Source organism: Corynebacterium sp. CCUG 65737 (assembly GCF_024454115.1).
Lineage (GTDB): Bacteria > Actinomycetota > Actinomycetes > Mycobacteriales > Mycobacteriaceae > Corynebacterium > Corynebacterium genitalium.
This window is the reverse complement of record NZ_JAGPZB010000003.1, coordinates 54,833-170,175: the sequence shown is the minus strand read 5'-3', so window position 1 is coordinate 170,175 and position 115,343 is coordinate 54,833. Positions and strand designations below refer to the sequence as shown.

Annotated in this window: 99 protein-coding genes, 3 tRNA genes, 7 pseudogenes and 2 riboswitches (2 of these 111 running past the window's edge); of the genes and pseudogenes, 60 read left to right on the top strand and 49 right to left on the bottom strand. The window is 63.2% G+C overall.

Annotated elements, in window-relative coordinates; translation table 11 throughout:
- Positions 1-982, top strand: the 3' portion of a protein-coding gene (locus tag KBX17_RS03985; protein WP_256018589.1) for an AbrB family transcriptional regulator. 53 nt of this gene lie to the left of the window's left edge; 982 of the gene's 1,035 nt are visible here — the last part of the coding sequence; its start codon lies beyond the left edge, outside the window; the stop codon is at positions 980-982.
- 16 nt (positions 983-998) lie between these two features.
- Here the strand turns inward: KBX17_RS03985 and KBX17_RS03980 are convergent, their stop codons facing one another.
- Entirely contained in the window at positions 999-2,678 is a 1,680-nt protein-coding gene (locus KBX17_RS03980) for a DUF885 domain-containing protein (protein ID WP_256018588.1), read from the bottom strand.
- 55 nt (positions 2,679-2,733) lie between these two features.
- Between KBX17_RS03980 and KBX17_RS03975 the strand changes: the two genes are divergently transcribed.
- A complete protein-coding gene (locus KBX17_RS03975) occupies positions 2,734-3,525 on the top strand; it encodes an NAD-dependent deacylase (RefSeq protein ID WP_256018586.1) in 792 nt (263 codons plus the stop codon).
- 30 nt (positions 3,526-3,555) lie between these two features.
- On the top strand, positions 3,556-4,635 hold the full coding sequence (locus tag KBX17_RS03970; protein WP_256018585.1) for an ROK family protein: 1,080 nt from the start codon (positions 3,556-3,558) through the stop codon (positions 4,633-4,635).
- Here the strand turns inward: KBX17_RS03970 and KBX17_RS03965 are convergent.
- The 4 genes from KBX17_RS03965 to amn all read right to left on the bottom strand — a co-directional run bounded on the left by KBX17_RS03965 (position 4,591) and on the right by amn (position 8,939).
- Positions 4,591-5,115: a gamma carbonic anhydrase family protein gene (locus KBX17_RS03965; protein ID WP_256018583.1), complete on the bottom strand. Its 525-nt coding sequence runs from the start codon at positions 5,113-5,115 to the stop codon at positions 4,591-4,593. The two genes, KBX17_RS03970 and KBX17_RS03965, sit on opposite strands and share 45 nt — an antisense overlap.
- Positions 5,075-6,448 carry a glycosyltransferase 87 family protein gene (locus KBX17_RS03960; protein ID WP_256018582.1) on the bottom strand — a complete coding sequence of 458 codons (1,374 nt, stop codon included), beginning with the start codon at positions 6,446-6,448 and terminating at the stop codon, positions 5,075-5,077. Before KBX17_RS03960 ends, KBX17_RS03965 begins: the two co-directional genes overlap by 41 nt.
- Before the next feature lie 125 nt (positions 6,449-6,573).
- Positions 6,574-7,521, bottom strand: coding sequence for a Sir2 family NAD-dependent protein deacetylase (locus KBX17_RS03955; RefSeq protein WP_256018580.1), 948 nt, complete (start codon positions 7,519-7,521; stop codon positions 6,574-6,576).
- On the bottom strand, positions 7,518-8,939 hold the full coding sequence (amn, locus tag KBX17_RS03950; RefSeq protein ID WP_256018574.1) for an AMP nucleosidase: 1,422 nt from the start codon (positions 8,937-8,939) through the stop codon (positions 7,518-7,520). The genes KBX17_RS03955 and amn overlap by 4 nt, the downstream gene beginning before the upstream one ends.
- Before the next feature lie 41 nt (positions 8,940-8,980).
- Here amn and KBX17_RS03945 point away from each other — a divergent pair, with 41 nt between their 5' ends.
- The 4 genes from KBX17_RS03945 to KBX17_RS03930 all read left to right on the top strand — a co-directional run bounded on the left by KBX17_RS03945 (position 8,981) and on the right by KBX17_RS03930 (position 13,981).
- Positions 8,981-9,820 (top strand): class A beta-lactamase-related serine hydrolase, encoded by an 840-nt coding sequence (locus KBX17_RS03945; RefSeq protein WP_256018573.1) that lies wholly within the window; start codon positions 8,981-8,983, stop codon positions 9,818-9,820.
- Positions 9,821-9,828: 8 nt separating this feature from the next.
- Positions 9,829-11,211: a M20/M25/M40 family metallo-hydrolase gene (locus KBX17_RS03940; protein WP_256018571.1), complete on the top strand. Its 1,383-nt coding sequence runs from the start codon at positions 9,829-9,831 to the stop codon at positions 11,209-11,211.
- A gap of 56 nt (positions 11,212-11,267) precedes the next feature.
- Positions 11,268-12,767 carry a succinic semialdehyde dehydrogenase gene (locus KBX17_RS03935; RefSeq protein WP_256018570.1) on the top strand — a complete coding sequence of 500 codons (1,500 nt, stop codon included), beginning with the start codon at positions 11,268-11,270 and terminating at the stop codon, positions 12,765-12,767.
- Positions 12,768-13,048: 281 nt separating this feature from the next.
- On the top strand, positions 13,049-13,981 hold the full coding sequence (locus tag KBX17_RS03930; protein WP_256018568.1) for a hypothetical protein: 933 nt from the start codon (positions 13,049-13,051) through the stop codon (positions 13,979-13,981).
- A 185-nt stretch (positions 13,982-14,166) separates the two neighbouring features.
- On the opposite strand, the gene KBX17_RS03925 is transcribed toward KBX17_RS03930, so the two are convergent.
- Positions 14,167-15,393: an alpha-amylase family protein gene (locus tag KBX17_RS03925; protein ID WP_256018567.1), complete on the bottom strand. Its 1,227-nt coding sequence runs from the start codon at positions 15,391-15,393 to the stop codon at positions 14,167-14,169.
- A gap of 43 nt (positions 15,394-15,436) precedes the next feature.
- On the opposite strand from KBX17_RS03925, the gene KBX17_RS03920 reads away from it, so the two are divergent.
- The 3 genes from KBX17_RS03920 to KBX17_RS03910 are packed head-to-tail and all read left to right on the top strand — an operon-like array spanning position 15,437 to position 16,771.
- Positions 15,437-16,018 carry a TetR/AcrR family transcriptional regulator gene (locus tag KBX17_RS03920; protein WP_256018565.1) on the top strand — a complete coding sequence of 194 codons (582 nt, stop codon included), beginning with the start codon at positions 15,437-15,439 and terminating at the stop codon, positions 16,016-16,018.
- A 52-nt stretch (positions 16,019-16,070) separates the two neighbouring features.
- Positions 16,071-16,292 carry a helix-turn-helix transcriptional regulator gene (locus tag KBX17_RS03915; protein ID WP_005287509.1) on the top strand — a complete coding sequence of 74 codons (222 nt, stop codon included), beginning with the start codon at positions 16,071-16,073 and terminating at the stop codon, positions 16,290-16,292.
- Positions 16,293-16,294: 2 nt separating this feature from the next.
- Positions 16,295-16,771: a hypothetical protein gene (locus KBX17_RS03910; RefSeq protein WP_005287512.1), complete on the top strand. Its 477-nt coding sequence runs from the start codon at positions 16,295-16,297 to the stop codon at positions 16,769-16,771.
- Positions 16,772-17,235: 464 nt separating this feature from the next.
- On the opposite strand, the pseudogene KBX17_RS03905 reads toward KBX17_RS03910, so the two are convergent.
- Positions 17,236-18,453: pseudogene (locus KBX17_RS03905) on the bottom strand (glutaminase); the annotation flags it as partial.
- Between the two features lie 62 nt (positions 18,454-18,515).
- On the opposite strand from KBX17_RS03905, the gene KBX17_RS03900 reads away from it, so the two are divergent.
- A complete protein-coding gene (locus KBX17_RS03900; protein ID WP_005287518.1) occupies positions 18,516-18,659 on the top strand; it encodes an SDR family NAD(P)-dependent oxidoreductase in 144 nt (47 codons plus the stop codon).
- A 14-nt stretch (positions 18,660-18,673) separates the two neighbouring features.
- Here KBX17_RS03900 and KBX17_RS03895 read toward each other — a convergent pair whose 3' ends face one another.
- The 5 genes from KBX17_RS03895 to KBX17_RS03875 all read right to left on the bottom strand — a co-directional run bounded on the left by KBX17_RS03895 (position 18,674) and on the right by KBX17_RS03875 (position 24,013).
- A complete protein-coding gene (locus tag KBX17_RS03895; protein ID WP_005287521.1) occupies positions 18,674-19,321 on the bottom strand; it encodes an MIP/aquaporin family protein in 648 nt (215 codons plus the stop codon).
- A 123-nt stretch (positions 19,322-19,444) separates the two neighbouring features.
- Positions 19,445-21,679, bottom strand: coding sequence for a copper-translocating P-type ATPase (locus KBX17_RS03890; protein WP_256018563.1), 2,235 nt, complete (start codon positions 21,677-21,679; stop codon positions 19,445-19,447).
- Positions 21,680-21,730: 51 nt separating this feature from the next.
- Entirely contained in the window at positions 21,731-22,057 is a 327-nt protein-coding gene (locus KBX17_RS03885; protein WP_255994682.1) for a heavy-metal-associated domain-containing protein, read from the bottom strand.
- Positions 22,058-22,166: 109 nt separating this feature from the next.
- Positions 22,167-23,294 carry a cell wall metabolism sensor histidine kinase WalK gene (locus KBX17_RS03880; protein WP_255994681.1) on the bottom strand — a complete coding sequence of 376 codons (1,128 nt, stop codon included), beginning with the start codon at positions 23,292-23,294 and terminating at the stop codon, positions 22,167-22,169.
- Positions 23,291-24,013 (bottom strand): response regulator transcription factor, encoded by a 723-nt coding sequence (locus tag KBX17_RS03875; protein WP_255994680.1) that lies wholly within the window; start codon positions 24,011-24,013, stop codon positions 23,291-23,293. The genes KBX17_RS03880 and KBX17_RS03875 overlap by 4 nt, the downstream gene beginning before the upstream one ends.
- 404 nt (positions 24,014-24,417) lie before the next feature.
- On the opposite strand from KBX17_RS03875, the gene KBX17_RS03870 reads away from it, so the two are divergent.
- The 5 genes and pseudogenes from KBX17_RS03870 (at position 24,418) to lnt (ending at position 29,170) form a co-directional block, all read left to right on the top strand.
- Entirely contained in the window at positions 24,418-24,993 is a 576-nt protein-coding gene (locus KBX17_RS03870; RefSeq protein WP_255994679.1) for a CueP family metal-binding protein, read from the top strand.
- A 71-nt stretch (positions 24,994-25,064) separates the two neighbouring features.
- The gene (locus KBX17_RS03865; protein WP_255994678.1) at positions 25,065-26,576 is read left to right on the top strand and encodes a multicopper oxidase family protein; all 1,512 of its coding nucleotides are present in this window, start codon (positions 25,065-25,067) and stop codon (positions 26,574-26,576) included.
- A 149-nt stretch (positions 26,577-26,725) separates the two neighbouring features.
- Positions 26,726-27,058, top strand: a pseudogene (locus KBX17_RS03860) (TlpA family protein disulfide reductase); the annotation flags it as partial.
- Positions 27,059-27,091: 33 nt separating this feature from the next.
- Positions 27,092-27,472: pseudogene (gene ccsA / locus KBX17_RS03855) on the top strand (cytochrome c biogenesis protein CcsA); the annotation flags it as partial.
- Between the two features lie 156 nt (positions 27,473-27,628).
- Positions 27,629-29,170 carry an apolipoprotein N-acyltransferase gene (lnt, locus tag KBX17_RS03850; RefSeq protein WP_255997221.1) on the top strand — a complete coding sequence of 514 codons (1,542 nt, stop codon included), beginning with the start codon at positions 27,629-27,631 and terminating at the stop codon, positions 29,168-29,170.
- A 230-nt stretch (positions 29,171-29,400) separates the two neighbouring features.
- Here lnt and KBX17_RS03845 read toward each other — a convergent pair whose 3' ends face one another.
- Complete coding sequence (locus KBX17_RS03845) at positions 29,401-30,153, bottom strand: M23 family metallopeptidase (RefSeq protein ID WP_255994742.1); 753 nt, start codon at positions 30,151-30,153, stop codon at positions 29,401-29,403.
- Between the two features lie 107 nt (positions 30,154-30,260).
- On the opposite strand from KBX17_RS03845, the gene KBX17_RS03840 reads away from it, so the two are divergent.
- The gene (locus KBX17_RS03840) at positions 30,261-30,587 is read left to right on the top strand and encodes a hypothetical protein (protein ID WP_256018562.1); all 327 of its coding nucleotides are present in this window, start codon (positions 30,261-30,263) and stop codon (positions 30,585-30,587) included.
- Positions 30,588-31,133: 546 nt separating this feature from the next.
- On the opposite strand, the gene KBX17_RS03835 is transcribed toward KBX17_RS03840, so the two are convergent.
- Positions 31,134-31,385, bottom strand: a complete 252-nt coding sequence (locus tag KBX17_RS03835; protein WP_006840758.1) for a type II toxin-antitoxin system prevent-host-death family antitoxin — start codon at positions 31,383-31,385, stop codon at positions 31,134-31,136.
- A gap of 186 nt (positions 31,386-31,571) precedes the next feature.
- Between KBX17_RS03835 and KBX17_RS03830 the strand changes: the two genes are divergently transcribed.
- From KBX17_RS03830 to KBX17_RS03820, 3 genes are all read left to right on the top strand, one after another.
- A complete protein-coding gene (locus tag KBX17_RS03830; RefSeq protein WP_255994675.1) occupies positions 31,572-31,781 on the top strand; it encodes a heavy-metal-associated domain-containing protein in 210 nt (69 codons plus the stop codon).
- Between the two features lie 170 nt (positions 31,782-31,951).
- A complete protein-coding gene (locus KBX17_RS03825) occupies positions 31,952-34,288 on the top strand; it encodes a cation-translocating P-type ATPase (protein WP_255994674.1) in 2,337 nt (778 codons plus the stop codon).
- A 366-nt stretch (positions 34,289-34,654) separates the two neighbouring features.
- Positions 34,655-34,921 carry a metal-sensitive transcriptional regulator gene (locus tag KBX17_RS03820; protein ID WP_076599716.1) on the top strand — a complete coding sequence of 89 codons (267 nt, stop codon included), beginning with the start codon at positions 34,655-34,657 and terminating at the stop codon, positions 34,919-34,921.
- 273 nt (positions 34,922-35,194) lie between these two features.
- On the opposite strand, the pseudogene KBX17_RS03815 reads toward KBX17_RS03820, so the two are convergent.
- Positions 35,195-35,659, bottom strand: a pseudogene (locus KBX17_RS03815) (IS6 family transposase); the annotation flags it as partial.
- A 397-nt stretch (positions 35,660-36,056) separates the two neighbouring features.
- Positions 36,057-36,665, bottom strand: coding sequence for a YdhK family protein (locus KBX17_RS03810; RefSeq protein WP_255994673.1), 609 nt, complete (start codon positions 36,663-36,665; stop codon positions 36,057-36,059).
- A gap of 370 nt (positions 36,666-37,035) precedes the next feature.
- Here KBX17_RS03810 and KBX17_RS03805 point away from each other — a divergent pair, with 370 nt between their 5' ends.
- Entirely contained in the window at positions 37,036-37,446 is a 411-nt protein-coding gene (locus KBX17_RS03805; protein ID WP_255994672.1) for a four-helix bundle copper-binding protein, read from the top strand.
- 551 nt (positions 37,447-37,997) lie between these two features.
- Here KBX17_RS03805 and KBX17_RS03800 read toward each other — a convergent pair.
- A tRNA-Leu gene (locus tag KBX17_RS03800) sits at positions 37,998-38,081 on the bottom strand.
- Positions 38,082-38,269: 188 nt separating this feature from the next.
- Here KBX17_RS03800 and KBX17_RS03795 point away from each other — a divergent pair.
- From KBX17_RS03795 to crgA, 8 genes and pseudogenes are all read left to right on the top strand, one after another.
- Positions 38,270-39,091 (top strand): DUF3662 and FHA domain-containing protein, encoded by an 822-nt coding sequence (locus tag KBX17_RS03795; RefSeq protein ID WP_005287545.1) that lies wholly within the window; start codon positions 38,270-38,272, stop codon positions 39,089-39,091.
- Between the two features lie 31 nt (positions 39,092-39,122).
- On the top strand, positions 39,123-39,569 hold the full coding sequence (locus KBX17_RS03790; RefSeq protein ID WP_005287548.1) for an FHA domain-containing protein: 447 nt from the start codon (positions 39,123-39,125) through the stop codon (positions 39,567-39,569).
- On the top strand, positions 39,566-40,969 hold the full coding sequence (locus KBX17_RS03785; RefSeq protein ID WP_255997223.1) for a PP2C family serine/threonine-protein phosphatase: 1,404 nt from the start codon (positions 39,566-39,568) through the stop codon (positions 40,967-40,969). Before KBX17_RS03790 ends, KBX17_RS03785 begins: the two co-directional genes overlap by 4 nt.
- Positions 40,970-42,307, top strand: a complete 1,338-nt coding sequence (locus KBX17_RS03780) for an FtsW/RodA/SpoVE family cell cycle protein (protein WP_255997224.1) — start codon at positions 40,970-40,972, stop codon at positions 42,305-42,307.
- Complete coding sequence (locus KBX17_RS03775; RefSeq protein WP_255997225.1) at positions 42,304-43,758, top strand: penicillin-binding transpeptidase domain-containing protein; 1,455 nt, start codon at positions 42,304-42,306, stop codon at positions 43,756-43,758. The genes KBX17_RS03780 and KBX17_RS03775 overlap by 4 nt, the downstream gene beginning before the upstream one ends.
- A pseudogene (locus KBX17_RS03770) lies at positions 43,758-45,208 on the top strand (protein kinase). The gene KBX17_RS03775 and the pseudogene KBX17_RS03770 overlap by 1 nt, the downstream one beginning before the upstream one ends.
- Positions 45,209-45,223: 15 nt before the next feature.
- Positions 45,224-47,131 carry a Stk1 family PASTA domain-containing Ser/Thr kinase gene (gene pknB / locus KBX17_RS03765; protein ID WP_256018560.1) on the top strand — a complete coding sequence of 636 codons (1,908 nt, stop codon included), beginning with the start codon at positions 45,224-45,226 and terminating at the stop codon, positions 47,129-47,131.
- Positions 47,132-47,171: 40 nt separating this feature from the next.
- Positions 47,172-47,450 carry a cell division protein CrgA gene (gene crgA / locus KBX17_RS03760; RefSeq protein WP_255994667.1) on the top strand — a complete coding sequence of 93 codons (279 nt, stop codon included), beginning with the start codon at positions 47,172-47,174 and terminating at the stop codon, positions 47,448-47,450.
- A 396-nt stretch (positions 47,451-47,846) separates the two neighbouring features.
- Here the strand turns inward: crgA and KBX17_RS03755 are convergent, their stop codons facing one another.
- From KBX17_RS03755 to KBX17_RS03745, 3 genes are all read right to left on the bottom strand, one after another.
- Positions 47,847-49,241: an NAD-dependent succinate-semialdehyde dehydrogenase gene (locus KBX17_RS03755; RefSeq protein ID WP_255997227.1), complete on the bottom strand. Its 1,395-nt coding sequence runs from the start codon at positions 49,239-49,241 to the stop codon at positions 47,847-47,849.
- Positions 49,242-49,310: 69 nt separating this feature from the next.
- Positions 49,311-49,958, bottom strand: coding sequence for a rhomboid family intramembrane serine protease (locus KBX17_RS03750; RefSeq protein ID WP_256018559.1), 648 nt, complete (start codon positions 49,956-49,958; stop codon positions 49,311-49,313).
- Positions 49,959-50,492 carry a peptidylprolyl isomerase gene (locus KBX17_RS03745; RefSeq protein WP_370687580.1) on the bottom strand — a complete coding sequence of 178 codons (534 nt, stop codon included), beginning with the start codon at positions 50,490-50,492 and terminating at the stop codon, positions 49,959-49,961. It abuts the gene before it with no gap.
- A gap of 123 nt (positions 50,493-50,615) precedes the next feature.
- On the opposite strand from KBX17_RS03745, the gene KBX17_RS03740 reads away from it, so the two are divergent.
- From KBX17_RS03740 to KBX17_RS03730, 3 genes and pseudogenes are all read left to right on the top strand, one after another.
- Complete coding sequence (locus KBX17_RS03740) at positions 50,616-51,443, top strand: MetQ/NlpA family ABC transporter substrate-binding protein (RefSeq protein WP_005287575.1); 828 nt, start codon at positions 50,616-50,618, stop codon at positions 51,441-51,443.
- A 14-nt stretch (positions 51,444-51,457) separates the two neighbouring features.
- Positions 51,458-52,204, top strand: a pseudogene (locus tag KBX17_RS03735) (methionine ABC transporter ATP-binding protein); the annotation flags it as partial.
- 70 nt (positions 52,205-52,274) lie between these two features.
- Positions 52,275-52,961, top strand: coding sequence for a methionine ABC transporter permease (locus KBX17_RS03730; RefSeq protein ID WP_005287582.1), 687 nt, complete (start codon positions 52,275-52,277; stop codon positions 52,959-52,961).
- A gap of 96 nt (positions 52,962-53,057) precedes the next feature.
- Here KBX17_RS03730 and KBX17_RS03725 read toward each other — a convergent pair whose 3' ends face one another.
- The gene (locus tag KBX17_RS03725; RefSeq protein ID WP_256018556.1) at positions 53,058-54,488 is read right to left on the bottom strand and encodes a PucR family transcriptional regulator; all 1,431 of its coding nucleotides are present in this window, start codon (positions 54,486-54,488) and stop codon (positions 53,058-53,060) included.
- A 165-nt stretch (positions 54,489-54,653) separates the two neighbouring features.
- On the opposite strand from KBX17_RS03725, the gene gabT reads away from it, so the two are divergent.
- From gabT to KBX17_RS03700, 5 genes are read left to right on the top strand one after another with little or no spacing between them, the layout of a single operon-like run.
- Positions 54,654-55,964: a 4-aminobutyrate--2-oxoglutarate transaminase gene (gene gabT, locus KBX17_RS03720; RefSeq protein WP_005287586.1), complete on the top strand. Its 1,311-nt coding sequence runs from the start codon at positions 54,654-54,656 to the stop codon at positions 55,962-55,964.
- 37 nt (positions 55,965-56,001) lie between these two features.
- A complete protein-coding gene (locus KBX17_RS03715; protein WP_256018554.1) occupies positions 56,002-57,459 on the top strand; it encodes an NAD-dependent succinate-semialdehyde dehydrogenase in 1,458 nt (485 codons plus the stop codon).
- A gap of 46 nt (positions 57,460-57,505) precedes the next feature.
- Complete coding sequence (locus KBX17_RS03710; protein WP_005287593.1) at positions 57,506-58,744, top strand: hypothetical protein; 1,239 nt, start codon at positions 57,506-57,508, stop codon at positions 58,742-58,744.
- Between the two features lie 18 nt (positions 58,745-58,762).
- Positions 58,763-59,938, top strand: a complete 1,176-nt coding sequence (locus KBX17_RS03705) for a CaiB/BaiF CoA-transferase family protein (RefSeq protein ID WP_005287596.1) — start codon at positions 58,763-58,765, stop codon at positions 59,936-59,938.
- Positions 59,939-59,982: 44 nt separating this feature from the next.
- On the top strand, positions 59,983-61,209 hold the full coding sequence (locus KBX17_RS03700) for an acyl-CoA dehydrogenase family protein (protein WP_005287600.1): 1,227 nt from the start codon (positions 59,983-59,985) through the stop codon (positions 61,207-61,209).
- Between the two features lie 170 nt (positions 61,210-61,379).
- Here KBX17_RS03700 and KBX17_RS03695 read toward each other — a convergent pair whose 3' ends face one another.
- The 3 genes from KBX17_RS03695 to KBX17_RS03685 form a co-directional block, all read right to left on the bottom strand.
- Entirely contained in the window at positions 61,380-62,285 is a 906-nt protein-coding gene (locus KBX17_RS03695; RefSeq protein ID WP_005287603.1) for an Abi family protein, read from the bottom strand.
- Positions 62,286-62,765: 480 nt separating this feature from the next.
- Entirely contained in the window at positions 62,766-65,018 is a 2,253-nt protein-coding gene (gene metE, locus KBX17_RS03690) for a 5-methyltetrahydropteroyltriglutamate--homocysteine S-methyltransferase (RefSeq protein ID WP_256018553.1), read from the bottom strand.
- 9 nt (positions 65,019-65,027) lie between these two features.
- A complete protein-coding gene (locus KBX17_RS03685) occupies positions 65,028-65,990 on the bottom strand; it encodes a methylenetetrahydrofolate reductase (RefSeq protein ID WP_256018551.1) in 963 nt (320 codons plus the stop codon).
- Positions 65,991-66,410: 420 nt separating this feature from the next.
- Here KBX17_RS03685 and KBX17_RS03680 point away from each other — a divergent pair, with 420 nt between their 5' ends.
- Positions 66,411-67,163 (top strand): hypothetical protein, encoded by a 753-nt coding sequence (locus KBX17_RS03680; RefSeq protein ID WP_255994659.1) that lies wholly within the window; start codon positions 66,411-66,413, stop codon positions 67,161-67,163.
- Positions 67,164-67,172: 9 nt separating this feature from the next.
- Here the strand turns inward: KBX17_RS03680 and KBX17_RS03675 are convergent, their stop codons facing one another.
- A complete protein-coding gene (locus tag KBX17_RS03675) occupies positions 67,173-67,733 on the bottom strand; it encodes a TetR/AcrR family transcriptional regulator (protein ID WP_256018550.1) in 561 nt (186 codons plus the stop codon).
- A 91-nt stretch (positions 67,734-67,824) separates the two neighbouring features.
- Here KBX17_RS03675 and KBX17_RS03670 point away from each other — a divergent pair, with 91 nt between their 5' ends.
- Together KBX17_RS03670 and KBX17_RS03665 are read left to right on the top strand one after the other, a co-directional pair.
- Positions 67,825-68,541, top strand: coding sequence for a hypothetical protein (locus tag KBX17_RS03670; RefSeq protein WP_256018548.1), 717 nt, complete (start codon positions 67,825-67,827; stop codon positions 68,539-68,541).
- Positions 68,538-70,682, top strand: a complete 2,145-nt coding sequence (locus tag KBX17_RS03665) for a YhgE/Pip domain-containing protein (RefSeq protein WP_256018547.1) — start codon at positions 68,538-68,540, stop codon at positions 70,680-70,682. The genes KBX17_RS03670 and KBX17_RS03665 overlap by 4 nt, the downstream gene beginning before the upstream one ends.
- 48 nt (positions 70,683-70,730) lie before the next feature.
- Here the strand turns inward: KBX17_RS03665 and KBX17_RS03660 are convergent, their stop codons facing one another.
- From KBX17_RS03660 to KBX17_RS03650, 3 genes are all read right to left on the bottom strand, one after another.
- On the bottom strand, positions 70,731-72,092 hold the full coding sequence (locus KBX17_RS03660) for a lipase family protein (RefSeq protein WP_256018545.1): 1,362 nt from the start codon (positions 72,090-72,092) through the stop codon (positions 70,731-70,733).
- A gap of 463 nt (positions 72,093-72,555) precedes the next feature.
- Positions 72,556-74,079 carry a beta-galactosidase gene (locus tag KBX17_RS03655; RefSeq protein WP_256018544.1) on the bottom strand — a complete coding sequence of 508 codons (1,524 nt, stop codon included), beginning with the start codon at positions 74,077-74,079 and terminating at the stop codon, positions 72,556-72,558.
- A gap of 377 nt (positions 74,080-74,456) precedes the next feature.
- Entirely contained in the window at positions 74,457-75,200 is a 744-nt protein-coding gene (locus tag KBX17_RS03650; protein WP_255997240.1) for a hypothetical protein, read from the bottom strand.
- 191 nt (positions 75,201-75,391) lie between these two features.
- On the opposite strand from KBX17_RS03650, the gene KBX17_RS03645 reads away from it, so the two are divergent.
- Positions 75,392-76,255 (top strand): polysaccharide deacetylase family protein, encoded by an 864-nt coding sequence (locus tag KBX17_RS03645; protein ID WP_256004188.1) that lies wholly within the window; start codon positions 75,392-75,394, stop codon positions 76,253-76,255.
- Between the two features lie 43 nt (positions 76,256-76,298).
- Positions 76,299-77,411, top strand: coding sequence for an FAD-dependent monooxygenase (locus tag KBX17_RS03640; protein WP_256018542.1), 1,113 nt, complete (start codon positions 76,299-76,301; stop codon positions 77,409-77,411).
- Positions 77,412-77,833: 422 nt separating this feature from the next.
- On the opposite strand, the gene KBX17_RS03635 is transcribed toward KBX17_RS03640, so the two are convergent.
- From KBX17_RS03635 to gyrA, 4 genes are all read right to left on the bottom strand, one after another.
- Positions 77,834-77,906 (bottom strand) — tRNA-Ala (locus KBX17_RS03635).
- Positions 77,907-77,921: 15 nt separating this feature from the next.
- Positions 77,922-77,995: transfer RNA gene (locus KBX17_RS03630), tRNA-Ile, on the bottom strand.
- Between the two features lie 64 nt (positions 77,996-78,059).
- On the bottom strand, positions 78,060-78,401 hold the full coding sequence (locus tag KBX17_RS03625) for a DUF3566 domain-containing protein (RefSeq protein WP_005287639.1): 342 nt from the start codon (positions 78,399-78,401) through the stop codon (positions 78,060-78,062).
- A gap of 3 nt (positions 78,402-78,404) precedes the next feature.
- Positions 78,405-81,056 (bottom strand): DNA gyrase subunit A, encoded by a 2,652-nt coding sequence (gene gyrA / locus KBX17_RS03620; RefSeq protein ID WP_256018541.1) that lies wholly within the window; start codon positions 81,054-81,056, stop codon positions 78,405-78,407.
- 100 nt (positions 81,057-81,156) lie between these two features.
- Here gyrA and KBX17_RS03615 point away from each other — a divergent pair, with 100 nt between their 5' ends.
- The 7 genes from KBX17_RS03615 to tenA all read left to right on the top strand — a co-directional run bounded on the left by KBX17_RS03615 (position 81,157) and on the right by tenA (position 85,701).
- Complete coding sequence (locus KBX17_RS03615) at positions 81,157-81,378, top strand: CopG family transcriptional regulator (RefSeq protein ID WP_256018539.1); 222 nt, start codon at positions 81,157-81,159, stop codon at positions 81,376-81,378.
- A 355-nt stretch (positions 81,379-81,733) separates the two neighbouring features.
- Positions 81,734-82,006 (top strand): TetR family transcriptional regulator, encoded by a 273-nt coding sequence (locus KBX17_RS03610; protein WP_255994648.1) that lies wholly within the window; start codon positions 81,734-81,736, stop codon positions 82,004-82,006.
- Positions 82,007-82,071: 65 nt separating this feature from the next.
- Positions 82,072-83,193: a YPDG domain-containing protein gene (locus KBX17_RS03605; RefSeq protein WP_005287651.1), complete on the top strand. Its 1,122-nt coding sequence runs from the start codon at positions 82,072-82,074 to the stop codon at positions 83,191-83,193.
- A gap of 76 nt (positions 83,194-83,269) precedes the next feature.
- The gene (locus KBX17_RS03600) at positions 83,270-83,713 is read left to right on the top strand and encodes a hypothetical protein (protein ID WP_005287654.1); all 444 of its coding nucleotides are present in this window, start codon (positions 83,270-83,272) and stop codon (positions 83,711-83,713) included.
- Between the two features lie 2 nt (positions 83,714-83,715).
- On the top strand, positions 83,716-84,042 hold the full coding sequence (locus KBX17_RS03595; protein WP_005287657.1) for a hypothetical protein: 327 nt from the start codon (positions 83,716-83,718) through the stop codon (positions 84,040-84,042).
- A gap of 197 nt (positions 84,043-84,239) precedes the next feature.
- Positions 84,240-84,338, top strand: a riboswitch (TPP riboswitch).
- Complete coding sequence (locus KBX17_RS03590; RefSeq protein ID WP_255994647.1) at positions 84,329-84,997, top strand: TenA family protein; 669 nt, start codon at positions 84,329-84,331, stop codon at positions 84,995-84,997. Its footprint overlaps the riboswitch before it by 10 nt.
- 8 nt (positions 84,998-85,005) lie before the next feature.
- Positions 85,006-85,701, top strand: a complete 696-nt coding sequence (gene tenA / locus KBX17_RS03585) for a thiaminase II (protein ID WP_256018537.1) — start codon at positions 85,006-85,008, stop codon at positions 85,699-85,701.
- Here the strand turns inward: tenA and KBX17_RS03580 are convergent.
- From KBX17_RS03580 to dnaA, 9 genes are all read right to left on the bottom strand, one after another.
- Complete coding sequence (locus KBX17_RS03580) at positions 85,698-86,441, bottom strand: ABC transporter ATP-binding protein (RefSeq protein ID WP_256018536.1); 744 nt, start codon at positions 86,439-86,441, stop codon at positions 85,698-85,700. The genes tenA and KBX17_RS03580 overlap by 4 nt on opposite strands.
- Complete coding sequence (locus KBX17_RS03575; RefSeq protein WP_005287669.1) at positions 86,434-87,207, bottom strand: ABC transporter permease; 774 nt, start codon at positions 87,205-87,207, stop codon at positions 86,434-86,436. Before KBX17_RS03575 ends, KBX17_RS03580 begins: the two co-directional genes overlap by 8 nt.
- Positions 87,188-88,228: an ABC transporter substrate-binding protein gene (locus KBX17_RS03570; RefSeq protein ID WP_005287672.1), complete on the bottom strand. Its 1,041-nt coding sequence runs from the start codon at positions 88,226-88,228 to the stop codon at positions 87,188-87,190. The genes KBX17_RS03575 and KBX17_RS03570 overlap by 20 nt, the downstream gene beginning before the upstream one ends.
- Before the next feature lie 62 nt (positions 88,229-88,290).
- Positions 88,291-88,384: riboswitch (TPP riboswitch) on the bottom strand.
- 392 nt (positions 88,385-88,776) lie between these two features.
- Entirely contained in the window at positions 88,777-89,655 is an 879-nt protein-coding gene (locus KBX17_RS03565; RefSeq protein ID WP_005287675.1) for an alpha/beta fold hydrolase, read from the bottom strand.
- 57 nt (positions 89,656-89,712) lie between these two features.
- Positions 89,713-91,773: a DNA topoisomerase (ATP-hydrolyzing) subunit B gene (gene gyrB, locus KBX17_RS03560; protein WP_256018534.1), complete on the bottom strand. Its 2,061-nt coding sequence runs from the start codon at positions 91,771-91,773 to the stop codon at positions 89,713-89,715.
- 185 nt (positions 91,774-91,958) lie between these two features.
- Entirely contained in the window at positions 91,959-92,564 is a 606-nt protein-coding gene (locus KBX17_RS03555) for a DciA family protein (RefSeq protein WP_256018533.1), read from the bottom strand.
- A complete protein-coding gene (recF, locus tag KBX17_RS03550; protein WP_256018531.1) occupies positions 92,561-93,739 on the bottom strand; it encodes a DNA replication/repair protein RecF in 1,179 nt (392 codons plus the stop codon). Before recF ends, KBX17_RS03555 begins: the two co-directional genes overlap by 4 nt.
- 16 nt (positions 93,740-93,755) lie before the next feature.
- Positions 93,756-94,955: a DNA polymerase III subunit beta gene (dnaN, locus tag KBX17_RS03545; RefSeq protein WP_255994641.1), complete on the bottom strand. Its 1,200-nt coding sequence runs from the start codon at positions 94,953-94,955 to the stop codon at positions 93,756-93,758.
- A gap of 576 nt (positions 94,956-95,531) precedes the next feature.
- Entirely contained in the window at positions 95,532-97,133 is a 1,602-nt protein-coding gene (gene dnaA, locus KBX17_RS03540) for a chromosomal replication initiator protein DnaA (RefSeq protein ID WP_255994640.1), read from the bottom strand.
- Between the two features lie 750 nt (positions 97,134-97,883).
- On the opposite strand from dnaA, the gene rpmH reads away from it, so the two are divergent.
- Genes rpmH through KBX17_RS03500 form a run of 8 tightly spaced genes read left to right on the top strand, consistent with a single transcriptional unit; the run spans position 97,884 to position 103,057 of the window.
- Positions 97,884-98,021, top strand: a complete 138-nt coding sequence (gene rpmH / locus KBX17_RS03535; RefSeq protein WP_005287695.1) for a 50S ribosomal protein L34 — start codon at positions 97,884-97,886, stop codon at positions 98,019-98,021.
- A gap of 3 nt (positions 98,022-98,024) precedes the next feature.
- Complete coding sequence (gene rnpA, locus KBX17_RS03530; protein ID WP_005287697.1) at positions 98,025-98,393, top strand: ribonuclease P protein component; 369 nt, start codon at positions 98,025-98,027, stop codon at positions 98,391-98,393.
- Positions 98,390-98,659 carry a membrane protein insertion efficiency factor YidD gene (gene yidD, locus KBX17_RS03525; RefSeq protein WP_156774791.1) on the top strand — a complete coding sequence of 90 codons (270 nt, stop codon included), beginning with the start codon at positions 98,390-98,392 and terminating at the stop codon, positions 98,657-98,659. Before rnpA ends, yidD begins: the two co-directional genes overlap by 4 nt.
- Positions 98,660-98,688: 29 nt before the next feature.
- Entirely contained in the window at positions 98,689-99,852 is a 1,164-nt protein-coding gene (gene yidC / locus KBX17_RS03520) for a membrane protein insertase YidC (RefSeq protein ID WP_255994638.1), read from the top strand.
- A 1-nt stretch (position 99,853) separates the two neighbouring features.
- Complete coding sequence (rsmG, locus tag KBX17_RS03515; RefSeq protein WP_256018529.1) at positions 99,854-100,465, top strand: 16S rRNA (guanine(527)-N(7))-methyltransferase RsmG; 612 nt, start codon at positions 99,854-99,856, stop codon at positions 100,463-100,465.
- Positions 100,466-100,478: 13 nt separating this feature from the next.
- The gene (locus KBX17_RS03510; RefSeq protein WP_305082889.1) at positions 100,479-101,411 is read left to right on the top strand and encodes a ParA family protein; all 933 of its coding nucleotides are present in this window, start codon (positions 100,479-100,481) and stop codon (positions 101,409-101,411) included.
- Positions 101,412-101,414: 3 nt separating this feature from the next.
- Entirely contained in the window at positions 101,415-102,425 is a 1,011-nt protein-coding gene (locus tag KBX17_RS03505) for a ParB/RepB/Spo0J family partition protein (protein ID WP_256004140.1), read from the top strand.
- Positions 102,422-103,057 carry a hypothetical protein gene (locus KBX17_RS03500; protein WP_256018527.1) on the top strand — a complete coding sequence of 212 codons (636 nt, stop codon included), beginning with the start codon at positions 102,422-102,424 and terminating at the stop codon, positions 103,055-103,057. Before KBX17_RS03505 ends, KBX17_RS03500 begins: the two co-directional genes overlap by 4 nt.
- On the opposite strand, the gene KBX17_RS03495 is transcribed toward KBX17_RS03500, so the two are convergent.
- From KBX17_RS03495 to KBX17_RS03460, 8 genes and pseudogenes are all read right to left on the bottom strand, one after another.
- Positions 103,011-103,631, bottom strand: coding sequence for an alpha/beta fold hydrolase (locus KBX17_RS03495; protein ID WP_256018526.1), 621 nt, complete (start codon positions 103,629-103,631; stop codon positions 103,011-103,013). The two genes, KBX17_RS03500 and KBX17_RS03495, sit on opposite strands and share 47 nt — an antisense overlap.
- A complete protein-coding gene (locus KBX17_RS03490) occupies positions 103,628-104,806 on the bottom strand; it encodes an N-acetylmuramoyl-L-alanine amidase (protein ID WP_256004135.1) in 1,179 nt (392 codons plus the stop codon). Before KBX17_RS03490 ends, KBX17_RS03495 begins: the two co-directional genes overlap by 4 nt.
- Positions 104,807-104,871: 65 nt before the next feature.
- Positions 104,872-105,192, bottom strand: coding sequence for a thioredoxin (gene trxA, locus KBX17_RS03485; protein ID WP_005287722.1), 321 nt, complete (start codon positions 105,190-105,192; stop codon positions 104,872-104,874).
- The gene (gene trxB, locus KBX17_RS03480) at positions 105,189-106,148 is read right to left on the bottom strand and encodes a thioredoxin-disulfide reductase (protein WP_256018649.1); all 960 of its coding nucleotides are present in this window, start codon (positions 106,146-106,148) and stop codon (positions 105,189-105,191) included. Before trxB ends, trxA begins: the two co-directional genes overlap by 4 nt.
- A gap of 113 nt (positions 106,149-106,261) precedes the next feature.
- Positions 106,262-106,834 (bottom strand): RNA polymerase sigma factor, encoded by a 573-nt coding sequence (locus KBX17_RS03475; protein WP_256004119.1) that lies wholly within the window; start codon positions 106,832-106,834, stop codon positions 106,262-106,264.
- A 67-nt stretch (positions 106,835-106,901) separates the two neighbouring features.
- The gene (murJ, locus tag KBX17_RS03470; protein WP_256018524.1) at positions 106,902-109,820 is read right to left on the bottom strand and encodes a murein biosynthesis integral membrane protein MurJ; all 2,919 of its coding nucleotides are present in this window, start codon (positions 109,818-109,820) and stop codon (positions 106,902-106,904) included.
- A 13-nt stretch (positions 109,821-109,833) separates the two neighbouring features.
- A complete protein-coding gene (locus KBX17_RS03465) occupies positions 109,834-112,245 on the bottom strand; it encodes a DUF6049 family protein (RefSeq protein WP_256018522.1) in 2,412 nt (803 codons plus the stop codon).
- Positions 112,245-112,937 (bottom strand): annotated as a pseudogene (locus tag KBX17_RS03460) (NUDIX hydrolase); the annotation flags it as partial. The pseudogene KBX17_RS03460 and the gene KBX17_RS03465, both read right to left, overlap by 1 nt.
- Before the next feature lie 89 nt (positions 112,938-113,026).
- Between KBX17_RS03460 and KBX17_RS03455 the strand changes: the two are divergent.
- The 3 genes in view from KBX17_RS03455 to KBX17_RS03445 are tightly spaced (each overlapping or abutting the next) and all read left to right on the top strand, a layout consistent with a single transcriptional unit that may run on beyond the window.
- Complete coding sequence (locus KBX17_RS03455) at positions 113,027-114,550, top strand: CCA tRNA nucleotidyltransferase (RefSeq protein WP_256004114.1); 1,524 nt, start codon at positions 113,027-113,029, stop codon at positions 114,548-114,550.
- Entirely contained in the window at positions 114,543-115,151 is a 609-nt protein-coding gene (locus tag KBX17_RS03450) for a YqgE/AlgH family protein (RefSeq protein WP_256004112.1), read from the top strand. The genes KBX17_RS03455 and KBX17_RS03450 overlap by 8 nt, the downstream gene beginning before the upstream one ends.
- Positions 115,152-115,343 carry the beginning of an AzlC family ABC transporter permease gene (locus KBX17_RS03445; RefSeq protein ID WP_005287747.1) on the top strand. The gene runs 483 nt beyond the window's last position, so 192 of the gene's 675 nt are visible here — the first part of the coding sequence; its start codon is at positions 115,152-115,154; its stop codon lies beyond the right edge, outside the window. It abuts the gene before it with no gap.

The window sequence follows — 115,343 nt, the reverse complement described above, 5'->3', positions numbered from 1 at the left end:
GCTTGCGCTGTCGCGTTTCAACGTGCCGGCGGCGTGGATCCTCGCCGCGATCATCATCTCCGGGATCTCCGCGCTGGGCACAGGCCGCGAACTGCACGTGAACAAGCAGTTCTACGCGTTCTGCCGCGGAATCATCGGCGTTCTCGCCGCAGTGCCGCTGGCCGGGGTGCCGCCGCGCGAACTGCTGCACTACCTGGTTCCGGGGTTGGTATCGGCGGCGGTGATCGTGGGCATCGGGTTCTTCGGCGGGCTCTCACTGGCCGGATACTCCCGCGGGCGGGTCAGCCGCGAAACAGGCGTGCTGTCCATGCTGTCCGGTGGGGCGTCGATCATGCCGGCGCTGGCGAGCGAGCTTGGTGCCGACATGCGCTACGTCGCCCTGACCCAGTACCTGCGGCTGCTCGCGGTGTCGATGACGCTGCCGCTCGTCGCCTCCCTGCTGGTCACGCCCGGGGCGGACCATTCCGCGGGCGCGAGCGGGCAGTGGTGGATGTGGCTGCTCATCCCGGCGGTCTCGGTGGTGGGCAACCGGCTCGGCTCCTGGGCGCGGTTGCCCGCGGCGAGCGTGTTCGGCCCGCTCATTCTCACCGCCGTGCTGGCGGCTGTGTTGCCGGTGCCGATCGTCCCGCCCGAGCCGCTGGCCGTGATGGCGTTCATGTCCGTCGGGTGGATCTGCGGCGGCGGCCTGGACGTGCCCGGCCTGAAACGCTTCGCGCAATTGCTGCCCGCCACCATCACGTTCATCGTGGTGGTCATGGCATCCTGCGCAGCCATGGGGTGGGTCGTCTCGCTCTGGCTCGGGATCACCTATTTCGAGGGCTACTTAGCGACGAGCCCCGGCGCCCTCGAAACCGTCCTCGCCCTGTCCAGCGAAGGCGGCGGCGGGCCGGCTGTGGTGTCATTGCAGCTGATCAGGTTGATCTGCATTCTCGTCTTCGCGGCAGCGCTGCCGAAGATCCTCCGGCGGCTGCCGCGGCGCTAACTGGCCGGCCGAGTGGTTAGTGCCCCAGCACCTGGTGGGCCAACATGTCCATCGGCATAGAACCCAGGCGCAGCGCCTTGTCGTGGAACTCGAGCAGTGTCATCCCCTTCTCACAGGCCTTTTCGCGCAGGTCCATCCAGTCGCGGTAACCGAGCGCGTAGGAGGTGGCTTGTGCCGGCCATCCCATGTAGCGGTCGAGCTCGAAAGTGAGGTTCAGCTCGTTCATGGCGGTGTTGTCGCGCAGGAACGCCTTGGCGTAGGACACGTCCCAGTTGCCGACACCGTCCGGGGTCTTCTTGTGCAGGTGCACACCAATGTCGACAGCGACGCGGGCCAGGCGCAGACGCAGAGAATCAAGCAGACCCATGCGGTAACCGGGGTCCTCGAAAAAGCCGAGCTCGTCCATCATGCGCTCCGCGTAGACAGCCCAGCCCTCACCGTGGGCGGCGTTCCAGTTCAAGGTGCGGCGCCACAGATTGAGGGTGTTGCGCTGCGTCATGGCAATCCCCTGCTGCACATGGTGGCCGGGCACGCCCTCGTGGCAGATGCGGGCCAGCTGCTGCCAGGCGTGGAAGCACTCTTGACCTTCCGGCACCGACCAGGACAGGATGCCGGGGCGCAACAGGTCCTCTGACGGAGGGGTGTAGCGCAGGCCGCCGCCGAGGTTCTCGTCGACGCGGCAGTCAAGCGTCTTGATCTCCTCTGGCAGGGTGAACATCGTGCCGTCGAGCTGGGAGATCAGCCGGTCGCTCATCGCCTGCATCCAATCGACCAGAGCAACGTCGTCGTTGACGGTGTAGTCGGGGTCTTCGTCGAGACGTCGATAAGCGCTGCGCGCCGTGCACTCGCCGTACAGTTCGTCCGCAACCTTCTGCTGGCGTTCGACCAGCTCAGCGAGGGTCTCCAGCGACCAGTCGTACGCCTCGTCCAAGTCAACGGTGCGGCCGAGGAAAAACTGGGAGAACAGCTCGTAGCGCTCGCGGCCCACCGCGTCGGTGTGCGCGGCCAGCGGGGCGAGCTCCAAAGAGAGCCAGTCCGCCATCTCCGCGAACGCCTCCTTCGCCTGGCGCACCGGCTCGGCATCAGCCTCGAGGCCGAGCTCCTCGAACATCGAGCCGTCTTCGGCCAGCGCCTCGCACTGGCTAATCACGGCGTCGATCTGGCGCTGGGAGGCGACATCACCCTGGCTCGCCGCCTCCGCCAAGGACTCGCGGTAGCCCGCCAGCGAGTAACGCACCTGGCCCAGGCGGGAGGCGATGTTGTCGAAGTCCTCATCTGTCACCTTCGGCATGATGGTGAAGGCGTTGCGGATGACCTGCACCGGCGAGGTAATATTGTTGAGCATCCGCAGGTCCTCCCCGCGGTGGTGCAACTCCAGCTCGACGGCCATCCGGTCGCGCAAGATAGCGCCGGTGACGTAATCGACTCCATCGAAATCATCGTCATCGTCGGAGTCGTCGGTGCCGTCGTTCAGCGCGTCGACGTCGGCGATCAAGTCGCGGATGCGGTCAGCAATGGCGTGCCAGTGCTCGGGGCTGAAGTCCTGCAACCCGTGGTCGTGACCGGGAATGCCGATCTCGGTGGCCACCGTAGGTGAAAGCTCCGCGAGGTCGTAGACGAAGTCTTCACACGTCGCGTCGAGGAGCGAGGGTTGGCGGTCGCTGCCCGCAGAACCAACCGAGATGGATGAACTCATAGACGCAGAGTCTAACCCTTCAAGGCACTTTGCACGTAACGGTACAGTGGGGCCCATGGACGGACTCGAATATGCACGTCAGCTTGTCGGGGACGCGAAACGGGTGGAAGTCTTCACCGGTGCTGGCATGTCCGCCGACAGTGGCATCGCCACCTACCGCGATGCCGTTACGGGGGTGTGGGAAAACGTCGACCCGCAGGCAATGGCCTCGATCGACGCCTGGGCGCGCGACCCTGAACCCATGTGGGCCTGGTACCTCTGGCGCGCCCGCCTGGCCAGCCGGGCCGAACCGAACGCCGGGCACCTCGCTATCGCTGAATGGGGCCGCCGCGAGGGAGTGCGGGTCACTGTGACCACGCAGAACATCGATAATCTGCATGAACGCGCCGTGCTTGTCAACAGCACCCCTGACGGCCCAAACAACCCGGACGATATCGTGCACCTGCACGGCTCCCTGTTCGAGTTCCGCTGCTCCATGTGTTCGCGGCCGTATAAGGGGGAAATTGAGCTGCCGGAAGAGCCCGTCGAAAAGCTCACGCCTCCTTCGTGCCCGCTGTGCGGGAACCTGGTGCGTCCGGGGGTGGTGTGGTTCGGTGAGCCGTTGCCCCCGAAGGAGTGGGACGAGGCGGAGCGGCGCATGGTTGAGGCGGACTTGGTCGTCATCGTGGGCACATCCGGGGTGGTGTTTCCGGCGGCCGGGTTACCGCTGCTCGCACATGAATTGGGGACTCCCATTATTGAGGTCACCCCAATGCATACCGAGCTGTCTAGAATTTCAAATGTAACTTTGGTTGACACGGCAGCAAAAGCCCTGCCAGAGCTGTTACGGGGGCCTCGATTAGACTAGCCGGTCTAGTTCCGTTCTATGATGGAAACTATGAAATCCTCGTGGTCCGCGTTCTCGCGCCCCCACAACCCGACGGCGAAATGCTTGCACATGGTGCGGTTGAGTCCTGTGACGTCCCGCAGTGAGCTCGTCACGGCGACGGGGCTGTCTCAGCCGACCGTCACGCGCGCCATCGCGGCGCTCATGAGCGCCGGGTATGTGACAGAGCGGGCGGACCTATCGAAGTCGAAAGGTCGCGGCCGCCCGATCATTCCGCTCGAGCTGAGCGACACGCACCCCGTCCACGCCGGAATTTCGGTAGGTACGGCGGCCACGTACATCGCGCTGTTCGACATCAAAGGCCGCACAATCCGCGACACAGACGTGGAGATCGATGTCGCCGGCGTCAGCCAGGACGATTTCATCCAGCACATCATGGCGGGGCTGAACCGGCTCATGGCGGATCTGGGCCGCCCGCTGGCCACCGTCGGGGTGACCACGTCCGGCTCAGTCAGCCCGCAAGGCGCGGTCACGGCGCCGAACCTCGGCTGGCACGATGCTCCGTTCGCGGCCCAGCTGCGCGAACAGTTCTCCGTCCCGGTCACCGTGACCTCGGCCGTCGCTGCCATTATCGGCTCCGAAATCCAGTCTGACCAGCACCCGGGCAGCGGCTCCATCATGGCGATTTTCGCGGACGACTCGATCGGCGCTGCCGTCACCGAAGACAAAGGTGTGCTGCCCATCGCGGTCGACCGCGAGGACCTGACCACGCACGGGCTGCTCGAGCGCATTGAGGAGCCCACCAGCTCGCTTATCGACGCTGTATCCCACGCCTCGTCCAACTCCTCCACCCGACAGACCCTCGACGAGAGGGCTGAGGAGCTGGGCGCCGTCGCGGCGGACTTGATGGCGCAGCATGACGCCTCCACGTTGGTCGTCGCTGGCAGCGCGTTTATCGACGACCCCCACGCCCCCGCCGTCTTCGCCCGCACCGTCCGGGCGAACCTGCCGGATGGGGCGGCCGCCAGCTTGCGGATGATCCCCACGCACCGCGAAATGGTGCGCGACATCGCCCGCGCGGTCGCGCTAGACCTCGTGCTCCGTGAGCCCCTCAGCGTGACGACGGCCTAGGTCCGCGTACATGGCGGCGTGATTGACCAGCCCGGCCTTTTCGTCGTCGGAAAGCTCGCGGCGCACTTTCGCTGGAACTCCCGCGGCGAGCGAGCCGTCGGGAATTTCTGCCCCTTCGAGCACGACAGCGCCGCCGCCGATGATGCAGCCTGAGCCGATCTTCGAGTAGGCCAGCACCGTCGCCCCCATGCCGACCATCGTGCCGTTTCCGACTTCTTCACCGTGAACCATGGCCATGTGGCCGACAGTGACATCGTCGCCGAGCACGGTCGTTGTGCCGGTCTGGACGTGAATGACGCTGTTGTCCTGGACGTTCGTGCGGGCACCGATGCGGATGCCGCCAACGTCACCGCGGATGACCACGCCCGGGAAGATCGCCGCGTCCTCCCCGATCACCACGTCGCCGATGATGGTCGCCTCCGGCGCCACGAACGCCGATTCAGCGATGACCGGTGTTTTGCCCTCGAAGCTGTAGATCATGCTCCTCCACTGTAGTAACAGTGGAGCCGTCAGCGCCTGCGCCTGCGTCTGCGTCTGCGTCCGCCTCTGCGCCTGCGGAGCGAGTCGCGGCACGGTCGGCGGGTGCGCGGCCGTAGCGCTTTTCCTGCAACAGGTAGTACCCCACCGTGCCGAGCATCATGATCAGTGCCCCAGCAACGTAGCGGAGCATGTGGAAGCGTTCAGACAGTTGCAGCGGCGTGGAGCTTTCGTCCGCGAGCCACCCCGTTGCCACGTTCGTTGCGCAGTACGGCAGGATGACCAGCAACAACGCCGCAACCGAGAGCACGCCCGCGGCCTGCCAGCGCACCGGATTGTTCTGCGCGTAACCGGCGCCGGCACGGTTGGCTGCGACGAACACAGCGATGCCGAACGGCACGAGCCACACCCAGTGGTGGTACCAGCTGAACGGGGACACCATGCACGCTCCGATGCCGGTCAGTCCGACTGCCGCCGGGATGTTGTCGTGCTTGACGCACAGCCACAACGCCCAGATGAGCAGGACCATCATGGCGACGACGATCGCCGCCCACACCGCGGTGGAATCTACCCCGTAAACGCGGATCAGGATGGAGCGCAGCGACTGCGCCCCCGGGTTGGTGTGCACGCCGACGCGCTCGGAATCGAACGCCGCCCGCGTCCAGAACACGTGCGCATCAGGGACGGTGAGGTACCCGACGACAACTGTGACCAGGAACGTGACAAAGCTGATCAGGGCATCGAGCCAACGCCGTTGCACAAGAAACAGCAGTCCGAAAAACGCCGGGGTGAGCTTGATGCCCGCGGCCAGGCCCACACCGATGCCCGGTAGGCGGTACTTGGTCGGCAGGAAGTCGAGGCAGACCAGCACCATGAGCATGACATTGATCTGCCCCCAGAACATCGTCGCATGCAGTGGTTCGGCCATCAGCACGAACGTGGCGGTCAACAGCGGGATGAGCACAGCGTGCAGCGGAGTGACCTGCACCTTCAACCGTTTCAGGCAGGCCCAGATGACCCACCCGATACCAATGAGGGTGCCAATGTGCCAGAGCATGGTCACTGTCTCATCGCGCAGCAGGCTCAACCCCGCGAACAGCATGGCGGAAAACGGCGGATAGGTGAACGGAAGGTCGTCATAGATCGGGGCGTCGTAGACATTGACCCCGTCGAGCACCCGCTCGCCACCGCGGAGGTAAATCCACAAATCCAGTGGAATATCTGTTTCGAAGACACTTGTGCCTTCGAGATGATTGGCCCAGTAACGGTACAGGGCGAAAACAATCACCACGATGAGTGTCACGGCGATGCTTACCCGCCCAGCCAGCTGTTTCACGGTTGAAACGCTACTTGCCCTCGTCGCATAAACCGTGGATTATCTACGCGAGTCCCGAAAAGTCACCACATTTTGAGGGCTGATTCACAGATTCGCCGCACAACCGGCCCGCACTCTGGCCGCACCTAGAGCCCGAGCTCATCCAAAATGCTGTCCAGCGCGTCGCCGACATTGCTGCGCCACAATGTGGTCACCTTCTGATCGGCCCGGCCGGGACCACCGTTGACCACCGCGACCGGCTTCTCCTGCGCGCGTGCGTCAAGCACGAGGCGGTACCCGCTCATCACGGCTAAGGACGTCCCCACCGCAATGAGCGATGTCGACTCCGCCAGCCACTGCCCCGCCTCGGCGCGGCGCTGCCGCGGAACATTCTCCCCGAAGTAGACCACGTCCGGTTTGAGCCGCTGGCCCCCGCAGGCCTCGCACGTCAACATGGTGAACCGCTCCACCGCAGAATCGGGCAACTCCACGTCACCGTCGGGGTTGATCATGCCCTCAGTCACGGTGACGGATTCGAAGTAGCCGGGATTGGCGGCGTCGAGGCGGGCGTCGAAAAGCGTGCGTGTTTCGCGGCGGCCGCAATCGAGGCACACGACGTGCTCCATGTCGCCATGCAGCGCAATGACATTCTGGGAGCCCGCCTCGAGGTGCAGCCCATCGACGTTTTGCGTGACAATGCCGCGGATCAACCCGGCGCGCTCCAGCTCCACTAGCGCGAAATGGGCGCGGTTGGGGTGAGCGGCGCGCATGTAGCGCATGCCCACGAAGGCGCGGGCCCAGTAGCGGCGCACCGCAGCCGGCGAATGGGCGAATTCCTGGTACGTCATCGGGCGGCCCTTGGACAACCGGCCGCCGGGCGAACGGTAGTCGGGAATGCCGGACTCCGTGGACATGCCGGCGCCGGTGAGGATGAGGGCGGGACCGCGGTTGAGCATGCGGGCAATCTCCGCGAGTGCCTGCTCGGGCGGAGTTGGCTGCGCTGTTTCATGCACAACGCGCTCGATGGAGCGGATCGCGCTGCGGTGAGCGAGCTCGACAGCAGGGTCGTTGAACTCCGGGTCGTGAAACCTCACCGGAACGGGACCTCACCCTGCGCACGGCGCAGTTTGCGGGTACGCAGGCGCTCAGGGTGCTCGGCGAGGCGTTCCATCGCGCGGACAGCGCACATCACGTGGGCTTCCTTCGAGTTGGAGTAGAAGGCCTGCGCCGCAGCCGGCAGCTTCGGCACGGCGTGCAGCGGCAAGTCGGACACAGCGAGCAGTGCGCCGTAGGGAACGCGGTAGCGGTACCCGTTCGCCGCGATGGTGCAAGACTCCATATCCACGGCCACCGCGGTGGAGTGCCGCAACCAATCCCATAGCTCGCGCGGGGTCTGCCACTCCCAGTTGCGGTCGTCCGTGGACAGCACCGTGCCGGTGCGCATGAGGGACTGCTCCTCCTCGCCGTAAATCTTCTTCACCGATTTCTCTAGCGTGCGCTGGATCTCCGGCACGGCGGGAATGGGAAGCTCAGACTTGATGTGGTTCTGCAGCACGTGGTCGCGGCGCTCGTAGGCGTTGCCCAGAATAAGGTCGCCGATGCGCATGCGAGCATCCAAGCCGGCGCAGTGGCCGATCATGATCCAGCACTCGGGGCGCAGAACAGCGAGGCAGTCCGTCACCGTCTTCGCGTTCGACGGGCCCACGCCGATATTGATCATGGTCACGCCCGCGTTATCCTCGGCGGCCAAGTCGAAGCGCGGCATCTGGTAGCGCGAAGCCAAGTCCATGGCCAGTTGGTCGATGTCGGCGACGTCCCCGCGCGTGATCGTGCGCCCGTTCGGCAGAATCAGCGCCGAGTAACGGGTCTCCTCCCCCGCGAGCTGCGACAACCCGAATTTCACGAATTCACGCGTGTGCATCTCGTAGTTGGTGAACAGGATGAACCGCTGCACCGAATCGACCTCGATGCCGGTGTAGTGCTCGATCCGCGCGCACGCGATGTCGAAGCGTTGCGGCCCGAAGTGGAACAGGGGTTTCTCCGGTCCGTGAAAGGCATCCCAGTCGCCGTCGATGATGGCATCGTGGACGTCGTCAAGCGTCGGCCGCGGAATGACGGTGCCGGAACGTGAGCGCCGCGCTTCATTGATGCCTTCGAGCCCGCGGATGTACTCCGGCGGAATGCCCACGTCGGAATAGCCGACGGCGATCTCGCAGTCGTAGTTGATCACCAAGCACTGCAGCTGGTGGCGCAAATAGCGGGCCATTATGTCCGGCCGCGACAGCACCGCCGAGTACACGCCAGCTTCATCGACATAGCCGAACGGCTGCGAGCGGTCGACGGGGTGCCACTCTTTGACCTCCACGGCGATCTTCGGGTACTTCACGCCCTCATAGCGCGCAACGTCACCGGAATCGAGGCTTTCGCGGGCGAGGAGGCACGATGCGCGATACAGCTCAATGAGCTTATCAACGGCTTCCTCAACACTGCCTACGACCTCAAGATCACCCATGTCTGTCAACCCTACTGAAAAGGGGCTACAGTATCAGTCTTGTGAAGCGTCCCACGCCGACTGCGGCACTGCTGTTATCCACGTGTCTCGCTTTCCCGCTAGGGCTTAGTTCCTGCGGAAACAAGCCTGAGGATGCTCCTCCCGTCACGCCCGGACCGGCCCCTGCACCACAGCACCTGGACCTCGACGACATGGCTGAGGCCGTCGCCGCCATCGAGGAAGATACAGGCACCCAGGCAGGCATTTCGCTTTTCGACGGCACCACCGACGCCTCCGCTGGCTCCGTCGGCATGCTACCCGCCTGGTCAACCATCAAAATCCCGATCGCTGTGGTCGCGCAAGACCACTGCTCCTACGACGAGGAAACACTTGCGGAGCTGACATCCGCCTCCATCGAATACTCCGACAACGACGCAGCCTCAAGCCTGTGGTCGTGCTTGGGCTCCGACGACGAAGCCAGCCAGCTCGTCGGCGAAGAGATCGCCAAAGGCGGAATGTCCGTCCAGGTGGGACCGTATTTTGGAACGACCGTGTGGCCCGTTCCCGCCCAGGCCCGCTATGCCCGCCACCTGGCCTCCCTGCCGGAGGACCACCCCGTGATCGACGAGATGCACAAGATCAACCCTGAGCACTCTTACGGCCTCGGGCGCATTGCCGACATGCCCTTCAAGGGCGGCTGGTCTGATGCCGACGACGGCTCCTGGCACTCCCGCCAAATGGGCTTTACCACCATCGGCGACACCACCTACGGCATCGCTATTGCGGCCCGCTCACTTGACGGCTCGGAAGAAGACTGCCAGAACGCGTTGGATAAGCTCGCACAATACATTCTGGAATCCAGTCCGACCGGCACCCTCACCCAAAGCCCGAAGGAGCACTGACACCGCCAATGACAGACCGCACCCCCACCGAGCTGACCGACACCACCGTCGACCTGCTGCAGCAGCTCATCCGCAACGCCTGCGTGAACGACCTAACGGCAGACTCCGGCCAGGAGGTGCGCAACGCCGAAACCCTCGAGGCTTTCTTCGCTGAGGCTCTCGGGGAGGACTCCTCGGTCGTGTCCGTGCGCCGCTTCGAGCCGCACCCGGGCCGCGTCTCCGTCGCCTTCACCATTGAGGGCTCCGACCCGTCCGCCGAGCCGCTCACCCTCCTCGGCCACACCGACGTCGTCCCTGTCGACGAACCGAAGTGGACCAAGGACCCTTTCGGCGCCGAGCTTATCGACGGCCGCATCTACGGCCGCGGTGCCATGGACATGCTCTTCATTACCGCAGCGATGGCCGCCGTCACCCGCGAAGTCGCTATTGAGGCGCAGGCAGGCAACCCGCCGCGCGGCACCCTGACCTTCGTCGGCTGCGCCGATGAGGAAGCCCGTGGCGGCCTGGGTGCCGGCTGGATCTCCCAGAACGAGCCCGAGGCCTTCAGCTGGCGCAACTGCCTGTCCGAGACAGCTGGATCGCACTTGCCGGTGGTTGGCGATGGTGACGCGATCGTTGTCGTCGTCGGTGAGAAAGGCGCAGCTCAGCGCCGCCTGACCGTGCATGGCGACGCAGGCCACGGCTCCGCACCCTACGGCCGCGAGATGACCGTCGGGTTGATCGGCGAAGTGGCGCGCCGGCTGGCCGCGCTCGAGCCCGAGGTCGTTTCCGACGAGTTGTGGCAAGGCTACGTACGCGCGTTCCGCTTCGACCCGGAGACCGAAGCACAACTGCTGCGCGGCGAGAACTACGAGGCCTTGGGCGACCTGGCCCGTTACTCCCACGCGATGAGCCACCTAGCTGTCTCCCCCACCGTGCTGCGCGCTGGCGGCGCCATCAACGTGCTGCCGTCGACCGCCTACCTCGAGCTGGATATCCGCCCGTTGCCGGGACAGACCCAAGAGGAGATCGACGACCTGCTCCGCAGCGCTCTCGGCGACCTTGCTGACCGCGTCACCGTCGAGCACCTCATCACCGAAGACGCCACGGTGTCGCCGACGGAGGGACCGCTCTACGACGCTATCGTCGATACGCTTGACGAGTTCTTCCCCGGCGTCCCCGTCGTACCCACCATCGCCGCCGGGGGCTCCGACCTGCGCTTTGGCCGCCGCCTCGGCGGAGTCGGCTACGGATTCGCGCTGCACGCCCGCGAGCGCAGTTTCGGCGAAGTCCTCGACCAGCTCCACTCCCACGACGAATACATTGACGTGGAAGACGTCGCCCTGACTGCCGCGGCATACCGCTCGTTGGTGCGCAGGTTTGTCGGGGTGGGCGGAGACGTCGCTAAGTAATTTTTTGGCGCAAACTACCTGTACCGTCGCCGCCAGGTGCACTAGATTTGGGGGTTATGACGACGAGCGTGAACAACAACACGACCATCACCATTAAAAACCCCGCCGACGGCACGATCGTGGGCACCACCAACTACTACGGCGCCGACACGGCACTCGAAGCCGTCGAGCGCGCCCGCGCCAAGCAGCCCGAATGGGCCGCCACCGCAGTCAAAGAGCGCAAGAAAGTCATGCTGCGCTACCACGACCTCGTGCTCAAGCACCAAAAGGAACTCCTGGACATCATCCAGGACGAAAACGGCAAAAACCGCCGCGCCGCCTTCGAAGAAGTGCTGGACAACGCGCTGACCGCGCGCCACTACGCCTACCGCGCGGAGAAACTGCTCTCCCCGGACCGCGCGAAGGTCGCCCTGCCAATCGCGACGAAAACGCAGGTGCAGCACGCGCCCGTCGGCGTGGTCGGCATCATCGCGCCCTGGAACTACCCGCTCGTCCTGGCCATTTCTGACGCGATCCCGGCGATCATGGCGGGCAACACCGTCGTGCTCAAGCCGGACTCGTCGACCCCGATGACCTCCCTGCGCGCCGCCGAACTGCTTGCTGAAGCCGGCCTGCCCAAAGATGTGCTGACCGTCGTGCCTGGTTCCGGCCGTGAGGTGGGTCAGGCGCTAGTCAACTCGGTCGACTACCTCATGTTCACCGGCTCCTCCGACACCGGCGCGAAGCTCGCCTCCCAGGCTGGCGAGCGACTCATCGGCTTCTCCGGTGAGCTCGGCGGCAAGAACCCGCTCATCGTCACCTCCGACGCCGACGTGGACAAGGTCGTCTCCGGCGTGCGCCACGCCTGCTTCTCCAACACCGGCCAGCTGTGCATTTCTATCGAGCGCATCTACGTCCACCGCGACGTGGCCGACAAGTTCATCCCGGCGTTTGTGCGCTGCGTCGAGAAGATGCGCATCGGCCCAGGCCACGACTGGGATATCGACATGGGTTCGCTGATTTCTTCCGACCAGGCCGACACCGTCGCTTCGTTCGTTGAGGATGCCGTGTCCAAGGGCGCGGCCGTGGCCACCGGCGGCAAGCGCCTGCCCGACCTCGGTGAGAACTTCTACGCCCCCACCGTGCTGCTCAATGTGCCTGAAGACGCCCGCCTCCACCGCGAAGAGGTCTTCGGCCCCGTCGTCTACATCGAGGTTGTGGACTCGCACGAAGAAGCCATCCGCCGCGCCAACGACACCGAATACGGCCTGAACGCGTCCGTGTGGGGCAAGCCCGCAACTGCCCGCGAGATCGCGAGCCAGCTCGAAGCCGGCACCGTGAACATCAACGAAGGGTACGCCGCAGGCTGGTCCTCCATCGCTGCGCCCATGGGCGGTTGGAAGCGCTCCGGTGTGGGCCGCCGCCACGGTGACGACGGCCTGCTCAAGTTCACCGAAGCTCGCACCGTCGCTGAACAGCGCATCGTCCCCATCGCCGGGCCAGACGGGCTGGCCCCCGAGAAGTGGGCCAACTTGCTCACCATGGCGCTGAAGTACGGGCGCGACGTGCTGCGGTAAGGGGTTTGGGGCCCTGGAGTGAGGCAGGGCCCGCGTGGGCGCGCGGGCGTTCAGCGGCGCCTGCGGAAAAGTTGACAAACTGGATTTCGGTCTAGAAACAAACGCGCTGGTCATAGCCTTTTGGGTGTCTGAACTTGGTTCGAGTTTGTAAACTTTTCCGCACTCCCAGCCGAAGGGAGGGAACCGAACGAACAGTTACCGCAGTCCAACAGGACATGAGAAACCCGCGCTACCCCTCTTCGTTCAGAGACCAACCCCTGCACGCTTTCAATGGGATGGATGTGTCTTCCGCCGTTCGCCGGGGGTTCCGTGAACCCGGCGAGGGCCTGACCGTCTCATCCACCTACGCGATCGATCCAACTCTCGGTCGCCCGCTCGACTTGGCTGAATCGCAGTCGTGGGACCACCCCCGTCGAATTGTTTACCGGGCCCCTGCCGCTGCCCGAGCACTCGCCATGGCATTGGAACGGCCCAATCATTCGATATCCGGGCTCAGCGCACTAGCCGTTTTCGGTCTCCCATTCTTCGCTGACCACTGCGACACGACCCTCGCGGGTCCGGTTCGCACGAAACAGGCGGCCACAGCTTTCACCCCGCACGTTTCTCATCTCAGCGGGACCGTGCCGTGGATCGTGACGTACCGCGGACTTGACGTTCGGATCTCACCGCCCGCGGATGCGGTCGTCGAGGCTATTCGCCATATCCGTTCTGGCCTGCATTCATGGCGGGTCCTGCACGTCGAGGGATTGACAGCGGTTGAGGTGCGGTGCATTCAAGTGCTCGACATGGCTCGTCGTCATCTCGGCGTCAGACTCGAGGATGTTGTCGATGCCGCGGCACGCAGATTAAATAGGCGGTGGCTCGCCATTTTGATTGGCCATTCCAGCCGGTTCGCCGATTCCCCGAAGGAGACCGAGATGCGGTTGCTAAGCGTCGCTGTGTGCAAAGAGCTGCAGGTTTTCCTCGTAGAGCAGCTCCCGCTTTACGACGAATCCCGCCTCATCACCGTCTTCGACCTCGCTCTCCCTGATCTGAAGATTGCCTTGATGTACGACGGTGAGCACCACCTCGAACGGACCCAAAGGGATAAGGACTCGCGCATAGGCATCGAATGCGCTCTCCGCGGATGGCTAGTGATCAGGGTGACAGCAGGCACCCTCGCCGATATCCCGCAACACTTGAGGGATGCCGTGCGTTCGAGAATGGCTGCCTAGAACAGCCGCCGAATCGGCAGGGCCGAGCTAAGTCTCGAGGGCACGGGCTCGACGACAATGGAGCCTGCGGAAAAGTTGACAAACTCGATTTCCGCCTAGCAACAAAGCCTCAGGTCAGGGCGTTTTCGCGATACGGATCGATCCCTAGTTTGTCAACTTTTCCGCAAGGGCAAGCTACGAACGCGCTACGGCGTCCACTCGTAAAGGGTCTCCCCAGGCTCACCGGTCTCCCCGTGCTCGCACGCACGGATGCGCACACCGGGGGCCGGCTGCAACCACACGTCGACCTGGAGCTCGGTGGGGCCGGCGGAACCCGAGTCGATGTCAGCATTGGGGCCCGCGCTCACGCGGTAGCTAATGGTCTCATTGGTCTTGTCCAGCACCTCAATGGACGCGCGGGTGAGCCACGGGTGGCGGCGGCGCAGCCCAACGAGGGCTTGGTGCTCGTTGAAGATCCATGAACCCAGCGGCGACAGATCAGAGGGCTCGGCGGGGAGGGCGGGGCGGACGGAGTCGTCGGCGGTCCAGCCTTCCCCGCGGATGCCTTCGAAGCCCTGCTCGTCGCCGTAGTAGATGGAGGGCATGCCGGGCAGTGTCATCAAGATGGCCAGCGCGACGATGGCCTTGTCCTGGCCGATCTTGCTCGAGATGCGGTCAACGTCGTGGTTGCCCACGAAGGTGTTCGCCACCATCGAACCACTCACGGTTGCGTGGCGGGAAAGGGCGTGGTCGAGTTCCCAGAAGTTCTCGTCGTGAAGCGAGCTCCAGATGGCCTTCCACAGTTCGTACTGGGTGACCGAATTGAGAGTGCCGGACGACGCGATCTGCACGTAGTCGCCGTGGATGACCTCGCCCAAAAACAGAGCGTCGGGGTAGTCGGCGCGCACCCGCGCGAGCACGTCGGCCCAGAAGGCGGGTGGCACGGAGTAGGCGACATCGAGACGCCAGCCGGCGATGCCGCGCGCGAGCCAGAACTTCATGATGTCAGCGACCATGTCGCGGACGCGCTCGTCATCGTGGTGGAGGGTAGCCAGCTCGTCGTGGCCTTCCCAGGAAGTCGAGCCTGCCAGACCAGCGGCGACGGCGGGGTGCGTGGCGGCGACATGGTTGAACACGCCGTCGAGCATGACCTTGATGCCGCGTTCGCGACACGCAGACATGAGCCAATCGAAGTCCTCGTTCGTGCCCAGGCGCGCGTCGACGCGGTAGTGGTCGAGGGTGTCGTAGCCATGCCCCACGGACTCGAAAATCGGGGCGAGTAGCAGGCCGTCGCAGCCGAGCTCAATGAGGTAGTCGAGCCACGGTTCAAGCTCACGCAGACGCGGCGCGGCATCGTCGCCGGCGCGGTCGCGGATGGGCGCACCGAGTGCGCCGAGCGGGTAGACGTGCCACCAGATCGTGTTCTCCAGCATGGGACTCCTTTCCTACTGAGCGCCACTCAGTATAGTGGTTTTCATGACACGCACGCGGCTCAGCGTCGCAGAACGACGCCACACGCTTATCGATGTCGCCAGCCCCCTGTTCGCCTCCTCCAGCTACTCCGAGGTATCCACCCAGGACATAGCCCAGGCCGCGGGCGTCTCGGTCGGGTTGATTTTCCACCACTTCGGCTCGAAGGCGGGACTGTACGCGGCTGTGGTTGCCCAGCGGGAAGAGGAGCTGGATGCGGCGGTAGCGGAGGCGGTCGAGGGGCTGCCACCGAATACGTCGACACGCGACAAGGTCCGGGCGGCGGCGGAGGTCTACCTCGATCACGTTGCCGCTCACCCGCTGGCGTGGGCGGCGGTGGTGCGTGGGGATACGCCGCAGGAGGTCCAGTTTGTGAGGATTGAGGGGCGGGATACGGGCGTCGATAAGCTGCGGGCGCTGGTGGGCGCGGACGGTGAACGCGCAGCTGTCGCTGTATCCGGGTTCTTCGGATTCGTGGAGGCTGTGTGCCTCGATTGGGCGGATGCGGGATGCCCGGAGGATGCACGGCGGCCGATCATCGATGCAGCGTTGGGCGCGTTGGAGGGCGCGCTCGGCGACTGGGGTTAGCAGTTTGTAAAGTTTCCTTGACACTCTGAATGGGATTATTTACGGTTAGAAAATGTCGCGCGACATAGATCCACACCCGAACATGGTCCGCCAATGGCGGCGCTGGCACGAGCTTTCGCAAGCCGAGCTTGCCCAACGCGTCGGTGTCTCCCGGCAGACCGTAGCCAACATCGAAAAAGGAAACTATTCCCCTTCGGTTCACCTGGCGCTCGACATTTGCCGCGAACTCGGCAAAACGGTTGAGGAAGTCTTCGGTGACCAGCAAAGGAGCTGACCATGAACATCGGCGACACCATCCTGGCCAAGACAGAGAAGATGCTTGGCGACGAATACGAAACCCGCACTTACCACCAAGCCTCCACCATCGCACTGGCCCTGCTGCCCACCTTCGCGCTGATCGCCGGCGCTATGCTCGCTTGGGTGCTGCCCGGCACACATGCGATGTGGTCGTTGCTCATCGTCATCCCGCTGATCGGGCCGAACCTCATCTTCACGCAATGGTTGAAGTCCCGCGCCGCCCGCCCAGCACCGAAGCTCAAAGACGGGCTGTGGGGGCTGGCAATAGTGAACCTCACGCTGTGCTTTGTCATGCTGTTCGGCATCGCGTACAACGTCTCGGACCCGTCCTTGGCGCGCGGGTTGTACACCGGCGGGATCATCGGCACCGTCTTCGCCGTGATCGCCGTGCCAGCGATGCTGCGCAAACAGCGTGAGCGCGACGAGGAGCGCCTCAACGCGGAACTCGAAGACTAGCTGGGCTCGCTGGGCTCAGCCCCAGCCGCATCTTCTGCCGCGCGTGAATTCCCGGCGCGGCGGTTGATGTACGGCTGGAGGCGCTTACCAATCCGGTCGCGCCAGTCCTGCACCCGCTCCTCATAGTGCCTGTCGTGGGGTTTCAGGCCGCGGTGGGTGACGTGGACGGTGGTGGAGCCGTCCTCTTCGCGGTCAAAGTCGAAGATGATGTCGGAGTCGCGCCAGTCCTCGTCCTCGCCATCCTCGTCGGTGGTTTCGGAGTGCCACACGAGGCGCTCGCCGTCATCGGCCTGCTCGACGGTGAAGTAACCGGTGCCGTCGTCGGACTCGATGGAGAAGGACTCGCCCTTTTCATCGGCATTGCCTTCGACAGAATCTTCGGTGTCCTCCCACCACTGCTTCGGGTCCGACACCACGGTGTAGGCATCCTCCGGGGACACGTTGACGGTGAAGGATTCGGTGAAGTCCTTGATGGATTCGACACGGGTGCCGTCGGAGAATTCGTAGTCCGGCATGGCGGCTTCCGGGTCGTAGACGGCGACTTCATATCCTTCCTCGCGGAACTGGCGCAGCCCTTCTTTGACCAGGCGGCGGCCGGCCATGTTGAACGATGTCACATGGGTGAAGTCGAGGACGAGCTTGTCGCCGACCAGGTGGCGCTCCACCAGGTCGTGGAGGATCGTCTCGGCGGCGGTGAAGTTGATCATGCCCTGCAGCTCGACCACGTTGGTGTCACCCTGGCGGTGCACGGTGCGGATACCCGGCGCGGAGTAGTAATAAGAACCCATCATGTGCAGACCGAGGGTCTCCGACATGCGCTGGAAAATCTCTACACCGCGCACGGAGTTGCCTTCCTCGTTCAGCCGCGGGCTTAACGACGCCGCACCAAGCTGGCCCGGCAGCGTCCCGATCAACCCGCCCGACACACCGGACTTCGCGGGGATACCCACGCGGCTCATCCAGCGGCCCGAACCGTCGTACATGCCGGCAGACGCCATGACGGCCTGTGTGAGCCGGCACGCCCGCGCAGAGAGCACCCTCTCCCCCGTCACCGGCTGCAATCCACCGTTGGCCAATGTCGCCGCCATGATAGCCAGGTCTTTCACGTTCACCATGATCGAGCACTGGCGGATGTAACTGGCCACGACTTCTTCCACGTCGCCCTTGATCATCCCGTACTCGCGGAGCATGTGCCCCAGGGCGAGGTTGCGGTCGGCGCTGGAGAGTTCGGCGCGGGCGAGGTTGTCGTCGAGAAGCAATTCGCGTCCCGCGAGCTTGCTGAATTCGCGCAAAACAACCCCGTCACCGGCGACAAGCTCGTTGACCACGATCGCACCGGCGTTGATCAGCGGGTTGGCGGGACGGTGCGTGTCATCCAGCGACAGCTCATTGAACGCCTCGCCCGACGGTTCCACGCCGACGTACTTATGGACCTCTTCCGGACCGACCATGTCCAGTGAAAGCGCGTACACGAACGGCTTCGAGATGGACTGGATGGAGAATTCATACTCGTCATCCCCCACCGAATACAGGTTGCCGCTGCGGGTGCACAGCGCGAGCGCGAGCTTGTCCGGGTCAGCGTCGCGCAACGTCTCGATGTAGTCGGCGTTGTTGCCCTCTTTGTTGTCGCGCACCTCGTCGAGGATCGCGTTCAAGTAGGTCGGGATGGGGGTCGCAGGCATGCGGCCCAGTGTAACGCCCGAACCCACAAACACGTGAGGTTGTTTCCTCTAGGATACGACCCATGAACGCAGAGCAGAATGCGCAGAAGTACGCCATCGTGACGGGTGCCGCATCCGGCATTGGCAAGGAAGTCGCTCGCCAACTTGCCGACGATGGATGGCACGTCGCCATCACCGACATCAACGCCGATGGACGCGAAAGGTGAGCTTTCCGCCAGTCTTAGGCCTGCAGGTCGTGCTCGACGTCAGCCGGGCTGAGAACGCGGAACGCGAGCGCCGCCAAGGCTGCACCAACCAGCGGCGCGAGAATGTAGAGCCACACGTTGTCCCACGCGAAGTTGCCGTTGACGCACAGCCCAATTGCCACGGCCGGATTGAACCCGCCGCCGGAGATGGGGCCGACAGCGAAGGCACCGGTCATCACGGTGGCACCGATGGCCAGGCCAAAGAAGGAGTTACCGTCGGTCTCTTTGGAGGTGGCCACATTCAGCACGACCCACACGAGGATGAAGGTGAACACGGCCTCTACAACAAAGGCCGGCAGAGACTGGATCTGCGCAGCCTCGACCGGATCAGAGATGACGGCACGGGTCAGCAGGGCGCCAAGGATGCCGCCGACGATCTGAGCAGCCCAGTAGATGAGCATCTCGGTGGCGGTCATAGCACCGCGAATCCAGGCACCGAGGGAGACAGCCGGGTTCACGTGTCCACCGGAGATGTGGCCGGTGGAGTACACCAGCACCATCAGTGCCATACCAATGGCTACGGGCGCGAAGTTGTCGGCAGCGGCGACAGCGGTGATGATGGTGAAGACGAACAGCAGGGTGGCCAGGGCCTCCGCGAGCGCCTTGCGTGCAATATCGTTCATGGAGTTTGTCTTTCTTGCTCGGGACAGGCCCGGCGTTTGGCTACGTGCCGGACACATGACGGAGCAAGCATATACAAAAGGAGAAACCCGCTGTTAATTTAACAGCGGGTCAACCTCGAAGGGTCAGCGACCGTTGGTCACGGGAGAGGCGGACCTGGCAGGGTCCTCCTGTCGATCGGTGGGGGCTAGGTGGGCCGGGTCCAGATCGATCCGGCGTAGCAGCTGGGCGTTCAGGGCCACCACGATGGTCGAGGCAGACATCAAGATCGCGCCCACGGCCGGGGAGAGCACCACCCCGATGGGGGCGAGCACGCCGGCGGCCAGCGGCACGGCGAGGATGTTGTAGCCAGAGGCCCAGATGAGGTTCTGGATCATCTTGCGGTAGCTGGCCTGCGAGAGCTCAATCATCGACAGCACTGCCCGCGGGTCATCACTGGCCAGAACCACTCCGGCGGATTCCATCGCCACATCCGTGCCGGCCCCGATGGCGATACCGACCTCCGCGCGGGTCAGAGCGGGGGCGTCGTTGACACCGTCGCCGACCATGGCCACGCTCAGGCCACGCTCCTGTAACTGGGTGACCTTGGTGTCCTTGTCCTGGGGCAGGACCTCGGCGAAGACCTCATCGATCCCCAGGTCCTGGCCAACCGCCTGGGCCACCTGCTGCGCGTCGCCGGTGATCATCGCGACCTTGACCCCGCGGTCCTGCAGGGCTTTCACGGCGGCGCGGGATTCGGGGCGGACCGTATCCTCGACGGCCAGGGCACCGATGATCTGTCCGTCCTGGACCACGTGGAGGACTCCGGCCCCGCGTTGAGTCCACTCCCCAGTCTGCTCTTCGAGCACACCGGGGTTGGTCAGGTTGAATTCGCGGAGCATGTTCGGCCCGCCGACGAGGATCTCGGAGCCATCAACGGTGGCGCGCACGCCCCGGCCGGAGGCCGCGGTAAAACCGGTGCCGCGCAGCACCATTCGTGAGGCCTCGGGGTGCTCACCCGCGGCGGTAACAATGGCGCGTGCGACGGGGTGCTCGCTGTCAGCCTCGGCCGCCGCCGCAATAGCCAGCAGCTCGCCCTCGGTGATGCCCTCGACAGCTGCGACACCGGTGACACCGTGGGCACCCTCAGTCAGGGTGCCGGTCTTGTCGAACAGGACCACATCGACGGTGCGCATCCGCTCCAGTGCCATCCGATCCTTGATCAACACCCCGGACTTGGCCGCCCGCTCGGTGGAGATCGCAATCACCAACGGAATCGCCAATCCCAGGGCGTGCGGACAAGCGATGACCAGCACCGTGACCGTGCGCACCACGGCATCGTCCGGACTGCCGATGATGGTCCACACCACCGCGGTGATCAGAGCGGAGATCAGCGCGAACCAGAACAACAACGCCGCCGCCCGATCCGCCAGGGCCTGGGCCCGGGAGGAGGACTCCTGGGCGTCGGCAACCATGCGTTGGATCCCGGCCAGAGCGGTGTCCCCGCCGGTAGCCTCCACCCGGATGCGGACGGTGTTGTCGGTGGCCACGGTACCGGCGACCACCTTGTCACCGGTGTCGCGGAAGACAGGTCGGGATTCGCCGGTGATCATCGCCTCGTCGAATTCAGCCGCTCCGTCGATGATCGTGCCATCCGCCGGTACCCGGGCCCCGGCCCTCACCAGCACCACGTCATCGACGCTGAGCTCCGAAATGGCCACGGTGCGGGTGGTCCCGTCGATGACTTTCTCGGCCTCATCCGGCAGCAGGGCAGCCAGCGCGTCAAGCGCGGAGGACGCGGCCCCGAGAGCGCGCATCTCCAGCCAGTGGCCCAGCAGCATGATGGTCACCAGCAGGGCCAGCTCCCACCAGAAGTCCAGGTCAAAACCGCCCAGCCCCAGAGTGGTGACCCAGGAGGCGACAAACGCCACGGTGATGGCCATGGCGATCAGGAGCATCATCCCGGGTTTGCGGGATTTCAGTTCTTTCCATCCGCCTTTGAGGAAAGGCGTTCCGCCGTAGACAAAAATGACGGTGCCGAGAACCGGGGGAATCCAGGATGAGCCCGGGAATTCGGGGAGGTGGTAGCCGAGCAGTTCAGCGACCATCGGGCTGAAAATAACGACGGGAATGGACAGAATCAGCGACCACCAGAAACGCTGCCTGAACATCGCCGTGCTATGGCCGGCGTGTTCGCCGTGACCATGAACGTGGTGGTCTTCGTCCAGGGCGGAGTGCGGGTGATCGTGGGGCATCGCCTGGCCGTGGGTGTCGGCATCTGCGTGGTGTTCGTGGCTGGCATGATCCGGGTGGTGGGTGTGGTCTGTTTCCGGAGTGGGGTGATCACCATGGTGATCGCCGGAATGGTGGAGAGTGCTCATGGCGTTCCTTCCGCTCAACCCGGTCGGGGTCGAGATGATGGGTAAAACTGATCAGGATAAGACGGTGTAGCCGGCCTCCTCGATGGCCCGGCGAACCATCTCCGGAGGTACGACACCGGTGACCGTGACGGTGGAAACACCACCAGCAGCGAGATCAATCTGGACGTCGTCGACCTGGGGGAGGGCCTGAAGGGCCTGGGTCACGCTTTTCGCGCAGTGCCCGCAGGTCAGGCCGGTGACATAGTAGCTAGGGGAGGCCCCTCCTGCTGAGGAATCGCTGGCGGCAGGGGTGGAGGCGGTGTCGGCACGTGAGGCAGGTCCGCAACAGCTGCAGCCGTGGGAGACCATCGGCAAGAGGCGGGGCGGCGAGGTGATCATGGGAAAGCTCCTACGGGTCGGTGGGATGCGGTAACGCTCGCTAGCATATACCCCCCCGGGGTACATTTTCAAGGGGTGGAGGGCACGGCCCTCACGGGGCAGGGTGTGGTCACCGAGCAGCCTCCTCACTGTCGGGAGGGGACAGCGGGAGGCGGAGGGTGAACACCGCTCCGTGACCGGCTCCGGGTGAGGTGGCGGTTAAGGTGCCGCCGTGAGCTTCGATCAGAGCACGGGAGATGGTCAGGCCGATGCCGGCCCCACCCTTGTCCCGGCTCCGGGCGGCATCCCCCCGGTAGAAGCGTTCGAAGATGTGCTCGAGCTGGTCGGGCGGGATGCCGTCGCCGGTGTCGGTGATATCAATGAGCGTGGCGGAAGCCCCCTGTTGGCGGACGATGACCTGGACCCGTCCACCGGTTGGGGTGTGCCGCAGGGCGTTGGACAGCAGGTTGCCCATCACCTGGCCGAAGCGTTGCCGGTCCACCATTACCCGGGCGGTGTCGTGGCCAGCCTCGATGTGTAGACCGACGCCTTTGTCGGCGTAGGCTTCCCCCGCGGCGGCGGCCGCGACGTGGAGCAGTTCATCGAGTCCTTCCTCGGCTAGGTCCAGATCAATGCGGTCTTCCTGGGCCCGGGAGACATCGTCGATATCCTCGATCAGCCGGGTCAAGCGGGTGAGTTGGTCGGACATGATCCGGTGGGTGGACAGGTCCCAGTCCACGACACCGTCCTGGAGGCCATCGAAGTAGACCGCGAGGACCGACAAGGGGGTGCCCATTTCGTGGGCCAGGTCCGAGAGCATTTGGCGGCGGACCTGTTCGGTGTGTTCCATCCGATTAGCCATGGTGTTGAAGGCTTGTGCCAGCGTGCTCACCTCCGGGCCGGCGTTCCCCGCGGGGACGCGTACCCGGTAGTTGCCACCGGCGACGGAGGCGGCCGCGCGCGTCAGGCCCTGCAGGGGAGTGCGCAGCCGACGAGACAACCACAGGCTGGCCAGTAGGGTGCTGATCAATGCGGTGGGCAGGGCCACGGCCAGGGTGATCAGGTTGGCGTCCCGGTAGGCCTGCTCGGCGTGAAACAACTCCAGCGAGGGATCTTCCCGGCCGATCATCAGCATATGGTCGTGGAACAGGGCCGGGCCTACGATTGTGGCTACGGTCGCGGCCACCAACAGGCTGATCACCACGACCGCCACCTGGGCGGCCAGGAAGCGGAAGGTCAGGCCGGGTCCGTGCTTCATGGTTGCCCCACCCGGTAGCCCACTCCACGCACGGTTTCGATGAAGCCCCGCCCCCGGGTATCGGTGCCGAGCTTGCGGCGCAGGTTGCCGATGTGGACATCGACGATGCGCTCGTCCCCCACCCAGGTGGTGTCCCAGACCTCGGTGACCAGGTCGTGGCGGGTGAGCACCTGGCCTGGGCGCAGGGCCAGGGTGACCAGCAGCTCGAACTCCGTGCGGGTGAGATCCACGACCACCTCCCCCACCTGCACCTTGTGGGCGGCGGGGTCAATGGTGAGCTCACCGACGACAAACGGGGCGGTAACCTGCGGCGGGATGGTGCTGGTGCGGGGGCGGCGTAGCACCGCATGCACCCGGGTCACCAGTTCCCGGATGCCGAAGGGTTTGGTGATGTAGTCATCGGCCCCCAGGGTCAAACCGGTGATCTTGTCGTCCTCGGTGCCGCGGGCGGTGAGCATGAGAATGTAGCAGTCCGAGAAGGTGCGGATCCGTCCGCACACCTCTAGACCGTCGAGTTCGGGCAGACCCAGATCCAACACAACAACATCGGGGGAAAAGCGACGGGCCTCGTCCACGGCCTGAGTTCCCGTGTAGGCCTGACGAGCCTCGAAGCCTGCCCGGATGAGGTAGGTGGCCACCATCTGGGCCAGGGGTTGTTCATCGTCGACCACCAGCACCCGCCCCGGGGGCGTGGCGATGGTCAGTGCGCGGTCATCCATAGGATCCAGTATGGTCCCGGCCAGGGGTGATGCCATCCTCGCTCGGTGCTCGCCGAGGACATCTTCATTAAATCTTCAAAAACAACCCCTGGATCGCTCTCGTTTCTGTGTCCCCTCACAGACCAAGAATGTTGCCTTCACCGGTGGGGGAAGCAGGTGCTACCAGGGGTTGGGCGCCCCGCGCCAGATACCGGGGGCGGGGTAGCAGGACAGCAACCCGTGGTGGGGCGGGCCAGTTCAGGTGTGACCCAGCCCACCGATCGCGCCCCCTTTTCACCGTATTTCAAGGCTGCGAGCAGGGTTTTTGGTTTTCCGGCCGGCCGGCGGACGTGCTAGAGAAAGATGAAGCACCGACGCATAAGCGGTGCCCTATCACGGTCTAACCACGACCCAAGGAGATTGACGTGAAACGAGCAGCGATCGCAGCCGCCGCCCTCGCCCTGACCCTCACCGGATGCTCAGCCCCCGACTCGGAGCCCGCTGTCACCGCGGAAGTGAGCCAGGATAAGTTCTTGACCGCCCACGGTCTGGCCGCCATGGACGCGGTGGAGATCATTGATCACCTCGACCGGCAGAAGGTCACTGAGCGTCCTACGGATCTGATCGCCTCAGTGCGTGCCAATGAACTGCTGCTCTCGGATGAGAACCAGGAGGTGGCTCTCGACCTGCCCCAGGACCTGACCTACGTCTCGATTGCCCCATATGTGACCCAGACCCATGACTGCTTTTACCACAGTCTGACCACCTGCCTGGGTGAACTGCGCAATGCGCCCGTCCAGGTCACGGTCACCGATGAGACCACCGGGGAGGTCCTGATCGACGAGCAAACCACCACGTTCGACAACGGGTTTATTGGCTTCTGGCTTCCCGATGATGCCACCGGCCTGATTGAGGTCAGCTACCAGGGGCGTACCGGCACCACGGAGTTTTCCACCACCGCTGACGGCGCAACGTGTGTCACAGACCTGCGCCTGACGTGATGGCTCAGCAGGGTCCTCACCTGCGCCTGTCTCCCGTATCACTGAAATCTTACACCATGGAAGGTTAAATCATGACGAACGCGTTTTCCCGACGACAGTTTCTGCTCGGCGGGCTCGTCCTCGCCGGCACCGGGGCCCTGGTCGCCTGCGGACAGGGCAACAGCACCTCGGCCCCTGCCGCGTCCTCCTCGTCGTCATCCTCCTACCCGACTCCCCCGAATCTTCCCGCGCCTTCCGTCCGCAAGACGCTGACCGCGCGGCCCATGTCGATCGATATCGGCGGCATCGAAGCCAAGACGTGGGGATATGTCTCTGACACCGGGGATGCGGCCATTGAGGCCACCGCCGGCGACGTCCTCCAGGTCGATATCACCAATGAACTGCCTGAGAGCACCTCCATCCACTGGCATGGCATCGCACTCCACAACGCAGCCGACGGTGTGCCCGGCATGACCCAGCCTCCCATTGAGCCTGGTCAGTCGTTTTCCTATGTGTTCGAAACCCCCCATGGAGGAACCTACTTCTACCACTCCCACAGCGGCCTACAACTCGACCGGGGTCTGCACGCCCCTCTGATCGTCCGCGACCCGGACGACGCAGAGGATCAGGACGTCGAATGGACCATCGTGCTCGACGACTGGCTGGACGGCATCGACGGCAGCAGTCCCGAAGATCAGCTGACCATGTTGACGGGGATGGACATGGGCGGACACGGAAACATGGACATGGGTGGCCACGGCGGGATGGATATGGGTGGTGAGGGGGGCATGATGGCCCACGGCACGCCCGATCTGGCTCTGGGTGGAGATGCCGGTGATGTCATGTATCCGCACTACCTCATCAACGGACGCATTCCCCGGGCGCACCGAACGTTTAATGCCCGACCGGGGGATAAAGCCCGCCTGAGGTTCATCAACGCGGGCGCTGACACCATCTTCAAGGTGGCTCTCGGTGGCCACCGTATGACCGTCACCCACACCGACGGCTTCCCTGTCCAGCCCTGGGAGACCGAATCGATCTACCTGTCGATGGGCGAGCGTGTCGACGTCGAGGTCATCCTCGGCGACGGCATCTTCCCGCTCACGGCTTTGGCGGTGGGTAAGGACGACCGCGCCTTCGCCGTCATCCGCACCGCCGGCGGCCAGGCCCCCCGCCCCGATGTCGACTTCCCCGAGTTGTCGTCCACCGGACTGCTTCTGTCCTCCCTGAAGCCAGCAGACCGTGCACTCCTGCCCGAGGGCACACCAGACCGAGAAGTCAGCATCGACCTGGGCGGGCAGATGATGCCGTATGAATGGAGCATTCTCACCGACGGCCAATCCTCCTCCGCGACCGTGCAGGAGGGCCAGCGCCTGCGGATGGTCATGCGCAACAGGACCATGATGCCCCACCCCATGCACATCCACGGACACACGTGGGCGCTGCCCGGCAGCGGCGGGCTACGCAAGGACACCGTCCTTCTCCGCCACGGTGAAACCATGATCGCCGACCTGATCGCTGACAACCCCGGTGAGTGGGCATTTCACTGCCATAACGCCTATCACTTGGAAACCGGGATGATGAGTTCCCTGCGGTACGCCTAACCCCACAGCATGGTCGGTCGCTGGGGTGAGCTGGGTCGCTGCAGACCACCCACCGGGCAGCACGATGACCTTCCTCGGTGTTGTGGTCTTCCGGGACAACCAGAACACCGTCTTCTTCCCCACCGCCCCGGAATAAGGAGATCTAATCCATGCCGAGCACACCCCGCAGAGCCGCCATCGCGGTTGCCGCGGTGCTCACCGCCGTGACCCTGACGGCCTGTTCCTCAGGCGACGGCGCCCGAAACGCCGTCGCCGTCGGGGGCACCTTCCAGTTCCACTCACCAGGAGGCCAAACCGAGATTATCTACGCAAAGGAGGAACGTGCCCCGCTGCCGGACTTCTCCGGCCCGTCGCTGATGGAGGAGGGTGAGGAGATCAGCCTGTCTGATTTTGACGGCGAGGTCGTCGTCCTCAACGCTTGGGACCAGTGGTGTGCACCGTGTCGGGCGGAAGTCGATGACCTGCAGCTTGTCCACGCAGATCATGGAGATGTACTCGTACATATTTCCCAGCGGCTGCGCATCTGGCAGCCGAAGGGTGCGGAGCGTGGCTTCTTCGGTGCTGTGGCCAAGCCGCTGCCGAGTGCGAAAAAGCTTGACGCCCTGGCCTACAAGTCCGCCATCATTACGTTGCCCGTACTGGGGTTGGGCATTGTTCTGGGTGCGATCTGGGCGGAGGCCTCGTGGGGCCGGTTTTGAGGATGGGATCCGAAGGAGACCGCATCCTTTATCTCCTGGGTGCTCTATGCCGCCTACCTGCATGCCCGTGCCACGGCCGGGTGGCTCGATCACAAGGCCGCGTGGATCAATATCCTGGCCCCGGCCACGATAATCTTCAACCTGTTGTTCATCAACCTGGTCGTCTCCGGCCTGCACTCCTACGCCGGCCTGAACTAAATCCGGATTCGTCAACGCTTTGCCGGACCCCCAGATCCACTGGGAAAGTACTGAAAGTTGCTGTCACATGACTCGAAGGATTGGGCATATATTCACAACTGAGCAACAACCCGAAAAAGGCCGTGATCTCCGATGAAGGCTAGTACTGCAGCAGACGTGACAGTCTCACGTCTTTCCCGGGGGATAGCCGGCGATAACTGGCGCAGATTGGCCGGTCCCACCGCGCTCATGATGGGAGCTGCGGTGGTCTGGTGGCTGGCGCTGCCGCCACGCGGTTGGTGGGTGCTGTTCCCGGTGGGCGTGACTATGTTCATGCTGGCTTTGGCAGGTCAACCACTACGTAACCGTTTGTGGCTCGGTGGGTTGGGCGGGGTGGCGCACTACGCTCTTGCTCTGCGCTGGCTCACCGACTTCAACACTGCCGGATACGCTGCTGTTGTTGCCGTTCAGGCGCTACTGTTAATGCTGGTTGCCGCGGTATCGCCTAACGAGGCGGCTTTTCGCAGCCGCTGGTCGGGCTGGTGGCTGCTCACCCCTGCTGCCCTGGTGTTATTGGAGGCTGTGCAGCACCGGTTCCCGTTCGGCGGTTTCCCGCTGTCCGCTTTCGGATACAGCCAGACCGATGGTCCTTTCATGGCGGCAGCGCCCCTGGGTGGGACTCTCCTGGTGACCGCGTTGGCCGCAGTTGCGGGGGCCGTTGTTACCGCTGTCATCTTCGGGCCGAGACGAGCCCGTGCAGCATCCGTGGTCGCAGCGGTCGTGGTACTCGCGGTACCGGCGTTCGCGCCAACGATCGTAAATGATACGGCAGAAGGCAGCCTTGACGTCGTGCTCGTGCAGGGTGGAGGCCCCCGCGGGCTTCGCGCGGTCAATACCGATCCGTTTGATACGACCCGCCGGCACCTACAGGCTGCCGAAGATATCACCGGGGACCCTGATCTGGTTCTGCTGCCCGAAAACGTCGTCAATATCGACGGCTCAATCGACGGGACGCGCGTTGATGCAGCTTTCGCTGAACTGGCCAGGCAACTCGACACGAACATCGTCGTCGGAATTACCGAATCCGAGGATCAACATTTCCGGAACGCATCCATAGTGTGGGGACCGGACGGGACCCGGTTAGGACGCTATGAGAAGCATCATCGTGTGCCGTTCGGCGAGTACATCCCTATGCGCAATCTGATTGAACGACTCAGCGAGGACGCACGGTTCATCCCCCGCGACGCCATTGTCGGAGAGGGACCGGCGGTGCTCGATCCCAGCGGGACACCACGATTGGGGATCGTCATTTCTTATGAGGTCTTCTTCGCCGACCGGGTCGCCGATGCCGTTCGCAATGGTGGGCAGCTACTCCTCGCACCGACCAACGCCGCGTCTTTTGTGACCGAGGAAGTACCTGCAATTGAAGTGGCCGCATCCCGGATGCGTGCCCGCGAGTTTGGCCGCACCGTTCTCCAGGCTGCCCCCACCGGATACTCCGCAGTTATCCAGCCCGACGGCACAGTCTCACAACTCAGTGGCCTGGGCACGAACGAACTGCTGACGGCAACCGTTCCCCTTCATACTGGTTTGACGCCGTATGCGCGCATGGGGGATACGCCCCTGTTGGTTCTCGCGATGCTGGCTCTTGCATGGCCTGCGGTTACCGGCTTCGTCAGCTGGCGCAGGAGAAGGCAGGTTACGGAAGTATCCCACTAAACGTGGATTACGGCACCTGCTCCTCGTTGGCGGGACGCTCGCCGCCCCCATATATGACGAGCACGGACTGCCTCCCCTGTGCCCCGGTCTGCCCTGCCTGGAGAAGCTATCAAGTCCGGGCTGTGTCGGCGATGAGTGAGAAGCGTCTCTGCGGTCTGAGGCGGGTGCCTCACGCCCAGTCACTGCCGCCGGTTCCGGTGTCGGGGCCGGTCCTGGTGAGTGCGGGAAGGTTAGAAGGTGACGCCGTGCTCGGCGAACCAGGGCAACGGGTCGACCGCCCCGCTGCCAGTCGGGTAAAGCTCGAAGTGCAGGTGAGAGCCGGTGGCAAACCCTCGGTTGCCCATGCCAGCGATCCTCTGACCAGCGGTGACGCGTTCCCCAACGGTCACGTCGAGAGTCTCCATATGACCGTAGACGGCAATCGAGCCATCATCGTGCTGGATGCGGATCCACTGCCCGAAACCGGAGGCCGGGCCGGAGTCGATGACAGTGCCGCCCATCGCCGCGAGGATCGGGGTACCCACGACGTTGGCGATGTCGATACCCGCGTGGAGGGTTCCCCAGTGCACGCCGGAACCGGAGGTGAAGGTGCCTTCAGCGGGCTTGACCACCGAGGGCGCGCGGGCAGCGCGCTCGTTCTCGGCCCGCTCGGCGTTGTACTGGATGGCCTTGTCCAGCTGCTCGTCGATGTTGGCGACCGGCTTGAATTCGGAGATCGCGAGAATCTGCGGTGCGGCCTGCGTCCCACTCGAGGACAGGGCCGTGTCGTTGGTGGCCAAATCCACCTCGACGGTGGCAGCCTCCGGGGAGACCGGAGCCTCGACCTCGGCCGGGGCTTGCAAGGCGGCGGCCGTGGCGCCACCGACGCCGGCGGATGAGACCGTGCCGGCGGCTACAGCCACGAGGGCGAGACGCCCCTTGGTCTGCGAGGTGGTGATCGTGCGGTGTTTTCCTCCGGATGACCGCGAAGCCTTCAGGCGCATGACTCGGTCGTGCTGGTACTGGTGTTTGGAGACGGCAACCATGGGCCCAGTCGCCATGGGTTGGGGATGCCGGCCGAGGGGGCGTTCCTGGTCCAGGAGCACCTCTAATGGCGAGAGTGATGACCCCACGAATACGCAAGGCCGCGCTGGTGGCACATGTGGTCTGCTCGGTCGGCTGGCTCGGGATGGTGCTCGCCTTTATCGCGATGGCGGTCATGGGGATAGTGAGCGCGGATGAGATGGCGGTCCGGGGGACGTATCGGGTGATGGAGCAGGTGGCGTGGTGGGCGCTCGTTCCCCTGGCGGTGGCCTCGCTGGTGACCGGAGTCCTTCAATCCCTGGGGACGACGTGGGGATTGTTCCGACACTACTGGGTGGTGTTCAAGCTGGGGCTCACTGTGGTGGCGACAGGTGTGTTGGTGCTGTACATGTAGACTTTCGAGTATCTTGCCCGGGTGGCGGCAGACCCGGGCGTGGGGCTGGAGGCCGTGCGGAATTTCTCCCCGGTCCTCCACTCCGTGGCAGCAGCCTTGGTATTGCTGGTGGCTACGGTGCTGGCGGTGTACAAGCCGCGGGGTCTGACCCGATACGGGCAACAAAAAGAGGCCCCGCTAGCAGCCTGATGCTGCGTGCCTCAGCTGTCCATTCCTTATTTGTTCAGGTTCGGTAGTCATGCGTCATGCGCAGGAACGCCAGGGACCGGCCTCATCCCACTCAACGATGCGAGTATGAGTGCCTGTCTTCCTTGGAACCGAGACGCTGATCAGCTCACCGTCATTGACGGCCGTGGACTACCCAGCTACAGCACTCCCCGTCGCCGCCCCGCAACTTTTCCACTCCGCCGAGACGGCGGAACGTGGGCCAGGGCGTCGATGGCGGTGGCAATCACTGCTGCCATTGCCGGGCCAGCGTGCGGAGGGCTGTCGCAGTTGAAAGCTTATCGATGATCAAATACCGCGGCACAGGTATGGACAGGCACGTCAGTCCAGTTCGAGGTCGGACGTGAACTCCTCGTGGGAGACACCGCCCGCCTCCTGGCGGGCAGCCGCTGCGGCACGGATATCCTCGCCATCCTCCAGCGCCTGAACCGCCCGGTCGTAGAAGTCCGGGGAGACCACCACCGCCCGGCGGCGGGGCCCGCGACTGAGGATGGTGACCGGTTCACGTTGGGCGGCATCAAGATAGTGGCTTTGTTCGCTGCGGAACTGACTGAGGGTGACCGTGATGCCCATACCCTTTAACGTACATTTTGTACAAGAAGTGCAGCAACGATCGCGGCCGTTCCGGAAGTCCTGCCCGCCGAACGGGACGCTTAGGGGCAGACACCTCCTTGACTGATACCCCCCATGGGTATAGGTTGAAGGTTGTTGGGACATCTCCACTCCTGCCCTTCAGGACATCAAGGAAAGGATCATCTGATGAGCGCCGTAACAAAGAAGTACATCATCGAAGGCATTACCTGCGGACACTGCAAGTCCTCCGTGGAGGAGGAGATCGGCGAGGTCGCCGGTGTGACCATGGTGGAGGCCACCGTGGATACCGGGCAGGTGACCGTCACGGGTGAAAACTTCACCGACGACGATGTTGTCGCCGCTGTCACGACAGCCGGTTACACCGTCAAGCCCTAATCCCGGGGCCCGGTCCCCGCCTCAGGTAGACACGGCCGGGCCAACCCTGTTGGATATGCCCATCAGGCCCAGCCATGCCGGTTCGATATCCCCGACGGTGCATCTGTGGGCGGGCCTTTTGGGACCTCGGAGATGCACCTCACCACTGTTTGCTGAAGGACTGATCACTGATGATTCAGACTCAACCGTCGGTTGACCTACTCCAGGTCGATCTGGGCGTCACCGGCATGACCTGTACGTCGTGCTCAGGGCGGGTGGAGCGCAAGCTCAACAAGCTCGATGGCGTGGAGGCCACCGTCAACTTCGCCACCGAATCCGCCTCCGTCAGTTACGACCCCACCAAAGTCGACGCCGATCGGCTGATCGAAACCGTGCGGGGTGCCGGGTACGACGCGTTCACCATGGGGGATCAACACGCCTCCGCCGTGGACAGCGGCCCGGAGGAGGACACCGAGGTGGTCGGTGACCGCCACGAACAGGCCCGCGAGGCCGAGGCCACAGACCTGAAGTCGCGTCTGATCGGGTCGACGATCCTCTCCGTTCCGGTGGTCGCGATCTCGATGATCCCGTCCCTGCAGTTCATGAATTGGCAGTGGGCCCTGCTCGTCCTGTCCACCCTGATCTACTTCTACGGTGGCGCCCCGTTCCACCGGGCGACCTTAACCAACCTGCGTCACCGCTCGACCACGATGGACACGCTCGTGTCTCTGGGCACTACCGCTGCGTATCTGTGGTCGCTGTGGGCCTTGTTTTTCGGCAACGCCGGGCACCCCGGCATGGTCATCGAGATGAGCCTGCTGCCCCGCCATGACGGCATGGACCACATCTACCTCGAGACCATCGCCGTAGTCATCACCTTCCTGTTGCTCGGCCGGTGGTTTGAGGTCCGCGCCAAGGGCCAGTCCTCCGCGGCGCTGAAGTCCCTGCTGGACATGGGTGCGAAAGACGCCGCGGTGATCCGCGACGGTGAGGAAGTCCGCGTCCCGGTCTCCCAGCTGACAGTCGGTGACGTCTTCGTCGTCCGCCCGGGTGAGAAGATCGCCACCGACGGTCGTGTCATCGAGGGCACCTCGGCCATCGACGAGTCGATGCTGACCGGCGAGTCCGTTCCCGTCGAGGCCGCCCCTGGCACCCCGGTCACGGGCGCGACGATCAACACCTCCGGTCGACTGCTGGTCGAAGTCACCCGCACAGGTTCGGAGACCACGCTGTCCCAGATGGCCAAGCTGGTCACTGACGCCCAGGCGAAAAAAGCCCCGGTCCAGCGCCTGGTGGATAAGATTTCCTCGGTCTTCGTCCCGACGGTCATTGTCGTCTCCATCATCACCCTGATCGTCCACCTCGCCCTCGGCAGCGGGGCGAACTGGGCCTTTTCCGCCGCAGTCGCGGTGCTGATCATCGCTTGCCCATGCGCCCTGGGACTGGCCACCCCGACCGCCCTGCTGGTGGGCACCTCCCGGGGCGCGCAGCTGGGCTTGTTGATCAAGGGCCCGGAGGTCCTCGAATCCACCCGCCAGGTCGACACCATCGTCATGGACAAGACCGGCACCGTCACCTCCGGGGTCATGTCGGTCACCGGCGTCCACGCCGCCGACGGCTACACCAACAACGAGGTCCTCGCCTTGTCGGCGGCCGTCGAAGCAGGCTCCGAGCACCCCATCGCCAAGGCGATTGTCACCGAGGCCGAGCGCTCCGGGAACATCCAGGAGGCCACCGACTTCGACAGCACCGCCGGCCGGGGCGTCACGGCCACCGTCAAGGGTCACGTCGTCACCGTCGGCCGTCCCGCCGGCCAGCTGCCCCGTGACCTCACCACCGCCTTCGACCACGCACAGTCGCAGGGCGCGACCCCGGTGGCCGTCTACGTCGATGACCAGCCCGCCGGTGTGGTCGTGGTGCGCGATGCCATCAAAGACTCCTCAGCGGAAGCGGTCGCCCAGTTCCGCAGGCTGGGGTTGAGTCCGTACCTGCTCACCGGCGATAACGCGAAGGCCGCGGCCGCCGTCGCCCAAGAGGTGGGCATCGATGCGGCCAACGTGAGTGCCGAGGTCATGCCGCAGGACAAGGTCGCGGTCATCGAGAAGCTGCAACATGAGGGCAAGAAGGTCGCCATGGTCGGCGACGGCGTCAATGACGCGGCCGCCCTGGCCCAGGCCGATCTGGGTCTGGCCATGGGGGCGGGCACGGATGTGGCCATAGAGGCCTCCGATATCACCTTAATGAACAACGACCTGCGCTCCGCGGGCGATGCCATCCGTCTGTCACGTCGCACGCTGGGCACCATCAAGGGCAACCTGTTCTGGGCGTTCGCCTACAACGTCGTGCTGATCCCGGTCGCCGCGATCGGTTTCCTCAACCCGGGGTTGGCGGGCATTGCGATGGGCTTCTCCTCGGTGTTCGTGGTCTCCAACTCCCTCACGCTGCGTAGATTCAAGCCCTCCCACGACAACACCAGTTCCTCACCGCAGCCCGCTCGCCCCTCCGTGCGGCAGCCGGTCACCGCCTAATCCGCATCCTTTTCTAGCGATAAGGAACCCCGTGTCCTCCTCCTGCGGCTGAGTCCCTCCAATAACACTCAGACCTCCGTCCCCAAGTACCTGCTCCTGACCTCTCCCCCGGCCCCACCCGGCAGGCCCCTCCGGGCCGACAAACTGCCGACTACTTATCCGAATAACGCCACAGGGCGTGGGGACCATGAGGTCCTCACGCCTCATTCCATACCCTCGGGCTTTCCATCCTGATCGACCCGCAACTGACTCAGGACATACCTGCCCCCTTTTTTCAGCAAGGAGACCATTGTGGATACTCGCACCCCTGATCAGGCCGTTTCCTCCTCGGGTGGGGCCGACACCTGTCACACCACCCATGGCTACATCAACGACAAGGATCGCTATCTCGCCCGCCTCAAGCGCATCGAGGGCCAGGCCCGGGGCCTGCACAGCATGGTCGACGAGGAACAGTACTGCATCGACATCCTTACCCAGATCTCCGCGGTCAATGCTGCCCTACGCAGCGTTGCCCTGGGACTACTCGATGACCACATGAAACACTGCGTCCGTGACGCCGCCCAGTTAGGAGGAGAGGAGGCCGACGCGAAGTTCCAGGAAGTCACCGACGCTATCGCCCGTTTCGCCCGGTGACAGGCCGGGACCCGACCACCACACCCCGTCGAGAACGACGGCCAGGCCACTCTGACCGCCCCTGTTGCCGGCTGGAGGCTGGGAGTCCTGCTGCTGGCGGCCGCATGATCGGGTTGATGGCCACTGTGGTGCTGCTGGTCGAAAAGATCGCGCCGCTGAACAACCTCGACCACATCCCCACCTGCAACATCAACCGGTGCTGTTGCAAAGTTGGGGGGAGAGCCGCAAAAACTCAGTTTCTCATTCCCTGATGGCCGCTGCGTGTGGGCGTTCTCAGGCCGTCTCGAAGACCCGGTTGACGATCACCGCGTCCGGGTTCGGTTGCCCGTAGGCAAACATCGTGCCTTGCCCTTTCCGCAATGAGTACATCGCCTCCATCCCTTTCAACGTCCGATATGCAGATGACCGGTTCTTAAACGCGCCTTTCGGCCCGAGGATCCGCTTCAGCCGACCATGGTCGCCTTCCAGGATGTTGTTGAGGTATTTCACCTGCCGGTGTTCCACTGTTGGCGGGCAGATTCCCTCTGACTTCAACTCGGCGATTGCCCTGGCTAGTGAGGGTGCTTTATCGGTGTTGATCACTCTGGGATACCCGGCTGACGCATTGGATCTGAGAGCCTTGGCCAGGAAACGCTTCGCTGCGGCCACGTTCCGCTTCGGAGAGAGGTAAAAGTCCAGGGTCTGGCCACCGGCGGTGATCGCCCGATAGAGATAACACCACTTTCCCCCGGCTCCAACCAATGAGACCAGGTCATCCCCGGTGACGATGACCGGTGCGGGATTTGGTGTGGGGCTCATTTCGCATCCTGATGGCTATGGCCGGTTCACCCGGCAGACAAGCGGGCCACGATGTACCGTCTTTGCCCACTCAAAGGACATCCGCCACGCCGTCTAGAGCGGCCGCCACCAAGGGAACATCCCCGTCACGGGCAGCCACCACCGGTGGGATGCTCCTGACTCGTCCGCGACGTCGTCCGCCAGGGATGGAACGACCACGCCTACCGACTGGCCCGACAGGTGCTCACCCAGGACGAGGACTAACTCGTCCTAGGGCAGAAACCAAAGAGGTAAGCACCCAGGGACCTCAACCAGATGGTGGAGGAGCCCGGGGTGCTGAGGTTGCGGTTGGTGGGTCTTACTCTGCCGGGGCGATCTCGCTTTCGGTAACCCACTTGTGATTGGTCATGGTCATCCCGTCGACGGTGAGATCAACCATGTAGACCGTCTCATCCGTGGAATAGTCGATGGTGGCCTCCACACCCTTCATTCCCGACATGTGCTCGGCATCCAAGACGACCTCGGACCCCTCCGGCAGGGGGGCCTGGCCCGGATCGACAAACTCCTCGTGGACCACCCACCGGTGGTCGGTGACCGGGTCCCCACCGTCGGTGGGGGTGTAGCTGACCGAGTAGGTCGTGGTGTCAAACGCACCGGCGATCGTCGCCTCAGCACCCTCCATGCCCGGCATGTGGTCCGCGGTGAGGACGACCTCGGTGTCCACCGGGTAGGTGGGATTTTCCTCTGCTGCGATCCCTGCCGGGGGTTGCCCACCATCAGCCGGATGGTAATGGCCCTCTGCACCCATCTGATCGTTCATGCCAGTCTCCTCGGAGGACTGTGTGGCCGTCACCGAGGTGGTGGTGGTCGTGGTCTCGGGGGCATCAGATGCAGTGTCGTCCGTGCAGGCGGCCAGGGCCAGGGAGGAGGTCAGGGCGAGGGCAGCGAGGGCAATGGTGCGCTTCATGATAATGCTTTCTAGGTTTCTTGGTTGGTGCAGGAGCTGAGACTCAGCGAGGGATGGTGCTTCAAGTGCGTCGTGGTTTATCACTCCTCCTGCTCGATAGGTGCCACTGGGTGGAGGCTGTGGGTAGGGCAGCGTCCGGCTCTTGGGAGCCTGTGGCCGACCCACTCGGCGTAGCTACGGCCGAGCATTCGCCACGTTACTTAGGGAGTTTCTAGCGGCTGGTAGCCGCTAGGTGGAGGTTGGGGTTCTTCATGAAATCTTCATGGTCCAACCCTGGATTCCGGCCAGTCGGGCCTCTAGGGTCGAGGGTGTGGGCCGGTCGGCTCGACCGGCCCACCTTTCCGGACCGAATTGAGATATGGAGCACGACATGACCCATCACGTACACGCCATGCTGGAGGCCCACCCGAAGGACCTAGGCCAGATCGACAAGGACAAACTGGCCGAATGCATCACCGCCTGCTTCGAGTGCGCCCAGACCTGCACCGCCTGCGCGGATGCCTGCCTGGGTGAGGACATGGTCGCGGAGCTGACCACCTGCATCCGCCTCAACCTCGACTGTGCTGACATCTGTACGGCCACCGGCCGGATGCTCTCCCGGCCCACCGACTGGAATGTCACCCTTATCCGCTCCGTCCTGGAGGCTTGTCGTACTGCCTGCCAGGCCTGTGGAGAAGAATGCGCCCGCCACGCTGAGATGCACGAGCACTGCACGGTCTGCGCCGAGGCCTGCCGCCGGTGCGAGCAGGCCTGTACTGAGCTGCTCGCCACCTTGGACTAACCCCGACCCACGACCACGCTCACTGTTTCCGCCATATCTTTCCTATGCAGCGGTTTTCGACCTCCCGGACCATTGTGAACGAGACGTTGCTCCAGCACTAGTCTTCCGCTCCTGCGGTTTTGGCCATGAAGTGCAGGGCAGTAGCTCAGATCATCGACAATCCGAGGGAAAGCACAGAGGACATGATAAATAACCGGTGTCACTGAGTTCTCCACCACCGCTGATGGTGCCACGTGTGTCACGGACCTACCCCTGACCTGATGCTTTAGCGGTAGGGTTCCCTCATCCTCTTCTTGTTTCACTCAGACCTGGACCACGGACGGTTAAACCACGTCAAACAGCTTTTCCCGGCGACAGTTTCCACTCGGCGGACTCGTACTCACCGCCACCGGCGCCCTGGCTGCCTGCGGATAGGGCAACAGCGGCTCGACCCCTGCTGCTGACCGACGGCAAGATCTACTGCAAGACAACGAACTCAACCCCAACCGGGGCACTCCAAAAACAAGAAATCCCGGGACACCATAGGAACGATGTCTCGGGACTTCACATTGTGCCCGGGGGGGGACTTGAACCCCCACGTTCTTGCGAACACTGGCACCTGAAGCCAGCGCGTCTGCCAATTCCGCCACCCGGGCGGGCGACTAGGTAAACATAGCACGGGCGCGCTATAAACCACCAAATCGCGTGTTCAGTTGCCGTCCAGATAGTCTCAACGAGACCTTAAAACTCAATAAGGACTGTAAGAAACGCCTGGGCAGCTATGTCGAACGGACGCGAAACTCTATACTGTCATCGAAACATTCCTGGGAGGAGGTGTGGGTAAATGGCGTTGATGGATAGGTTGGCCAAGATCGACAGTTCACTGCAGCGCGGGTTGGATAACGGCTTTGCTGCAGTGTTCGGGGGCCGTGTTGTTCCGGCTGAGCTGGAAGAGCTGCTGAAGCAGGAGGCGCAGGATGAACTCGTCGCCAATGAGGTGGATGAGATTGTCGCCCCGAATGTGTTCGCGATCGGCGTGTCCAGTAAGGATCTGGAGAACTTGTCGCAGGATCCGGATTTGCCCGCCCACCTCGCGGGGCAGCTCACGCGTTTTGTCCGTAACCTGAACTGGGGCCTGTACGGGCCCGTGGTGGTCCGGGTTGCGGAGGAGTCCGGGTTGCGCACGGGTCAGTTGCGTGTGTCGTCGTATATCGACGAAGCCCCGGATGTCGATAGCGGATTCGACGCGATTCTTGCGGACCGCGCACCGCGCAAGGCCGATGATCAGGAGGCACCGATGTTCCAGCCCCAGCCAGCACCGAACGGTCCCGCCGTGACCCTTTTGCTTCTCGACGGCTCGTCGCGCACCTACCAAGTCCACGAAGGGTCCAACATCCTCGGCCGGTCGAACGACGCTGACTTCCGCCTGCCGGACACGGGTGTCTCGCGCCAGCACGCCGAAGTCATTTGGGACGGTCAGACCGCGTTTCTGGTGGACCTCCAGTCCACCAACGGCACGACGGTCAACGACCAGCTTGTGGAGAACTGGGAGCTGGCCGATGGCGATGTGATCACTGTCGGGCATTCCTCCATCGAGGTTCGTATCGTGGGTCCGCGCTATTCCCAGCCGGCCCAGCCGAACGAGCACTACCAGCAGTACCAGTAAGGGGCGGTGTGACGTGCTAGATACTGCATTGATGCTTGGTGCCCGCTTCGGGCTCCTGATCTTGTTGTGGGCATTCATCATGGCGGTGCTCGCCGCGCAGCGCCGCGACATCAAGGCCGCGGCTTCGGCGCAGCGCCGCCCACGTTCGGCAGCTGCCCCGGCACCGGCGCCCATGCGCAGGGAAAAGGCCCGCGAGGTCGTCGTGGTTGAGGGCCCGCTGCAGGGCTCCCACATGGAGATTTCCACGCTGGAAGAACTCTCACTGGGCCGTGCGGACAACAACGATTTCGTGCTCGGGGACGACTTTGCCTCCTCGCGCCACGCGCGGTTGTTCCGCCGCGGGTCTGAATGGTTCGTCGAGGACTTGGATTCCCGTAACGGCACATTTGTCGACGGTATCCGGATTGACCAGCCTGAACGCGTCCAGGTGGGCACGGACATCAAGATGGGGCGCACGATTGTGAGGTTGATGCCATGAGCACGCTGAAACTCAACTTCGTCGCTGTGTCTGACCGCGGGCTTGTGCGCGGAAACAACGAAGATTCCGCCTATGCCGGCCCGCACTTGCTGTTGCTTGCCGACGGCATGGGCGGCCACGCCGCCGGTGAAGTCGCCTCCCAGCTCATGGTCCAGCACATGGAGCACCTCGACCGCGACCCGGGCGACGCCGACATTCTGGCGTTGCTCGGCGCGGCGGCTGATGACGCGAACGCGTCGATCAAGGCGTCCATCAGTAAGCACCCTGAGCAAGAAGGCATGGGCACTACCCTGACCGCGCTGATGTTCAACGGTGTCCAGCTGGGGTTGATCCACGTCGGTGACTCGCGCGGATACCGCCTGCGCGGCGGTGAGCTGACACAGATCACTGTCGACGACACATTCGTCCAGTCGCTCGTCGAACAGGGCAAACTCAACGCCGAGGATGTTTCGTCGCACCCGCAGAAGTCGCTCATTCTCAAGGCGTACACCGGCCGTCCGGTCGAGCCGCATTTGGAGCTTATCGACGCCCACGCCGGCGACCGCTACCTCCTGTGCTCCGACGGACTGTCCGACCCGGTGACGCACTCCACCATTGAGAGCACCTTGGGAGAAGGCTCCCCCGCCGAGGCCGCGCAACGCCTCGTCGAACTGGCGCTGCGCTCGGGAGGGCCGGACAACATCACTGTTGTAGTGGCCGATGTTATCGACACGGATGATCCGGAGTCCCCCGACGTGCCCACCGCACCTGCGATGGCCGGTGCGTTGGTGCAGGCAGAAGATCCCACCCATCCGGATACGTCCGCGAGTAGGGCGGCGAAGTTGGTGCGGCCGCAGAATAAGACGTCGACAAGCGAAACGCGCGCCACCCACGACACCCCGGAACCCGATGACGACGAGGAGGATCACCAGCGGCGCTCGGCGTGGCCGATAGTCATTGGCGTGTTGCTCGTCGCCCTGCTGGGGCTGGGCGGCATGTGGTGGTACGACAACGCCAAGCAGTCGTCGTACTTCGTCACTGCGAACGACGCAGATGAAATCATCATCGAGCAGGGCTTCCAAACCAGCGTTTTCGGCCGCGACCTGCATGAGCCTGTGCAGAAGGTGTGCATTAACGACGAGAACCAGATCCGGCTCGTCGACACGGGCTCTGTCCCGAACGACTGCCAGCTGTTCACGGTCAGCGACTTGCCCGATTCCACCCGTCAACGCGTGGACAACCTGGGCAGCGGCTCGTATGCCGAGGTCACCGAGCAAGTCAACCGCTTGGCCGAGGACGCGTTGCCCGTCTGCGTCGATGAGGCAGCGGCCGAAGATGCTCAAGCTGCTGAAGACGCAGACAACGAGGGGGCCGATGCTGAGCCGGAAACCCCCGCTGAGGCCTGTAGGGAGGTGAAGTAGATGCGCCAGCTGTTTTCCCGCGGCAGGGAGATGACCCTGCTGATCATGTCGGCGGCGTTGCTGCTGCTCATGCTCGTGGGCTTGGAGCTTTCCCAGGGTAAAGCGCTCACCGTCGACATGCTCTGGCTCGTTGGCGGTTTCATCGGCGTCTACGCGATTGCGCACGTGGCCATGTGTTATGCCGCACCGCACGCCGACCAGATGATGCTGCCGCTGGCGGCGACGTTGAACGCGATCGGTCTGGTGTTCATCTACCGCATCGACATCGCGAAGGATGCGCACCTGACGGAACGGCAGGTCATGTGGTCGCTTGTTGGCGTGGTGCTGCTCGTGGGCACGCTGCTGATCGTGCGCGACCACCGTCAGCTGACGCGTTTTTCCTACTTGCTGGGCCTGCTCGGCCTGATCTTGCTGGCGCTGCCACTGGTATGGCCGCAGCCCCCGGACGCGGAGGCGCGCATTTGGATCTGGCTGGGTCCGTTCTCCATCCAGCCGGGTGAGTTCTCCAAGATCCTCCTGCTGCTCTTCTTCGCCCAACTTTTGGCGCAAAAAAGGTCCCTATTCACCGTGGCCGGGTATCGCTTCTTGGGGTTGACTTTCCCGCGCCTGCGCGACTTGGCTCCAATCCTCATGGTCTGGGCGATCGCGATCCTCATCATGGCGATGTCCAACGACTTCGGTCCGGCACTGCTGCTTTTTGCCACCGTGCTGGGCATGGTGTACTTCGCCACCGGCCGGACGAGCTGGCTATTCATTGGTTCTGGCTTGGTGGCCATCGGCGGGTTCACTGTTTATCAGATGTCTGAAAAGATCCAGGACCGCGTGGCCAACTTGATTGACCCGCTGGCTAACTACGACACCTTCGGTTTCCAGCCCTCCCAGGCCCTGTTCGGCCTGAGCTGGGGCGGCATCACCGGTACGGGCCTGGGCTTCGGTCACCCCGACATGGTTCCGGTCGCGCACTCGGACTACATCCTCGCCGCTATCGGTGAGGAGCTCGGCCTGGTGGGCTTGAGCGCCGTGTTGATCATCTTCGCCATCTTGATCACCCGCGGTTTCCGCACCGCCTTGGCCGTGCGCGACACCTACGGCAAGCTGGTCGCCTCCGGGCTCGCACTGACCATCGCCGTGCAGATCTTCGTGGTCACCGGCGGTGTGTCCAACATGCTGCCCATGACGGGTCTGACCACGCCGTTCATGTCGGCTGGTGGTTCCGCCATCATGGCGAACTACATCCTGCTGGGACTGCTGCTGCGTATCTCCAACAACGCGAACCGCCCGGCTGGTGAGACGTCTGTTGCTGCTTCTGAGGAGCGTCAACTGGAGGGGGCGCGATGAATAAAACGATTCGAATCGGCGCGATTGGCTCGCTGCTGCTCATCGTGATGCTGCTGGTCAACCTCACCTGGGTGCAAGCATTCACTGAGGACAAGTACGCACGCAACCCTATGAACTCGCGCAACTTTATGGAAGCCAAAATGGTGGAGCGCGGCCAGATCAGCGCAGGCGGCGAGATTCTCGCCGAGTCCCACCAGAACAGCGAGGGTTTCTACGACCGCAGCTACCCCAACATGCCGTACTCGTTTGCCCCGGTGATCGGCTACGTGTCGGACCGCTACGGCGTGGCTGGACTCGAGGCCGGGTTCAACGAAGAACTCAACGGCGAATCGCGCGCGTCCGGCAGCCGCTTCCTGCGGACGAACAAGGAGAACCGAGTTGGCGATTCCATCGAGCTCACGTTTGATCCGCAGATGCAGGCCGCGGCTTACGACCAGCTGGAGTCTCGTGGATACAACGGTGCGGTGGTGGCGCTGCGGCCGTCGACAGGCGAAGTGCTCGCGATGGCGTCGAACCCGTCCTATGACCCGAACTCGATTGTGAACCCCGACACCGCAGAATCCGCGTGGCAGGCTGTCAACGAGGATCCGGGCCAGCCGCTTCTCAACCAGGCTGCGCAGGAGCAGCTGCCGCCGGGATCCATCTTCAAGATCATCACCACGGCCGCAGGTCTGCGCGCCGGTTACACCCCTGATTCTCAGCTGACTGCGGAAGCCGCGATCACCCTGCCGGGCACAGAAGTGCAGCTGACCAACTACGGGGGCAAGGCGTGTGGCGGCGGCGGTGGAGAGACGTCGCTCACCCAGGCGTTCACCCTGTCATGCAACACGGCATTCGTGGAGTTGGCCACTGAGATCGGCGACGAACCGATGCGCGAGATGGCCACCGCGTTCGGCGTGGGCCAGAACTACGATCTGGGCCTGCCCAACGCGGCTGGTTCCCTCGGTGAGCTGGAGGATCTGGCTGCGGTGGGCATGTCTGCGATCGGTCAGCGCGACGTCACCATGACCGCGCTGCAGGCCGCAGTCATGGCAGGCACGGTGGCTAACGACGGCAAACGCATGGACCCCTATGTGGTTTCCCGCGTCGTCGCGCCCAACATGAAGACCGTGAGCGAAACCCGCCCCCACCAGGCAGCGGAAGCCATCAGCGCCGATGAAGCTGAGACGCTGACAGGTCTGATGTACTCCTCCGAGCGCAACACTGCCGGGTACAACGGCAACGGCTACGCATCCAAGACGGGTACCGCCGAGCACGGCGAGGGACTTGCACCGCACACCTGGTACGTCGCCTTCGACCCGGACAAGGATGTCGCCGTGGCTGTCGTGGTCAAGGACGGCGGCGGCATGGGCCAGAGCGCTACTGGTGGACTGGTCTCCGCCCCGATCGGCCGCGCCATCCTGGGGGTGGCGGCGGCACCGAACACCGATGACACTGGAGGTGCACAGTAATGCACACTGATAACCGCGCCGAGCTGCAAGAGCTCATCGGCCCCGATTACCAGCTCCAATGGATTATCGGGCACGGCGGCATGTCCACCGTTTGGCTTGCCGACGACACCACCCGCGACCGCGAAGTCGCCGTGAAGGTCCTGCGACCCGAGTTCTCCGCTAACGAAGAGTTCTTGAGCCGTTTCCGGAACGAGGCGAATGCCGCTGAGGGCATCAACTCCGAGAATGTCGTGGCTACCTACGACTACCGTGAGGTGCCCACGCGCGAGGGCTACCCGATGTGCTTCATCGTCATGGAGTACATCCGGGGCGAGTCCTTGGCGGACCTCATTGTCCGCGAGGGTCAACTCACCGAGGCAATGGCGCTCGACGTGCTCGAGCAGGCCGCCCACGGTCTCTCCGTGATCCACCGGAGGGCTTGGTCCACCGCGACATCAAGCCGGGCAACCTGATGATCACGCAGAACGGCAAGGTGAAGATCACCGACTTCGGCATTGCCAAGGCCGCATCGGCTGTGCCGCTGACGCGCACCGGCATGGTCGTGGGCACCGCCCAGTACGTCTCCCCCGAGCAGGCGCAGGGCCTGCCGGTCACCGCCGCATCGGATATCTACTCCCTCGGCGTGGTCGGGTACGAACTCCTGTCGGGCCGCCGCCCCTTCACCGGTGACTCCTCCGTTTCCGTGGCGTTGGCGCATGTCTCCAACGAGGCACCTCCGCTGTCGACGTCGATTTCGGCGCCGGCGCGCGAACTGATCGGCATCGCCATGCGCAAAGACCCCGCGACGCGCTTTGCCGACGGCTCCGAGTTCCAGAACGCCATCGCCGACGCCCGCAACGGCCAGCGCCCGGTGACCAAAAACACCCGCGCGGTCTCTTCTCCCTCCCCGCAGGAGTCCACCGCGCAGCTCGCCGCCGTCACCGAGGCGACCACGATCCAACCCGAAACGGGCCCGGCTCCGAGCTACCAGCCGGGCTACCCGCAGGATTACCCGGAGTTGTCGGAGCACCAGACGCCTGCTGTTGATGCGGAGCCGAAGAAGCGTTCCGGTGGCTTCGGCACCGGTGTGCTCATCGCGCTGGTGGTGCTGCTTCTCGGGCTCGGTGCATTCTGGGCCTACGCATCGGGGCTTTTTGACGGCATTAGCGGCGGTGGCGAAGAGACTTCCTCGAGCACGTCGAGCACCACGGTTTCCACGGAGACCATCGAGACGACTGTCGAAGAAACAACGGAGCAGACCACCCCCAGCTCCGAACCGGAGGAGACACAGCAGAGCACCCAGGAAGAACCGTCGACCATTTACAATTCCCCAGAACCGTCGACGTCGCAGTCCAGCCGCGAAGAACAAACCGCACCGCAGCCCACCCGCGAAGAGCCGCCTGCAACGCAACCGGAAAGTCCCGTCCCGCCAGCCCCGGAATTGCCGGAACTGCCGAACCCATTCGAATAAGGAGCCTTGATCAACATGACTCTCATTGGGGACCGCTATCAACTGGGTTACACCATCGGCACCGGCGGTATGTCCGACGTCTACGTGGCCACGGATACGCTGCTCGGCCGCGAGGTCGCGGTCAAGATGCTCAAGCTCGACATGGCGCGCGACGAGAACTTCCGGGAGCGTTTCCGCCGGGAGGCCCAGAACTCCGCGCGGCTCAACCACCCCAATATCGTCTCGGTGTACGACACGGGCGAGACGCTTATCGGCGACACCTCCATCCCGTACATCGTCATGGAACGCGTCCAGGGACGAAACCTGCGGGACATTGTCCACGGCGACGGCCCACTCGCGCCCGAGCAAGCCGCCTCGTTGTTACTGCCCGTCACTCACGCGTTGGCCGCCAGCCATGAGGCCGGCATCATCCACCGCGACGTCAAGCCCGCTAACATCATGGTGACTAGCACCGGCGAAGTGAAGGTCATGGACTTCGGCATCGCACGCGCCCTGGATGATTCCACCGCGGCGATGACCCAGACCTCTGCCGTCATCGGCACCGCCCAGTACCTCTCCCCCGAGCAGGCACGCGGTAAGACCGCCGACGGACGCAGCGATATCTACGCTCTCGGCTGCGTGATGTACGAGACCGTCACCGGTGCCCCGCCGTTTGAAGGTGAAACTCCCTTCGCCGTTGCTTACCAGCACGTGCAGGAAGATCCGCAGCCGCCGAGCGCACGCATCTCAGGCTTGAGCGAGACTGAGGCGATCAACGTCGACTCCGTCATCCTCACGGCCATGGCCAAGCACCCGGCGGACCGCTACCAGACCGCCATGGAGATGGCTGAAGACCTGCAGCGTCTCCAGCGCGGCGCGGTGACCAACGCTGCCCGGAATCACCTGTCGGAGCGGCAGGATGAGACGGAGGCGGTGGTGCCGTCGGAAAGCAGGTATGCGCAGCACCGCAAGGAAACGAAAAAGAACAACTCGGGCATGAAGGTGGCCGCGCTGCTGCTCACCACCGTGATGCTGCTGGGTGGTGGCGCGTACGCGTTCAACAAGGTCCGGGGCGACCGCGAAGAGCAAGCCGCCGCCGAGATGGTGACCGTGCCCAACGTCGTGGGCAAAAAGCGCGAAGAGGCAGTCAAGATTCTCGAGGAGCTTGGCCTGCAAGTCACCGTGAACGAAGCACCGGATCCTGACGTGCCCCGCGGCGATGTGCTGAGCACCAACCCGACCGAAGGCTCGCAGTTGCAGAAGGGCACGAACGTCACGATCACCGTGTCGTCCGGCCGTGAGATCACCGATGTTCCAGATTTGGATGGCCTCACCCCGCAAGAAGCTGCGAAAACGCTGGAAGAAGCCGGCCTGAAACTTGACGACAACCTGAAGCGTGAAAATTCCGACGACGTCCCCGACGGACGCATCATGGACCAGCAACCGGCGGCCGGATCCCAGCTGTCTAAAGGATCCAAGGTTTCCGTGACCGTCTCCAGCGGCCGGGAAAAGGTCCAGGTGCCCTCGCTGACGGGCATGGATATCAATCAGGCGGAGTCCGTGCTGAACTCGCTGGGTTTGAAGTCCACCAAGGTGGATGCTGATTCTTCGAAACCGGTAGGCGAAGTCATCGCCGTCGCTGGGGAAGGCACCGATGTCGACCGCGGCACGACTGTCGAGCTGCGGGTGTCCAACGGCATGCTCTTCGAGCTGCCTAGCCTGGTGCGCAAGACCAAGGATGAAGCCGAGACCGCCCTGCGCTCCTCCGGATGGACGGGCACCCTGAAGCAGGGCAACTTCGTGGACACGCCCGACCCTGCCGACCACGGCCGCATCGCCGGGCACCGACCCGCCTCCGGCGAGGAGATCCGCAAGGACGCCGACATCACTGTCGACTACTGGAAGAACCCCGTCCTCGGCGGAATCGAGGACCTGGTCGGGTAACTGGTAAAGTCACTGCTGAACCAACGAAAGGACGCACGTTATGCCCAAGGCAAAGGTCACGAAGGACACCGCCGCCACCCCGGTGACGACGACGTCCACCGGCGCCAACCGCACCCCCGTCAAGATCAACACCGGCGGCACGCCCATGTGGTACAAGATCCTGATGTTCGGGTTCATGGCCATCGGCCTGCTCTGGCTCGTGGTCAACTACCTCGCCGGCCCGCAGATCCCTGTCATGAACGAACTCGGTGCGTGGAACTACCTCATCGGCTTCGCCGGCCTGATCATCGGTCTGCTGATGACCATGGGGTGGCGTTAACAACCGCGCCACGCTCCCCGGCCCGTCGCCCAGCGCTGCACTCAGCGCTGGTTTTTCATGCCCGCACACGGTCCACCTTGAGGTTGTGAAACGTGTGGAAATCCCGGTGTGTTGTGCACGGGTTTATCCCCAACTATCCCCACCGGGAAATCCCCAGGACGTGTTACACAGGCCTGTGCACAAACACTGTTGACAAAGCATGGAAAGAGCAGGTCAGGGTTGCGAAAACGCCTTTTCCACAGGCTGTGCAAAGTGGTACGGAAGTGGCTTATGCACAGGATCTTCCACACCCTGTGGATAACTCGGCGGCAGCACATCACAGGGCACAAAAAACTAGCCCCGGCCGTCACAATGACGACCGGGGCTAGCGAGCTAAACGGAGTGCTGAAACCCGCCTTAGACTGCGGAGTCGGAGCCGGCGATGTAGTAGCGCTGCTTGTTCACGAACTCATCCATGCCCAGCGGCCCGAGCTCACGGCCCAGACCGGATGCCTTCACACCGCCGAACGGCAGCTCAGCACCACGGGCCTGCGGGATGTTCACGTGGATCATGCCGGTGTCGATCTTCGCCGCCACCTTCTTCGCACGCTCCTCATCCTCGGACATCACTGCGCCGCCGAGGCCGTAGCGGGAGTCATTGGCCAGCTCGATCGCTTCCTCCTCGGACGTGGCCTTGTACACCTCGGCGACCGGGCCGAAGAACTCCTCGTAGAAAGAGTCGGTGCCGACAGGGATGTCTGTAATCACGGCCGGGGTGATGTAGGCGCCCTCGCCGGTGACCTTGCCGCCGACGTGAAGCTTGGCACCTTCATCGACCGCAACACGCAGCTGCTGGGAGAGCATCTCTGCGGCGTCGCGGGACGACAGCGGGTAGTACTCGTTGCCTTCACCCGGGTTCAACGGGTCACCTTCGGTGTAGGACGACGCGAGATCCACCAGTACCTGCACGAACTCGTCGTAGATGTCCTCCATGACGATCATGCGCTTGTTCGCCGTGCATGCCTGGCCGACGTTGCCGACGCGCTTCTGCCACGCCGTTTCAGCTGCGGCCCTCACGTCGGAGGAGTCCAGCACCAGGTATGCGTCGGTGCCGCCGAGCTCGAGCACGCACTTCTTCAGTGCCTGGCCTGCCTGCGATGCGATGGCGCGGCCAGCGGTCTCGGAACCCGTCAGGGACACGCCCTGCACGCGGTCGTCCTCGATCATGGTGGAGATCTGGGAGTGCTGTGCGTACACGTTCGTGTAGAGGCCCTTCGGAGCGCCAGCCTCGTCGAAGATCTTCTCAATGGCCGCTGCGGAGCGCGGGCAGATCTCGGCGTGCTTGACCATCACAACGTTGCCGGCCATGAGTGCCGGCGCTGCGAAACGCGCCACCTGGTAGTAGGGGAAGTTCCAGGGCATGATGCCCACGATGATCCCGAGCGGGACCTTACGGATGATGGAGGTGCCACCCTGGTTGTTCGGAATCTCCTCGTCGGCGCCGAACTGTGCACCGTTGTCGGCGTAGTAGTTGAAGATGTCGACGACATCGTCGACCTCGCCGTCGCCCTCAAAAACGGACTTGCCCATTTCTTCTGCGATGATGTTGCACAGCTCGGCGCGCTTCTCGTCGAAAAGCGATGCGACCTTGCGCAGCACGTCGGCGCGCTCTTCGAAGCTCTTCTCGCGCCACTCCCTGAACGTGTCGTTCGCAGTGGCCAGTGCCTGCTCTAGTTCGTCGTCGGTGATGAAGTCGAAGCTCTCGACAATTTCATTGGTTTTCGGATTTTGTACGCGAAACTTTGTTGGCATGTCAGCCACTGTATGAGCGTTAGCGAATGTTCGCCATGATTTTCTTCACGCCCGGCTTGATCAGGCCTTTCACGCCAAGACAAGTGCTGCGATGGCCATGGCGGTGATTGCTAGGGCGGCAACAACACCCCACCACTGGGTGCGTGTTTCGCGCGCGGTCAGAGGCGCAGCGATGAGCGCCCCAGTGACCATTCCGCCCAGGTGACCCCATAGGCTCACACCGGGCATGACCAGGGTGAACACGAGGTTTCCGGCCACGAGGACGAGTGGGGCGCGCAGGTCAGCTCGGTTGCGGGCGGCGATAGCCACGAGGATCGCCATCAAGCCGTAGAGCGCGCCGGACGCGCCAGCGGTCGGCTGGGCGAAGCCGAAGAACAACACGGCGGCTGACCCGCCGAGGATGCAGGCCAGGTACGCCGCTACATACGGGCCAGTGCCGACGAACCGCTCGACCACCGGCCCGATGAACACGAGCACGAGCAGGTTGACCACCAGGTGGGAGATGTCGACGTGCAGGAACCCCGACGTCAGGGCACGAAGATATCCGAAGGGGGTGTCAACGACCAAGGGCCCGTAGAGGACGAAGGTCTGGCCGAGGCGGGAGGCCCAAATGACGTCGCTAAGCGACCGCGCGTCTAACGCAGCAACCGCGAAAACCCCCGCGCACAGCAACGCAATGACTGCTGTGGCGGGGGCGCCGTGAAGGAGTTTACGCACCTAGGCGACGGTGACGGACTCGATGACTACGTCGGACACCGGGCGGTCCATGCGGCCGGTCTGCACGTTGGAGATCTCGTCGACGACCTTCTGGGACGCCGGATCAGTGACCTCACCGAAGATGGTGTGGCGGTTGGTCAGGTGCGGGGTCGGGGCAACGGTGATGAAGAACTGGGAGCCGTTGGTGCCCGGGCCAGCGTTAGCCATGGCCAGCAGGTACGGGCGGTCGAAGGAAAGCTCCGGGTGGAACTCGTCGGCGAACTGAAAGCCCGGGCCGCCCGTGCCGGTGCCGGTCGGGTCGCCGCCCTGGATCATGAACCCCGGGATGATGCGGTGGAAGATTGCACCGTTGTAGAACGGGCCGTCCGTGGTGCCGGAGGCGTTCTTGGTGGAGTAATCCTGGGAACCGTCAGCCAGGCCGGTGATGGTCTGGACGGTCTTCGGCGCGTGGTTGCCGAACAGGTCGACAACGATGTCGCCGTGGTTGGTGTGGAAGGTGATGGTCTGAGTCTTCTGAGTCATGCGAACCAGGATACGCGTCGGGGCGGACATCCGTACCAGCACCAAGATAGACAGATCTGTCTTGTTTAGGCATACCGTACGGTTTAGTATTAGCATTCAGCTACAGCACTTTTAGAAACGTGAAAGGACCCCAGAATGTTCAAGAAGATCGCTGCCGCCGTGGCAGCTGGCTCCCTCGTTCTTGGCCTCACCGCATGCGGCTCCAGCGAGAGCACCGATGCGGGCGACGACAAGACCATTCGCGTCGCAACCTCCCCGGGCCCGTACTCTGAGCTCTTCCAGGACGGTGTCGCACCCATCCTGGAGGAAGAGGGCTACACGGTCGACGTCCAGAACTTCACCGACCTCACCCAGGCCGACACCGCTCTCGCGGAGGGCTCCGCCGACCTCAACGTCGAGCAGCACACCGCGTGGATGAACGTGTTCAACGAGGAAAAGGGCGCAAACCTCACCTCCATCACCGAAGTTCCGACGGTGCCGGCGGGCCTGTACTCGGAGAAGCACAAGTCCCTGGACGAGGTCGCTGACGGCCAGACGGTCGGCATCCCGCTCGATGGCTCGAATAAGTCCCGCGCACTCCACGTGCTTGTCGACGCAGGCTGGATCACCCTCCGCGACGACGCCGACGAGACGTTGCTCGCAGAGTCGGACATCGATGAGAACCCGCACAACCTCGAAATCAAGCCGATGGACTCCGCGAACCTGTCGCGCTCCCTCCCGGATCTCGACTGGGCCGTCATCCCGGGCTCGATGAGCTACTCCGCCAAGCTCGACCCAAACCTGCAGGTCTTCCAGGAGGAACTGCGCCCTGAGCTGATCCTCGTCGCGGTCACTACCGAGGACAAGAAGGACGCTCCGTGGGCGAATGCTGTCGCTGAGGCGTATCGTTCCGACGAGTTCAAGGAGTTCTTCGACTCCCAGAACGAGAACGATTACTGGTTCCTGCCCGACTCTCTGAAGTAAGCGAACTGACTTCCATGACTGACGCTGTTGTATTCGACCATGTCGGAAGGGTGTTCCCGACGCGGGATAGCTCCTTCGCCGCCCTCGACGACATCAGTTTCACTGTCCCCGAAGGCAGTGTCACCGGTGTCGTGGGCACCTCGGGTGCCGGCAAATCCACGCTGATCCGGATGGTGAACGGACTGGAAACCCCGAGTTCCGGCGCCGTCACCGTGAACGGACAGCAGCCGGCTTCCTTGAGCACGTCCGAGCTGCGTGAGCTCCGCCGGAAAGTCGCCATGGTCTTCCAAAGCGTCAACCTCCTGGAAACGAAAACGGTCGCGGAGAATGTGGCCACCCCGTTGAAGCTGACCAAGACGCCGAAGAGTGAGATCGAAAGCCGCACTGCTGAGGTGCTTGAGCTGGTCGGCCTCACCGACCGCGCCCAGCACAAGCCGCGGCAGCTCTCCGGCGGTCAGCGTCAGCGCGTGGGCATCGCCCGCGCGCTTGTCACGGAGCCCACAATGCTGCTTTGCGACGAGCCCACATCCGCCCTCGACCCCATCACCACCTCCCAGATCCTCGACCTGCTCCGCAATATCAACGAGGAACTCGGAGTGACGATTTTGATCATCACCCACCAGATCGACGTGATTGCCCGCTTGGCCGACAACGTGGCGGTGCTCTCCGAGGGCCGTCTTGTGGAATCCGGCCCAGTGGCACAGGTCTTCGCGGGCCCGCAGCACGAACTGACCCAGAAATTCGTGGACACCGTAATCCCGCCCGAACTCGATGCCACCGCGCGTGAGGCTCTCTCCCGCGCACTGGTGAAGAATAGCGAGATGTAACAGCATGAATCAGCTCAATACGTGGTGGCGCGACACCACTGGCTCCCGCGTCACTCCGGAGATGTACCTCGACTCCTTCGGCGAGACCCTCTACATGGTCGGCATTTCTCTGTTCCTCGGCGCATTGTTGGGCATCCCGCTGGCGCTCGCCTTCGTGATCACCCGGCCGGGCGGTTTGAAGCCCAACAAGGTTGTCTACGGCGTTCTCAATGTGGTCGTGAACATCATCCGTTCGCTGCCGTTCATTATCCTGCTGGTGGCTATTTCTCCGTTCACCCGCGTGATCGCGGGAACCGCCATCGGCACCACCGCGGCGCTCGTCCCGCTGACCTTGTACATCGCCCCGTTCATCGCCCGCCTCATCGAGCAGTCCCTGCTGGAGGTCAACCCCGGCATCACCGAGGCTGCCGATTCCATGGGCGCCAGCCTCTTCCAGACCATCAGATACTTCCTCCTGCCAGAGGCGAAGTCGTCCATCATTCTCGCCGTCACCACGGCAACGATCGGCCTGATCTCCGCCACGGCGATGGCCGGCACGATCGGCGGCGGCGGCGTCGGCGACCTTGCTATCTCGTACGGCTACCAGCAGTTCGACTCGATCGCGATGCTCACGACGGTGGTGCTCCTGATCATCATCGTCCAGGCCATCCAGTCTGTGGGCAACACGCTCGCCCGTCGCGCGCGGGCGTAGAGAGGTAGTCATAGCTAAAGAGTCGAGGGTCTAGTGGATCTAGATTCCAGGAGCTAGATCCACCAGCGCCTCAGCACCCACCGTCCCAGCACCCCCTCACCCCGCCCCGCCCTCGAACGCAGTCATGGCCAGGTAGGCCTCGCTGAAGTGGGCGGGGTTATGTAGGTCGATCTCGCACAGTTTCTCGATCTTGGCCATCCGGGTCCGCACGGTATGGCGGTGCACACCCAGAGCCTCGGCGGCCTCGCCCAGCCGCGCACCGTGACGAAGAAAAACGGCGAGGGTGGTCTCGTAATCTGTCCCGTAGGCGGCATCAAAGCTGATCAGCCGGCCGAAAATCTCTTCGCGTCTGGCAGCGAGCGCGTGGGCGACGGTGGGGTCGCGCAGCCACGGAAGCCCCGAATCATTGGCGCGAGCCACATCGCCAGGCCGCAGAGTCCGCGCTCTGGAGACGAGCTGATTCACGTGGTCCAGCGTCAGCCGGGCAAGCAGCACCGGTCCACCTGCAGCGATGCGCACGCGGCCGCGGTGCTCACCGAGGGTGCCGAGCACATCGCGCACGGTCACATCGGGGCGCACCACCATCAGGAAGGTCGTTTCATCGACCTCGAGGACATGTAGTAGCCGATCGCTTTTCGACGTCTCCCTGTCCAGCCGCTCCACCACCGCCTGCATCCCGCGGGGCGATTGCGCCGCGATGACGATCGGCCGGGTGAAGCCTTCCCGGTCGACTGGAGTGTCAACGGCACCGGAATAGAGCTCCCCCTCATCCGTGATGCCGAGGCGGATGCGCAGCGCGAAGGAATTGAGCTGGTTATGGATCCGCCGCAAGTGAGCCGGGCGCGATAAAAGGGTGGCTGCTAGGCCGGCGTAGTGGCGGATGAGAGACCGGTCTTGGTCTGTGAGCGTGCGTGTGGAGGTCACATCGACCGTGTACGGCCGACCGTCGGTGGCGGACGAGCTGATGCGGTAGGAGCTCGAGTAGGTCTTTTTCATCGCGTTGAAGGCCCGCGAGACTTGCTCGGCGATCAGAAGGCCGTTGGGGTCTTTGATGGTCACACGGGCCTCGAGGGTGGTGGCGGCATCGCGCGTGAGGGCTTTGACGTCGCCCGCGGTGGCGGTCTGCGTGAGCTTCTCCTGGGAGTGGAGCAGTTGCTGGTGCAGGTAAGCGCGCTTTTCCTGTTCGGCGGTGGAGCGGCGGTGCTGCTCTTCATGGACGGCGCTCAAAATCCGGGCGAACGGCACGGGCCGCGACACTTCGAACAGGCCCACGTTGTTCTCCCGCGCGGCGTCCACGACGGCATCTGGGATGCGTCCGAAGACGGTGCTGATGCCGAAGCCGACCGCCACGGTGCCCTGCTCCGCGAGATGCTCGACATGTCCGCGCAGGCCATCGGAGTTGTCACGGAATGCAGCGCCAACGGTGAGCACGAATGCTTCCTGCTGGATGAAAGACCCCGGGGTTTCCAGCTCGTTGATTTGCACGACGGTGAAAGAGGGCTTCGGCGGCGCGACAATCTCGGTCAAGCCGAGGTGTTGGCTATCGACGAGAAATGTGAAGGGAAACAACTCATAGTCTCCGTTCTGTATAAACTCACGTCTCTATTTCGCCACACTGTACATGACGCGGGTCACCTTCTTCGCTCCATACTGTTTTGTCAACAAATAGTTACCGGTTTTGAAGGAGTGATCATGCAGGACCTCACCTACCGCCTACCCCAGGAACGCCGCGTCACCAGCGCTCCAACTGACGGGGAGAACGCGCGCTTGAATGAACGCCGGGAAGAAGCCGTCGCTCGTGCAATGGCGCCGGGCCTGCCGCGCTACATCATCGACGGGGACGGGGGCGTGCTTATCGACGCCGACGGTAACTCCCTCATCGACTTCGCCTCCGGCATCGCGGTGACCTCGGTCGGTGTCTCCAATCCCCGGGTGTCTGCGGCGGTCGCAGACGCCGCGCAGAAATTCAGCCACACCTGCTTCCTCGTCACCGGTTACGAAGGATTCGTGGCTGTCTGCGAGAAGCTTAATGAGCTCACGCCGGGCGATTTCCCGAAGAAGACCGCGCTGTTCAACACCGGTGCGGAAGCAGTGGAGAACGCGGTGAAGATCGCCCGCGCCCACACCGGGAAATACGCGGTGGCCGCCTTCGATAACGCCTACCACGGGCGCACGAACTTCACGCTGGCCATGACAGCGAAGAATAAGCCGTACAAGGATGGTTTCGGGCCGTTCGCCTCGGATGTCCACCGCGTGCCCGCGTCGTACCCACTGCACGACGGGCTGACGGGCGAACAGGCGGCGGAGCGAACGATCCGCGTGCTCGAAACGCAGATCGGCGCGGACAACCTCTCCTGCGTGGTGCTTGAACCGATCCAAGGCGAGGGCGGATTCGTCGAACCAGCGAAAGGGTTCCTACCAGCGATCGTATCCTGGTGCCGTGAGAACAACGTCGTCTTCGTCGCCGACGAAGTCCAAGCTGGCCTGGCGCGCACAGGCGACATGTTCGCCTGTGACAACGAAGGAATCGAACCCGACCTGATCACCACAGCCAAGGCGATCGCAGGTGGCCTGCCTTTGTCTGCTGTGACCGGCCGCGCGGAGATCATGGACGCGCCCGGACCCGGCGCGCTCGGCGGCACCTACGCCGGAAATCCACTGGCCTGCGCCGCAGCGCTGGCAGTCTTCGAAGAAATCGAGGACAACGACCTGCGGAGCCGGGCGAAAGAGATCGAGTCGCTGATCCGGGCGCACCTCGAACCACTCGTGGATAAAGAGAAAGTGCGCGAAGTCCGTGGCCGCGGCGCCATGATCGCCCTCGAGTTGGACACCGGCGAACGCGCAACCGCCGCCGCCAACACATGCAAGGAGCAGGGCGTTGTGACGCTCACCTGCGGCACAGACGGCAACGTGATCCGCCTTCTCCCGCCGCTGGTCATCCCGGAGACTCTGCTCGTCGAGGGCCTAGAAATCCTCGTTGCCGCCGTCAAGAACACCTTCTAAGCACCGCACCACGCACACACCCAAGGAGTTGACCGACATGACACTGACCACCGATCAGCAGCTGCCGGATAACCTGCCACTGGATCCGCGCGCCGACACGTCTGCTCAGCGCGAATCGTTCACGGTGGTGAACCCGGCGACGGAGGAAGGGGTGGCAGAGGTCGCGGATACGCGTGCGGATGATTGGCTCGACGCGTTGACCCGCGCCGTAGATGCGCAAGAGAAGTTCAGCGCATTCACCCCGCGCCAGCGCGCCGATATCCTGCACGCAATCTACGAGGAAATCCTTGCGCGCGAGGATGATTTCGCGCGCACGATGACGATCGAGATGGGCAAGCCTCTCGCGGAGGCGCGCGGGGAAACGGCGAATACGGCGGACTATTTCCGCTGGTTCGGCGAGGAAGCGGTGCGAATTCCCGGCCGTTACGCCCAGTCGCCGTCCGGTGCCGGGGACATCGTCGTCTCGCGCGCGCCGGTGGGTCCGGTCCTAGCGATCACGCCGTGGAATTTCCCGCTCGCGATGGGTGCCCGCAAGATCGCGCCCGCGCTTGCGGCCGGCTGCCCGGTGCTGGTCAAGCCCGCCAGGGAGACTCCGCTATCGATGCTGCTGCTCGGCCAGGTCATGTGGGACGTGCTGGAGCGTTTCGACGCCCCGCGCGACCTCATCCACGTCCTCCCCAGCACGACGTCGAGCGAGCTGTCGGACACCCTGATGGCGGATGAACGCCTGCGGAAGATCACATTCACCGGCTCGACGAAGGTGGGCAAGATCCTCGTGAAACAGTCGTCGCAGCACCTGCAGCGCGCGTCGATGGAGCTCGGCGGCAACGCCCCGTTCGTCGTCGCGGAGGATGCCGATATGGACCTCGCGCTGAACTGCGCCATGCAGGCGAAACTGCGCAACGGCGGCGAGGTGTGCGTCGCTGCCAACCGCTTTATCGTGCACGAATCGATCGCCGCGGACTTCGCAGAACGACTCAGCAAGAAGATGGACAAGGTCGTCATGGGCAACGGGCTTGACGACGGCACCACCCTCGGCCCCATGATCACCGCCGCCCAACGCGACGGCATCCACGACCTGGTCACCGAGACCGTCGAAGCCGGTGCCACCGTCCACCGCGGCGGTGAGGTCCCGGACCGGAAGGGCTTCTTCTACCCGTCCACCGTGCTCAGCGGCATCCCCGACGGGGCGCGGATTTTGCGCGAGGAAATCTTCGGGCCGGTCGCGACAGTGACCACGTTCAGCACGCTCGACGAGGCGATCGAGAAGGCCAACGACACCGAATTCGGTCTCGCGGCCTACGCGTTTTCCGAGAACACGCACACCTGCAAGCGCTTCGCCAAAGAACTCGCCGCCGGGATGGTGGGAATCAACCGCGGCATGATCACCGACATCGCCGCCCCGTTCGGCGGCATCAAGCAATCCGGTTTCGGCCGCGAAGGCGGGACCGAGGGAATCGAGGAATACCTGGACATCCGCTATATCGGCTTCTAAACGGCCGGATCCCCCCAGCAACTCCCGCATAGAGAAAGGTTCTTTCATGGGACTGAGAGTGTTCAATATCGCGATGGCATTTGTCGGCGTGCTCGTCGGCGCCAGCTTCGCTTCCGGCCGTGAGACATTGCAGTATTTTGTGGCCTTCGGCAACTGGGGTGTGCTCGGCGCGATCATTACGGCGCTGGCACTGGCGCTAACTGGCTTCGCCATGCTGCAGCTAGGCAGCTACCACCGCGCCACCGAGCACACGAGCGTGTTCGACGAGATCTCCGGTCCGATCGTGTCCAAGATCCTCGACGCCGCCACCCTGGTCTGCCTGTTCTGCATCGGTTTTTCCATGTTCGCCGGTGCGGGCGCCAACCTGAACCAGCAATTCGGGTGGCCGGAATGGGTCGGCGCAACCATCATGCTGGTCTTAGTGCTGCTCACCGGCCTGTTGGACGTGGAGAAGGTGACGGTGGCGATCGGTGCGCTGACCCCGCTGATCATCATCATGATCGGCATCGCCACGGTGTGGGCGATCATCAACGCCAACCCGGACTTCTCCAACCTGCACGAGCAGGCTACCCAGGTTCCGACGACACTGCCGAATTGGTGGGTGTCCGCGATCAACAGCATCGGCCTGCAAGTTATCGTCGGTGTGTCCATGGCGATCGTGATCGGTGGCAGTCTCTTCGACCCCCGCGAAGCGGGCCTCGGCGGCCTCGCCGGCGGCGCGTGCTTCCTTTTCCTGCTGGCCATGCTGGTCACCGCGCTGTACTTGAGCGTGGACACTGTAAAGGACCAGGAAATGCCCACCCTGGCGATGGTCACTGACATCCACCCCATCCTCGGCCTGGTCATGACAGTGGCCATCTACGGCATGGTCTACAACACCGCGATCGGCATGTTCTACGCCTTCGGCAAGCGCATTTCACGCAATAACCCGAAGCGCTTCTACCCCGTCTACGTCGTCACCGCGCTTGTCGGCTTCGTTCTCAGTTTCATCGGCTTCAGCAACCTCATCGGCTGGGTCTACCCCATCCTCGGCTACATGGGGATCCTCATCATGGTCATCATCGGCTGGGCCTGGTGGACGCACCGCCACGACCTGCGCAAGGAGATTTCCCTGCGCCGCGAGGCACGGCGCCTGTTCCGCCGCCACGGCAGCGCGGATGCTCTCCCCGCGGCGGACAGGAAGAAGCTCGAGGAATCCGCCCGCAAATCCAATATCGAAGACCACGAGTTCATTGGGGAGCTGGAGCAGGACCTGGAGTCGTCGATAAGCGAACAGCGAAACTAAAAAGGAGACCGTAAGAAAATGGCGCTACAGCAACCACAAGCCGGCCCCTTAAAAGGCATTGTCGTCGCGGATTTTTCGCGCGTGCTCGCTGGGCCGTATGCGACGATGCTGCTCGCGGACCTCGGCGCGACCGTGATCAAGGTCGAGGGGCCGAATGGCGACGACACCCGCGGGTGGGTGCCGCCGAAGCGCGGCGATGTGGGCACGTACTACCTGTCGATCAACCGCAACAAGAATTCCATCAAGCTCAATTTGAAGGACCCGGACGACCTGGACACGGCGTACGCGATCATTGACCGGGCGGACGTGCTGATCGACAATTTCCGTGTCGGCAGCCTTGATAAATTCGGGCTCGACCCAGAGACCGTGAGAAAACGGTGGCCGGAGCTCATTCACGCGAAAATCACGGGCTTCGGCTCGCGCGCTGGGGCGCAGCTTCCCGGCTACGACATGCTCATTCAAGCGTCCAGCGGGTTCATGTCCATGACGGGCTCGCCCGACGGCCCGCCGCAAAAAGCAGGCTACGCATTCATCGACGTCCTCACCGGCCTGCACACCACCGTCGGCATCCTCGCATCGCTCTTGCGCCGCGAACGATTCGGCGGCGGCGGGGAGACGATCCGCACCAACCTCCTGTCTGCGGCCCTGTCGTCCATGGTCAACATGACATCCGCCGCCGTCGCCTCCGACGCCGAGATGACCCGCACGGGCAACGACCACCCGTCGATCTTCCCGTACGGCCCCTTCCCCGCCAAGGACCGCGAGCTCGTCATCTGCGTCGGCAACAACAAGCAATTCGCAACGCTTGTCAACGGCCTCGGCTCCCCCGAGCTTGCCGACGATCCCCGCTTTGCCACCAACGAGCAGCGCAATGCCAACCGCGAGGAACTGCGCCCGATCCTCACCGAACTGCTCGCGTCGAAGAACGCCGACGAATGGATCGACCTGTTCCGCGCCAAGGGCCTTCCCATCGCACCCATCCTGTCGGTGCGTGAAGCCATCGGCTTCGCCGACGACCTCGAGCTCGAGCCCGTCGTCGAAATCACCACTAAGGACGGCACCGACCGCGTCCCCTTCGTCTCCAATCCCCTCGACATGAGCTCCGGCGGCATCACCTACACCAAGGCCGCCCCCGGCCTCGACGAAGATCGCGGCGACGTCCTCGAGTGGATCGCCCAAACTCCTGCCAAATAACCGCTTCCATCTCTTCAGCCTCTTCAACTTCCGAAAGGAACCTCATGACCTCCGCATCTCCCCTCGCCACCGACCTCATCAACTTCGACAGCCTGCTCTCCCGCGATGAAATCGAATGGCGCGACGATATCCGTTCCTTCGTCGAAAGCGAGATCAAACCCCACGTCGGCCAGTGGTACGAAGACGCCCACGTGCCCTTCGAACTCATCCCCCGCTTCGCTGAAAAAGGCATGATCGGCGCACACCTGTCCGGCTACGGCTGCCCCGGCCGCTCCGCCGTGGACTACGGCCTGGCCATGCTCGAGGTCGAAGCAGCTGACTCCGGCCTGCGCACCATCTTCTCCGTGCTCGGTTCGCTGGCTATGACCTCGATCCACCTCAACGGCACCGAGGAGCAGAAGGAGAAATACCTGCCCAAAATGGCTGCCGGCGAGCTTCTCGGCGCCTTCGGCCTGACAGAGCCCACCGCCGGTTCCGACCCCGCCTCCATGACCACCCGCGCCACCTACAAGCCCGGTGAAGGCTGGGTGCTCAACGGCGAGAAACGCTGGATCGGCCTGTCCCACTACGCCGACCTGACCATCATCTGGGCCAAGGTGTCCACCGCCGACCTCGAAGCCGCTGGTCTCGACGGGTTTCCGGAGGGCCGCGACGAGACCATCGCCGGCTTCATCGTGGAGAAGGACACCCCGGGCTTCGACCCCCAGCAGATCGACAAGAAACTGTCCATGCGTGTTTCCACCCAGGCACACATCTATATGAAGGACGCTCTTGTCGGCGAAGACAAGATCCTCTCGGGCCGCTTCGGCCTCAAAGCCCCGTTCATGTGTCTTAACGAGGCCCGCTACGGCATCGGCTGGGGTGTGCTCGGCGCCGCCCGCGACTCCATCGAATGCGCCCTCGCTTACGCCAAGGAGCGCACCCAGTTCGGCAAACCGCTCGCCGGTTTCCAGCTCACCCAGAAAAAGCTCGTCGACATGGCCGTTGGGCTGAACCAGGGCTACCTGCTGGCTCTGCACATCGGCCGCCAGAAAGACGCCGGCACCCTGGACATCTCCCAGATCTCCGTGGCCAAGCTCCAGAACACCCGCACCGCCATCGAGATCGCCCGCGAGGCCCGCACCATTCTCGGCGGCAACGGCGTGACCCACGACTACTCCCCCATCCGCCACGCCGCCAACCTCGAATCCGTGCGCACTTACGAGGGCACCGACGAGATGCACACCCTCATCCTCGGCCAGAAGATGACCGGCATCGGCGCGTTCGCGTAGGGGCCCGTGGTGGTGGCCCGTGGACTCGTGGATCTCGATTACCTAGTTACCGCAGCCACTAAATCTGACCTGGGGTTTTACCGGCGGTCAGTGGTGTGGATGTAATCGAGATCCACGCGGGTCCACTGGAGCGCACGGCCGGGGCCATCCTTCAGGAATCAAAAGAGCCCTTAAGAATTCTGCGGATCGGATATCCCTCGACGAAAAGCCGGCTTTCCAGCTGCAAGTTCTAGATACTCATCGAGGAAGCCCACACGCATGCCAGTGCGGAAAAGGAAGTTATCCAGGGCAACGATTGTCGCCATCACGGAGTTTGGTTCATAGGGTTCACCTAAGGTTCGTTCGGCCCGGTTCTTCGCACTCGTTGGCACTTTCGGCTGGTCAAGAACGAAACAATTCCACAAGCGTGATGAGTGAGCACACTTATTCCTCACAAAGGTGAAGGAACGCAGCTGGCTGGCAAGAAAAGGTTTACCAACCCCGAGGGTAGAACAAGTTTCTCCATACACAGCACCAGCGTCATTCCTGTAAGTGATCGCCTTAGAAAGCGTTCCCAACGAGAACGTTTCAACGGCCACCCACACCGGTACGTCTCTCAACCAGGCAGGACCCCTCCCAGCTGCATCTTTGCGGTATTTACTTATATACGGCTCCTTCGATCGTTGAAGCTCACTAGCAATCAGTTTGTGCGTCGGCTTCACTGAAGGATCTTTAGGCAGCTTGTAAGACGTGGACCTAAGGAAGCTTTCGTACGGACCATGTTTCGCGCCCTCACTCAGAGCGAACGCGGTTCGAGTAGAAATCTCAGCGAGTTGGATCCCGTCGAGCAGGAGAGACCTCAAGCGTGCATCCAATTCGTACAGATCGACGATTTCATCCCACGTAGCACCAGCAATGAATTCATCTTCACCATGCGCCAAGTCCTTTTGGAAATAGCGCATATAGCCAGAGAAACGGTAGTAGTTATTCCGTTCCAGGAAACGAGCGACGGCTTTCTCGGATGGGATGCTAAGTCCTCGATCCTTGATTTTCTCGACCTGCTCTTGGACCGACAGGTAGTCTTTCCGCCTGTTCACAGTGCTAAGAATAACAAGCCCCCCTCTCATATTGCGCTGTTCCGATGAGAAGCTTGGAGGGGGTCTCGATTGATTAAAATACTACCCAATCTGCACAAATAGAGCAATGCACTGCGTAGGTTTCGTTACATATTCAGCACCGACGAGATGCACACCCTGATCCTCGGCCAGAAGATGACCGGCATCGGCGCGTTCGCGTAGGGGCCCGTGGTGGTGGCCCGTGGACTCGTGGATCTCGATTACCTAGTTACCGCAGCCACTAAATCTGACCTGGGGTTTTACCGGCGGTCAGTGGTGTGGATGTAATCGAGATCCACGCGGGTCCACTGGAGCGCACGGCCGGGGCCTTGAGCCCCTTCTCCAAAACGACGGAAACCCCGGGAAACCATGTACACGGTTCCCGGGGTTAGCCGTTTGAAAGTGGTTGTAAGCCTCGGAGGCTCAGGGGCTCGGACCTTAGGGGCCTGGGACCTTCGAGTCTTAGAGGCCTCCGACGACCTCGTCGCGGGCGGCGACCATGTTGGCCAGGGCCGGTTCGACCTCGGCGTAGCCGCGCGTCTTCAGGCCGCAGTCCGGGTTGACCCAGAGGCGGTCGGTCGGAACGTTCTCCAGGGCGGCCTTGATGAGCTCGACCATCTCTTCCTTGGACGGGATGCGCGGGGAGTGGATGTCGTAGACACCCGGGCCGATCTCGGCATGGAAGGTCTCGTCGATGTCCTCGAGCAGCTCCATCTTGGAACGTGCGGCCTCGATGGAGGTGACGTCGGCATCCAGGCCGGCGACGGCATCGATGATCTGGCCGAACTCGGAGTAGCAGAGGTGGGTGTGGATCTGCGTGGTCGGCTGCGCCTCCAGGGCGACGAGGCGGAAGGCGCGGACGGCCCAGTCGAGGTAGGACGGGCGGTCGTCGGCACGCAGCGGCAGGAGCTCGCGCAGGGCCGGCTCGTCGATCTGGATGACCTTGATGCCGGCCTTCTCCAGGTCGGCGACCTCGTCGGCGAGAGCGACGCCGATCTGGTCGGCGGAGACGGACAGCGGCACGTCGTCACGCTTGAAGGACCAGGCCAGGATGGTCACCGGGCCGGTGAGCATGCCCTTAACCGGGTGGTCGGACAGGGACTGCGCGAAGGCGGACCACTCGACGGTCATGGCCTCCGGGCGGGAGACGTCGCCGACAACGATCGGCGGACGGGTGCAGCGGGAGCCGTAGGACTGGACCCAGCCGTTCTCGGTGACGACGAAGCCGTCGAGAAGCTCTGCGAAGTACTGGACCATGTCGTTGCGCTCCGGCTCGCCGTGGACGAGCACGTCGAGGCCCAGGCGTTCCTGCAGCTCGATGACCTGCTTGATCTCGGTCTTGAGAGCCTCGTTGTACTGCTCGTCGGTGAGCTCGTCTGCGCGGTGGTCGGCGCGGGCCTTGCGGATCTCGGTGGTCTGCGGGAAGGAGCCGATCGTGGTGGTCGGCAACTGCGGCAGGCCGAGGGCCTTCTGAGCTTCCTGGCGCTCCGCGAACTCCGGCTGGCGCTGGACGGCACCGTCAGGCAGTGCGGCAACACGGTCGGTGACAGCGGAGTTGTGGATACGAGTGGACTCTGCACGCGTGCGCACAGCCCGGTCAGAACGGCCGAATGCCTCCGGTGCGTTGCCCTCGCCGGCAACGAGAGCTGTGATCTCTTCGATCTTCTCGTCGGCAAAAGACAGCCACGGTGCGACCTCGACCGGGATGTTCTTCTCGGCGTTCAGGGTGTGTGGGACGTGCTGCAGGGAGGTGGAGGTGGACACGTGCGGTTCGCCCGCGGTGCCCAGGGTCTCCAGGACCTCGACCTTCTTGCGCAGGTCAGCGGCCCAGACGTTGCGGCCGTCGATGAGGCCGGCAACGAGGGTGGTGCCATCCTGGACGGCTGCAGCGACACGCTGCGGGTAGTCCGGGTCAGCGTCAAGGGTCCACGGGGACAGGTCGACGTGGAGAGCCTCCGGCTTCACCGATGCCAGGGCGTTCAGGCCCTCGCGCAGCGAGCCGTACGGGGTGGTGATGTACACATTTGGACGCTGTTCAGCGTCCAAAAGACGGGACCAAGCGGACTGCGCGTACTTCGCCAGCTCAGCATCCGGGGTGGACAGGTCGGCGACCAGTGCGGGCTCTGCAACCTGGACCCACTCAGCGCCGGCTTCCTTGAGGGCGGCGAAGACCTGTGCGTAAGCGTCGACAAGCTTGTCCAGCAGCGACCACTCGACCGGCTTGGCCAGCGCGAGCAGGGTGATCGGGCCGACGAGTGCCGGGCGGACAGCGTGGCCAGCCTCGCGGGCTTCCTCAACCAGGCGGACAATGCGCTCCGGAGCCGGGGTGATGTCCTGGCCAGCCTCAACCTCAGGCACGAGGTAGTGGTAGTTGGTGTCGAACCACTTGGTCATCTCCAGCGGCACACGGGTGTCGTTGCCGCGGGCGAGAGCGAACTCCTCGTCCAGGTCGGTGCCGCCAGCGATCAGGCCGACGGTCAGGCCGGTCTCGAGCACCTGGTCGTAGTACGCGACATCCGCCGGGATGGCGTAGTCCTCGGTCAGACCGAGGTCGCGCAGGTGGTTGTAGGTGTCGATGCGCAGCGCGCGCGTCGTGGTGCGGAACGTGTCAGCGTCAATGCGGCCGGCCCAGTAGGACTCCAGCGCGCGCTTGAGCTCGCGGTTCGCACCGATGCGGGGGTAACCCTCGATCGTTGCCTTAGGGAAATTCGTCACAGTATCTCCTTAGTTGGTTGGTTTCTCAATGCCGAGCCTAGACAACAGGTCCTCGGTCACCGCCAGGTTGTTGTGGGTGTAGATGTGCAGACCGCCAACGCCGGCGTCGAGAAGCTTCTGCGTGAGCTCAACAGTGAGCTGCATACCCGCCTCATACTCCTCCTCCGGCGTACTGGCCGACGACAACGCGTCAACCACGGTCCGCGGTACCTCAATCCCCGACAGCACGCCCATGCGCTCGACCCGCTTCAGGCTGGTCATAGGCATGATGCCGGGGATGAGGGGGATGCGCACGCCAGCCATGCGCGACTGCTCCGCGAACTGGAGGTAGTCCTCGGCCGCGAAGAACAACTGCGTGATGGCGAAGTCCGCGCCGAGGCGCTGCTTCGACAGCAGAACGTCCAAGTCGAGGTCCGGCGTCGGCGACTCCGCGTGGCCGGAGGGATAACACGCCACCGACAGGGCGAGCTTGCCCGCGGCGAGGCGGTACGCATTCTCCTCCTCGATCTCCTGGATGAGGGTGAGCAGCTGCGTCGCGTACTGCAGGTAGCCCTCCGGCAGGCTGGTCTCCCCCTCCGGGAGGTCACCGCGCAGGGCGAGGAATCCGCGCACACCAGAGTCGATTAGGCGGCGGATCCAGTCCGCCAGTTCCTCTTCCGTGCCCGCTGTGCAGGCCAGGTGAGCGATGGTCGGCAAGTTCGTCGACTCGGTCAGGCGCGCAATGAAGTCGGCCGTGCCCTCTAGCCAGCCCGAACGCCGTGAACTCGTCACAGCAATGTAGTCGGGTTTGTAGGCCGCCAGCCCCGAAACGAGGTCCTTCAGTTTGGCCTCATCAGCATCATGGCGCGGAGGGATGAGCTCGAAACTCAAAGCCGTGCGCGCAGGAGTGCGAGCCGGCTGTTCCAGTGCTTCATCGAGGGGATCCAAGGGCGCAGACGCCGACAGCCTCGACGAAAAATGTCCTTCAGACAACGAAGGAGTCCTTTCGTCCTAGTCGGTTTAGGTTTATCTGTTCAACGTTTCCGCTTTAGCGGGGCGTTGAACTGGCTGGGCTCAGCACTTGGAAAACTGTGTGTGAATGTAACCCCCGGGCTGCGGGGCGATCAAAAGGTCAGCGGGCGGGGCGGGGTGTTCGTGCTGGTTGAGGGGGTTCCCTGCGTGAATTTAATTCGGCTTCCCGGGCGGTTGAGCGGTGCGGAAATGGACCGAGCGGTCCAGATCGCCCGGGGCCGGGCGGAATAGAATTTTACTATCGCCTTCTAGGCCGAAAACGGGCCGAAATAGGGCCGGAGAACGCGCAAAAGGCGATACTAAAACTCTATAGACGGCGAGAACCCGCAGACATACCTACTGTGGAGGGCAAAGTTAACTCTCCGAAAGGTGACCTACACCATGAACCTTCGCAATATCCGTCTGGCCATGAAGGTGGCCAACCACTTTTACGGCCAGTACCGCGACCTGAACCAGGCTGAGAAGCGCAACGTCTACGAAGCAGTGCGCGTTCTGGCCAACCCGAGCCGCGGTGTTGACGCAGACGACCTCAAGGACATTGACAACATCGACGACATCATTGACGAGTCCCGCTTCAGCGAGGCCCGCCGCGAAGCCGGTGACATCACCCGCGCCGCGCACGCCCGCCTGGACCGCCGCCGCGCCCAGTTCGACTCGGACCAGCTGGGCAAGCGAGTGTTGAAGAACGCGGAGAAGACCGCCAAGAAGAACAAGCGCAAGAAGCAGGCGAAGGGCATCGGCGCAGCGACCGGCGTGCTTGCTCTCCTGGCCGCGATCGGTGGCGCTGTCTGGTACTTCTTCCTGCGCGAGGAGCCGAAGCAGGCGCCACGCAAGGACCACCGTCCGGTGAAGAAGACGGACGAGCACACCAATTCGGACGGCTCTGTGACCCACGTGTACTCGACCACCACGAGCCAGCGCACCCAAGCGCAGGGTGAGACAGCCGACAAGATCGGCAGCGGCAACCGCGTCGAGAACGAGGCCGCTGGCGCTCACTCGGCTCACGGCCCGCTGTCGGAGGAGCCGGCGGAGCGCGATGAGGAGCTTCTGTCCTCCATCGATGAGCAGCTGTCCACGCTGGACACGCTTGACGACGATCAGCGCAACGCCACCAACCCCCGCGGCAACCAGTAACGGCGGTAGTTACCCCGCGTTCCTCCAGGCCGTGAGCAACCGGCCAACAAGGCGGCGCTGCACGTCTGCGTCAACTGCCACCATCTCGCCGTCGAGAGGCCGTGTGACCACGAACATCTCGGCGGCGAACTCGAGCGGCGTGAGCCCGGCAGGCACCAGGCCGGCTGGCGCAGCCTTGTCTAGGACGCCCTGGAAGGCGTCGATGGTGGCCGCCCGTTTCTCGGACAGCTCAGGGTGGTGCCGCCACCGGTCGTGAGCAATGGCGGCGACTAGGGGCCCCGCGCCGTAGTCGAGAAGTTGCCACACGAAGGTGTCCCAGTGGGCCTGGGGGTCGTCGGCAAAGCGCGTGAGGGCTTCGTCGATGAACTCCCCCACGTTCGTCAACAACCGCAGCCCGCACGCGGCGTCGAGGTCCGCCCGGGTGGGAAAGTTGCGGTAGAGAGTGGCAATGCCGACCCCGGCGCGCGCGGCGATGGCCTCGAGGGTGACGGTGGATTCTGGGCGGGTGCGCAGCAGGTCGCATGCCGCGTCAATGATTTTTTCCCGCCGTGCTCTTGCATCAGATCTCATTGTCCCCCGCCTTGACTCCAGTCTTGCAGTGCGGGATGATACAGCATGAATTTCCGATAGTCTATCCTCCACTTAGCCGAGGGGGCACCCAGTGGAACCCATCATCAACGTCCGGGATCTCGTCTTGCGTAAAGGCGATGATCCGTTGACGTTCGACATCTACGACGGCCTGACCCTCCTGATCACCGAGCGCGAAGTCGGCGCGACCACGTTGTGCATGACGCTCGCCGGCCGCTTCAGCCAGAAGAGCGGTGACGTGCATGTCGGCGACGCCTCGAAGCCCCGCCAGCGCTTCAAGAAGGTCGCGCTGGCCGGAACCACGCTGCTGGACAGCCTGGAACGCCAGGTGGACACCCGCGAAGTCATCCGCGAGCAGGTCGCGTGGGCCCAGCCATTCTACAAGCTCGTCCCGAAGGACATTCTTAGCCATGAGCTGGTCGAACCGTGGCTCAAGCCGCTGCGCCTGACAGGCCTTGACCCGTCTCTCGATGTCGGCGACCTGACCGTCCAGGACCGCTTCCGTCTGCGCGTTCTTCTCGCGCTGGTCGCCCGCAAGAACGCCGTGGCGATCGTCGTGGACGACATCGACCAGATCCGCAGTGCAGAGCTGCGCCAGGAGCTTCTCGACGACCTCCTCACGCTCTCCCGCCACCTACCCGTTGTCGTGAGCACCGTGAACGAGGACCCGGGCAATCACGCGGACCAGGTCATAGATCTGCGCTCGGGCAACCCGTCCGAGCCCGAACTTGAAGCCGAACAGACTGAACACACCGAACACACCGATCAGACCGAGGAGGCCAGCGCATGATTTCCGGACTTCATGTGGGCACCCACTTCCGCAAGCTGCTCAATGGCGTCTTGCCGCCGCTGGCGCTGATGGCCATTACGGTTCTACCGCTGCTGTTCGGTGGTATTTTCGTGTGGTCGTACTTCGACCCGTTGGGCAACCTGGACAAGATCCCGGTGGCGCTGGTCAACTCGGACAAGGGCGCAGAGGGCCCTGACGGGGAGGAAATGCGCGCCGGCGACCAGGTGACGGAAGAGTTGCTCAAGGTCGAGCCGATGAACTTCGTCGAGGTCAGCGCGGAGGAAGCCCAGCAGGGCATCGCGGACGGCACCTATTACCTCGGGGTGGAGATCCCGGAGGACTTCTCTGAGGCCGCCGTATCGGTGAACTCGGATAACCCACACCCGGCAAAGATGAATGTCACGCTGAATAACACCAACGGCTTCATCCCCACCATGCTGGGTAATCAGGTGGCGCGCGTGATGACGGCGGTGATCAGTAGCACCGTCGGCGAGCAAATCACCAACACATTGTTCATGGGCTTCAACACCATCGGGGACGGCATGGACCAAGCCTCTGAGGGTGCCGGTCAACTGCACGAGGGTGCCGGTGAAGCGAAGGATGGCTCCCAGAAGCTTGAGGACGGGGTGCACAAGCTTGAGGATGGGGTTGGTACTGCCGTCGAAAAGCTTCCGGAGCTTGTCGAAGGCGCGCACAAGCTTGACGACGGTGCCAACAAGCTGGACGACGGCGCCAAGAAGCTCAACGAAGGCCTCGGGGAAGCTTCGGACGGCGCCGACGAGCTCGCGGACGGCATGGACAAACTGCGCACGGCGACCAACGCGCTGGGTGCCGGTGCTGCCGCTGTGTCCGCTGGAGTGGATGAAGTCACCGGTGTCAGCGACCAGCTCGCACAGCTGCAGGAGGCCAACAGGAAGATCAATGAGGCGCTGGACCAGGCGATCGACGATCTGGAGAACGTCGGCGGCCCGGCGGCGCGCGACCTCGTGGCCAAGGCCCGTGAGGCGCAGGCTGCGGCCGGCATCACCGTTGATCCGGAGACGCAGCAGATGGTCGATACCGCGCTGGATCCGGAGACGATCAGCAAACTCCGCCAACTCCGCGATGGCGCTCGCGAGCTGTCCACCCAGCTCAACGACCCCGCCGCGGAGTACGTGCAGGGCATCAACACGGCCGCCGATGGTGCGGAGACCCTCTCCGCTGCGCTGAAGCTGCTGCACGACGGCTCCGGCAAGCTCGTCACGGGTACCGGGGAACTGACCGATGGCACCGAGACACTGGTCGTCGGTGTCGACTCGGCAGCCGAGAAGACCCCGATGCTTGTCGACGGCACGCGCCAACTCGTCGTCGGCGTCGAAGCCCTCAACGAAGGCCTCATTCAGCTTGACGACGGCTCCGGCGAACTCGCCCTGAAAATCACCGAAGGCGCCGAGCAAGTCCCCCGCTTTGAAGGCTCCAAGCTGGAGGACGCCTCATCCGTGGCCTCCTCCCCTGTCCGCCTCAACGAGACGGGTGACACCCTGACTACCTTCGGCCAGGGTCTGTCCCCGTTCTTCCTGTCGCTGTCGCTGTGGTTCGGCGGCCTGATCATGTTCATGATCTTCAACCCGATTTCCCGCCGCGCAATCGACTCGGGTGCGAACCCTGCGCGTGTGGTCATGGGCACCTGGATCCCGGCGGTGGGGATCGGTTTGATTCAGGCGCTGATCCTTTGGCTCGTCCAGGTCTTCCTGCTCGATATTGACCCGGTGCACCCCGGCCAAATGCTCGGCGCGCTGTGCTTCATTTCGATGGTGTTTGTCACCTCGATCATCGCCATCAACGCCCTTTTCGGCCCTAACGTGGGCCGTCTGCTGACCATGGTGCTGATGACCTTGCAGCTTGTCGCTTCCAACGGTGTCTACCCGCCGGAAGTCCAGCCGGACTTCATCCAGTGGGTCCACTCCTGGGACCCGATGCGCTTCTCGGTGGACCTGATGCGCCACACCCTCTTCGGCTCCTCCGCCGGCGACCCGCGTTTGGAACAAGCCCTCGGTGTCCTCGCATTCGTAGGCGTGGCGGCCTTCCTCCTTGCCATGGCAGGGTTCTGGCGCGAGCGTGTCCTCATGGACAAAGACATCCACCCCGAGCTACAGGTATAGCCCGGGCTGAGCTCAGCCCGGGCTAGTCTGTGAGCTTTCAACTGGGGTTTAGCTCATGATACCGGCCAGGAACGGCACGGAATCCCTGGTGGAAATGAGCATGGTGTCCACGTGGTCGGCTGGGTACCAGCGGACCACCACGCGGTTGTTGCGCGGGTTGCCGATGAACTGGCGGGCCCAGATCTCCGAGTTGAGCACCATCCCGATCGGGGTGGGCACGTCCCAATCCCACAGACCGTGGCCCAAGAAGACCGGCTTGTCGTAGCCGCTCACCGGGGTGGTCAGGAAGTCACGGATCGCGGCGTCCGCGCCCGGTACCTCGCGCAGCGGTTTGTTGAATGCCTTCGCCAGGCTCACACCGTTCATGGCTTCAGCGACCTCGAAGAGACAGCTCTTCTTGGATTCCGCAATCATGCGACGGCCTTCGTCGGTCAAAGCGGAGTCGAAGTCGACATCCGGGTTAGCCTCTTGCACAGCAGCGAGAATGTACAGCGAGTAGGTTGCCGAGATTCCGGTCTGCGGTGTGCGCGGGAAGGTAGGTCCGGCAGCCACCATGAGGTTTTCGACGTACGCCGGTGCACCCGTTGCCACTGCACCGCGATAGTCGAGCCCCATGTCCTCACTCAGCCCCGTAGCTTGGCGAGCAACATGGAGAGAAACACCGCCTCCTTGGGACTGCCCGATCACCGACCATTTGTCGGCGAACACGGGCTCACTGTCTTGCGGGATCTCCATGTTGTGCGCGGCAGCAACGGAGTCAACAACGTTCTCTGCTGCGACCTTTCCGTTGAGGTAGCTGTGGAAGCCGGGAGAATCCAGCCCCACGTAATCAGAAGCGACAATCGCGTAGCCCTCGTCCAGGAAGGTGTTAAGGTAATCTGCTTCAACCTGGGAGAGAGGGTTGATCGACGGCGCACACTCATCAGCCAAGCCGACCGTCCCGTGCGCCCAGGCCAGCACGGGCCAGCCGCCCTCCGGCTTCTCACCCTCCGGCAAGAAGACAGCGCCAGTACTCACTGCAGGTTGGTCGTGCTGGTTCACGGTGGTGTACGCAATGCGGTACTGCTCCGATGCGCTGTCTAATCCCACGCGTTGGTCGAGCGGCACCTCAGCGAGCACGGTTCCCGGTTCACCCTGCGGAGTCACGTTAGGGAGACCACTGCGGTAGACGGGATCTGGCTCTTCGACGTCATCCATCACCGCCCCGGTGTCGGCGGCGCTCGAGCCGTCCAGTTCAGAGCTGGTCGAGCTCAAGCCGTCGACCGCAGAGCTGCCCGAGCTCAACGAACTCAGCTCTGAGAGGGAGCTCGGGTCTTGCTGCGCCAGCGCCGCCGGGGGTGTTGCCATCATCCCGATGCTCAATGCCAGAGCAGCCATCGCGCTGCCGACGACTCGCGTGTTCTTCTTCATGCCATGCCTCCTGATAGAAACTTGAGGTTTCTTAATTTGTACACAAAGTTCTTCGGCTTTTCTACATGTGTTATTTACTTAGCCGATACGTGTTCGTTACATAGGCACGGCGTGGCGGTGCACAACGTGACGGAGTGGCGGACTAGTTTTCCCCGCTAACTGCAGGTTCGTCGTGATCAAACGAGACCCCCGGGGCCTCAAAAGGGGGCCTTGACGCGGAGATTTCTGTTTGCTCAGCGTTGAGGACTCAAGGGCATCCGCCTCCTGCGGAAAAGTTGACAAACTGGATTTCTGCCTACCGCCATTTGTGCAGGTCAAAAGGTTTTCGGTGCCCAAACCGGGGAAACGTTTGTCAACTTTTCCGCACAGCCTGCCAACAGCGGGACAAAATAGCGAAAGCTCCCGGGAGCCGTGCCGTTACAGCACGTCTGCCGGGAGCTTCGGGTTAGTCCTACCGGGAGTACTAGGAGAACAAGTCCAGGAACTTCTTCCACACGTTATTGCGCAGGAAGCCAGAGATGGATGTCCACAGGCGAGCCAAGGGGCTATCTCCGGAGTCCGACTTTTGTGCGGACTTCTCCTTGTTCGCCTCGGCCTTTTCTTCGGAATCGGGCTTCGAAGGCTGGGAGGCTTCGGACGATTCAGAGGGCTCGGATCCTTCTGCAGGAACGGGCGCGCCGGAGTCCACCTCGATGTCATCTTCAGTCTGCGGCAGGGGTGCGCCGGAGTCCACCTCAATGTCGTCGTCAGCCGGCGGCACGGCTCCGGATTCGACCGGTGTGGCGTCATCACCGCCGGTGAAGTTCTTAATGGTGTGGGCAGCCGGCTTCCACGAACCATCGGCACGGAGAACACCGAAGTAGTCTTCCTTATCATTGGATCCGTAGGGCTTGCGGTCGTGGAGCTGGTAGAAGATGATCGGCCCGAGGTTGGGGGTTTCGTTCCAGGCCTCCATGTAGTCCTGGTAGGTCTCCGCCTGCACCTGCTCGTTGGCGTTGAGGGTGTCCTGGCCGGTCTCGGTCAACCAGATTTCCTTGTGGCCGTCACCGTGAGCGGACATCACGGAGTGGAGGGACTTGCCTGGGGAGCGTTTCGTCTTCGGCTCATCGAACATGTAGGCCCAGCCGTTGTATTCCCAGTACTCTGCACCGATGCCGTAGGGGTGGTGGGCCAAGGAGTCGAAGTTACCCTTGGCACCAGCGTCATACATCCGCTCGAGATACTCCACACCGTTGACGACGGTGCCATCATCGTAGGTGGGAAGCACAACCTGGCCACCAGCGATGACGTTCACGTTCGGGTTAGCAGCGTGCGCCTTCGGGTAGGTCGCCTGGAGAAGCTTGGTGTAGCTTTCCGGGCTCGGGTTCGGGTTATCGGAGGATTCCCTCCAGAAGCCCTGCATCGACGGCTCGTTCCACACTTCGTAGTCCACGATTCCGTGGGCAGAGTAGCGATTGACCACGTCAGCGAAGTACCGGCCGTAGTCGTTGTAGTACTCGGGCTTCGGCGCGTAGGTGTCCTTGTAGTGGTCGAGCGAGTTCTTTTCTGCCTCGGACATGTCTCCAACGCTGGTGGCCCACTGAGGTGCGGTGGAGACCTGCATCATGACCTTGATGTCGTACTTTTTAGCGATCTCAACGGTCTGGTCGAGGAACTTCCAGTTGTAGTGACCTCGTTCGCGCTCGATGTGGTACCACGGAGCGCCAACACGGGTCCACTCAACACCCATCTCCTTGGCGGTCCGGAAGGACTCTTCGACCTCGCTTACTGATGTCGCGTCGTCGACATGCTTGGTGACAATGCCAATACCGTTCGTACCGCGGTAGGTCGTCGTATCTTCCGCCTGTGCCTGCGGAGCCACCAGGAAGGAAGCCGTCAGCGCTGTGATCACGCAGGTTGCGAGCGACGCGTTACGAGCGTTGCGCTGCGGGAAAAGTGCCTGAAGAAACTGGGTTAATCGTGCGAAACCGCTAGTGCGTGAATCCATGTTCCGTAGACCGCCTCAAGATCCGCTCTGGAATGATTGCAAAATCGTTTCATGAGTATAACGTAAAGATAAACTAAGAAACAGTCTGCGGACAGCTGATCCGAAAAGCACCCATCCGACTCGCCTTCAGGCCAAGCGGCCGATGCCGCCACCGGGCCTCCGAACTGCTCGTTTCCCACGCGGACTACGCCAATCGAGCGAGTAGCCGAACTTCCTAAGCGCCGCAACTAACCAACCGCGTTAGCTCAACCCTCCAGCTCATTTGCTGGAGGGTTCTTTCGTTTTGTGTCTGGGCACATCGCGCAATAAGACTCGTCGAATTCGCGAGTACTCACGACACTCAGTAACAAACTTGCCGAACGTTTCGCAGGAGCGCTCTACGGCTTTTCGGTCCCACGAGTAACTTCGAAAGACCCTGACGGGACATTATCCCGAGCCAGTTCGATCTTCGTCTTTCTCAAGGTCTCTCGCTCTACAGAGCAGAGCCAAAGTACGGCGATAAAGATTGGCCCTGCGATCACGAATATGAGAGCAAGAACGACCATACTGAGCACCCAAGACAAATCACGTAAACCGTGCTGGTAACTGTAATCCTCCGGTTTCAAGTCCCCTTCTGGTGCCGGGTTAGTGCTCATCAAGATGAACGACCCGCCCAAGAGATACAAAAGTGTAAGCACGCACCCACAGCCGATGACCCATAACGGTACATGCGTTGGTGTCACGAACTGGGCAGCTGCGAGCAGAAGGATCCAAAAACTGCTGGCAGCACGACACCCAAGCAAACCCTTGGCCTGCTCTATAATGCGCCAGTTGTCTTCTTTCGCCTTGAAAAAGGGTGCAATTGACATACTAAGAACGGTTAACGCGCTGAGCAGCAGAAAGATGTTTCCCGAAAGCTTATCCGGATCCAGGATCAGCGGTAGTTCGTTTTCGAGCTTGTCGCCGACCTTCTGGGCACCCAGCATCTCGACTGCACTCGCCCAAACTTGAGTTGGAGTTTGCCGGCGGTACAACGCGATAAGCGTCGTTACTGCTGCGACAAATCCGACAAGCTGGAAAAGAAAGTCGCCTCCGCTCTTCAATTCCTTGATAATGTCCGACAACTTCTTGAAATAGTCCACGACGACTGCTCCTTAGTTAAAGGCTCCGGTCCTTCGAGGGTATTGCGGATCTGTCACCGTGAAAGACATGAACGTTGAACTACGCATACCTGGTAGTCAACGCGCTTCCCCGTCGCCGCCGCGTCCCCCAGATGGGGACAATTCGGAGGCCATTGTTGCGCACCGCCCGCCGGCCCATGACGATAAGCGGAATGGATCAGCAGTTCAGTCGCGCACAATTCCTCACCGGCACTCTCATCGCCGCCGGTGCCGCCGTGCTCGGCGGGTGCGCCAATCTGGAGGGGAACACGCAGGCCAGCGGCACGCGCACCACCGCAGTCACCCCGACCAGCACGACACCGAGCACCACTGCCCCGCCGTCGGCTGAGACCTACGCGACCCTTACCCCCACTACGTTCGATCTGCACATGGACGGCATCACCGACACTGTCCCCACCACGCCCGGCGCGCACACGATCGCCCTGACCTTTGACGCGTGCGGCGGCCCGACGGGGATGGGGGTAGATGAGGCGCTCGTCGATACGCTTCGGGAGTTCAGCGTTCCCGCGACGCTCTTCCTCAACCACCGCTGGATCGAGGAGAACCCTGACATGACGCGCACGCTTCACAGCGACCCCCTCTTCCGCCTCGAAAACCACGGCACCCTCCACGCACCCTTGTCGGTGAATGGCCAATCCGCCTACGGCATCGCCGGTACGAGCTCTCCCGCCGAGGTTATTGACGAGATCGAAGTCAACCGCGAGTTGCTGCGTTCTTTCGGTGCCGATTCGACCTGGTTCCGTTCCGGAACTGCCCACTACGACGATGTCGCCGTGCAGATTGCCCGCGACCTCGGTGTGAGCATCGCCGGGTTCTCAGTCAATGGTGATGACGGAGCCAAAGCTTCCGCAAGTCAGGTCGCCGCCCGCATCCAGGACGCGCCTGACGGCGCGATTGTGCTGGCCCATATGAACCACCCCGAGTCCGGAACCGCCGCGGGTGTACGCGCCGCCCTGGAGGAGATGAGCGATGCCCGCTTCGTGTTCGTCGACGGGTCAGTGCCTGACGCGAGATAGTCAGGCTGGGGAGCCGTTCACGCTGGCCAGTAAGCTCGAGGCCATGAGAGTAGGCATCATCGGCGCTGGCATTTCGGGTCTTGCACTGGGCGCGGCACTTCACCGCAACGGCATGGACGTGCAGATTCACGAGAGTCATTCACAGGTGCGCGGCGGTGGATCCGGTATCACCCTCGCCCCGAACGGTCTGGCCGCCCTCGATGCTTTAGGCATCGGCGCTCGCTTCCGTGAGCTGCAACAGAACCAAGTCCCTCTACGGGGTGGAATTCGCAACCCCCAGGGGAATTGGCTGACGCATATCCCAGCTGAGGTCACCAAAGCTTCACTCGCGCTCGGTCGCTCCGAGCTCCACGCGCTGCTTATCGACGACATCCCTGAGGCGCGCATTCACACCTCCGCCGAGGCTTTGGCCGTTGACGCTAGCTCCGGCGTTGTCACCTTCGCCAACGGCGCGGTGGAACAGTTCGACGTGGTCGTCGGTGCAGACGGGATCCGCAGCGCGGTGCGCCGCAGCTGCTTTGACGGCCCAGAAATCAGTTACGCAGGCTACAGCGCGTGGCGGGCAATCACCGAGGGCCCGGTACTCGACGCCGGCTTCGAAACCTGGGGCGCAGGCGCTCGATTCGGCGCCGTTCCGCTTCACGACGGCCGCGTCTACTGGTTCGCTGTCCGCACCGGCCCGGAAGCTCAACCCGGCGAGACCGGCCTGAGCCAGTTGAGGGACGCCTTCGGTCAGTGGCATGAGCCCATTCCTGCTTTGCTTCGCTCAACGCCGGATGAGTCGATCCAGTACCTGCCCATCCAGGAGTTGGCGTCTCCCCTGCCGAGTTACCACTCCGGCAAGGTGGTGTTGGTGGGCGATGCGGCCCACGCCATGACCCCGAACCTCGGTCAGGGCGCGTGCCAGGGCCTAGAAGATGCTGCAGTTCTTGCCGGGCTTCTCCAGAAGGGCACTGTGGATTTGAGCGCTTACGACGAGCACCGTCTGCGCCGAAGCCAGCAGATTGCGCGTCAATCCAGGCTTGTTGGGCGCTCTGTGCACACCGGCGGTGCTCGCATAGCGGCAGCGCGCAATTGGGTGCTCAAACGTATGCCGGGTGCAGCAACGAACCGCCAAGTTCAGGCGGTGACTAGCTGGGAATTGCCAACCCTCTAGAACTACCGGCACCGAATGCCAAGCCACCAAAGACCGCGCGGGCGACTTTGGGCAGGTTGATGATCCCCGTGGACCGCGGATGTAACTGCAGGCCGGAAGAACGATAAGGGTCTAGTTCATGTCTCTGAGATTCCCACTTTGCATCAAACTGAGAATCAAAGTGTCAAACTGCGAATGAAAGTGCGAATTTCAGCCATTCATTTCATAGTTTCATTGACTCTTAGATTCCAACCTCTAAGCGCGGCTGTAGACCGTGGCCTTTCTCCCCTGACCCCCGACCATGACCACGTATCCCTCCGCCAGGAGTTAGCAGTTTCGCACTTCGATTTATGAGTTTGAGACCCGGAGCTCGGCAGCCTTTCTCCTACGGACGTCGCACACAGCAAGAAGACCCCCTAGCCGAAGCCAGGGGGTCTGAGCTGTGGAGCATAGGAGAATCGAACTCCTGACCTCCTCCTTGCAAGGGAGGCGCTCTACCAATTGAGCTAATGCCCCTTTGTTCCGAACTTGTGGGCCTAGCAAGAATCGAACTTGCGACCTCATCGTTATCAGCGATGCGCTCTAACCGACTGAGCTATAGGCCCCGCTCGGAACTTCTAGAACATTACCCAGACGCTTTGATAGAACCAAATCGCCTGGTCACATGCCCTATTGCTGGTCGGTTAGTTCGATGGCTAGGCCACCAACAAGGTCTGCCAACGCATTGTAGATGAACGCGGTCAGCGGAGCCATGAGAGCGACGAAGACGACACCGGTCGCCCCGCTCAGACCGGCCAGGGCCAGCACGAGCGGGAAATCGATCGCGGTCTCGCCGCCGACGCCGCCGATCAGCGAGTTCATCGAGTCCACGACACCTGCTGCATCGATGACGAAGTACAGGACCGTCACGGCGAGCAGCCATGCTGCGAAGCCGATCAGCGACAGCAGGATGCCGATCTTGAAGGCGCTGCCCGGCCGAATCCGGGTGAGGGTCACGTTGCGTGCGGCCATGGCCTACTCCTCACCCTCAGAGTCGTCCTCAGAGTCATCCTCGTAGTCGTGCGACTCCCCGACCTCGTCGGTCTCCACGGAGTTCACGTTCACCGCCGTGCCGGAGACTTCGGTGGAGGCGGCGCTGGAGACGGTGTCAGAGACCTCATCGAGGGTCTTCTCACCCTTGGCCACTGCGGTGGCTTCCTGCTCGCCTTCGTCCTCGACGTTGACGTCGATAGCAAGCAGCTCAACATCGTCACCGAGGTCCACCAGGCGCACTCCCATCGTCGCGCGTGACGACGGCCGGATCTGGTTGACCTCCGTCCGAATCACCCCACCAGCTGACGTGATGGCGAAGATCTGGTCATCCTCCTCCACTGCCAGGGCACCGATGAGCTTGCCGCGCTTCGGGGTGTACTTGAACGTCATCACGCCCATGCCGCCACGGCCCTGCGGGTTGTACTCCGCGATCGGGGTGCGCTTGCCGTAGCCGCCGGAGGTGGCCACCAGCAGGTACTGGCCGTCGGACACGGTGGTCATGGCCAACAGCTGGTCGTCGCCGCGGAAGCGCATCCCCTTCACACCGGCGGTGGCGCGGCCCATCGGGCGCAGCTGCTCGTCGTCGGCGGTGAAGCGGATGGACTGGCCCTGCTCGGAGACGAGCAGAATGTCGTCGTCATCGCCCACCAAGGACGCGCCGATCAGGGTGTCGCCCTCGTTGAGGTTGATGGCGATCAAGCCGGCGGAACGAGCGGACTCGTAATCGGTCAGGCGGGACTTCTTCACGCGGCCGTCGCGGGTAGCCAGCACCAGGTACGGGGCGTCCTGGTAGGTCTGGATCTGGATGACTTGGGCGATCTTCTCCTCCGGCTGGAATTCCAGCAGGTTGGCCACGTGCTGGCCGCGGGCGGCGCGACCCGCCTCCGGCAGCTCGTAGGCCTTCAACCGGTAGACGCGGCCGAAGTTGGTGAAGAAGAGGATCCAGTCGTGCGTGGAGCAGACGAAGAAGTTCTTCACCACGTCGTCCTGCTTCAGCTCGGCACCGCGCACGCCCTTGCCGCCGCGCTTCTGCGACTTGTAGGCGTCCACCTTGGTGCGCTTGGCGTAGCCGGTCGCAGTGATGGTGACCACGACGTTCTCGCGCGCAATGAGGTCTTCCTCGGTCACGTCGCCGGTAGCGGCCACGAGCTTGGTGCGGCGCTCGTCGCCGTGCTTATCCACGACCTCGCGCAGCTCGTCAGCCACAATCGCACGCTGGCGCTCCGGCTTGGCCAGGATGTCCTTGTAGTCAGCGATCTCGGCCTCGATGGCGGCGAGATCGTCGACAATCTTCTGGCGCTCGAGGGCTGCCAGACGGCGCAGCTGCATCGCCAGGATGGCGTCGGCCTGGACCTCGTCGACGTCGAGAAGCGACATCAGGCCTTCGCGCGCTTCGTCGACCGTCGGGGAACGGCGGATCAGCGCGATGACCTCGTCGAGCATGTCCAATGCCTTAACCAAGCCGCGCAGGATGTGGGCGCGCTTTTCGGCCTCGTCGAGGCGGAACTGGGTGCGCCTAACAATGACCTCAATCTGGTGTGCCACGTAGTAGCGCAGCATCTGGTCCAGGCGAAGGGTGCGGGGTACGCCGTCGACAAGCGAGAGCATGTTGGCGCTGAAGTTCGTCTCCAACGGCGAGTGCTTGTACAGGTTATTCAGCACCACGCGCGGCACCGCATCGCGCTTGAGCGTGACCACGATTCGCATGCCCACGCGGTCAGAGGACTCGTCCTCAATCTTCGAGATGCCGGTCATCTTGCCCGCAGCGACCTGCTCGGCGATGCCGGAGATGAAGTTGTCCGGGTTGACGTTGTACGGCAGCTCGGTGATCACGATGACCTGGCGCGTGCCCACCTCTTCAATCTCGGTCACACCGCGCATGCGGATCGAGCCGCGGCCGGTGGTGTACGCGTCACGGATGCCGGAGTCGCCGACGATCATGCCGGCCGTCGGGAAGTCCGGGCCCTTCACACGCTCCATGCAGGCGTCGAGCGTGGTCTTCTCGTCCGCGTCATGGTTGTCCAGGATCCAGTAGATGGCCTCCGCCAGCTCACCGAGGTTGTGCGGCGGGATGTTCGTGGCCATACCAACGGCAATACCGGATGAGCCGTTGAGCAGCAGGTTCGGCACACGCGACGGCAAAACGTCCGGCTCCTGGGCCTTGCCGTCGTAGTTCGGGGAGAAATCGACCGCGTTCTCACGGATATCGCGGACCATTTCCATCGCCAGCGGCGTCATCTTACACTCGGTATAACGCATGGCCGCCGGGCCGTCGTTGCCGCGGGAGCCGAAGTTACCCTGGCCATCCACAAGCGGGTAGCGCATGACCCACGGCTGCGCGAGACGCACAAGCGTGTCATAAATCGCGGAGTCACCGTGCGGGTGAAACTGACCCATCGTGTCCGACACCGGGCGCGCGGACTTCACGTAACTGCGCTCCGGGCGATACCCCGAGTCATACATCGCGTAAATAATGCGGCGGTGCACCGGCTTCATGCCGTCGCGCACATCAGGCAGCGCGCGGCCGACGATCACGCTCATCGCGTAATCGATGTAGCTGGTCTGCATCTCCTCATTGATATCGATGGGGAGAATGCGGTCGTAGGTGTCACCGCTCAAAGTGTCGTCACTCAATGTGAGACCTTTCTATCTCTGGACATGTCAGTGGTCAGTCTACGCACCACTGGGGCCATTCCCGAGACGGCGTGCGGTATCAGTTTGATACCATTCGCGCATGGCAATGACGCTCAGACTGTCCACCGAGGAAGACCGCGCGTTGAGCCTGCTGGCCTCCGCATGGGGGTGCTCGAAACAGGAAGCAGTCAAAAGAGCGGTCGCCATCGCAGCAGCTCGCATGCTTGACGACGCCACCGTCACCCAGCTCGCCCGCGACACCATCCCCGGATACACCGGGATGGAAGCCCGGATCCGTCGCGCCCGGCCAGGTGAGGGGTAGAGGTGCGTCTCGGGGTGGGCCTTCGCTCGCCCCTCGCCCGCCGGCCCTGCCCTCCCCTGGCCGCCGGGCCCTGCTTTCCGCTCCTAAACCCTTCGCCGCCGGGCCTCCTGCAAACGATGACAAACTCGATTGCAGGAGCGGGTTTGGCAAGGCCCCTCGAAGGCCATAAAACCGGGACCGGACGCCAGAACTAACCGATAGAAGACTCGCCGGAGGCGTCGTGCGGATTACTCGACAAGCTTGTCGTCGATCTAGACCAACGAAACGCTCTGACCTGCACCAACAGTTCCAGACAGAAATCCAGTTTGTAAACTTTTCCGCAGCGACCTGAAACCGCAGCACCCTTGAACCGCTCATGAAACCGCTCACGCCTGAACAACTGCTCATCATCGCTGACGAGTTCTGCGCCCACCACGGCGGCGCCATCCGCAGCTACTCCGCCCTGTGCGCTGCGGCCGCGATCCCCGGTGCTCGGATCGAGGGCATCCCGGTTTTCGACTCGCCGGTGGCGGCGGGTGAGGCTTTGGCTCGGGGCGTCGTCAAGCTTGAGCCGCTGCGTGGGGACAATAGCGCTTTCGCGTCGACCGCCCGGGATGTCTATGTACGTTGGGCTGAAACTATTTCATGACGTTTTGCTACTCTTCTGGCAGTCAATTTTAAGTATAAGAATCAGACTGCCTGGAGACCACAACCATGAAGATCACAATGCGGGCCATCGCGCTGGTTAGCGCTACCGCGCTCGTCGGTGCAGGCATTAGCGCACCCACCGCCCCGATTGCCACCGCCCAGACCACTGCGGGAAAAGCACCCGTTGGAGGCCTGACCTGGCCCGATGCCGAGACAGGCTTCGGCGGCGAAGTGCGCATTGTCCCGCAGGGCACCCCCGAGGGTGATTACCAGTTCTCCGTGCAGCCTGAGTATGCAGGCTTTAAATTTTCCGTTGACTCGGCAGGTGTCGTCACCGTTAAGGCACCGGTGAACAAGGAGAACAATTCCCAGAAGCGGATCGAGTTCCCCGTGACCGTGAAAACGCGCGCAGGCCGCCACGTTGGGTTTTACCAAGCCACGGTCACTGCGCAGCAAAAGCTGAACGAGCACAAAGCGGTGTGGGAATCGGTGACCATGCGCGGCAATGAGACAGCCACCGCCCGCCAGACCGCGTCCCTGCCTGCAGGCACGAGTTTCAAGATCCGCCACGACCTGAACCCGCAGCTTCGCAACACCGTGGAAGCGACTATAAATCACAAGGGCGACGTGACCGTTAAGCCGAAGGGCAATCTTCTGCCGGGTCGGTTCACCGTAGCCGTCGAAGTCTGGTTCCCGAACGGCAATACCCAGCTGGAGACGCTGTACTTCACCATCTCCGAGCAGGGACAGTGGCAGCGAGACAACGCCACGATCACGTACCCGACCGTGACAATCCCGGCCAACAAGGCTGGTAGCGCTGCTCCAACCAAGAAGAACGTTCCTGCCGGCACCACCTTCGCATTGGGGGAGGTCCCTAGCGGCTGGACTGCCTCGGTGGATCGCAGCACTGGCGTGGTGACCGCCAAGGCTCCCGCCAACTCCGGCCGGGGCGCAAGGGTGAAATTTTCGGTGATGGCCACTTTCCCTGATAATTCGAAGAAGGCGTCCCAGATCAGGTTCACCGTCGGTGAGTCCAGCCGGACTACCCCGAATCAGACCGGCCCAACCCTTGGCAACGGCTCATCGGGTGCCGGAATCCTGCTCGGTGCCTTGGCGCTGCTGGGTGCCGCCGGCGCGGCCATCTTCGCGTTCATGCAGAACAACGGCGGATTCCGCCTGCCGTTCTAAACTCACGCACGCCAGCAAGACCCCACCTCGACCCTTGCTGTGCGCGAGCTGTGCAGTTCTGCATACGATAGCTGGCATGAGTGACTTGAAAGCAATTCTCAACGACCCCACCCGCGACGCTGTCGTGGGCGACCTGACCAATCTGGCCAACGAAACTGTGTCCAACCAGTCCGGTGTGACTGGCATGGCAATCAAGGGAGCGGTTGGCGCTGCCACGCGTGTCGACGACGACGCCCTCCGCAAAGGCATCAACCAGCTCCTGCCCAACATCGTCGAGGAGCTGACTCCGCACTGGGACAAGTACCAGTCCGGCGGTGACAAGGACTCGTTCGGCGCCTACCTCGCCGCCAATGAGGACGAGGTCACCGATTCGGTGCTGAAAATCGGCGATTCGTTCGCGGATCGGGCGCCGGCGGCTGTGGGGAAGGTGTATTCGTCGCTACGCGGCAAGGTGGGCAAGATTGTCGCCCCGGTTTTGCCTGAGTTCGGCGACATCGTTGAACGCCACGCCAAGAGCTAACTATGAAGAAGCTCACCACTGCTTTCGCTGCGGCTGCGTTGTCGGCGTCGCTGCTCTCGGTTCCGGCTGCTCAGGCGGCTGATTCCAGTGGCAGCGGATCGGCGCTGCAGGCGTTCAGCTCAGCATCCTCGCAAAAGGACAACGCCGACAAGATCCCGGATGGCTGGGAAACGCCGAAAGAACCACCGCTCGGCAGCGCGTACACCGGCTTCGCGCCGATCTCGGTCGGGCTGGGTTTCGCGGCACTGGCTGTCCTTGCCGGGGCCATTCTCAAGCTGCCGCAGGTGCAGCAGGCTATCCAGGATTTCACCAAAAACCTGCAGTTTTAGGCCGCTGAGAAACTTTTCAACGCGGAAAGTGGCGCCCCTCCCCCACTGATGTTAAAGTTGTGAACCGTTGTGGTTGCAGTGACTGATGTGATTACGAGGCGCTGTGGCGGAAGGACTGCAACTTGAACCTGTACCGACTCCCCGCGGAGGCCGTGAAAACGGCGCCGCGGGGAGTCCGCGTTTCCGGTAGCGTGGACTCATACGACACGGGGTGCCGGGCAACTAGTCCGGCTGAGATCACACCCGCTGAACCTGATCGAATTCGAATTCGCGGAGGAATGTCCTTATGACTGATGCACGATTTACCGACGAGCTGCGCAACACCCACCGAGAAACGTGGGATGCAGCAGTCAATCACCGCTTTGTGCAGGAGCTTTTCGACGGCACCATTGACCCCGGCGTGATGGCCTCCTACTTGGTCCAGGACTACCGGTTCGTGGACAGCTTCCTGCAGTTGCTCGGCGCGGCTATGTCCACTGCGGACGATCTGGCGCCGCGCCTGCGCTTGGCCCAGTTCATCGGCGAGGTCGCAGGCGATGAGAACACCTACTTCCTGCGCTCTTTCGACGAGCTGGGCGTGAGCGAGCAGCAGCGCAAGGAGATCCCGGACTCGGACGCCACGGCAGGCTTCACCGGCCTGATGCGTGAGGCGGCGGAGACGCGCTCCTACGCGGCGGCGCTCGGTGTGCTGGTCGTCGCCGAGTGGCTCTACCTCGACTGGGCCGTCAAGGCCCCGGAGGATCGCCCGGAGAGCTTCGTCCACAACGAGTGGATTGAGCTGCACGACTACCCCGAATTCCACACCCTGGTGGAGTTCCTGCGTAGCGAGGTCGACCGCCTCGGCGAGAAGGACGAGGAGACCCGCCAGGTTCTCAGCGACTTCTTCGGCCGCGCGGTGGCACTTGAGCTCGACTTCTTCGACGCCGCCTACGCCGAGCCGATCAACACTAACTAGGAGCAACCATGACCACGCTGTATGAAGAACTGAAGTCCCGCGCGCCGGAGTGGGAGGAATACACGAAGCACGAGTTCGTGGAAAAGCTTGGCGACGGCACACTGCCCCTCGAAGCTTTCCAAGACTACCTCGTGCAGGATTACCTCTTCCTCGTGCACTTCGCCCGGGCGCATGCCCTGGCCGCGTTCAAGAGCCGTCGTCTGTCGGAGATTGAAGCCGTGAGCACCGCGATGTCCGGCATTATCGACGAGACGAAGCTGCACCGGAAGCTCACCGCCGAGTGGGGCATTTCCGAAGACGAGCTCGACCGCGCCCCGGAGAAGATGGGCACCGTGGCCTACACCCGCTACGTCATCGACACCGGTCTGGCCGGTGACGTGCTGGAGCTGCAGATCGCGTTGGCGCCGTGCCAGATCGGGTACGCCGAGATCGGCACATACCTTGCCCCGCGCCTGGAGGGCCGCGAGGACCACCCGTACAGCGACTGGATCAACACCTACGCCGCCGACGACTTCCAGGGCATGGGCCAGGCATCCATCGAGACGCTGGATCGCCTCGCCGAGATGCCGGCCGAGGACCTCGTGGGGACACCGCGGTTTGAGCGCCTGCTGGACATCTTCCGCACCGCATCGCGCCTCGAGCGCGACTTTTGGCAGCAGGCGCTCGATTCCGTGGGGTCAGCCCACGGAATCAAAGAAAGTTAAAGCAGCGACAGGATCTGCCGTTCGTATTCACCGAACTCCGGGGATGCGAGCACATCGATCCCGCGGGGGCGAGGCAAGTCGATCTCCACGATCTCGCGCACCGTGGCCGGCCGGGGGCTGAACACGACCACGCGGTCAGACAGCATGACGGCCTCGCGCACGTCGTGGGTGATCAACAGTGCTGTCCATGAGTTGTCGGCCCACACTTGTTGCATCCACGTTTGGAGTTCTTGGCGGGTGAGGTAGTCGAGGGCGCCGAACGGCTCATCAAGCAGTAGCGTGCTGCGTTCTTGCACCACCGTGCGCAACAGCGCGGCACGTTGGCGCATGCCGCCGGACAGCTCGAAGGGCAACGAGTCCTCAAAGCCGTCGAGGCCGAAGCGGGGGAACCATGCGCGGGCCCGGGCGCGCGCTTCCTTCCGCGGCACGCCTTGGACTTCCAACCCGAGTGCCGCGTTCGCCAAGATGCTGCGCCATGGGAAGAGCAAGTCCTTTTGGGGCATGTAGGCGGTGAGGTCGCGGCGGCCTTGGGCGGGGGTGCCGTCGAAAAGCACTGTGCCTGCGCCGGACGCGTCGAGGCCTGCGATGATGTTGAACAGCGTTGATTTGCCCGCGCCCGATGGCCCGACGAGGGAGACGAACTCCCCCGGCGCGACGTCGAAGGAGACGCTGTCGAGCACGTGCAAGGACCCGAACGTGCGGCTGACGGACTGGAGTGAGAGGCGGGGTGTTTCAGCCACGGCGCGCCCTCCTTTCGGCCGCGTGCCACGGAATGACGGCACGCTCAATGAGGTACGTGGAAAGGTACAGCGCGATGCTGAGCACCGCCGTCACGGCCACCGCCGCGAGCACGAGGTCCGTCCGGAACGCGTTCTTCTGCACGCTCATGTAAATGCCCAAGCCCTGGCGCGCACCAACGTACTCAGCGAAAATCGCGCCCGTCACGGCGTAGGTGATGCCAATGCGTAAGGACGTGAAGAACGACGGGAGAGCCGACGGCAACCTCACCAAACTGAATTCCTGCCAGCGGCTGGCCCCCATGGAACGCAACAGGTTCGACGCTTCGCGGTCAGTGCGGTCAAAACCCTCGATCAGCCCGATGGCCACCGGGAAGAACGTGACCAGAGCGACCACGAGCATCTTCGGCAGCATGCCGAAGCCGAACCAAATGATCATCAGCGGAGCGATGGCGATCACGGGGATCGTCTGCGAGGCCACCAGCAGCGGGATGAGGCCGCGCTTGAGTGTGGGCGAGAAATCCACCGCGATGGCAATGAACCACGCGCACACCATAGACAGCGCGAAGCCAGCGAGCGTGACGCCCAGCGTGGACGCGGCGTGGCCGGCAATGACCTCGCGCTGCTCCCACCCGGCGGTGACCACCCGGCTGGGCGCCGGGAGGATCTGCGGGCGGACCCCGGTCAGGCGCACGGCAGCCTCCCACACCGCAATGAGGGCGGTGAGGAAGACGACCGGCGTGACGACGCTAATCCGCGAGGTATTCATTGGTGAAGTAGGTCGACCAGTCCGGGTCCTCGGTCAGCGGCTTGTTGTTGGCATCCACAAGCAGGCCCTGCTCCCCCAGGAACGTGCCCAGCTCAGCCCAGTGCTCCTCGGTTTGGCGGCCGAACTTGCCGCCCTCATCGAGCATGTACTTCTCGGCGAGCATGCGCTGGCTGCGCTTGAGGAAGTCCACGTCCGTCAGCAGGTCCGAGTTCTCCTCGTGCAGGATCTGGGCTGCAGCATCCGGGTCATCGACCGAGTCTTGGTAGCCGCGCTGGAGTGCCTGGACGAACTTCTTCGCCTGCTCCGGGTTCTTCTCCAGCCAGGTGCCGTTGCCCAGGATGATCACGTTGTAGCAGTCCGGGAAGCCGTAGTCGGTGTAGGCGAAGTTCTTCAGCTCGACGCCGCGATCTGCGGCCTCAATGCCCTCCCAGGCGACGAAGGGGACGGTAAAGTCCACGTCGCCGTTGTACAGCGCCTCATACGCGCTGGTGCCCAGGGTGACGGTCTCGATGTCGCCCTTGCCGCCGGCGGCCTGGATGACGCCGCGCATGGTGGCTTCCTCCGACGGGTTAGCGAAGCCGCCGTAGGTCAGGCCGTCCAGGTCAGCCGGGCTCTTGATCTCGTCGCGGTCCGCCAAAACGGAGACCTCAGTGGACCAGGTCTGCTGGACCGCGAGGACCGAGCGCACGTCTGCCCCAGCAGCCATAGTGATCGTAGCGGTGTCCTGGAAGCTCACGCCGAACTCCGCCTGCCCGGCATCGACCATGAGATCCGGGTTGGAGTCGTTGTACGGCAGAACCTCCACATCCAAACCGGCGTCTTTGAAGTAGCCCTTGTTGATGGCCACGTACAGGCCAGTGTGGTTCGTGTTCGGCGTCCAGTCCAGCGCGATGCGGATCTTGTCGCCGCCAGCGCCGCCGGCACCACCGCCTGCCTGGTCTGCACTGTCCGCGCATGCGGTGAGCATGAACACTCCCGCCAACGCAGCCATGAACACTGCGAGCTTTTTGGAGATCTTCATTGTCCTCGGGCCTTTCTTTCCTCCTGGCGAAAGGCCCACGGGTGCACGCGCACTGGTGCGCAGGAGCGTCCCCGTGACAATCCCTCCGCCAGTCCAAACTGGATCAGGTTCAACGGGTCTTATCTCAGCCCCCAGAGGGCACCCCGTGTCACGTGTCTCTTTTTATACCAGCCGGGAGTGACCGCCGAGGGAGAATCGTTGAAAACATCCCCAGGGAAGGCGAAAGGCGGCCACCGAAAAGGGTGACCGCCTTAGCGTTATCTTCGGTTACTCGGAGCCGGGCGCTGCTGGCTCAGCCTCCGGCGCAGGGACCGTGCCCGCGCTGGAACCGGAGCTGCCCCGGTCGGAAGAACCTGAGGAACCGGAGGATCCAGACGATACTTTTGCACAATCGGTACGTAACTACTAGCTCGGTTTACGTGTATAAACAGGTGACGCTACGGAACCGGGTGAAGCTTAGAACGGGCTTAAGCATTCACCAGTTTTTCGGCTAAAACCTCAGGCGGTATCGGGACGGTAACTGCCTTCAGCGACGGGGTTTCGTGGGACTAGATTTGCTGCGCGACGAACTCCTCGAAACGGTCCGCCACGATTCCCGGCTCACGAGCCCAGCGGTTGTGGCCCAGTCGGCCGGGAAGCTCCTCGGCCTTGCGTGGCGCTTTCTCTAGGTGCTCGAGAAGGTACTCGCAGGATTCAAGGGTGCACTCGGAATCGTTCGCAAACCGGGTCAGCAGCACCGGAACGCGGACGTTCTTGATCTCCTCGGCGTAGTTGATGTCCTGGCCCTGGAGATCTGCGATGGTGTTCATGCGGCTGAAGCGCGACCACTCGTAGACGTGCCGGCCGGACTGGCGGCCGTAACCGGCGATGTCCAATGCGCCGCCCGGCCACACGCCGCGCAGCTTGGCCACCTGGCCCATCATCTGCCCGCCAAGCAGAGCGCGCACGTGGTCCTTCCCGGTGAAACCGCGGTGGTAGGGGCTGCCGGAACCGACTCCCATCAGACCCTGGACGTTGAGCTCTTTAGCCTCCGGCCGTGCCAGGAACATCGAGCCCACCTGGCCGCCCATGGAGTGTGTCAGCAAATAAGTGGGATGGTTGGGCTGAAGCGAGAGCTCCTTCTTCGCCGCCTTGATGCCCTCCGGGTAATCCTCCGATGCCAAGTTGTGGTAGCCCCACTGGTTATCCGGCATCGCTTTCGTGGTGTTCGTGCCCTGGCCGCGCAACTCACCGATAGCCACGTAGTACCCGCGCGACGCCAGTTCCTTCGCCAACGGACGGTAATACCGCGCACCCATGCCGAACCCGGGCCACATCATCACCAGCGGCGCGCCGGCGCGCGGCTCTTTCGGCTCGAAACAATAAACCGTGCTCACAGAGTGATCCGGCAGGTACGACAAGGTGTAATGCTCATCCACGGACGTCATGCAGGCTATTGTGCCAGCACTGGCGGGGAGAGCGCCCAAGTTTGAGGGGAAAACCTCCTAAACGTCGAGAAAGCGCACGTCCTTCGCCTTGCGGGTAATGAAGGACCGGCGGGCAGCGACATCATCGCCCATGAGGATAGAGAAGAGTTCGTCGGCGCGCTGGGCATCCTCAAGCTCGACGCGGCGCAAGATGCGGTTCTCCGGATCGAGGGTGGTCTCCCACAGCTCGCCCGGGTTCATCTCGCCGAGACCCTTGTAGCGCTGAATACCGTCGTCGGTGTTGATCTTGCGGCCCTCGTTGAGGCCCTCTTCCAGCTCAGCGTCGCGCTCCGCATCGGAGTAGGCGTAACCCGGCTCGCCCTTATGCCACTTCAGCTTGTACAGCGGCGGGTTGGCCAAAAACACGTGGCCATCGCCGATGAGCTCCGGCATGAGGCGGTAGAGCAGCGTGAGCAGCAACGTCGCAATGTGCTGGCCGTCCACATCGGCGTCGGCCATGAGCACGATCTTGTGGTAGCGCAGCTTGGAGATGTCGAATTCGTCGTTGATGCCCGTGCCCAGCGCCGTGATGATCGCCTGGACCTCATTGTTGCTCAGCACGCGGTCAAGGCGCGCCTTCTCCACATTCAGAATCTTGCCGCGCAGAGGGAGAATGGCCTGGTACATCGAGTCGCGGCCCTGCTTGGCCGAACCGCCCGCGGAGTCGCCCTCCACAATGAACAGCTCCGAGGCCACCGGGTCCTTCGAGCGGCAGTCGGCGAGCTTGCCGGGCAAACCGCCCAGATCGGTTGCGGACTTGCGGCGCACCGACTCACGGGCCTTGCGCGCAGCCTCACGAGCCTGAGAGGAAGACACGGCCTTTTTGATGATGACTTTTGCCTCCGCCGGGTTTGCATCGAACCAGTCGTTGAGGTGCTCGTTCACCGCACGCTGCACAAAGCCCTTGATTTCGGAGTTGCCCAGCTTGGTCTTGGTCTGGCCCTCGAACTGCGGGTCGCCCACGCGCACAGAGATCACGGCGGCCAGGCCCTCGCGACAGTCGTCGCCGGTGAGGTTCGGGTCCTTGTCCTTGATCAGCTTGTGGTCGCGCGCGTACCGGTTCATCAGGGAGGTCAGTGCCGCGCGGAAGCCCTCCTCGTGCGTGCCGCCCTCGTGCGTGTTGATCGTGTTGGCAAAGGTGTGGACAGACTCCTTGAAGCCGCCGTTCCACTGCATCGCAATCTCGAGCTCGTGGTCAGTACCCTTCGCCTCAAAACCGACGATGGTCGGGTGAATCGCCGTCTTCGTGCGGTTGAGGTAGTTCACGTAATCCACCAGCCCGTTCGGGTAGTGGTAGGTGACTTTCTTCTCGCGCTTCTTCTTCGAGGTCGGAGCGACGTCGCCGTCTTCGTGCTTATCGACGACATCCTCATCCGCAAACGAATCCCCCTCCACAACCTGAGCCGTGTCGCCTTCTTCGGCGATCGCCTCAAGCTCGAGCTCTTCATCGGAGACGCGCTCGTCCTTCAGGGTGATGGTTAGACCCTTGTTCAGGAAGGCCATTTCCTGCAGGCGGCGGGAAATGGTGTCGTAGTCGAACTCGACAGTCTCGAAGATCTCCGCGTCCGGCCAAAACCGGATCGACGTTCCAGTGCCGCGGGCGTTATCGCCCTCGACCAGGTCGTCCGGGATCGCGTTGGTGAAGTTCTGGTACCAGTGCTTGCCATCGCGCTTGATGTCCGCTTCAACGCGGGTGGACAGCGCATTCACCACAGAGATACCCACACCGTGGAGACCACCGGAAACAGCATAAGACTCGGAGTCGAATTTGCCGCCGGCGTGCAGTTGGGTCATGACCACCTGGACTGTCGGCGCGCCCGACGGGTGCATTTCCACGGGGATGCCGCGGCCGTTGTCCACGACCTGAACTCCGCCGTCGGCAAGCAGCGTGACCTCGACCTTGTCCGCGTGACCTGCCATTGCCTCATCGACGGAGTTGTCCACGACCTCCCACACGAGGTGGTGCAGGCCGCGGCTGCCGGTGGAACCGATGTACATACCGGGACGCTTGCGGACGGCCTCCAGCCCCTCGAGGATGGTGATCGATGACGCGTCGTAATTCGGTTGTTGCTCAGCCACGTGAACGACTCTCCTTGGAAAAAGCTTGCTTAACCGTGGTTATTTTACATGCCGCTGCAGACATTCCCGGTAGCGGCCGAGCGTGTGGGGCTGATCCGGGCGGCGTGTGAACGATTCAACCTCCCAGAGGGAATGCGTCGGAGAAACCCCAGGTGGCGAAAAACGGGGCACCGAATCGTTCACACTTATCCATAGGTATCTCTTGGACCGCGGCCCTTGACATGCAGCGGCCCGTAACGCCAGTTCTTCGTCTTCGGCGGGAAAACGTGCAGCTTGGTCACCACACCCGGCCCGATCTTCTCCGCGATCTTGGCCAGGACCGTCGACTGCATGTACTTCAGGTTCGTCGCCCAAGCCGTCTGGTCGCACGCCACAAAGACCTCCCCATCTTTGATCATGGTGACCTCGGTGTGCTGCGCGATCTTCGCGCCGACGAGCTCCTCCCAGTTGCCCATCACCCAGCCGTGCGCGATGGATTCCGTCCAGTCGCGCTGCTCAATCTCCTTCTTTACTAACGACGCAAATCCCGCCACCTCATACGACCGCGGCAGCGCCCGACCATCCGCACCGGTGGGCCGGCCGCGAAAACTCCGCGGTTTTGTGGCATCCGGAGTCAGGTCTAATCCGGGGACGACAGGTGTGGGACCGTCACCCTTGCCGAGCGAGCGCGTCGGCACCACCTTCTGCGCCTTCGCCAGATTGGGGACCTTGCCGTTGCGGCGCTTGGCGGTGGCGCGCAGGTTCTGAAACGTCGCAGTGACCAAGTCGACTGGTTCCTGGTTGTCGGTCACGGCTCCTCCAACCGCGAGATCCCGTCTTCCATCAACACCGAGTAGCGGGCGGCGACATGCTCATCGAGGTTGTCGGGCAGGTCATCGCCGACCGCAGCGGTAATGAGCACTTGCTCCGCTTGCTGTGCGACAGCCACCAACCGTTCACGGCGCTTCGCGTCCAGCTCAGCGAAAACATCGTCGAGAATGAGCACGGGACCCACGCCGTCTTCCGACAGCAACGCGTACTCAGCCAGGTGCAGTGCGAGGGCAAACGACCAGGTCTCGCCGTGGGAAGCGTATCCCTTCGCTGGTTGGTCGCCGAGCGTGAGCAACAGGTCGTCGCGGTGCGGGCCAACGAGCGTGGTCCCGCGCTCGATCTCGTCGCGGCGCCGGCGAGCGAGCTCGGTGAGAAAGGCAGCCTCCAGGATCGCCGGGTCGTTGGAGGGTTCGCCGGCCACCTCCGCGACGGCCTTGTCCAAGGTCGACGAGTACTCGATCGCGGCCGGCCGGGATTCGGGTGCGACGGAGGAATAGGAGGTGTGGACGGGGTCGCTGAGGGCGTCGATAAGCACGCGCCTGCCTGCGACGACCTGCGCGCCAAACGCTGCCAACTGCGCATCCCACGCGTCCAGGGTGCTCAGCGCGGCGGCACCGGAATCGTCGTTGTAGCCGCGGCGCAGCGCCATATTCGACGAACGCAGAAGAGCGTTGCGCTGGCGCAGAACTTTGTCGTAGTCGGCTTTCGCCCCGCCGAAGCGCGGGGTGCGGATGCTGGCGAGCGTGTCTAAGAATCGACGGCGTTCCGCGGGCTCACCGTTGACCAGGGCAAGATCCTCCGGCGCGAAGACCACCGTGCGCAGCACGCCGAGCATCTCGCGCGGGGACTTCAGACGGGTCCGGTTGATCTGCGCCTGGTTCTGCTCGCGGGCTTTGATCAGCAGATGGGTGGTCAGTTCGCGGCCGTCGTTGACCGTCGTCGCCGAGATGCGCGCATTGTTGGCGCCGGTGCGGATGAGCGGCTGATCCTGGGACACGCGGTGGCTGGCCAGCGTCGCGGTGTAGATCGCGGCCTCGACGATGTTCGTCTTGCCGTGGCCGTTGCGGCCGGAAAAGACCGTGACCCCAGGCTCGAGCGCCAAGTTCAGCTCAGGCCAGGAACGGAAATCCCGTAGGTCGAGCTCACGGAGATACACGGGTGATGGACCTGGTTTAGCCCGGCAGGCGGACCGGCATGAGCAGGTACGTGAAGTTCGTCGCTGGAGTCTCGAAGGATCCGTCCGGGCCAGCTTCCGGCAGCTCATCCGGCTCCGGGACCATGATCGCCGGGCGGGATGCTTCCGTGAACCCGAAGACGACGCGATCGGTGTGGATGACGTTCAAGCCGTCGCGCAGGTAGCCGGAGTTGAAAGCGATGAGCAGCTCGTCTGCACCGGTGAACGCGCACTGCAGGCTCTCGCTCGCCTCACCGGACTCAGCACCAGAGGCGAAGAGCGTGACCTCGCCCGGCTGGAAGTGCATCCGCAGCTGCGCATTGCGGTCGGCGACCAGGCTGACGCGGCGGATTGCTTCCATGAGCGGAGCGATCTCGACACTAGCCATCGAGGTGTGGGTCTTCGGCAGCAGCGGCTGAATGTTCGGGAACTCGGCGTCGAGCATGCGCGTGGTCGTCTCACGGTTGCCAGAGTGCAGGCCGAACAGGCCGTCGCCGCCGACGTTCTCGCCCGAGCCGACGGCGATTTCGACTGGCTCTTCCAGGTGGGTGTCCAGGGTGCGCGCGTTATCCAGCAGTGTCTTGGCCGGGATGAGCAGCTTCGCCTCGACGTTCGGCGCCTTCGGTTCCCACTCAAGCGAGCGCAAAGCCAAACGGAAACGGTCGGTGGCAGCCAGCTGCACGCGGTTGCCGGAGACTTCCATGTGGACACCGGTGAGCATCGGCAGCGTGTCATCGCGGCCGGCAGCAGAAGCGACCTGGGTGATGGCATCGACAAACGTAGTGGTGTCCAAGGTTCCAGTGACCTCGGGCAGGACCGGCAGCTGCGGGTAATCATCGAGCGGCATCAGCGGCAGCTCGAAGCGGGCGGAGCCGCCCTGGAGAAGAAGACGCTGGTTATCGGCAACAGAAACATCGAGCGGCTTCGCCGGCATGTTGGAAACAATGTCGGCCATGAGCTTGCCGGCTACAGCGACGCGACCAGGCTGGTCCACCTCTGCGGCGATGCGCACGCGGGTAGAAACCTCGTAGTCGAAGCCGGCGAATTCCAAACCATTGTCATCCGCTGTGATCACGACAGCGCGCAGCACAGGCTGGGTGTTTTTCGTGGGCAGGTTGCGTGCAACCCATGCCACCGCATCCGAGAGGTCATCTTTGTGGACGCGGAATGACACGTTCACGTCTGCCTGGGTGTCCATGCTTGCCTGCTCCTTGTTGCTGCTGCGTTCGGGCCGCGTTAGGGCCTTGAGTGCCAACTGGTCATTCAGCCTACCGACTGACCTGCCCGCTGCAACAAAAAGGGCACGGGCTTTTGTGATTCGTGAAAGCAGGTCGTGCGGGGCGGCGGCGGGCGTTGTGCACACCCTCTCTTTCTCTTGGTTTAAGTACTAAGAAAAAACCCGGGAAGAACAGTAAGTGTTGTGCAGTCTGTGGATGAACGGGCAAATGCCAAGAATGTCGGCCGAATCGGCGTGTGGGTGACGGGTGTGGAATTCGTGTGGGAAACCCCGATTCCTTGTGGACAAAAGATCGGCCGCTTTTTGTGTGCACAGCGAACCACACGTTTTCCACCGCTTCGCCCCTGATATCCCACACGTTATCCACCGGGGCGTGTGATTCGGTCGAGGCCTGTGAATTGAGCATTGGAGACCAACATCACACGGGCGCCCGGGCTAATTACACCCATGGAATTACACAGCTGTGAATAACTCTGTGGATAAAAGAAAAACCCCAGCTTGCGGGTGCAAACTGGGGTGGAAAACTGTGTGGAAAGTTCATTGTGAGCGGACTCGCGTCTTGATGATCTGCGTGAGCTCCTGGATTTCGTCGTACGTCTCGCGGTTCTCCGTCATTTCTTTGCGGATCTTCCGGTCGGCGTACATCACTGTCGTGTGGTCCTTGCCACCGAACTCCTGGCCGATCTTCGGTAGTGACAAATCAGTCAGTTCGCGACACAGATACATAGCTAGCTGGCGGGCATGCGCGACTGTGCGAGTTTTGCCGGCGCCGGTGAGCTTGTCCAAGGACACACGGAAGTACTCCGCGGCCACCTCTTTGATGGTGGTGGCAGTGATCTTGATGTCGCCTTCATCCGGGAGGATGTCACGCAGGGCGATCTGGGCAACGTCGAGCGTGATCGGCTCCTTGATCAGTGAGGAGTACGCCGACACCCTAATCAGCGCACCTTCGAGCTCGCGGATCGACGACTCGAACTTCGACGCGATGAGCTCCAGTACTTCATCGTCGACCTGGGTGCCGTCGGCAGCTGCCTTCTTCATCAGAATGGCAATGCGCGTTTCCAGGTCCGGTGGCTGGACATCTGTAATCAGTCCGCCCTCAAAGCGCGTGCGCAAACGGTCTTCCAGCGTGGTCAACTGCTTCGGCGGACGGTCAGACGACAAAATGATCTGCTTGTTCGCTTGGTGCAGCGCATTGAAGGTGTGGAAGAACTCTTCCTGAGTACCTTCCTTACCTTCCAAGAACTGGATGTCATCGACCATGAGGATGTCCAGATCGCGGTACCGGCGCTTGAACGATTCTTGGCGGTCATCGCGGACAGAGTTGATGTAGTCGTTGGTGAACTCTTCCGATGAGACGTATTTAATGCGCAAGTCAGGTTGCAGCACGCGCGAATAGTTTCCGGCGGCGTGCAGCAGGTGCGTCTTGCCCAGGCCGGATCCGCCCCAGATGAACAGCGGGTTGTAGGCACGGGCCGGATTCTCGGCGACGGCGACAGCGGCGCCGTTGGCGAAACGGTTGGAAGAACCGATGACGAAGTTCTCGAAGGTGTACTTCGGGTTCAGCGATGTCTCGCGGTTCGGATCGTGCGCGGGCTTCTCGCGTTGAATGCGCTGCGGCACCTCCACAACCGGGTGCGCTGCCTGTTGGCGCGCCGATTCTTCAATGGCGTGCTGTTCTTGCTGCTGCGCGTGGATGCGCGCCAGCTCGTCCAGGCCCATCGGCAACTGCTCCCCTGCTATCGGAGCTGGGAATTGTCGTGCCTGCTCAGAATAGGTCGGGAACCACGGCGTCGGGTTCGGTGCCGTGTGCTGCACAGGCGGTTCAGGCTCGGGTGCAGGCTCTGGAGCCGCTGCGTCGACGGAGACCGCAATATTGCACGGCCGGTTCAAGTGGTGGGTGAGAATCTCGACAATATAAGGGCCGAGCTGATTTTCCACCACGTTTTTCGCTGCGGAGTGCGGGACGGAGAGGATGCAGTAGCCGTCGACAAGCATGACGGGGCGCACGAGGCGCAGATACGCTCGGTCGCCCGGTGTGAATGTGGGTACGGGTGAGTTGGGTCGCTCTGAAAGGTTGAGAAGTTCGTTGACAACGTCTTGCCACAGCGCGTCGAGCGCCTGCTGATCGAATGCCATGCTCGCCTACTTCTCCCTTAAATATGCCTCAGCCAATGAATGATGATGGATGATTGGACTGCATATCATCCACTGGCCTATTCACATCCCGTTCAGATATGAACATCGCTTCTACCTTGTACTCCACAACGTTATCCACAGGTGTGGGATTTGCCCCAACGGAGCTTTTCCACAAGTTAGGCTCCTCGCTGTGGAATTCACTTTCCTAAGAGAAATATGGTTTGACCTGCCAGAAACATAAGTTACCGCGTTGAACCTTAAGGTTTCCTTGAGATTTATCCACAGGGAGAAGCTTCCTGTTCAATGAAGTTGTGGCGATAGAACTGTTTACCCTCCGTTCAGCCCCGATGTCTACAAATGGCCCAATCGTTTACTTTCTACATCGGGCGATCCGGGGTGCAGCGTTACGTTCGCTTCTCCTCTTCCGCAGTAAGCGTCGGCGTGTCGCCAGCTCCCCTGTGGATAACTACAGCCATGTTATTTCGGGGGTAGCTTGAAGCGGGAAGCGTCACCCCCGCTGAAAACCCCTGTTTGCTGGGAATTAGCTGTGTCTACAGCGATTTGTGTCACCCCGTGCAGCTGCCGTATCCTGTTTAGGTCTGTCGCATCCAGGGCGTTGCCCGACGGATGTGCGTGAGAGGACCACTGCGCTTCCACCACCGGGTTTCATGCGCACGCTCTCACTGAAGTTCCATCTTTGGCCGCTTCTTCCCCGGTGGGCCCGCGGCCGCAACGTCAAGGAGTAAACCCGTGCCTAAGCGGACTTTCCAGCCCAACAACCGTCGTCGTGCACGCAAGCACGGCTTCCGTACCCGCATGAACACCCGCGCCGGCCGCGCCATCGTTTCCGCACGCCGCAAGAAGGGCCGTTCCAAGCTCAGCGCGTAAACCGTGCTCCCGCGCGCCCACAAACTCGCATCATCGGCGGACTTCCGCACGGTCATGCGCAAAGGCGGGCGCGCTGGTACCCGCACCGTGGTGGTGCACTACTACACCCGAACCGATCCTGTCATCACTGGCGGGCCGCGGTTCGGGTTAGTTGTTTCTAAACAAGTGGGCAACGCGGTCACGCGCCATAGCGTTTCGCGGCGTCTGCGCCACGTGCTGGCGGGGTTCATCAGTGAGCTCCCGCGCGAGGTGGACATTGTGGTGCGCGCCCTGCCGCCAGCAGCGGAGGCCACGAGCAAGCAGTTGCTTGACGACGTCTCCTCCGCCCTCCCCCGCGCGCACAAGAAATCTAAGCGGGGGCGCCTGACGTGAGCTACTACAACACCGATGGCGAAGCCATTCCGGCCCCCCGCGGACCTGTGGGTTCCGCACTCGTGGGCGCGGTGCGGCTTTACCAAAAGTGGGTTTCTCCCCTTAAGATGGTTTCGACGTGCCGCTTCGAGCCGACGTGCAGCGCCTACGCCTTAGAGGCGGTGTCGCGGCATGGAGCAGGCAGAGGGAGTTTGCTGGCCGTTGCCCGTGTGTGCAAGTGCGGGCCGTGGCACCCGGGCGGATACGACCCCGTACCGCTGACGTAGTTTTTGAGATCCAGGAGTTAGTTGGACCTGTGCTGAATTTCATTTATTGGCCTATCTCAGCGGTGCTGTGGTTCTGGCACAAGATTTTCGGATACATCTTCTCGCCGGATTCGGGCGCCTCGTGGCTGCTGGCCATTGTCTTCCTGACGTTCACCATCCGTATCTTCCTGGTCAAGCCGATGGTCAACCAGTTGCGCGCCGGCCGGAAGATGCAGGAGCTGCAGCCGCAGCTGCAAGAGATCCGCGCGAAGTACAAAAACGACCAGCAGAAGATGGCTATGGAGACCCAGAAGGTCTACAAGGAAGCCAAGATGAACCCGCTGGCCAGCTGCATTGTTCCGCTGGTTCAGCTGCCGGTGTTCATTGGTCTGTTCCACGTGCTGCGCTCGTTCAACCGCACCGGTACTGGTGCCGGCGGTCTGGGCATGTCCATCGAGCAGAACCGCAACACGGCGAACTACATCTTCTCCCCCGAAGACGTGCAGTCCTTCCTGGATGCCCGCATCTTCGGTATCCCGCTGTCGTCTTACATGTCCATGCCGGAGGAGCAGTTCGCGGCCTTCGCCCCGGTGGACTTCACCCGCATGAACATCATCATGGTGGCTCTGCCGCTGGTGCTCATCTGTGTGGTGATGACCCACCTCAACGCCCGTCTGAGCATGTCCCGTCAGCGCAAGCGCATGGCCAAGAAGAAGGCCGAGGATGAGCTGCGCGGCAAGAAGCCGTCCCAGGACGGCCCGCTGTCTCCGGAGATGATGGAGACGCAGATGAAGACCATGAACGGCATGATGCTGTGGTTCCTGCCGGCAACCCTGCTGTTCACCGGCTTCCTGTGGCACATCGGTCTGCTGACCTACATGGTGTCCAACAACGTGTGGACGCTGGTGCAGACCAAGCTCGTCTTCGACAAGATGGACAAAGAAGAGGCTGCTGAGGAAGAGGCCAAGCGCGAAGCGCGTCGTGCTTCTGCCCCGCAGGTCGGCGCGCGCAAGGTGGATAACCGTTCCAAGAAGCAGCGCGCCAAGGACGCACAGAACCAGGCGCGCACCAACGCGAACACGAACCACCCGGAAGGTGTGACTGAGCCGGAAGAGCAACCGGAACCACAGTCGGAACAGAAGACCCGCCAGCAAATCCAGAACGAGCTGAGCAAGAACAACAAGAGCAAGAAGAAAAAGAAGAAGGGGAAGTAGGGTGCCTGACGTCGCAGCGGAGATCTTCGGGGACCGTCTGCCGTTGGCGCAGGCGTACCACGACTCGCTGGCCACGACTGCCGCGGAGCGCGGCTTCATTGGCCCGAAGGAAGTTCCCCGTCTGTGGGACCGGCACATCTTCAACTGCGCCGTGATTGGCGAGGCCTTCAAGGAAGGCCAGCGCATCGCGGACATCGGCTCTGGTGCCGGCCTTCCCGGCATCCCGCTGGCCATTGCGCGCCCCGATTTGGACATCACCCTGATCGAGCCGCTACTGAAGCGCTCCAGCTACCTCAGCGAGGTCGTTGCGGAGCTCGATCTGACCAACGTCACGGTCATTCGCGGTCGTGCAGAAGAGCAGAGAAAGACGCTTTTCGACGCTGTGACATCCCGCGCTGTCGCCCCCCTGGGCAAATTGGCGTCCTGGTCGCTTCCGTTGGTGTGCCCGGGAGGTGCGATGGTGGCGATGAAGGGGGCGTCGGTAAGCGAGGAACTCGAACGCGACGCGAAACAGATCGCGAAAGCCGGCGGCGTGGATGCCGATATTTTCACTGTTGGTGAGGGTGTTCTGGAGCAACCCACAACCATGATCCGCATTGTCCGGTCCAGTTAGTACTCTGTCAAGCATGTGGGATGACACTCCGATCGGCGCAGCCGCTCAGCGCGCCGCGCAGATGAACTCGAACAGCGCCTCCGTGCCGAAGCCGGAGCGCCCGCGCGTGTTCACCGTGGCCAACCAGAAGGGCGGGGTGGGTAAAACCACCACCTCGGTGAATCTGGCTGCCTCGTTGGCGCGGATGGGCCGCAAGGTGCTGGTGATTGATTTGGACCCGCAGGGCAACGCGTCCACCGCGCTCGGGGCTGCGCACCGCGATGGTGAGACCTCCAGCTACGAGCTCCTCATTGGCGATGCGCCTGCGGAGGAAGCTCTGCAGCGTTCCAGTGACAACGAGAACCTGTGGTGCATCCCGGCGACCATTGACCTAGCCGGCGCCGAAATCGAGCTGGTCAGCCTGGTTCGCCGCGAGTACCGCTTGGCAGATGCGTTGCGCGGAGGCTTCCTGGAGGAGCATGACTTCGACTACGTCTTCGTGGACTGCCCGCCGTCGCTGGGCCTGCTGACCATCAACGCGATGAATGCGGTGGATGAGGTGCTCATCCCGATTCAGTGCGAGTACTACGCGCTCGAGGGCGTGGGTCAGCTGCTGAACAATATCTCGATGATCCGCCAGGCGCTCAACCCGAACCTGCACATCTCAGCGGTGCTGCTGACTATGTACGACGGGCGCACGAAGCTCGCCGAGCAGGTGGTGGATGAGGTCCGCGGCCAGTTCGGCGACGTGGTGCTGCGCAATGTCATCCCGCGCTCGGTGAAGGTGTCGGAGGCTCCCGGCTTCGGCCAGTCGGTCATTGAATACGATCCCGGTTCGCGTGGAGCATTGGCGTATTTCGATGCGGCGATGGAGCTGGCCACCCGCGGCGACTACCAGCCGCATTCCAGCACGGGCCCGATTGGTGTCAGCCCGGAAATTGCCGCGGAGTTGGGTGAGGAGGACTAAACCATGGCAGAGCAACCGAAGAAGAACAACAAGGGCGGATTGGGCAAAGGCCTCGCCGCGCTCATCCCGTCCAACGCGGACCACCACCAGAAGACGGGTCCGCTGGGTGACGGTGCGGCCGATGTGATCATCGGTAAGAAACCCGCCCCGAAGAAGGTCAAGGGTGCCCCGAGCATCCCCGCCCAGGTCGCCCCGACGGCGACGGTGGCTGACTCGATCGGTGCGAGCTACCAAGAAATCCCCATCGGGGACATCTTCCCCAACGCGAAGCAGCCCCGCAGCGTCTTCGACGAGGATGAGCTCGCCGAGCTGGTTCACTCCATCAAGGAGTTCGGCCTGCTGCAGCCGATCGTGGTCCGCCCGGCATCGGACGGCTACGAGCTCATCATGGGTGAGCGCCGCTGGCGTGCTGGCTCCAAGGCGGGGCTGAAACGCATTCCCGCGATTGTGCGCGACACGTCCGATCAGGACATGCTGCGGGATGCTCTCCTGGAGAACATTCACCGCGTTCAGCTCAACCCGCTGGAAGAGGCCGCTGCCTACCAGCAGTTGCTCGAGGAGTTCGGTGTCACCCAGGAGCAGCTCGCTGATCGGCTGGGCCGTTCCCGCCCCGTGATCACCAACTCGATCCGTTTGCTCAACCTGCCGGTGCCGGTGCAGCGCCGCGTCGCCGCCGGTGTGTTGAGCGCCGGCCACGCCCGCGCGCTGCTGGGCGTCAAGGTGGGCCCGGAGGCTCAGGAGCAGCTCGCCGACCGCATCGTTGCTGAAGGTCTGTCCGTCCGCGCCACGGAGGAAGCCGTCACGCTGTTGAACAAGAACGGCGTGATGCCCGAAAAGACCAAGCGCGAGCCAGCACCGCAGCCGGAGTTCCTCTCCCAGGCCGCCGAGCGCCTTGCTGACGAATGGGACACCAAAGTCTCCGTCACCATGGGCAAGCGCAAAGGCAAGATCGTCGTCGAATTCGGCGACCGCGACGACTTCGAACGCATCATGGGGCTCATCGAGGGCGCATGAGCCTGCCCCGGGCCAGCGTTGTCGCGCTCACCTCGTCCACGCTGAGCAACCTACACCCGCAGGCCGCGCGCAGCGTGTTCTGGGAACTCGACCCGCTCAGCGAGAACTACCAAGGCATCGACTCCCAGATGGACAAGTCGGCCTGGTTGCTCGCGTTGGTGTACGAGCAGAAGACGGCTGGGTTTTCGATCGTCGATAAGCGGGCGCATGCCACCTTGCTGATGTGCCCGCCTTCGGCCGCTCCTGGGGCTGTGCGCCTACCCACCGCGCCTGTCTCCGCCGACGCGTACTGCCTGACCAGCTTGCATATCGACGCAGCCTTCGCGGGCATCGGTTGGGAGGCAGTGCTTGTCGACGCCGCAGTGGTCGACCTCACTTCCCGCGGCCTCCCCGCGGTCGAAGCATTCGGGGTGAAGGCGGATTTCTCGCACGAACTGACCGGGATGTGCAAGACTATCGTCGAGCACGCGGAGCAGATCGGTCTGATGCCGGTGGAGGTGCTCGAGTCGGCAGGGTTCAAGATCGTCGCCGACCACCCTGTCATTCCGCGGCTGCGCCTAGAGCTGCCGCCGGAACAGGGGCTGCTCAGTGAGGCCGAGATTGCTGAGCTTCTCGCTCAAGCCCCCATTTAGTCAGCTCCGCGATCTCCATATCCCGCGGCATGAGCGGGTGCTTCGGGCCGCTGGGAATGGCTTTGACGGCCACGTCCGCCCCGTTGTCGGACGTCAGGAAGGACGAACTGTGCGGTGTCGCCCACGTGTCCGCCCGGGAGTACAGCGAGGTGTACACCACCCGCGGATCCGTCACCGGAGCGTTGGCGCCCTGCAGCTGCTCCTTCGCTCCCGGGCCGCCGAGCAGGTTGATAATCCACCACGGCACGCGCGGCACCCAGCCACTGAAGTCCGTGCCGTAAAAGGGCGTGCCCATGGTGACCACGCGGCGGACCTTGATCTGCTCCTCGTGCCGGTTGTTGGACACGTAATGCACCGCGACGTTGCCGCCCTGCGAGTGCGCGATGAGATCCACCTGCTTCGCCCCGGTCGCCTCGAGGACGGTGTCAATGTTGTCGGACAACTCCGCAACGAGGTCGAGGAACGGGCCCACTCCGTATAGCCCCGGCAGAAAATCGGGGTCGTTGAAAATCTCCGGATGGATATCCTCGATCACATCATCGAAGACACCCTCGACCTCGTCGCGGATGCTCACGCGCGTTCCTGACGCAGCAGTTCGGTGAACGTGAACGTGCCCGTCGGCTGGGTATCCTGTTCCAGCAGGTAGAGGCGCTTCACGGCGACAACGATCGCCTCGGCGATCGCGTCGCGCTGCGTCGGGTCCGTCACCACGGCCACGTCGTGCGGGTTGGTCAGGTAGCCCGCCACCACGGCGACGGACGGCATCTGCGTCATGCGCAGCAGCTCCCACGTGCGTCCGTGGTTGAAGCAGTTGCCCAGCGGGGTGCGGGCGACAATCTCGCGCTGGATGTAGCCAGACAGGGTCTCCCCCGTCATTGAGGACGCGCCCAGCTCCGAACCGAAGTAGAACGTGGCCACACCATTGGCTTTCTCGTTCTGGTAGCGGTCCAGCTGCAGAGAAATCACCAGGTCAGCGTCGAAACTGTTGGCCAGGTCCGCACGCGCCTTCGGCGACGGGTTGTCCCCGCGCGGGCGCGACATGATCGTCTCCATGCCGGCGGCGATCATCCGCGCCTCCACGCGCGACGCCAGGTCCCAGAGAATGTCCTCTTCAGAGATCTCACCGTAGGGCCCCTGCACGACGGCATGCTTATCGACGTCTATATCCGGGTCGATCACGACCCTCTTCCCCGCCAAACGCGGGCCGGCCAGGCGGACTACCTCGCGCTCGCGGATGGCCTGGGTGGACCCGCCGGTGATGCGGCGGCCGAGCAAGCTCAGCGCATGCATGGTCTCCGGGCCGCAGATCCCGTCGTCCTGGATACCGTAGTTGATCTGGTAATCCTGCAGGGCGGCGTGGGTGTCGGGGCCGAAGTGACCGTCGATACGCCCCGAGTAGAAGCCCAATTCCTGCAGCTGTTTCTGCAGTTGGCCGACATCGTCGCCGACCATGATCTGGCCCGGCTGGTACGACAGGACGCGCGCGCCCAGCGTGTAGGAGGCGTGACGCAGCTCCCGCAGCGTGATCTCATCGATATCGCCGGAGGGCAAAATGCCGCGGGATTGCTGGAAAGCTTTGAGGGTTTGGGCCAACTCATCGTCGAAAAGCATCTCTGCCTGGGAGAAGCTGCGGCGATTCCACTCGCCCACGTCACCCTCAAAGCCGGGGAGCAACCCCAAGCGTGCGAGGGTCGAGCGGACTTCGGCGACGCGCGCGCTGGAGTCACCCACCCGATAAATACGCAACACTTCTCACCTTTCAGACAGTCGGCCAAATGGACAGTCTCATAGTACTGCTATTGGTCCGGAATGGCTCAGAGGTGGTTGCGCACCCGGGATACGATCTCTTGCTTGGGCACCAGGCCGACGAACTCGTCGACCTTCTCGCCGCCGGAGAAGATCATGACGTTAGGGATGGACATGACCTGGAACATCGCCCCCAGGAGACGCTCCTGATCGACGTTGACTTTGGCCACTTTGATCTGCCCGTCCATCTCTTCTGCGATCTCGTCGAGAAGCGGGGACAATTTCTTGCACGGGCCGCACCATTCGGCCCAAAAGTCCACCAGGACCGGGATGTCGGACTCGACGACCTCAGACTTGAACGTGGATTGTGTGACGTTGATCGCTGTCATGAGTGGGCCTCCAAGTAGTGCTCGGCGTCGATCGCCGCGCGGCAGCCGGAGCCGGCGGCGGTGATGGCCTGACGGTAGTAGTTGTCCACCAGGTCGCCGGCGGCGAACACGCCCGGCACCGACGTCTTGGTGCTCGGCTGATCGACGACGACGTACCCGCCCTCGTCGGTATCCACCTGGCCGTTCAGGAAACCGGAGCGCGGGTCGTGGCCGATGGCGACGAACATCGCGGTGGCGTCCAGCGTGGACTCCTCGCCAGTGACAGTGTCCTTGATGCGCAGGCCAGCGACCTTCCCACCGTCCTCAATGACCTCTTCCACGACGGAGTTGAGGAGGAACTCGATCTTCTCATTCTCCTTCGCACGGTCAAGCATGATCTGGGAGGCGCGGAATTCCTCACGGCGGTGAATGATGGTCACCTTCGAACCGAAGCGGGTGAGGAAGGTCGCCTCCTCCATCGCCGAATCACCGCCGCCGACGACAGCAATGTGCTGGTCCTTGAAGAAGAAACCGTCGCACGTCGCGCACGTGGACACGCCGCGGCCGGTCAGCTCCTGCTCACCCGGGATGCCCAGGTGGCGCGGAGCCGCGCCGGTGGCCAAGATGATGGCCTTGGCGGAGTACACCTCATCGGCCACGTGGACCTTCTTGATGTCGCCGTCCAGCTCGACGCGGTCAACCATCTCAGCGCGCAGATCCGCGCCGAAGCGCTCTGCCTGTGCACGCATTTCCATCATCAGGTCCGGGCCCATGATGCCGTTCTCAAAACCGGGGTAGTTCTCCACCTCGGTGGTGTTCATCAGCTCACCGCCGAACTCGTAGCCTTCAAAGACCAGCGGTTTCAGGTCGGCGCGGGCAGTGTACAGCGCAGCGGTGTACCCGGCCGGGCCGGATCCGATGACAATGACCTCCTGCACCTCGTCCGGGTTGGCAGCCGTGGCAGCGGCCTCCTGCATCGGCTCAGTCGTCGCGGTCTCCGGAGCGAACGCGCCAAGCGCGTTGGCGGAGGGAATGTTGGGGATCTGCGGCTCAGTCATGGCTGTCAGTGTAGTGCTTAGGTCAAGTGATCCTAACTAACAAGATTCACGTCCTCATCGATCATCTGCAGCAGCATGTCCCGGGCACGGTACCTGCGGGACTTCACTGTCCCGGGGCGCACGCCGAGCTCGCGGGCGGCGTGGTTGATGGACAGACCTGCGACGTCGATAAGCAACAGCGCCGAACGGTTCGCGGCCGGAAGCTTGCCCAGCACCTGCATGAGCGCGAGCCTGCGGTCGAGGTGCGTCAGCGGTTCATGGGACAGAGCCCGGTTGGTGTCGGGGCTGATCTTCTCGTCGTCGTCGATGCTCAAGTGGCGGCGCTTGTTGTCCGCGCGCTTGAAATGGTCGTAGCCTGCGTTGAGCACGAGGCGGCACAGCCACGTCCCCAGGCCCGATTCGCCGCGGTACGTCTCCATCTTCACTGCTGCTTTGAGCAGTGCGTCCTGCATGACATCCTGCGCGTCATGCTCATTGCGGGTGTAGCGCAGCGCGAGCGCCCACATTTGGCGGCGGTAGCGCTGCACGATCATCGTGAACGCGCGCTGATCCCCCGCAAGATAGGCCGCCACCAGCGCTTTGTCGCTGTAGTGCTGTGCATGCATGGTGTCCCCCCGATTGATCCCCCTGTGCTGCACCCCGATTGTGGCACGCGCGCACACCGGGTCGCACCTAGTTGTTGCGCACTCCAGTGTGCAACGCACGCTTGCCGACGACGCTGACCTCCTGCACCGCAACCGCCGTGCCATCCGCACCCGTGAAAGCGATCTCCAACCCGTTGAGCGTCGGGTTGTCGGTGATGTCGACGGTATGCTGCGGGCCGCCGGTGAGCGTGCCCTCTGCGAGAACCTCGCGGTTGCCTCCGGCAAGACCGTAGATGGTGTACTCCAGCCCAGGGCCGGGCTCGGTGTGGAAGATCAGCTGATCGGCGATGAAGGGGCCATCCGTGGTGATCGTGAACTTCTGTCCGGGGGTGACGGTGGCGGTGGTGGCGCCGTCGCCGTCGACAAGCGGGGCGAAATTCTCCGGCTCCACCGTCAGCGGGGCGATGAAAACCGGAAGCGACTGCGCCTGGCTTACCGGGCCGGACTCGGTAGCCACGTCGCGCACCGGGTTGTCCGGCTCATCGCGGAATTGGCTGAGCACGTACGTGGTCAGCAGCGCGACCATGAGGACCGCGCTGATTGCTACCGCCACCAGAGCCGTGATGCCGAATGCGCCGAGACCGCGCTCGCCGAAACCGCGCACCGGTGGTGTATCGATCTCTTGCTCCACCGGCACCTGCACGGTCTCGCCAGGTCCCTCGCCAGAGAGGTTGTGCAGCAGGTCCTCCGCGAAGCCCAGGGCGGCGTCATCGGAATCAAGGTCCGCGCCCGGCAGGACGGCGGGGAACGCTAGGACGATGGCGCCGTCTTCAGTCACGCGCATGCGGTCGCGGTTGTCCAGGCCAAGGGGGACGCCGTGCTGGTGCGCGAAGGCCACAGACTGATTCAGCGGCACCATCGCGTCGTCGACTGCCTGCTCGAGCAGCGGGGCGCCCGACTCGGCCACGGCCTTGAGGGACGACCCCGGTACCCAGTCCGAGACCACAAGGCAGCCCATGCGGTACGGAATCGCCTCCAAGATCGGTGCCACACCGGGCAGCTGGAGTTCGCGCAGGCGGTGGGTGCGGTGGGAGACACCGGCGGCGTCGATAGCAGCCTGGCGCGGAGCGACAGGAGCAAGCGGTGCCGCACCGCACGTGTCCACGAACGTCAGCGCCACCATCCGGCCGGTCCGTTGCTCCCGGGCCTGCCAGAAGCGGGCGCCGGTGGCGGCACCGTGGTCCTTCAGCAGACGGAAACGCCCGTCGGACACCGCGGCACCCGGGATCAGGCGCGGCCCGCGGACGACACCGGCGGACATCGGCGGCGGGACCGGGGACGCATTGAAAGTGTCCTCCAGCATGAAGGTGGATAGAGCCGGCGCGGACTCCTCCACCGGAGTGCTGCGCTTGAAGCGCTGCATGACTGTCTCCACCTCAGGCAGTTTGGAGAAGGACAGCACCACGGCGGTGACGGCGACGAAGATGACGCCGAGCACGGCGATCTCTATGAGCATGCCCACGGAGCTGCGCTCGGGCGAGACCATGCGCACTACCGAGCGCACGGCGAAGACCGCCCCGACACCGACCAGGCCAGCAAGCGCTGCCCATGCGGAGGTCTTGAGGACTTCTCCTGTGCCCAGCGAGCCGAGCTTGCTGCGCAGCAGGAAAGAGCCAATGACAGCGCCAGCGACAAAGCCGAAGCCGTTGGCGGCGCCGAGCAGCACCACCACCTGATCGGGGCGCGTCGCCGCGAACGGAGCCAGCAACGCCAGAACCACCTTGGTGAAGGTGATGCCGGCGATGATGAAGGTCGGCGTCCACGCCTCCTCGCGGGCGTAGAAAACGCGCAGGTGCAGCATCACCAGCGCGTACGGGATGAGGGCGAACGCGGAGAAACTCAGCGTCAGGCCCAGGGTGCGGGCGTCCTCGGAACTGAAGTTGCCGTAACGGAACAGGGCGGTGCCGATGTCGGGGCCCAGCGCCGTCATGAACATGATGATCGGGATGATGGCGATGAACGTCAGCTTCGTGCCGAGTGTCAGGTCGCGGACGACGGCTTGGTCATCGCCGTCGGCGGCGTTGCGGCTCAACCGCGGCATGATCGCCGTCAGCAGCGTCACACCGATGATGCCGTAGGGCACTTGCAGCAGCAGCCAGTGGTTCGCGTAAATGATCGGCGCGGATTCGTGGACGCTCGAGGCGATGCGGTTGTTGATGATGTAGCCGACCTGCGAGATGGCCACGTAGGTGATGATGGCCAACGCCATCCCGCCGAACTGCTTCAACCTGTCGTCGATGCCCCACTCGAGCCGCAGGTCGACGCCGGTGCGCCTGAGCGCCGGCAGCATGATCAGGCACTGGACCACCACGCCGAACGTGGTGCCGAGGCCTAACAACAATACGTGCGGATCGGTGACAGGTGTCGGGTCGTCCGGGTGAATGGACCCCGGCACCAGCATGTAGAGCGCCATGACTGTGATGGTCACCACGTTGTTCGCCACCGGCGCCCACGCGCCGGGGCGGAACACTTCCTTCGTGTTCAACACCGCCATGAACAGTGAGAACAAGCCGTAGAACATGATCTGCGGCAAGAGCAGATACGCGAACGAGGTGGCCTGAACGACGTTGACTTGGCCGTCGCCATCGAGCATCAGCCGTGTCAGCAGTGGTGCACCGACGAGCGTGATCACCGTGGCCACAGTCACGAGCGTGAACGTCAGCGTGAACAGCCGCCGGATGAAGGAGGCGCCGTGGTCCGGATCCGCTTTCTCGGCGCGCACCAGCACCGGCACCACCAGGGCGGTGAGCACCGAGCCGAGCACGATCTCCGTGACCATGTTCGGCAGCGTGTTCGCCGAGATGAATGCCGATGCCACCGCGCCGCCGAGCGCCGATGTGATCATCACCGTGCGGATGAAGCCGGTGATGCGCGACATCAGCGTCGCCACTGCCATTGAGCCAGTGGACCTTACGACGGAGCGGTCCGAAGTTTCAGCTTTCTCCATAGGGGTCTCAATCCTAGTGCTCTCTCCGCCGCTTCCCGAGTTGGAAAAGAACCGCCAACGCGAACAGCACCGCCAGCCCGGCGACGAGGATCCGGGTGGCAAGCGCCCCGCCGGCCGTCTGCACAGCGATGTTCACCGGCTGAGAAATCGGCCGATTACCCGGCGTGGAGAGGTACAGCTGCAGGTCAGTGCGCTTATTGTTCTGCGGCAGGTCCGCCGTCATCTGGAGGGTGAGCGAACCGCGCGCCGGGATGCGGAACTCCGCCGGAGTATTCAGCTTCGCGTCGGGGGGCCCCTGATACAGAATCGACGCGTCGACAGGCAGCGGCAGCCCGTTCTCCGCGACAATGAGCAGCGGCGAGGATTCCGACGTGCGCGTGTACACATTCCCCGGCGGGATCAAGCTTATCGACGACTTGATCGCCCCCAACGTATCCCGCCCCCCATTGAGCCGCGTGCGGGTGCGCAACTCCGCATCCGAGTAGTAGGTCAGAGAACGGCGGTGCGTGACCGGCAGCGCGGCGAGCAGATCCAGCCGCAGCGGGAGGGTGTAACCGTAGCGGGTCAGAGCGATGTTGTTCTCGTTGGCCAGGATGGATGTGAGGTCGTCGATGTAGCGCGCCTGCTGGCCCGCGTTGAGGATCTCCGTGTCGGAGTACACAGTCGGGTCGTTGTACGGCGTGCCGAGTGCCTCCAGGTCCGCCTGATCAATCTGCTCCGGAGGGCGCGTGTACTCCTCGAGTGGCATCGGCTCGGCTATGCGGGAGCTCATCAGCTCCCCCACGGTACCCATGACTTGCTGCGCTGTCGACGCATCCCACGCCGCCGGCGGATTGACGAGCACCGGCTCCTCCCCCGCCGTGCGCGCTGCCGTCGCGATAGCCGATGCCGCAGTGAGATCGCGCGCCGCCACCGAATCCATCGAGTAGTCGTAGCGCAGCTTCTCCTGGGAGTAACCGGTGGTCTCCGGGTGGCTGCCGGTCGCAGCAAGCGTACTGGCCAGCGCATCATCAAAGCCCACCGTCACCACACCGGGTGTGGCGGTGGCGAAGCGCTCCCCCGGCACGGTGTTGTCCGCCACGAGCACGCGCACCGGCTGGGACGGTTCCGGCGCCGCGACATCCTCAGTGCTGGGCAACGTCGGGGTGTCCAGCGTGGTCTGCTGGTCGCCCTCGATCTTGCCGCCGGGCCCGTCTTGCGTTTCAGCCTGCTCGTTTTCCCACGCGCTCTGCATGCCGACCTGCGGCACCGTCGACCTGCTGTGGTCCGCCCAGCCCATCGCCGGCGCAGACTCCGGGGTGAGGTAGCCCGCGCCAGGCACCACTATGTTCTGCACGATGGGAGTACCCAGCACGCGGCCCAAGGTGAAGGGCCCGCGCTCGAGGGCCTCGCGCATGAGCCACCTATCACCGGTGCGGGCGATGGCGTTCAAGTCAGCATTCGCCCAGGGCAGTGCCACCGTGCAGCCAGACGCGCTCGCGGCCTTGACCTTCTCTAGCCAGGCAGCAGCATCCTCTGCGCCCCGGCCCGGCGCGGCATCCATGAAGGCCGCGTCCTCACGGCCCCAAGAATCGCGCAGGCGCTGGCGTTGGCGGCCCGGGGATGGGCGATCGTCGTCGACCTTGTACCCCTGCGCCATTCGGTCCACTGTGTCCACCAGCGCGGGGTCGAGAGCGAGACACGTGGCGTCAGCGACGCCAGTGTCGTCGGTGGTCTCCGCGTACGTCTCGATCAACTGATCCAGGCGCCCCCCAGGTTCGAGCTGATCCGCGAGCTGCTCGGAGGCCAGAATCAACGGCGGGCTGTTCGGAGCTTCGCCGGTCTCCCCCGGCACAATGTCCACCGGTGCGCTCACCGGGTAGAGCACCGAGACACCCGCGGGAGTCTGCTCCTCGGGCAAATCACCCCGCACGGCCATGTGCCAGCGCTCGCTGTCTAAGTGGGTGCCGTCCTGCTCCAGCACGACCATGATCGGGAACGTCGCCGCGAGCGGTTGGTCCGAGACATCCACCTGCACGGTGATTTCGGCCTCCTCCCCCGCGGACAGGTTAGGCACCTCGACCGTGTCACCGGCGACCGTGTACTCCCCCGGCGCCGCAATCGTTGCTACCCGGGCATCGGAGACAGACCCGGAGACAGGTCCGCGCCGGGGAGTCACCGTGAGGTTGTCCATCTGCTCATCGCCGTCGTTACGCACCCGCACAATCGCGTCGACGGTGGAGCCGGAATCGGCGGTAGAGGGAGCGTCGACAAGCGAGAGCGTGATGTTCTCGCTGCCGTCGCTCGCGCGAATCTGCGGATTGACCCACTGCGAGGCCACGGCCGAGTTTTGCGGATCCATCGGCACCGGCAGGTCGGCGTGCGCGGGGGAAGCACAGACTGCCACCACTGCTGCTGCCACGACTGCGCAGATCCGTGCCTTCATCACCGCGGCGTGATCCTTCCGGCACGTTTCTCGGCACGCGCTAATGCTGGCATTTTGTCGAAGGCGATGCGGGCCAGCTTGCGTTCGTCGGCATACGCCAGGTGCTCCATCAGCTCGCTGACGGGGACCCAGGCGACTTCGGTGACTTCTGGGTCTTCGTCGTTAAGCACCCCGTCGACATAGCGCAACAAGTTATGGTGCACGGTCTTGTGAATGCGCACGCCGTCAGACACGAACCAGTAATCGATCAGGCCGAGGTCCTCGAAGGGCTCGCCGTAAATGCCGGTTTCTTCCCACACCTCGCGGCGGGCCGTGTCCCACTGGTGCTCACCGGGCTCCACATGGCCCTTCGGCATCGACCACAGCAGGCGGCCGCGGCGGTCAAGGCGCCCGATCAGCGCGACATAAATCCTGCTCAGGTCCACACTGCCGTCCGCAGCCACTGCTTCCGCCATGCCGGAGACCACCAAACCGCCCGCGGACGTTTCGTCCCGGGTCTCCATCTTGTGGTCCGTCGTGTACTGGCTGGTGTGCGGCTTGCGGTAGTTCTGGGGGCGCTGCTTGCGGCGGCGCTTGTTCGGCTGCTGTTTCTGGGATTTTGGGGGTTGCTTCTGGTGCTTTTGTCGTTGTTTTTGGGATTGCTTCTGCTCCCCCTTTTGGGCATGACTCGACCCGCGCCGGCGCCGCCTGCGCTTCGGAGGATTCGGAGAGTCAGCCATGAGATCAGATCGTACCCGCCCACGACTTATATATGGAACTTGAGACCACCCCAAGTATGGTTATGGCCGTGACCCCGAGGACCGCGAGCGAGAACCACACCGACCCCGCCGGGCTTTTCAGTTTGCCCGAAAAGGGCGATTCCACAGCCTTCATCGGGCTGCTCGCCCGGGCGGAAACAGCGGTGCGCGAGCTTGAAGGCCTGCTCACATCGCTGGTGCGGGAATTCCACGACCGGGGCGAGTCCCTTTACTTGGTCGGCGGCCCGGTGCGCGACGCGATGCTCGGCCGACTCGGCAATGACCTGGACTTTACGACGTCCGCACGCCCCGACGTCATCAAAGCCATCTTGAGCGGCTGGGGCGAGGCCGTGTGGGACACCGGCATTGAATTCGGAACCGTGTCGACAGTCAAGGACGGCCAGCAGGTGGAGATCACCACCTTCCGCGCTGATCTGTACGACGGCGTCACACGCAACCCCGAAGTCACCTTCGGCGACGCGATTGACGACGATCTGGTGCGCCGCGACTTTCGCGTGAATGCAATGGCGATCGAGCTCCTTGTCGCCGACGGCGAGGATTCACTCGCGCTGGATTTCCACGACCCCGTCGACGGCCTGAAAGACCTGCTGAACCACGTCCTGGACACCCCGCAGGAGCCGGAGGTCAGCTTCCGCGATGACCCGCTGCGCATGCTCCGGGCGGCCCGGTTCGTCTCCCAGCTGGGGTTTCACGTCTCGCCGCGGGTGAAGCGTGCGATGACGGACATGGCGGAAGAAATAGGCCGCATCACCGTCGAGCGCGTGCAGGCGGAACTGGACAAGCTCTTGCTCGGCGTGCAGCCGTGGGAGGGCATTGACCTGCTCGTGGAGACGGGCCTGGCCGACCACGTGCTGCCGGAGATCCCGGCGCTCAAGCTCGAGCGCGACGAGCACATGCAGCACAAAGACGTCTACGCTCACTCGCTGACTGTGCTGCGCCAGGCCACCGAGCTGGAAGAAGAAGGACCGGACCTGAAGCTGCGTTGGGCGGCGCTCATGCATGACATCGGCAAGCCGGACACCCGCGAGGCCAAGCCGGGCGGAGGGGTGTCCTTCCACCACCACGAGGTTGTCGGTGCGAAGCTGACGCGAAAGCGGATGCGCAAACTGAAGTACCCGAAGCACGTCATCGAGGACGTGGGTCAGCTGGTCTACCTGCACATGCGCTTCCACGGTTTCGGGGAAGGCCAGTGGACGGATTCCGCCGTGCGCCGCTACGTGACCGATGCGGGAGACCTTCTCCCCCGCCTGCACAAACTCGTCCGCGCGGACTGCACAACGCGTAACCCGAAGAAGGCGGCGCGTCTCCAGCGCACCTACGACCACCTCGAGGAGCGCATCGCGGACCTTGCTGCCAAGGAGGATCTCGCTCGCGTGCGCCCGGACCTGGACGGCAATGAGATCATGGAGATCCTGGGCCTCGAGCCCGGCCCGCAGGTGGGCAAGGCGTGGAAATACATGAAGGATCTCCGCTTGGAGCACGGTGAGCTGGGCCGTGATGAGGCCGTCGCACAGCTCAAGGCGTGGTGGGAGGCAGAAAATGGCTGAGTTTTTCTACGCGGATAGATTGTTCACCGCGCTCGAGCGCGAAGAGCCGGGGCCGGGCATGTTGCTGGTTGCGGCGCCGGGCATGCTTTCCGACGAATTCGTCCGCTCCATCGTCCTCGTCATCGAGCACACCGCGACCCACTCCTTCGGCGTGGTGCTCAACCGGCGCAGCGACGTCGCGGTCCACAATGTCCTGCCCGAATGGCTTCCCGAGGTGGCCAATCCACAGGCGCTCTACATCGGCGGCCCCGTCGGCCCGCAGGCGGCGATCGGCGTCGGCGTGACCAAGTCCGGCACGGTGATCGACGATCACCCCGAGTTCACCCGCCTGGCCAACCGCCTCGTGCACGTTGACCTGCGCACAGAGCCGGAAACCGTCGAGGGTTTGCTCGAGGGCATGCGCCTTTTCGCCGGTTACGCCGAGTGGGAGCCCGGCCAGCTCGACGAGGAGATCGAACGCGGCGACTGGTACGTCGCGCCCGCCCTGCCGAGCGACGTCATCGCCCCCGCGAACACCGACCTGTACAGCGATGTCATGCGCCGCCAGCCGATGCCGCTGCCATTGTTCTCCACGTTCCCCGCGAACCCAGAAGACAACTAGATGCGCAATCTGTGGGTAGTGGGCCTTGGGCTCATTCCGCTCGGTCTCGCATTCGGCCTGGTTATGACACAGGCCGGTTTCGCCTGGTGGTGGACGCCGATCTTCTCCATCGTCATTTACGCCGGCTCGATGGAATTTCTCGCCGTGCAGATGGTCGCCAGTGGCGTTGGGCCGCTCTCAGCCACAGTCACC

Excerpts from the sequence above, each read along its gene's own strand:
- KBX17_RS03970 (WP_256018585.1), top strand. The coding sequence starts at position 3,556 with ATGAAATCCTCGTGGTCCGCGTTCTCGCGCCCCCACAACCCGACGGCG.
- KBX17_RS03790 (WP_005287548.1), top strand. The coding sequence starts at position 39,123 with ATGCTTGGTGCCCGCTTCGGGCTCCTGATCTTGTTGTGGGCATTCATC.
- KBX17_RS03920 (WP_256018565.1), top strand. The coding sequence starts at position 15,437 with ATGACACGCACGCGGCTCAGCGTCGCAGAACGACGCCACACGCTTATC.
- crgA (WP_255994667.1), top strand. The coding sequence starts at position 47,172 with ATGCCCAAGGCAAAGGTCACGAAGGACACCGCCGCCACCCCGGTGACG.
- KBX17_RS03645 (WP_256004188.1), top strand. The coding sequence starts at position 75,392 with ATGGATCAGCAGTTCAGTCGCGCACAATTCCTCACCGGCACTCTCATC.
- KBX17_RS03465 (WP_256018522.1), bottom strand. The coding sequence starts at position 112,245 with ATGAAGGCACGGATCTGCGCAGTCGTGGCAGCAGCAGTGGTGGCAGTC.
- KBX17_RS03655 (WP_256018544.1), bottom strand. The coding sequence starts at position 74,079 with ATGGATTCACGCACTAGCGGTTTCGCACGATTAACCCAGTTTCTTCAG.
- KBX17_RS03740 (WP_005287575.1), top strand. The coding sequence starts at position 50,616 with ATGTTCAAGAAGATCGCTGCCGCCGTGGCAGCTGGCTCCCTCGTTCTT.
- KBX17_RS03610 (WP_255994648.1), top strand. The coding sequence starts at position 81,734 with ATGAAACCGCTCACGCCTGAACAACTGCTCATCATCGCTGACGAGTTC.
- dnaN (WP_255994641.1), bottom strand. The coding sequence starts at position 94,955 with ATGGACACCCAGGCAGACGTGAACGTGTCATTCCGCGTCCACAAAGAT.
- KBX17_RS03845 (WP_255994742.1), bottom strand. The coding sequence starts at position 30,153 with ATGCGCCTGAAGGCTTCGCGGTCATCCGGAGGAAAACACCGCACGATC.
- KBX17_RS03785 (WP_255997223.1), top strand. The coding sequence starts at position 39,566 with ATGAGCACGCTGAAACTCAACTTCGTCGCTGTGTCTGACCGCGGGCTT.
- KBX17_RS03975 (WP_256018586.1), top strand. The coding sequence starts at position 2,734 with ATGGACGGACTCGAATATGCACGTCAGCTTGTCGGGGACGCGAAACGG.
- KBX17_RS03935 (WP_256018570.1), top strand. The coding sequence starts at position 11,268 with ATGACGACGAGCGTGAACAACAACACGACCATCACCATTAAAAACCCC.
- KBX17_RS03575 (WP_005287669.1), bottom strand. The coding sequence starts at position 87,207 with ATGAATACCTCGCGGATTAGCGTCGTCACGCCGGTCGTCTTCCTCACC.
- KBX17_RS03810 (WP_255994673.1), bottom strand. The coding sequence starts at position 36,665 with ATGAAGCGCACCATTGCCCTCGCTGCCCTCGCCCTGACCTCCTCCCTG.
- KBX17_RS03965 (WP_256018583.1), bottom strand. The coding sequence starts at position 5,115 with ATGATCTACAGCTTCGAGGGCAAAACACCGGTCATCGCTGAATCGGCG.
- gabT (WP_005287586.1), top strand. The coding sequence starts at position 54,654 with ATGCAGGACCTCACCTACCGCCTACCCCAGGAACGCCGCGTCACCAGC.
- KBX17_RS03450 (WP_256004112.1), top strand. The coding sequence starts at position 114,543 with ATGGCTGAGTTTTTCTACGCGGATAGATTGTTCACCGCGCTCGAGCGC.
- KBX17_RS03595 (WP_005287657.1), top strand. The coding sequence starts at position 83,716 with ATGAAGAAGCTCACCACTGCTTTCGCTGCGGCTGCGTTGTCGGCGTCG.
- KBX17_RS03665 (WP_256018547.1), top strand. The coding sequence starts at position 68,538 with ATGATTTCCGGACTTCATGTGGGCACCCACTTCCGCAAGCTGCTCAAT.
- KBX17_RS03890 (WP_256018563.1), bottom strand. The coding sequence starts at position 21,679 with ATGAGCACTCTCCACCATTCCGGCGATCACCATGGTGATCACCCCACT.
- KBX17_RS03805 (WP_255994672.1), top strand. The coding sequence starts at position 37,036 with ATGACCCATCACGTACACGCCATGCTGGAGGCCCACCCGAAGGACCTA.
- trxA (WP_005287722.1), bottom strand. The coding sequence starts at position 105,192 with ATGACAGCGATCAACGTCACACAATCCACGTTCAAGTCTGAGGTCGTC.
- KBX17_RS03715 (WP_256018554.1), top strand. The coding sequence starts at position 56,002 with ATGACACTGACCACCGATCAGCAGCTGCCGGATAACCTGCCACTGGAT.
- KBX17_RS03875 (WP_255994680.1), bottom strand. The coding sequence starts at position 24,013 with ATGGATGACCGCGCACTGACCATCGCCACGCCCCCGGGGCGGGTGCTG.
- KBX17_RS03700 (WP_005287600.1), top strand. The coding sequence starts at position 59,983 with ATGACCTCCGCATCTCCCCTCGCCACCGACCTCATCAACTTCGACAGC.
- KBX17_RS03780 (WP_255997224.1), top strand. The coding sequence starts at position 40,970 with ATGCGCCAGCTGTTTTCCCGCGGCAGGGAGATGACCCTGCTGATCATG.
- KBX17_RS03475 (WP_256004119.1), bottom strand. The coding sequence starts at position 106,834 with ATGCATGCACAGCACTACAGCGACAAAGCGCTGGTGGCGGCCTATCTT.
- tenA (WP_256018537.1), top strand. The coding sequence starts at position 85,006 with ATGACCACGCTGTATGAAGAACTGAAGTCCCGCGCGCCGGAGTGGGAG.
- KBX17_RS03675 (WP_256018550.1), bottom strand. The coding sequence starts at position 67,733 with ATGAGATCTGATGCAAGAGCACGGCGGGAAAAAATCATTGACGCGGCA.
- KBX17_RS03680 (WP_255994659.1), top strand. The coding sequence starts at position 66,411 with ATGAACCTTCGCAATATCCGTCTGGCCATGAAGGTGGCCAACCACTTT.
- KBX17_RS03590 (WP_255994647.1), top strand. The coding sequence starts at position 84,329 with ATGACTGATGCACGATTTACCGACGAGCTGCGCAACACCCACCGAGAA.
- KBX17_RS03565 (WP_005287675.1), bottom strand. The coding sequence starts at position 89,655 with ATGACGTCCGTGGATGAGCATTACACCTTGTCGTACCTGCCGGATCAC.
- KBX17_RS03640 (WP_256018542.1), top strand. The coding sequence starts at position 76,299 with ATGAGAGTAGGCATCATCGGCGCTGGCATTTCGGGTCTTGCACTGGGC.
- KBX17_RS03840 (WP_256018562.1), top strand. The coding sequence starts at position 30,261 with ATGGCGAGAGTGATGACCCCACGAATACGCAAGGCCGCGCTGGTGGCA.
- KBX17_RS03900 (WP_005287518.1), top strand. The coding sequence starts at position 18,516 with ATGAACGCAGAGCAGAATGCGCAGAAGTACGCCATCGTGACGGGTGCC.
- KBX17_RS03825 (WP_255994674.1), top strand. The coding sequence starts at position 31,952 with ATGATTCAGACTCAACCGTCGGTTGACCTACTCCAGGTCGATCTGGGC.
- KBX17_RS03925 (WP_256018567.1), bottom strand. The coding sequence starts at position 15,393 with ATGCTGGAGAACACGATCTGGTGGCACGTCTACCCGCTCGGCGCACTC.
- KBX17_RS03505 (WP_256004140.1), top strand. The coding sequence starts at position 101,415 with ATGGCAGAGCAACCGAAGAAGAACAACAAGGGCGGATTGGGCAAAGGC.
- murJ (WP_256018524.1), bottom strand. The coding sequence starts at position 109,820 with ATGGAGAAAGCTGAAACTTCGGACCGCTCCGTCGTAAGGTCCACTGGC.
- dnaA (WP_255994640.1), bottom strand. The coding sequence starts at position 97,133 with ATGGCATTCGATCAGCAGGCGCTCGACGCGCTGTGGCAAGACGTTGTC.
- KBX17_RS03775 (WP_255997225.1), top strand. The coding sequence starts at position 42,304 with ATGAATAAAACGATTCGAATCGGCGCGATTGGCTCGCTGCTGCTCATC.
- KBX17_RS03910 (WP_005287512.1), top strand. The coding sequence starts at position 16,295 with ATGAACATCGGCGACACCATCCTGGCCAAGACAGAGAAGATGCTTGGC.
- KBX17_RS03605 (WP_005287651.1), top strand. The coding sequence starts at position 82,072 with ATGAAGATCACAATGCGGGCCATCGCGCTGGTTAGCGCTACCGCGCTC.
- KBX17_RS03830 (WP_255994675.1), top strand. The coding sequence starts at position 31,572 with ATGAGCGCCGTAACAAAGAAGTACATCATCGAAGGCATTACCTGCGGA.
- KBX17_RS03600 (WP_005287654.1), top strand. The coding sequence starts at position 83,270 with ATGAGTGACTTGAAAGCAATTCTCAACGACCCCACCCGCGACGCTGTC.
- KBX17_RS03625 (WP_005287639.1), bottom strand. The coding sequence starts at position 78,401 with ATGGCCGCACGCAACGTGACCCTCACCCGGATTCGGCCGGGCAGCGCC.
- KBX17_RS03880 (WP_255994681.1), bottom strand. The coding sequence starts at position 23,294 with ATGAAGCACGGACCCGGCCTGACCTTCCGCTTCCTGGCCGCCCAGGTG.
- KBX17_RS03705 (WP_005287596.1), top strand. The coding sequence starts at position 58,763 with ATGGCGCTACAGCAACCACAAGCCGGCCCCTTAAAAGGCATTGTCGTC.
- KBX17_RS03755 (WP_255997227.1), bottom strand. The coding sequence starts at position 49,241 with ATGCCAACAAAGTTTCGCGTACAAAATCCGAAAACCAATGAAATTGTC.
- trxB (WP_256018649.1), bottom strand. The coding sequence starts at position 106,148 with ATGCAGGAGGCCGCTGCCACGGCTGCCAACCCGGACGAGGTGCAGGAG.
- KBX17_RS03895 (WP_005287521.1), bottom strand. The coding sequence starts at position 19,321 with ATGAACGATATTGCACGCAAGGCGCTCGCGGAGGCCCTGGCCACCCTG.
- KBX17_RS03915 (WP_005287509.1), top strand. The coding sequence starts at position 16,071 with ATGTCGCGCGACATAGATCCACACCCGAACATGGTCCGCCAATGGCGG.
- KBX17_RS03615 (WP_256018539.1), top strand. The coding sequence starts at position 81,157 with ATGGCAATGACGCTCAGACTGTCCACCGAGGAAGACCGCGCGTTGAGC.
- KBX17_RS03500 (WP_256018527.1), top strand. The coding sequence starts at position 102,422 with ATGAGCCTGCCCCGGGCCAGCGTTGTCGCGCTCACCTCGTCCACGCTG.
- KBX17_RS03980 (WP_256018588.1), bottom strand. The coding sequence starts at position 2,678 with ATGAGTTCATCCATCTCGGTTGGTTCTGCGGGCAGCGACCGCCAACCC.
- KBX17_RS03660 (WP_256018545.1), bottom strand. The coding sequence starts at position 72,092 with ATGAAGAAGAACACGCGAGTCGTCGGCAGCGCGATGGCTGCTCTGGCA.
- KBX17_RS03455 (WP_256004114.1), top strand. The coding sequence starts at position 113,027 with ATGGCCGTGACCCCGAGGACCGCGAGCGAGAACCACACCGACCCCGCC.
- KBX17_RS03885 (WP_255994682.1), bottom strand. The coding sequence starts at position 22,057 with ATGATCACCTCGCCGCCCCGCCTCTTGCCGATGGTCTCCCACGGCTGC.
- KBX17_RS03865 (WP_255994678.1), top strand. The coding sequence starts at position 25,065 with ATGACGAACGCGTTTTCCCGACGACAGTTTCTGCTCGGCGGGCTCGTC.
- KBX17_RS03940 (WP_256018571.1), top strand. The coding sequence starts at position 9,829 with ATGACAGACCGCACCCCCACCGAGCTGACCGACACCACCGTCGACCTG.
- KBX17_RS03710 (WP_005287593.1), top strand. The coding sequence starts at position 57,506 with ATGGGACTGAGAGTGTTCAATATCGCGATGGCATTTGTCGGCGTGCTC.
- KBX17_RS03835 (WP_006840758.1), bottom strand. The coding sequence starts at position 31,385 with ATGGGCATCACGGTCACCCTCAGTCAGTTCCGCAGCGAACAAAGCCAC.
- KBX17_RS03570 (WP_005287672.1), bottom strand. The coding sequence starts at position 88,228 with ATGAAGATCTCCAAAAAGCTCGCAGTGTTCATGGCTGCGTTGGCGGGA.
- KBX17_RS03730 (WP_005287582.1), top strand. The coding sequence starts at position 52,275 with ATGAATCAGCTCAATACGTGGTGGCGCGACACCACTGGCTCCCGCGTC.
- pknB (WP_256018560.1), top strand. The coding sequence starts at position 45,224 with ATGACTCTCATTGGGGACCGCTATCAACTGGGTTACACCATCGGCACC.
- KBX17_RS03510 (WP_305082889.1), top strand. The coding sequence starts at position 100,479 with ATGTGGGATGACACTCCGATCGGCGCAGCCGCTCAGCGCGCCGCGCAG.
- KBX17_RS03795 (WP_005287545.1), top strand. The coding sequence starts at position 38,270 with ATGGCGTTGATGGATAGGTTGGCCAAGATCGACAGTTCACTGCAGCGC.
- amn (WP_256018574.1), bottom strand. The coding sequence starts at position 8,939 with ATGGGTGATCTTGAGGTCGTAGGCAGTGTTGAGGAAGCCGTTGATAAG.